Source organism: Planctomycetia bacterium, from assembly GCA_015075745.1.
In the GTDB taxonomy this organism is placed as follows: domain Bacteria; phylum Planctomycetota; class Phycisphaerae; order UBA1845; family UTPLA1; genus UTPLA1.
Window position 1 is genome coordinate 519,043 of record JABTTW010000001.1, and the last position, 115,343, is coordinate 634,385.

The 115,343-nt window shown below is 61.7% G+C and carries 89 protein-coding genes and 2 tRNA genes (2 of these 91 only partly in view); 37 read left to right on the plus strand and 54 right to left on the minus strand.

Translation table 11 applies throughout. The features are described from left to right. The 3 genes in view from wecB to proC are tightly spaced (at most 22 nt apart) and all read left to right on the plus strand, a layout consistent with a single transcriptional unit that may run on beyond the window. Window positions 1–764 carry the 3' portion of a UDP-N-acetylglucosamine 2-epimerase (non-hydrolyzing) gene (gene wecB / locus HS101_02050; GenBank protein MBE7505048.1) on the plus strand. Its footprint begins 370 nt before the window's first position, so only the last 764 of its 1,134 coding nucleotides appear in the window; the start codon falls outside the window, past its left edge; the stop codon is at window positions 762–764. Next, window positions 749–1,810: a glycosyltransferase family 4 protein gene (locus tag HS101_02055; GenBank protein ID MBE7505049.1), complete on the plus strand. Its 1,062-nt coding sequence runs from the start codon at window positions 749–751 to the stop codon at window positions 1,808–1,810. Before wecB ends, HS101_02055 begins: the two co-directional genes overlap by 16 nt. Before the next feature lie 22 nt (window positions 1,811–1,832). Continuing rightward, window positions 1,833–2,669, plus strand: a complete 837-nt coding sequence (gene proC / locus HS101_02060) for a pyrroline-5-carboxylate reductase (GenBank protein ID MBE7505050.1) — start codon at window positions 1,833–1,835, stop codon at window positions 2,667–2,669. A gap of 34 nt (window positions 2,670–2,703) precedes the next feature. Here the strand turns inward: proC and HS101_02065 are convergent, their stop codons facing one another. From HS101_02065 to HS101_02075, 3 genes are all read right to left on the minus strand, one after another. Then, the gene (locus HS101_02065) at window positions 2,704–3,423 is read right to left on the minus strand and encodes a biliverdin-producing heme oxygenase (GenBank protein ID MBE7505051.1); all 720 of its coding nucleotides are present in this window, start codon (window positions 3,421–3,423) and stop codon (window positions 2,704–2,706) included. 44 nt (window positions 3,424–3,467) lie between these two features. Beyond that, a complete protein-coding gene (locus HS101_02070) occupies window positions 3,468–3,671 on the minus strand; it encodes a hypothetical protein (protein ID MBE7505052.1) in 204 nt (67 codons plus the stop codon). A 333-nt stretch (window positions 3,672–4,004) separates the two neighbouring features. Next, a complete protein-coding gene (locus tag HS101_02075) occupies window positions 4,005–5,150 on the minus strand; it encodes a hypothetical protein (protein ID MBE7505053.1) in 1,146 nt (381 codons plus the stop codon). 753 nt (window positions 5,151–5,903) lie between these two features. On the opposite strand from HS101_02075, the gene HS101_02080 reads away from it, so the two are divergent. After that, a complete protein-coding gene (locus tag HS101_02080; GenBank protein MBE7505054.1) occupies window positions 5,904–8,393 on the plus strand; it encodes a HEAT repeat domain-containing protein in 2,490 nt (829 codons plus the stop codon). Window positions 8,394–8,703: 310 nt separating this feature from the next. Here the strand turns inward: HS101_02080 and aroA are convergent, their stop codons facing one another. Together aroA and HS101_02090 are read right to left on the minus strand one after the other, a co-directional pair. Further along, window positions 8,704–10,005, minus strand: a complete 1,302-nt coding sequence (gene aroA / locus HS101_02085; protein ID MBE7505055.1) for a 3-phosphoshikimate 1-carboxyvinyltransferase — start codon at window positions 10,003–10,005, stop codon at window positions 8,704–8,706. A 705-nt stretch (window positions 10,006–10,710) separates the two neighbouring features. Further along, window positions 10,711–11,688 (minus strand): hypothetical protein, encoded by a 978-nt coding sequence (locus HS101_02090; GenBank protein ID MBE7505056.1) that lies wholly within the window; start codon window positions 11,686–11,688, stop codon window positions 10,711–10,713. Window positions 11,689–12,013: 325 nt separating this feature from the next. Here HS101_02090 and HS101_02095 point away from each other — a divergent pair, with 325 nt between their 5' ends. Further along, window positions 12,014–13,222, plus strand: coding sequence for a hypothetical protein (locus HS101_02095; GenBank protein ID MBE7505057.1), 1,209 nt, complete (start codon window positions 12,014–12,016; stop codon window positions 13,220–13,222). Window positions 13,223–13,246: 24 nt separating this feature from the next. Further along, window positions 13,247–14,494: a UDP-N-acetylglucosamine 2-epimerase (hydrolyzing) gene (neuC, locus tag HS101_02100; GenBank protein MBE7505058.1), complete on the plus strand. Its 1,248-nt coding sequence runs from the start codon at window positions 13,247–13,249 to the stop codon at window positions 14,492–14,494. Window positions 14,495–14,503: 9 nt separating this feature from the next. Here the strand turns inward: neuC and HS101_02105 are convergent, their stop codons facing one another. The 11 genes from HS101_02105 to HS101_02155 form a co-directional block, all read right to left on the minus strand. After that, the gene (locus HS101_02105; GenBank protein MBE7505059.1) at window positions 14,504–15,943 is read right to left on the minus strand and encodes a hypothetical protein; all 1,440 of its coding nucleotides are present in this window, start codon (window positions 15,941–15,943) and stop codon (window positions 14,504–14,506) included. A gap of 53 nt (window positions 15,944–15,996) precedes the next feature. Next, window positions 15,997–16,395, minus strand: a complete 399-nt coding sequence (locus HS101_02110; protein ID MBE7505060.1) for a bifunctional nuclease family protein — start codon at window positions 16,393–16,395, stop codon at window positions 15,997–15,999. A 209-nt stretch (window positions 16,396–16,604) separates the two neighbouring features. After that, a complete protein-coding gene (locus HS101_02115) occupies window positions 16,605–20,105 on the minus strand; it encodes a valine--tRNA ligase (GenBank protein ID MBE7505061.1) in 3,501 nt (1,166 codons plus the stop codon). Between the two features lie 183 nt (window positions 20,106–20,288). After that, complete coding sequence (locus HS101_02120; GenBank protein MBE7505062.1) at window positions 20,289–20,900, minus strand: hypothetical protein; 612 nt, start codon at window positions 20,898–20,900, stop codon at window positions 20,289–20,291. Between the two features lie 45 nt (window positions 20,901–20,945). Next, complete coding sequence (locus HS101_02125) at window positions 20,946–21,542, minus strand: thermonuclease family protein (protein ID MBE7505063.1); 597 nt, start codon at window positions 21,540–21,542, stop codon at window positions 20,946–20,948. Between the two features lie 10 nt (window positions 21,543–21,552). After that, a complete protein-coding gene (locus HS101_02130) occupies window positions 21,553–22,800 on the minus strand; it encodes an aspartate kinase (GenBank protein MBE7505064.1) in 1,248 nt (415 codons plus the stop codon). 102 nt (window positions 22,801–22,902) lie between these two features. Next, window positions 22,903–23,979 (minus strand): phosphoribosylformylglycinamidine cyclo-ligase, encoded by a 1,077-nt coding sequence (locus HS101_02135; GenBank protein MBE7505065.1) that lies wholly within the window; start codon window positions 23,977–23,979, stop codon window positions 22,903–22,905. Between the two features lie 144 nt (window positions 23,980–24,123). Continuing rightward, entirely contained in the window at window positions 24,124–26,517 is a 2,394-nt protein-coding gene (locus HS101_02140; protein MBE7505066.1) for a sulfatase-like hydrolase/transferase, read from the minus strand. A 72-nt stretch (window positions 26,518–26,589) separates the two neighbouring features. Continuing rightward, window positions 26,590–29,487, minus strand: coding sequence for a sulfatase-like hydrolase/transferase (locus HS101_02145; protein ID MBE7505067.1), 2,898 nt, complete (start codon window positions 29,485–29,487; stop codon window positions 26,590–26,592). 53 nt (window positions 29,488–29,540) lie between these two features. Further along, window positions 29,541–32,012, minus strand: a complete 2,472-nt coding sequence (locus HS101_02150) for a sulfatase-like hydrolase/transferase (protein ID MBE7505068.1) — start codon at window positions 32,010–32,012, stop codon at window positions 29,541–29,543. A gap of 507 nt (window positions 32,013–32,519) precedes the next feature. Further along, a complete protein-coding gene (locus tag HS101_02155; protein ID MBE7505069.1) occupies window positions 32,520–33,341 on the minus strand; it encodes a PEP-CTERM sorting domain-containing protein in 822 nt (273 codons plus the stop codon). A gap of 813 nt (window positions 33,342–34,154) precedes the next feature. Between HS101_02155 and uvrB the strand changes: the two genes are divergently transcribed. From uvrB to HS101_02210, 11 genes are all read left to right on the plus strand, one after another. After that, complete coding sequence (uvrB, locus tag HS101_02160; protein ID MBE7505070.1) at window positions 34,155–36,242, plus strand: excinuclease ABC subunit UvrB; 2,088 nt, start codon at window positions 34,155–34,157, stop codon at window positions 36,240–36,242. A gap of 265 nt (window positions 36,243–36,507) precedes the next feature. Continuing rightward, entirely contained in the window at window positions 36,508–36,693 is a 186-nt protein-coding gene (gene rpmF / locus HS101_02165; GenBank protein ID MBE7505071.1) for a 50S ribosomal protein L32, read from the plus strand. Between the two features lie 7 nt (window positions 36,694–36,700). Next, window positions 36,701–37,705: a phosphate acyltransferase PlsX gene (gene plsX, locus HS101_02170; protein ID MBE7505072.1), complete on the plus strand. Its 1,005-nt coding sequence runs from the start codon at window positions 36,701–36,703 to the stop codon at window positions 37,703–37,705. Continuing rightward, window positions 37,698–38,696 carry a ketoacyl-ACP synthase III gene (locus tag HS101_02175; GenBank protein MBE7505073.1) on the plus strand — a complete coding sequence of 333 codons (999 nt, stop codon included), beginning with the start codon at window positions 37,698–37,700 and terminating at the stop codon, window positions 38,694–38,696. The genes plsX and HS101_02175 overlap by 8 nt, the downstream gene beginning before the upstream one ends. Before the next feature lie 38 nt (window positions 38,697–38,734). Further along, window positions 38,735–39,667 (plus strand): ACP S-malonyltransferase, encoded by a 933-nt coding sequence (gene fabD / locus HS101_02180; GenBank protein MBE7505074.1) that lies wholly within the window; start codon window positions 38,735–38,737, stop codon window positions 39,665–39,667. A 43-nt stretch (window positions 39,668–39,710) separates the two neighbouring features. Beyond that, complete coding sequence (gene fabG, locus HS101_02185; GenBank protein MBE7505075.1) at window positions 39,711–40,484, plus strand: 3-oxoacyl-[acyl-carrier-protein] reductase; 774 nt, start codon at window positions 39,711–39,713, stop codon at window positions 40,482–40,484. A 65-nt stretch (window positions 40,485–40,549) separates the two neighbouring features. Then, window positions 40,550–40,864: an acyl carrier protein gene (acpP, locus tag HS101_02190; protein MBE7505076.1), complete on the plus strand. Its 315-nt coding sequence runs from the start codon at window positions 40,550–40,552 to the stop codon at window positions 40,862–40,864. Between the two features lie 52 nt (window positions 40,865–40,916). Beyond that, window positions 40,917–42,158 (plus strand): beta-ketoacyl-ACP synthase II, encoded by a 1,242-nt coding sequence (gene fabF / locus HS101_02195; protein ID MBE7505077.1) that lies wholly within the window; start codon window positions 40,917–40,919, stop codon window positions 42,156–42,158. A 120-nt stretch (window positions 42,159–42,278) separates the two neighbouring features. Further along, on the plus strand, window positions 42,279–42,725 hold the full coding sequence (locus tag HS101_02200) for a FliM/FliN family flagellar motor switch protein (GenBank protein MBE7505078.1): 447 nt from the start codon (window positions 42,279–42,281) through the stop codon (window positions 42,723–42,725). A 49-nt stretch (window positions 42,726–42,774) separates the two neighbouring features. After that, entirely contained in the window at window positions 42,775–43,707 is a 933-nt protein-coding gene (locus HS101_02205) for an NAD-dependent epimerase/dehydratase family protein (GenBank protein ID MBE7505079.1), read from the plus strand. 88 nt (window positions 43,708–43,795) lie between these two features. Continuing rightward, window positions 43,796–46,321, plus strand: a complete 2,526-nt coding sequence (locus HS101_02210) for a hypothetical protein (GenBank protein MBE7505080.1) — start codon at window positions 43,796–43,798, stop codon at window positions 46,319–46,321. Here HS101_02210 and HS101_02215 read toward each other — a convergent pair whose 3' ends face one another. The 10 genes from HS101_02215 to HS101_02260 all read right to left on the minus strand — a co-directional run bounded on the left by HS101_02215 (window position 46,322) and on the right by HS101_02260 (window position 59,854). Then, on the minus strand, window positions 46,322–47,557 hold the full coding sequence (locus HS101_02215; protein MBE7505081.1) for an efflux RND transporter periplasmic adaptor subunit: 1,236 nt from the start codon (window positions 47,555–47,557) through the stop codon (window positions 46,322–46,324). A 23-nt stretch (window positions 47,558–47,580) separates the two neighbouring features. Beyond that, a complete protein-coding gene (locus HS101_02220) occupies window positions 47,581–48,753 on the minus strand; it encodes an ABC transporter permease (GenBank protein ID MBE7505082.1) in 1,173 nt (390 codons plus the stop codon). Window positions 48,754–48,793: 40 nt separating this feature from the next. Next, window positions 48,794–49,966, minus strand: a complete 1,173-nt coding sequence (locus tag HS101_02225) for an ABC transporter permease (GenBank protein ID MBE7505083.1) — start codon at window positions 49,964–49,966, stop codon at window positions 48,794–48,796. Between the two features lie 40 nt (window positions 49,967–50,006). Beyond that, on the minus strand, window positions 50,007–51,191 hold the full coding sequence (locus HS101_02230) for an ABC transporter permease (protein ID MBE7505084.1): 1,185 nt from the start codon (window positions 51,189–51,191) through the stop codon (window positions 50,007–50,009). A gap of 21 nt (window positions 51,192–51,212) precedes the next feature. Continuing rightward, window positions 51,213–52,385: an ABC transporter permease gene (locus HS101_02235; GenBank protein MBE7505085.1), complete on the minus strand. Its 1,173-nt coding sequence runs from the start codon at window positions 52,383–52,385 to the stop codon at window positions 51,213–51,215. Between the two features lie 45 nt (window positions 52,386–52,430). Continuing rightward, complete coding sequence (locus HS101_02240; protein MBE7505086.1) at window positions 52,431–53,147, minus strand: ABC transporter ATP-binding protein; 717 nt, start codon at window positions 53,145–53,147, stop codon at window positions 52,431–52,433. Window positions 53,148–53,247: 100 nt separating this feature from the next. Then, window positions 53,248–54,426 (minus strand): hypothetical protein, encoded by a 1,179-nt coding sequence (locus tag HS101_02245; GenBank protein ID MBE7505087.1) that lies wholly within the window; start codon window positions 54,424–54,426, stop codon window positions 53,248–53,250. Between the two features lie 172 nt (window positions 54,427–54,598). Further along, window positions 54,599–55,075, minus strand: a complete 477-nt coding sequence (msrA, locus tag HS101_02250; GenBank protein ID MBE7505088.1) for a peptide-methionine (S)-S-oxide reductase MsrA — start codon at window positions 55,073–55,075, stop codon at window positions 54,599–54,601. Between the two features lie 513 nt (window positions 55,076–55,588). Continuing rightward, the gene (locus tag HS101_02255) at window positions 55,589–58,330 is read right to left on the minus strand and encodes a hypothetical protein (GenBank protein MBE7505089.1); all 2,742 of its coding nucleotides are present in this window, start codon (window positions 58,328–58,330) and stop codon (window positions 55,589–55,591) included. Between the two features lie 750 nt (window positions 58,331–59,080). After that, window positions 59,081–59,854, minus strand: coding sequence for a glycosyltransferase family 2 protein (locus tag HS101_02260; GenBank protein MBE7505090.1), 774 nt, complete (start codon window positions 59,852–59,854; stop codon window positions 59,081–59,083). 132 nt (window positions 59,855–59,986) lie between these two features. Here HS101_02260 and HS101_02265 point away from each other — a divergent pair, with 132 nt between their 5' ends. The 6 genes from HS101_02265 (at window position 59,987) to HS101_02290 (ending at window position 68,845) form a co-directional block, all read left to right on the plus strand. Continuing rightward, complete coding sequence (locus HS101_02265; GenBank protein ID MBE7505091.1) at window positions 59,987–62,434, plus strand: hypothetical protein; 2,448 nt, start codon at window positions 59,987–59,989, stop codon at window positions 62,432–62,434. Between the two features lie 99 nt (window positions 62,435–62,533). After that, window positions 62,534–63,280, plus strand: coding sequence for an acylneuraminate cytidylyltransferase family protein (locus HS101_02270; protein ID MBE7505092.1), 747 nt, complete (start codon window positions 62,534–62,536; stop codon window positions 63,278–63,280). Continuing rightward, entirely contained in the window at window positions 63,267–64,874 is a 1,608-nt protein-coding gene (locus HS101_02275; GenBank protein ID MBE7505093.1) for a hypothetical protein, read from the plus strand. The genes HS101_02270 and HS101_02275 overlap by 14 nt, the downstream gene beginning before the upstream one ends. Continuing rightward, window positions 64,871–66,328 carry an FkbM family methyltransferase gene (locus HS101_02280; GenBank protein MBE7505094.1) on the plus strand — a complete coding sequence of 486 codons (1,458 nt, stop codon included), beginning with the start codon at window positions 64,871–64,873 and terminating at the stop codon, window positions 66,326–66,328. The genes HS101_02275 and HS101_02280 overlap by 4 nt, the downstream gene beginning before the upstream one ends. After that, window positions 66,325–67,410, plus strand: a complete 1,086-nt coding sequence (locus tag HS101_02285; protein MBE7505095.1) for a polysaccharide deacetylase family protein — start codon at window positions 66,325–66,327, stop codon at window positions 67,408–67,410. The genes HS101_02280 and HS101_02285 overlap by 4 nt, the downstream gene beginning before the upstream one ends. After that, a complete protein-coding gene (locus HS101_02290; GenBank protein ID MBE7505096.1) occupies window positions 67,394–68,845 on the plus strand; it encodes a glycosyltransferase in 1,452 nt (483 codons plus the stop codon). The genes HS101_02285 and HS101_02290 overlap by 17 nt, the downstream gene beginning before the upstream one ends. Before the next feature lie 12 nt (window positions 68,846–68,857). Here HS101_02290 and HS101_02295 read toward each other — a convergent pair whose 3' ends face one another. The 9 genes from HS101_02295 to HS101_02335 all read right to left on the minus strand — a co-directional run bounded on the left by HS101_02295 (window position 68,858) and on the right by HS101_02335 (window position 79,879). Next, window positions 68,858–69,841 (minus strand): hypothetical protein, encoded by a 984-nt coding sequence (locus HS101_02295; protein ID MBE7505097.1) that lies wholly within the window; start codon window positions 69,839–69,841, stop codon window positions 68,858–68,860. A 19-nt stretch (window positions 69,842–69,860) separates the two neighbouring features. Beyond that, window positions 69,861–71,003, minus strand: a complete 1,143-nt coding sequence (locus HS101_02300; GenBank protein ID MBE7505098.1) for a TlpA family protein disulfide reductase — start codon at window positions 71,001–71,003, stop codon at window positions 69,861–69,863. A 105-nt stretch (window positions 71,004–71,108) separates the two neighbouring features. Next, window positions 71,109–72,182, minus strand: a complete 1,074-nt coding sequence (locus tag HS101_02305; protein ID MBE7505099.1) for a hypothetical protein — start codon at window positions 72,180–72,182, stop codon at window positions 71,109–71,111. A 427-nt stretch (window positions 72,183–72,609) separates the two neighbouring features. Then, window positions 72,610–72,972 (minus strand): hypothetical protein, encoded by a 363-nt coding sequence (locus tag HS101_02310; protein MBE7505100.1) that lies wholly within the window; start codon window positions 72,970–72,972, stop codon window positions 72,610–72,612. 22 nt (window positions 72,973–72,994) lie between these two features. Then, window positions 72,995–74,053 (minus strand): ThiF family adenylyltransferase, encoded by a 1,059-nt coding sequence (locus tag HS101_02315; GenBank protein ID MBE7505101.1) that lies wholly within the window; start codon window positions 74,051–74,053, stop codon window positions 72,995–72,997. Window positions 74,054–74,174: 121 nt separating this feature from the next. Beyond that, the gene (locus tag HS101_02320) at window positions 74,175–74,735 is read right to left on the minus strand and encodes a hypothetical protein (protein MBE7505102.1); all 561 of its coding nucleotides are present in this window, start codon (window positions 74,733–74,735) and stop codon (window positions 74,175–74,177) included. 103 nt (window positions 74,736–74,838) lie between these two features. Next, on the minus strand, window positions 74,839–76,035 hold the full coding sequence (locus HS101_02325; protein MBE7505103.1) for a rhomboid family intramembrane serine protease: 1,197 nt from the start codon (window positions 76,033–76,035) through the stop codon (window positions 74,839–74,841). 140 nt (window positions 76,036–76,175) lie between these two features. Next, window positions 76,176–78,248, minus strand: coding sequence for a thrombospondin type 3 repeat-containing protein (locus HS101_02330; GenBank protein MBE7505104.1), 2,073 nt, complete (start codon window positions 78,246–78,248; stop codon window positions 76,176–76,178). Window positions 78,249–78,559: 311 nt separating this feature from the next. Further along, the gene (locus tag HS101_02335; protein MBE7505105.1) at window positions 78,560–79,879 is read right to left on the minus strand and encodes an IS1380 family transposase; all 1,320 of its coding nucleotides are present in this window, start codon (window positions 79,877–79,879) and stop codon (window positions 78,560–78,562) included. A 447-nt stretch (window positions 79,880–80,326) separates the two neighbouring features. Here HS101_02335 and rsmH point away from each other — a divergent pair, with 447 nt between their 5' ends. From rsmH to HS101_02355, 4 genes are all read left to right on the plus strand, one after another. Then, on the plus strand, window positions 80,327–81,277 hold the full coding sequence (gene rsmH, locus HS101_02340; GenBank protein ID MBE7505106.1) for a 16S rRNA (cytosine(1402)-N(4))-methyltransferase RsmH: 951 nt from the start codon (window positions 80,327–80,329) through the stop codon (window positions 81,275–81,277). Window positions 81,278–81,333: 56 nt separating this feature from the next. Then, window positions 81,334–82,527, plus strand: a complete 1,194-nt coding sequence (locus HS101_02345) for a LysM peptidoglycan-binding domain-containing protein (GenBank protein ID MBE7505107.1) — start codon at window positions 81,334–81,336, stop codon at window positions 82,525–82,527. Window positions 82,528–82,539: 12 nt separating this feature from the next. Then, on the plus strand, window positions 82,540–82,809 hold the full coding sequence (locus tag HS101_02350) for a hypothetical protein (protein ID MBE7505108.1): 270 nt from the start codon (window positions 82,540–82,542) through the stop codon (window positions 82,807–82,809). Window positions 82,810–82,884: 75 nt separating this feature from the next. Next, the gene (locus HS101_02355; protein MBE7505109.1) at window positions 82,885–84,633 is read left to right on the plus strand and encodes a penicillin-binding protein 2; all 1,749 of its coding nucleotides are present in this window, start codon (window positions 82,885–82,887) and stop codon (window positions 84,631–84,633) included. An 841-nt stretch (window positions 84,634–85,474) separates the two neighbouring features. On the opposite strand, the gene HS101_02360 is transcribed toward HS101_02355, so the two are convergent. From HS101_02360 to HS101_02380, 5 genes are all read right to left on the minus strand, one after another. Then, window positions 85,475–85,547, minus strand: a tRNA-Thr gene (locus HS101_02360). 73 nt (window positions 85,548–85,620) lie between these two features. Further along, window positions 85,621–86,964 carry a metal ABC transporter permease gene (locus HS101_02365; protein ID MBE7505110.1) on the minus strand — a complete coding sequence of 448 codons (1,344 nt, stop codon included), beginning with the start codon at window positions 86,962–86,964 and terminating at the stop codon, window positions 85,621–85,623. Further along, window positions 86,961–88,319, minus strand: coding sequence for a metal ABC transporter permease (locus HS101_02370; protein ID MBE7505111.1), 1,359 nt, complete (start codon window positions 88,317–88,319; stop codon window positions 86,961–86,963). Before HS101_02370 ends, HS101_02365 begins: the two co-directional genes overlap by 4 nt. A 59-nt stretch (window positions 88,320–88,378) precedes the next feature. Beyond that, on the minus strand, window positions 88,379–89,197 hold the full coding sequence (locus HS101_02375; protein MBE7505112.1) for a metal ABC transporter ATP-binding protein: 819 nt from the start codon (window positions 89,195–89,197) through the stop codon (window positions 88,379–88,381). Window positions 89,198–89,212: 15 nt separating this feature from the next. Continuing rightward, window positions 89,213–90,205 (minus strand): zinc ABC transporter substrate-binding protein, encoded by a 993-nt coding sequence (locus HS101_02380; protein MBE7505113.1) that lies wholly within the window; start codon window positions 90,203–90,205, stop codon window positions 89,213–89,215. A gap of 201 nt (window positions 90,206–90,406) precedes the next feature. On the opposite strand from HS101_02380, the gene mntR reads away from it, so the two are divergent. Beyond that, entirely contained in the window at window positions 90,407–90,853 is a 447-nt protein-coding gene (gene mntR, locus HS101_02385; protein ID MBE7505114.1) for a manganese-binding transcriptional regulator MntR, read from the plus strand. Window positions 90,854–90,898: 45 nt separating this feature from the next. Here the strand turns inward: mntR and HS101_02390 are convergent, their stop codons facing one another. Further along, entirely contained in the window at window positions 90,899–91,981 is a 1,083-nt protein-coding gene (locus HS101_02390; protein ID MBE7505115.1) for a PilT/PilU family type 4a pilus ATPase, read from the minus strand. 260 nt (window positions 91,982–92,241) lie between these two features. Between HS101_02390 and HS101_02395 the strand changes: the two genes are divergently transcribed. After that, the gene (locus HS101_02395) at window positions 92,242–92,433 is read left to right on the plus strand and encodes a hypothetical protein (GenBank protein ID MBE7505116.1); all 192 of its coding nucleotides are present in this window, start codon (window positions 92,242–92,244) and stop codon (window positions 92,431–92,433) included. A gap of 99 nt (window positions 92,434–92,532) precedes the next feature. Beyond that, window positions 92,533–94,062 (plus strand): hypothetical protein, encoded by a 1,530-nt coding sequence (locus HS101_02400; GenBank protein ID MBE7505117.1) that lies wholly within the window; start codon window positions 92,533–92,535, stop codon window positions 94,060–94,062. Window positions 94,063–94,090: 28 nt separating this feature from the next. On the opposite strand, the gene HS101_02405 is transcribed toward HS101_02400, so the two are convergent. The 3 genes from HS101_02405 to HS101_02415 form a co-directional block, all read right to left on the minus strand. Next, entirely contained in the window at window positions 94,091–95,284 is a 1,194-nt protein-coding gene (locus HS101_02405) for a CofH family radical SAM protein (protein MBE7505118.1), read from the minus strand. Between the two features lie 133 nt (window positions 95,285–95,417). Continuing rightward, a tRNA-Arg gene (locus tag HS101_02410) sits at window positions 95,418–95,491 on the minus strand. A gap of 801 nt (window positions 95,492–96,292) precedes the next feature. Continuing rightward, window positions 96,293–97,996 (minus strand): tetratricopeptide repeat protein, encoded by a 1,704-nt coding sequence (locus HS101_02415; protein MBE7505119.1) that lies wholly within the window; start codon window positions 97,994–97,996, stop codon window positions 96,293–96,295. Between the two features lie 209 nt (window positions 97,997–98,205). Here HS101_02415 and HS101_02420 point away from each other — a divergent pair, with 209 nt between their 5' ends. Then, the gene (locus HS101_02420; GenBank protein ID MBE7505120.1) at window positions 98,206–98,604 is read left to right on the plus strand and encodes a hypothetical protein; all 399 of its coding nucleotides are present in this window, start codon (window positions 98,206–98,208) and stop codon (window positions 98,602–98,604) included. After that, window positions 98,601–100,490: a hypothetical protein gene (locus HS101_02425; GenBank protein MBE7505121.1), complete on the plus strand. Its 1,890-nt coding sequence runs from the start codon at window positions 98,601–98,603 to the stop codon at window positions 100,488–100,490. Before HS101_02420 ends, HS101_02425 begins: the two co-directional genes overlap by 4 nt. Window positions 100,491–101,114: 624 nt before the next feature. Here HS101_02425 and HS101_02430 read toward each other — a convergent pair. From HS101_02430 to HS101_02445, 4 genes are all read right to left on the minus strand, one after another. After that, on the minus strand, window positions 101,115–102,338 hold the full coding sequence (locus HS101_02430) for a hypothetical protein (protein ID MBE7505122.1): 1,224 nt from the start codon (window positions 102,336–102,338) through the stop codon (window positions 101,115–101,117). 422 nt (window positions 102,339–102,760) lie between these two features. Further along, a complete protein-coding gene (locus tag HS101_02435; GenBank protein ID MBE7505123.1) occupies window positions 102,761–103,477 on the minus strand; it encodes a PEP-CTERM sorting domain-containing protein in 717 nt (238 codons plus the stop codon). Window positions 103,478–103,740: 263 nt separating this feature from the next. Further along, complete coding sequence (locus HS101_02440) at window positions 103,741–104,856, minus strand: hypothetical protein (GenBank protein MBE7505124.1); 1,116 nt, start codon at window positions 104,854–104,856, stop codon at window positions 103,741–103,743. A gap of 735 nt (window positions 104,857–105,591) precedes the next feature. Beyond that, a complete protein-coding gene (locus HS101_02445; GenBank protein MBE7505125.1) occupies window positions 105,592–106,794 on the minus strand; it encodes a 4-phosphoerythronate dehydrogenase in 1,203 nt (400 codons plus the stop codon). Between HS101_02445 and HS101_02450 the strand changes: the two genes are divergently transcribed. Next, window positions 106,793–107,320 (plus strand): DUF1572 family protein, encoded by a 528-nt coding sequence (locus tag HS101_02450; protein ID MBE7505126.1) that lies wholly within the window; start codon window positions 106,793–106,795, stop codon window positions 107,318–107,320. The two genes, HS101_02445 and HS101_02450, sit on opposite strands and share 2 nt — an antisense overlap. Window positions 107,321–107,335: 15 nt before the next feature. Here HS101_02450 and HS101_02455 read toward each other — a convergent pair whose 3' ends face one another. Continuing rightward, the gene (locus HS101_02455; GenBank protein ID MBE7505127.1) at window positions 107,336–107,497 is read right to left on the minus strand and encodes a hypothetical protein; all 162 of its coding nucleotides are present in this window, start codon (window positions 107,495–107,497) and stop codon (window positions 107,336–107,338) included. Window positions 107,498–107,754: 257 nt separating this feature from the next. On the opposite strand from HS101_02455, the gene HS101_02460 reads away from it, so the two are divergent. From HS101_02460 to HS101_02475, 4 genes are all read left to right on the plus strand, one after another. Next, on the plus strand, window positions 107,755–108,555 hold the full coding sequence (locus tag HS101_02460; protein MBE7505128.1) for a menaquinone biosynthesis protein: 801 nt from the start codon (window positions 107,755–107,757) through the stop codon (window positions 108,553–108,555). Between the two features lie 5 nt (window positions 108,556–108,560). Then, on the plus strand, window positions 108,561–109,769 hold the full coding sequence (locus tag HS101_02465; GenBank protein ID MBE7505129.1) for a radical SAM protein: 1,209 nt from the start codon (window positions 108,561–108,563) through the stop codon (window positions 109,767–109,769). 95 nt (window positions 109,770–109,864) lie between these two features. Then, window positions 109,865–110,440: a hypothetical protein gene (locus HS101_02470; GenBank protein ID MBE7505130.1), complete on the plus strand. Its 576-nt coding sequence runs from the start codon at window positions 109,865–109,867 to the stop codon at window positions 110,438–110,440. Window positions 110,441–110,523: 83 nt separating this feature from the next. Continuing rightward, a complete protein-coding gene (locus tag HS101_02475) occupies window positions 110,524–111,081 on the plus strand; it encodes a dihydrofolate reductase (protein ID MBE7505131.1) in 558 nt (185 codons plus the stop codon). Here the strand turns inward: HS101_02475 and HS101_02480 are convergent. The 5 genes from HS101_02480 to HS101_02500 all read right to left on the minus strand — a co-directional run. Beyond that, window positions 111,026–111,721: an RDD family protein gene (locus HS101_02480; protein MBE7505132.1), complete on the minus strand. Its 696-nt coding sequence runs from the start codon at window positions 111,719–111,721 to the stop codon at window positions 111,026–111,028. The two genes, HS101_02475 and HS101_02480, sit on opposite strands and share 56 nt — an antisense overlap. A 347-nt stretch (window positions 111,722–112,068) precedes the next feature. Beyond that, window positions 112,069–112,476, minus strand: a complete 408-nt coding sequence (locus HS101_02485; protein MBE7505133.1) for a hypothetical protein — start codon at window positions 112,474–112,476, stop codon at window positions 112,069–112,071. Between the two features lie 39 nt (window positions 112,477–112,515). After that, on the minus strand, window positions 112,516–113,445 hold the full coding sequence (locus tag HS101_02490) for a DUF1571 domain-containing protein (GenBank protein ID MBE7505134.1): 930 nt from the start codon (window positions 113,443–113,445) through the stop codon (window positions 112,516–112,518). Between the two features lie 144 nt (window positions 113,446–113,589). After that, a complete protein-coding gene (gene panB, locus HS101_02495; GenBank protein MBE7505135.1) occupies window positions 113,590–114,438 on the minus strand; it encodes a 3-methyl-2-oxobutanoate hydroxymethyltransferase in 849 nt (282 codons plus the stop codon). Window positions 114,439–114,667: 229 nt separating this feature from the next. Continuing rightward, on the minus strand, window positions 114,668–115,343 hold the 3' portion of the coding sequence (locus HS101_02500) for a LysM peptidoglycan-binding domain-containing protein (GenBank protein ID MBE7505136.1). 422 nt of this gene lie beyond the right edge of the window; the window shows 676 of its 1,098 coding nt (coding positions 423–1,098); the start codon falls outside the window, past its right edge; it ends in the stop codon at window positions 114,668–114,670.

The following is a 115,343-nucleotide window of genomic DNA, read 5'->3' on the forward strand; positions in this document are numbered from 1 at the left end:
GGTTGCGGACGCATCAGAAGTATTCGCCCTTCCCGGAGGAGATGAACCGCGTGATTGCCGGGCATCTCGGCGAGCTGCACTTTGCGCCGACGGAGCAGGCGAAGGAGAATCTACTGCGCGAGGGAATCGGCGCGGAGCACGTGCACGTGACCGGCAACACGGTCATTGACGCGTTGCTGTGGGCGGTGGAGCAGGACCTGCCGAGCGTGCACGAGCCGGTGAACGGGAACCGGCTGGTGCTGGTGACGGCGCATCGGCGGGAGAACTTCGGCGCGCCGCTGGAGGAAATCTGCGGGGCGATTCGCGACCTGGTGGAGTCGCACAAGATTGAAGTGCTTTACCCGGTGCATCCGAACCCGAACGTCGTGGCGACGACGAATCGGCTGCTTGCCGGGCATCCGCGGATCAAGCTGACGGCACCACTGGACTATCCGGAGTTTGTTTCGGCGATGAAGTCGGCGCATCTGATACTCACTGACTCGGGCGGGGTGCAGGAGGAGGCGCCGACATTGGGCAAGCCGGTGCTTGTGCTGCGCGATCAGACGGAGCGGCCCGAGGGGGTGACGGCGGGGACGGCGTGCATTGTGGGCCCCCACCGCGGGCGGATCGTGTCGAAGGCGACGGAACTATTGGACGACGCCGCGGCTTATGACGCGATGGCGCAAGCGTGCAACCCGTATGGCGACGGCAAGGCGTCGGAGCGGATTGCGCGGGCCGTTCAGGCTTATCTCTCGCGGGAGCCTTCGGCGTGCCGCGCATCTTAATGCAGAACCGGCCGGACACGCCGACCCACCCCGGCGGCGATACGGTGCAGATGGAGGAGACGGCGAAGTTTCTCCGAAGTCTCGGGCACGAAGTGGCGCTGGATTACACGCTGAGACCGGATCTCTCCAACGTTGACATCGTACACTTGTTCAATCTGACGCGGCCGTTTGAGACGCTGGCGCAGGCGCGCAACGCGATCGCGCGGGGTAAGCCGTTTGTGCTGTCGAGCGTCTATTGGGATCTGGAGTCGGCGGTACCGGCGGATGCGTATGAGTTTCCGCGCAATATCCTCAGAAAGTGCCTGTCGGACGGCACTCGAGCGCGGCTGCGGGGCTTGCTGGGGCGCGGGTATGGACAGGGCGCGGCGGCTGCACGGGATGCGCAGGCGGAGATACTTAGACACGCGAGGATGATCCTGCCGAATTCCGTTGCCGAGATGGAACATATTATCGAGAAATTTCCCGGCCTACCGCGAGAGCGGTTTCGCGTGGTTATGAACGGGATCAACAGGCCCGAGACGCAACCGCAGGGCGCGGAGCGGAAGATGTTCGTCTGCGCCGGGGCCATCGGTCCGCGCAAGAACCAGCTCCATCTTGTCAAAGCGTTTCGCGAACTGCCGGGCGAGACGTTGCTGGTGATCGGGCAGCCATCGCAGGGCAGCGAGCGATATGCGGCGGCGATGCGAGGCGCGGCGGGCGGCAATGTGCGGTTTCGCGAGCGCGTCGATCATGCCGAGATGTCGGCCATCTGGCGCGGGGCGAAGGCCTGCGTGCAGCCTTCGTACATCGAGACGCCGGGGCTTTCGGCGATGGAGGCGCTGGCCGCGGGGACGCCGATCGTGGTGGCGGACGTGCCGCCGGTGCGGGAGTACTTCGGCGATCTGGCGCATTACTGCGAACCGGGCTCGCCGGGGAGCATCGCCGCGGCATGCCGTGCGGCGATGGCGGGACCTTGTCCTGATGGACGGGCATTCGCTGACCGATACGAATGGACGAAGGCACTGGCCCCGCTGGCCGATGCATACAATGAATTGACCCGTAGTTGAGTGAGAGCGAGCGATACGAACCATGTCTCACGACCACAAATACGCACTCGGCGTTGTCGGCAGCGGCCACATCGCGGGGATCATCGTGAACCGGCTGATTGCCAGCGGCTATCTGAGCGCCGAGCGCATCGCCATCTCTTACAGCAAGAAGCTCGATGCGCATCCGATCGCCGGGGTGAGCGTTTGCGATAATGCCGAGGTGGTGAAGGACTCGCGGCTGGTGATGATCGCGGTGACGCCGCAGCGCTTCGCCGAGGCGGCGCGCACGATCCTGCCGGCGGTGACAGCCGATCATGTCATCGTCAGCGTGATGGCGGGCGTCTCGACACGGCGCGTGGCGGAGGAACTGGGCGGCGGATTGGTGCGCGTCGTGCGGGCGATGCCAAATCTGCCGTTTGGCCTGGGCTGCGGCGTGACGGGGCTGTTTCGCGGTGAGCACGCGTCGGCGGACGACATGGAAGAGTCGCGGCATCTCTTTAACGCGGGCGGCGTGACCGTGGAGGTGGAGCGAGAGGAATTGATGGACGCGGTGACGGCGGTCGCGGGGTCGGGCCCGGCGTATTTTTATTATTTCGTGGAGATGATGATGGCGGGCGGGGTGGCTGCCGGGCTGCGGCCGGAGGATGCGCAGGTGCTGGCGGCGCATGCGTGCGTCGGCGCGGGCGGGATGCTGCTGGAGAAAGGCGCATCACCGTCGGAATTGCGCGCCGCGGTCACGAGCCCGGGCGGGACGACGCAGGCGGCGATGAAAAAACTGGAGGCGTCCGGCGTCGCGGAGCATGTGCGCGAGGCGGTGCTGGCGGCATTTCGGCGGGGCCGGGAGTTGGGGCAACTTCTCGCCAACAGCGGGAACAGCTAAAAGCGCAAATCGATCGGGCGCGGCTGAGGCCTCTCTAGCCGTGATGGAACGGGCACTTGCCCGACGGCTTGGCGGCCGGCGCGGCGGATTCGGCCGGACGGGCCGGGGCGGGGCCGACGCCTTCGTACAACTCACGGTGCAACTGCATGGTCAGGTCGAAGGCGCCGCAGGCCGCATGGATCAGGGCGGTGGACTCCTCGTGCGAGAAGGATGACGCGTTCATGTCGTCCTTGAATGCCTGCCAGTAGTCGCGCTGATTCTCACCGTATGGATCGAGGTAGGTCGTGCCGCGACCCTCGGGCAGGGTGTAGGCGCGACGGACGGCGCGGGAGATGAACTTGGCGCCGTTGTTGCTGCCCTCGAAAACATACTGCATGCCGAGAAGACCGACGGGGCAATGCTCGACGAGGCGGCTGATCGCGAAGAGAAACTTCTCGGTGGCCGGAAGGGGCTTGATCGAATCTTCCTTGCGCTCAAAGTAGGCGAGATCGTCGCGGAGATACGGCTCCTGGAACTGGTAGTCGCGGAGGACGCGGGCAAAGGCGGGATGCTTTGACTTGTTGTCGCGCAGGGCCGATTCCAGGGCGCGGTGGATCAGGAAGAGCTGGGCGATTGACTCGACGTAGCGATCGAGCGGCAGACGTCCCTTGACGAGCTCCTGATTGAAGGCTCCATCTTCGGTGGCGTCGTGCCGGGCCTGAGTCTCGGTCTTGAGTTTCAACATGATGGGTGTGTCAGTTTCCTGCGCGAGCATCGTTCTCGTCTCCTATTGAAAAACCCTGTGGGTAATCGATTGAATCAGTCGGCGAGGCGATTGGCCAGAATGGCGGGAATCGCGAGCCAGAGCAACCCCTTCAACAAAAAGAACATGAAACCAAAGAACCCCAGTTTCTTGAGCCAGGAAAAGGCGGGCTTGCGGGCGGGTGATGCTGGCGAATCCGTTGAGTCGCCCTTTTCGGCGGCGAACCGACCTGCTTCTGCGTGACCGGCGAGTTGATTCATCCTGAACGACTCCATATCTAGGCCTGATGGGTAGCGGGCAGTCAAGTTGTTTGAGCGGAACGCTCCGCCGGACTGTCGCCACGCGAACCCTACTTGAGACTGAGTCTCAAAATCGCATTGTATAAAGCTCCTCCCCTTCGTCAAGGCCTTCAAACCGGGCCTGCTGGTCTGCTTGGAACACCCCGGAGGACGGGTATGGCGAGTCACCGGACGATAGGCGCCATTAGACCGTGGTCTAACAGCAGAGCGTTTGTTATGTCGGGGAAACAACCAATCTGACTTGAAGTGAGGGAGCGTTTCAGCCTGGAATCGAGAACGGGGGTGAAATCGCGCTCAGGGCGCCTGGCTGCCCTTTTCCGGGTCGGCCTCGGGCTCCTTGTCGGACTTGGTATCCGTCGGAGGAGTGGCGGCGGGTTCGCCCGGCTTGTCTTTGGCGGGGGCAGCAGGCGTCTTTGCCGGGGCGGGCGACGGCGTGCCGGCCTTCTTGTCGTTCGTTTCCTTGATGTCGAACTGGCCGGCGAGCATCTTGTACCAGGCCTCGAGCTGGCGAATCTTCTCGGCGTCGGCGCTTTGGAGCTGCTTTTGATCGGGGAGGGTACGCAGACGCTGATCGAGCGTGGTGAACAGGTCGCCGATGGGCCGCTCGAGCTTCTTGCGGCGGCGCTCGATTTCCTGCTTGTCCCACTTGGGCTTGGCGGACAGCGTCTCGGCATCCAGCGCCGCAAACTCGCTTCGCTTCTGATCGCGGTAGCGAGTGGCCTGATCGCGGATGTCCTTGTAAATCTTGTCGCGCGCCGAGATGGCCTGCTTGTCGTCGAGCTGGTAGGTGTCGATGAACCGGTTGACGTAAGCCAGCCAGCTATCTTCGACCTGCCGCTGAATCACGGGCTGCTGGGGGTCGGAGACGCGGCCCTGCTGAGCGGGCGTCGCGCCGCCGCCGGAAAGGCCGGTCTGCTGGGCGTTCTGAGCCTGCTGGGCGTTGGCGAGCATGGGCGGTGCGTTGCCGGCCCGCCACGTGTCGAGCATGCGCGAGACCTGCTCGAAGTTGGCATGCATCGCGGCGAGATCGGCGTCGTGGGTCACCTTCTGCGTTTCGTCGAGGATCTCGCGCCATTCGGCGTTGCCCTCGAGAATCGCATTCTGTGCGGCGAGATAGATCGGCGCGGCCCGCTCGGCCCATTTCTGATAGGCCTGCGGGGAACCGAGTGACTTGCCCAATCTCAGGTCGATTGATTCGCGAAGCAGCTCGCGGATGTCCTTCTCATGAATGTCGAGGAACGCGCGAACCCGGCCGGTCAGGAGCAGACGGGTGTACTCGGATTGAGCGTCGTTGAGGTTGTATCGTCGCGAAATCTGGACGACGGCGTCGTCCATCATCTGTTCGGTGTTCCACAACTCGGGATTATTCGGGTGGGTCTGGGCGGTGACTTTCTGCTCACCGGCGGGCTGGGTCGCGGAGACCGGCGTGTCGGTAGACATCTGCGGCGCCGGTTCCTGTGCCGACGTGACGGCGGTCGTCAGCGCGAGGGCGATTGCGGCCAGAAAAGTCGATCTGACAAAGGCCCGAACTCGATTCGTGGAGTGGATTGAATGGATCGCACACATGAGCATCTATTGTACCTGTAGTTGGTTATGGCTGCCACGCGAGGCGTTATACAGTATTCCTACCGATTGTATGTCGGACGGCGGGCCCGGTTGCAAGAACAGGAATTGCGGTGCCGTAGTCCGTAAAAGGTGAATCCGGCCGTCTGGACGCTGGAAACGCCGGTCACGAGGTGGCCGAAGTGGTCCGAAGCCCCCTGGGAAGCGGGCTCGGCCGGGAAACCTGTCGTGCGAAATCGTCCTCGAGGTCGACTCACGAGGGTCGTTCGGGGTCGTCACGGGGATGCATACCTTGCGATGATTGAACAGCGGGACCGCGAAGCAAAGGAACCTCCGGGATAACGAGCTGAATCGACGATGGGTCGACTTTCTAACGGGCGAATTGGGCGCGTGTCTGTCTCGATGCGTCGGCGGTCGACGGCAATTCTGCGGCATCCGCCCCGGTTGGGCAGGCGGCGCGAGCGAGCGCCACAGGCGCGACGGTTTGGAGCGCCGAAGGGCGAAAAGTTTTGACCGCAGTTGGATATGGGAATAAAACATGTACATTCAGCCGCGTGCATTCTGAGGGGGTGGGCTGCGCGCGGCGACAAGTAACCCAATCCGGCGATTCCGGGAGTTAATAATTTCCTGATGTATGCTTTGTCCAACTTCGCAGCCTGCCTGTTCATCTCGGTGGGCGCATTATTGCCGAGCGGCGCGCAGCCGACGGAGGCACCGCCCGCGACGGTGACTCCGTCGACTGCGCCGGCGGTCAGCGCGGAGCTGGACCAGAGCTTCAACCTTCTCACCGCGAACAACACGCCGGACGCTCGCAAGCTGGGCGCTCGGCTGCTATTGGAGTCGGGGGATGAGGCGGCGATCACCAAGCTGGTCGGCGTGCTCTCGGCCAATCCGCCGGATCTGGCGGCACAGTTGGCCGTCTGCGCGGCGATTGCGGAAGTCGAGAAGCCCTCACCTCAGATTGTGGAGCCGCTGATCTCGCTGCTTGGAAACCCGAGGCCCGACACACTCGAGGGGGTGACGCGGGCGATTCGAAAGTTCGACAGCCGCATCGTGGTGGCCAAGCTTCGACCGATTGCGATTGAGCCCGCCAACCCGCGCCCCAAGCGCATCGGCGCGATACGAGCGTTGGGCGCGCTGGGCGAAGATGTCCAGGCGCTGGGCGTGCTGGCTGCGCTATTGGAGGACCCGAACCCTGCCGTTCGCCACGCCGCCCTGATGGCTTTCGGCGAGGCAACCGGCGTAAGCGCGACGGATGCGGCGGAGGCACTGGCATGGTGGCGACGGACGTCTTCGAAGACGGGCGAGGGCTGGTATCGGGCGATCATCGAGTCGCGAGCGCAGCAGGTCTCGCGGTTGATCCGCGAAAGAACTGATCTGGTACGTCGACTGGTCAGCGCATACCGCGACGCTTACCTCGCGACGTCGGAGGCCGATCGCCCGCGACTGATTCAGAGTCTTCTGGGCGACGAACTGGCATCGGTTCGCATATTGGGCCTGGACCTGATCAACGATCTTATCACGGATCGAAAGGAAGTCTCTCCGGAAGCGCGGGCGCGCATCGCCGAACTGACGATTGACGCCGACGCGCGCCTTCGATTGAAGGCGACGCGGATCGTCGGGGATCTGCGACTTTCCTCGGCGAGCACGCAGTTGATCGAGGCGATGCAGCGCGAGATCGACGATGAGGTCCGCGCCGCACAGGCGACGGCGCTGGGCCGTCTGGACGATCTGGCGGCGCAGGCGCCACTCATGGATCGGCTCGATGACGACTCTCCGGTCGTTGTGGGCGAGGCGGCTGGGGCCCTGGGCGTGCTGCTGCGGCGCGGCGGTAACCGGGACCCGCTGACCACGCAGGCGGCCATCGACAAGTTGCAGGCCCGCTACGGGAAACTGGGACCGCAGGACGACGAGCTGCGCGAGCGATTCATCCAGGCGATGGCGAACATCGGCGCGGCCTCGTTCCGGAAGGTGCTGGAATCGGAAATCGCCGACAATCGTTCCGTTCGCGTGCGCAGCGCCGCCATTTCCAGTTTGGCTACCTGCGAGGATGCCGGCGCGGCCGATGCGATCCGTCCGCTGACGCAGTCATCGTCGCCCGACATCCGCATGGCGGCGGTCTCGGCGCTGGGGATATGCGGCTCGGACGAGCGGGACCTGGAGGCGCTTCGCGGCAGGCTGGACAACGATCGCGAATCGGATGCGGCGATCCGCATGGAGGCTTGGGAGAGCTATCTGCTGATCGCGCGAAGGCTCCCGGCCGAGACGCAGATTCGCATTTCCGACCGGATGGATCTTCCCGATGACCCTTCGTCCCAGCGACACCGGCTCGATCTGCTCAAGGCGCTTCGCACGGACGAGGCCCAGTTCGAGGCGCTGGCTCAGAATCTGAAGATCGACGTCCTCGAGCGCATGGCGGACGCGCAGGTCGAGCTCAAGGAGTTCACCTCCGCCTCGGCCAGTCTCGAACAGGCGATGAGACTGCTCGGCGGCAAGCAGAAGGATCGCTTCGCCGCTTTGGCGCTGCGATCTTTGTCGGCGCTCTTCCAGGGCCGCGAGGATGCGGCGGCGGTCGCCCGACTCGGAGAGCTTTTCGACGGGCAACAGATCAACGGCGAACTGGAAGACACGCGCGGAGCCGCCGATGCGATCATCGCCGAGTTGAAGGCACGGCTGACGTCGGCGTCGGACGGCGCTTCCTACGAGGCGGCGCTCGGTTTGATCAACCTGCTCGGCGGATTCGCCCATAAGGCGGGCGACACATTTGCGCGCGAGCTTCAGAGTATTCGCGACGCGCTTTGGGCGAAGCGCGATCGCAGCGTTGATGAACTTCTGGCGGTCATCGCCCGTGATCCCGAGGCCGAGGCCAAGCTGTTTCACCTGGGCAAACAAGCCGTGCTGCCGCGGATTTACGATCGCCTTGTCAGTGCGAATCCGGACGACGAGGCGGCGACCGACGTGGAAGTTCGCCTGGTTCAACTGGCGAAGCGCTTTGTGCCCTCATGGCCCGGCGTTGAGAACGGCGGCACCGCGAGCGATCGCGCGCAGGCCCTTAATCGCCTGAAAGAAGCGATCGAGAGTCAGAACGCGACCCCGCGACCGATTGAGAACCCGTCGTAATGAGTTGATTTTCGATTGAATTCTCGACGCGATGTTAACGCTTCGCGGGTATCAAGGTCCGAAACGAAAAATCGCTCGAAAGAAATTGCATTCCACTTGTTCGTGTGCTATCTATCTATTGACGAGCGCTTCGAGCGATGTAAGCGCTAAGTGGACTTGGCCGGGGGTCGAGTTCGCAACCCGACTGACGAGCGCCCATGTGCGCAGTCGCGGCAAGCTCCGCGGCAAAAAAACGGTAGGGTTTCCGCCGATTCGCTCGAGGTGCTGTTTTTTTCCCCACCTAAGCAGATTCTCGCCTTGACATTCCTCTTTAGGTCTTCCTGCCGAGTTGATTCCACGTCGCAAAGAAATCGGGAAAGGTCTTCGAGACGCACCCGGGGTCTTCGATCACCACGCCATCGACGCGCAATCCCGCCAGCGCGAAGCTCATCGCCATGCGATGATCGTCGTAGGTCCTTACTTGCGCGGCAACGGGCGACCGTACGGGTCGAATGACGATGCTATCGTCCGTCACTTCGGTCTCGACACTGAGGCGGCCAAGCTCGGCGGAGAGGGCGAACAGGCGATCGGTCTCTTTGACGCGCAGGTTTGAGACGTTGCGAATGCAGGTCGGGCCGTCGGCGAAGGCGGCGATGACGGCCAGGGTCTGGGCCACGTCCGGCATCTCGTTGAGGTCCACGTCCACACCGCGCAGCCGGCGGTCGGCGGGGCCGGTGACGGTGGTGCTGCGCGGCGAGGCGTCGACGCGGCAACCCATCTGTTCGAGTATCTTCACGAAACCGATGTCGCCCTGGGTGCTGTCCGAACCGAGCCCCTCGACGGTGACTCTTCCACCGGTCAGCGCGGCAGCGCCGAAAAAGTACGACGCGGCGGAGGCGTCGGGCTCCACGCTGTAGCTCGTCGCCTGGTAGGACTGCGGCGCGGGGACGATGAAGCGCTGCAGGCCATCGGCGATCACTTCGACGCCGAAGGCCTCCATCACCGAGAGCGTCATGCTGACATAGGGGCGACTGGGTAGGCCGCGCGAGACGTCGATCATGACGTCGCCGGATGCGAGCGGCGCGGCCATGAGCAGGGCCGAGACGAACTGACTCGACACCGGCTTATCGAAGACAACCGAGCCTGCGCGCAGGCGACCGGCGTGAACGGTCAGCGGACAATAGCCCTCGGCGCCGGCGTATGCGATCTGTGCGCCGAGGTCGCGCAGGGCATTGACCAACTGGCCGATGGGACGCTCGCGCATGCGCGGATCGCCGTCGAGCTCGTACTCGCCCTGGCCGGCGCTGCATGCGGCGAGGAGGAAACGCATGACGGTGCCGGCGTTGCCGCAATGAAGCTTGACCTGGCCGTCGGGAAAGAAACCGCCGCTGCTGTCGACGCGAACGCGGCAGGAGATGTCATCGACGTGGAGCCCTACGCCGAGGCTCTCGAGCGCGTCGAGCATGCGTCGCGTGTCGTCGGAGAAGAGGACGCCGGACAACTGCGACGTGCCGCGCGCCAACGCCGAGACGAGCAGTGCCCGATTGGTCAGGCTCTTGCTGCCGGGGAGGTGTACGGTGCAGTCGATCGGCCCGGGAGGCGGGCTGAGGGTGATGGCGTCGGGGCGGTTCATCGCCCCATGCTACCGGACGATCCACGGTAGGGCACGGAGTGGACTTCGCTCGTGGAGACTTGAGCGGGGTCAAAGTCGTCGAGCTTAACCCGAGTCACGTTTGTCGCGGAAGTAGATGCTTGATGATTCGACGGAAATCACCCGCCGCCGCCGTCTCCCGGCGTCGGATCGAGACCGCCGTCGGGCGATCCGCCGCTGCAAGAACCCCCGGCAGCAACGCTACCATTGGCAATAACCGTTTGTTGTTGGCCATCGTTCGTGACGACGCATTGACCATTGTCATTACATGCGCGAGTGATGCGTTGCTTGTAACACGGAAAGACGCCACAGCTACTTAGCCCGCTGACTTGATTACCCTTGCAATTCAAGATTTGACCAAAAACAATCTCGTCAGTATTGCACGTCACAGGCGACGGACCACTCGTACACGTACCGTGGCTCAGGACCAAGTTTGTTCCACACGGTGGCCCGCTTTCTGTAACATTGCATGTATTATGTTGGTTTGGCGGTCCGGGTGGTGGAAACCCCATCACTAACGAAGTGAGCTCAAAGAGGGCCGGCGGAAAAGCAAACAAGAAGAACCCAGAAAGAATAACAATACGTATTACATTCGATTTCATCGGTGATCCCCGTTAATAAGTCGAACTAAAGACATAGTGACCCAAATAGAGAGCGACTGCGAGACGCGGAAAACGCTGAGTCCACTTACGGCAATGGGGAAAATGCTTTTGTACCTTCTCGCGTATATTCAATTCTCGCCTGCAAAGCATGAGTTGCTGTCGAGGTTTCCTCGACATGTGGGATATTGACGCGTTCGCGCAAATCGGATTCGTCTGAGATTATCTCAGCCTGAATACCCTTGTACAAAATCGTCTCTCCGCCGTTTGTCGATTCCTCCGACCGGTAGTGAATCCATCCCGGTACAAGCATATCTCCGATCGGCTGATAATCGCCGAGCGAGAAAAACAGAGTAGCATGGGGCGTGCGCTTTACGATTGACGAAACGACCCAGTTGCGTCCAAACCGATCAAATGCCACATCAAGCAAGCGATCATCGCGATGAACCACCGACGAAGCGCCACTCGTCGATGGAGTGACATTCGAAAACTTGGAGTCATCTGGGGCCGCGCGAAGGCTCTCGGTATCAAGAATATTCCGCAACTCCTGCCGAGCTTGCTGAACATACCCCTCTGCAATACGCAGGTAGGGGCCATACTCTCGCTCAGGCATATTGCCTTTTACTTCCTTATTCACGACAGTGAGGGTTCCCAATGAAGCGGTCCAAAAAGCTCCGGGTGTCTCCCCGAACATGCGTGTGTAGCCCACGACCTCACCTTGGAGCCATGTGACCTCACCCCTGAGGAATCGTCCGCCGTCCTCCGCGACGATTCGCCAACTCTGCACGACATCCACCTGGTCGCGTCCGCTTTCGGGCTTGGCAGGCAAATGCATCTCCAGTTCGAATCGCACCTCGCCGTTAAACGACGGCAGGGGATCGACCTCCAGCGCCGACCTTATTTCCGCAGCGAGTCGCCCATTGCTGTCTTCTTCAGATGGACCACCGGCGACGTGCTTTGCTTGACTGAGGGCCTGACTCTCACTCGCACAGGCAAGCAGGAAAAGCCCGGGCGCATAAGCCGCGCAGACCGCAGAACACCAAGCCGCGATTCGGACCTTAGCCATAAATGTCCTCCTATCAGGAATTGTGACCCAAATGAACCGCTCCGACCCAGAACAACGAGACCACCGGCTCGTCCTATATCATACCCCCCCCCCCTCGGCATGGTGTCAACAATAATCACGCCCTTTTATCTTCAGCCGCATGCCCAGCAGGGAAAAATCATGCTCAACACAAGATTTCTCAAACAGACAAACCGTTGAACGATGTCAGAACTGTGCCGGCACTCCTTCTGGGTTGATCGACCCCGGTCGGCGGATAGGATGTTAGAAGGGCTGTTGCGGCCCCGCCGATCCACCCTGCCGGTAGGCTTTCGAAATCTGAATCGCCATGACTGACAAGGCCATGCAAACCGAGGTGCCCGCCCAGCGCGAACCGTCCGCGGACCGGATGCTGCGCATTTTGGCGATCGTCGCGCTGATTCTGTGCGTGGTCGGCGGGGTGCTTCGACTAATCGCCAATTGGCGAGACCCGACGGAGGGATTGTCGATCGGCCTGAGCATGCTCGGGTTATACACGGCGCTGGGCGTCGCCATCTTCGGCATGCTCATGGGGCTCTCGGTCCTGGTTCGCTATTCGAGCCACCTGGAAGCGGCGCTGATCCGCATGGAGAAGTATCAATACGAAGTGGGCGCGGCGGCCGGCGCGAAGCAAGCAGATGCATTGGACGTCCCGGTCGGCGAGGGCACGCTTTCCATGTTCGACCCGACGACGGGTACGACGGACGCGCCCGCAGCGAGCCCCCCGCCGTGGCAGGAACTGGTGTCGCTGCTGCAGCAGATGCGGGACAACTCGCTGCTGACCGACGAGGAGCGGGTCATCAAGCGCGAGCAATCCGAAAACGCCGAATTCGAGCAGGCCACGGAGCTGCTCAAGAGCCTGACGCGCGAGGGCGACTTCGTCCGCGCCCGGCAGGTAGTGGAGACTTTCAAGGCCCGCTATCCGGCTTCGCAGCGCGCCGATCAGCTCATTCGGGAGACCGAGGTTCATCGGGAGCGATACGAGTCGCAGGATGTGAAGACGATCACGCGGCAGGTCGAGGACCTGATGAGCATTTCGGCCTGGCCGCGGGCCCGGCAGGTCGTGCAGCAACTGGTGGAGCGGCATCGCGACTCGGCGGAGGCGCGGCAATTGCTGCTGCGCGTCGAGAAGGATCACGCGACGTTTCAGGCCGAGCAGCGGCGGCGGATGTACGCCGAAGTGCAGCGATTCGTGACCAACCGGCAGTGGGAAGAGGCGGTGGTGGCGGCGAAGACATTCGTGGAGCGATTCCCCGGATGCTCGGAGTCCGAAGCGCTGCTGATGCAGATCCCCACGCTGACGAGCAACGCCGAAATCGAGGTGCGCCAGGAACTCGAGGCGAGAATCATGGACTACGCGCGGCACGGTCGATATATAGAGGCCGTCGAGCTCGGCCGGCGACTCATGGAGAAGTTTCCGGGATCGCCTCAGGCCGAGGCGCTTCGCGTTCAACTGCCGAGGCTCGAAGAGCTGGCGAACAACCCCGATGCGCGGCCGGCGCGAATCAGGGTGGAATGACCACGGCCGGCGACATGGCCGGTCATGAACTCACTTTCCACGAACCATCAACCACCAGCCGCCCCGGCTCCTGCAACCTCCGTGCGCGTGGCGCCGGGCGGGCACTGGGTCAGGCACATCGCATGCGTCAGCACGACGCGCGCCGACTCGGGGATTTACGCGCCGCTGCTGGCCGCGCTTTCGCGAGCCGGGGATTTTGAAATCTCCATGCTCGCGGGCGGGACTCATCACAGCGAGACATTCGGGCAAACGGCCCGGCTGATGACTGAAATGCCGCGTCTTACCATCGAGCCGGTCGAGCACTTCGTCGAGGGCGACAAGCCGGCGCAGGTCTGCGAGACGGCGGGCCGAGCGATCACGGCGTTTTCTGGGGCATTGTCTCGGCAACCCGTCGACCTGGTCTTTGCACTCGGAGATCGCACGGAAATGCTTGCCGCGTGTCTGGCGGCGACGATTCACCGGGCACCCATCGCCCACCTTCACGGCGGCGACGTGACACAGGGGGCTTACGACGATTCATGCCGCCATGCGATCGCCAAACTTTCGCATGTTCACTTTCCCGCGCTACAGGCACACGCGAATCGCATCCGGCAAATGGGCGAGGAGTCGTGGCGCATTCATACGGTGGGCTCACTCGCCCTCGATGAATTGGCCGGCTTCACACCGCAGCCGATTGAGTCGCTGAGCCGCGAGGTCGGGCTGGACTTCAGCGCCCCCACCGCCGTCGTCGTCTTTCACCCGGAGACGCTTTGCGAAATGCCGCCGGATCGGCAGATCCGTGAGCTGCTGGACGCGCTGAGTCGACTCTCGATGAATCTGCTGTTTGTCGGGCCGAATGCCGACGTGGGGCGAGATGCCGTCGATGCGGCGATTCGCGGATTCGTTTCATCGAGGTCCAACGCGGTCATCGCGCATTCGCTTGGCCAATCGCAGTTCTGGAGCTGCATGGCGCATGCGCGCGTGCAGGTGGGGAACTCCAGCTCGGGAATCATCGAGGCGGCGTCGCTGCGGCTGCCCGTCGTGAATGTCGGCGATCGGCAGACCGGGCGCCTTGCTCCGCCGAACGTGGTGCATACGCCGATTGAGGCGGAAGCGATTCATCGCGCCCTATCGCAGGCCACGAGCCCCGGCTTTGTAAAATCGCTTGCCAATCTGAAGAATCCGTACGGTGATGGGAATGCCGCCGAGCGCATTATCGCCGCTGTCAGGGGACTACCGCCTCGCCAGCAACTCTTAACCAAGAAATGGGCCGACAACGCGGACTCGCGCTGAACCTAAGAATCAGACGCCCGCGGCTGCGCCGAGCGCGTCGACCACCTTGGGTGCGGCGGCCGGCTCTTTGCGCGCGTGGGTCGCCGTGAAGACGGCCACGGACTTGCCCGTCTCGGCCTCGGTCTCCAGGACGGCTGCACGCAAGGCCGCAGAGGCACGATCGTCGTTACGCATGAGGACGACCAACTCGCCGCCGTTTCCGCCGCCGGTGACCTTTGCGCCGTAGAGGCCTTCGGGGGCGCCGCGGCGTCGAATCGCGCCGACGAGCTTGTCAGCCTCGACGCCGCCGATTCCGCAGCGCTGACTGTGGCTCCAATGGCTCGCGTACATCAACTCGCCGGCATGGACGAGGGCCTCGACCGCGCCCAGTCTGCGGGCCCGGGCGATGTTCGTGGCGAAGTCGTGAACGCGGCGGTTCTCGTAGATGTGGTGCTCAGCGCGGGAGCGCACTTTGAAGACGCTCTTGCCGTCGGCCTGACCGTTCAGGCCGCGTATGTCGCCGAAGCGGCTGACGAATGCCTTGGCGGTGATCTTGGAGGGCAGCCGGTCTCGGTAGCGATCGACATAGTCGGAAGGAGAAATCGCGGCGAGGTGAATGCCCTTGGCATCGAGCGCGGGGGCATCCTGCCTGCGAAGGTCGAGGATCATGCGAGCGCCCATTTCGGCGCAGGTGCGCGTCTCGACGATGCGTTCGAGTGTCGTGGGGCGACCCAGGACGGTGCGGACGGCGGCGATGGTGATGCCGTCGGGGAGCGGCAGCGGATCGCATGAGAACTGCGGGACGAATCGAAGCTGAAGGAAAGAGCCGGTGGCGGCGCCGCTGAGGGCCGTCACCGCAATGCGCAAGCGCTCGACACCGGTCAAAGGCGATGCGGCGGCGGTTGCGAGGGCGGCCTTCTTGGGCAGATCGAACTCAAGGCCGTGGACCTGGGTGACGGCCTCGATCACGGCGGCGGCGGTCGTGCAGGGTGAGCCGAGATCGGAGTCGTCGGGGAAGTCGGACTGAAGGAGGACCAGCAAGCCATCCGACGCCGGGGGCAAATGGCCTTCGGCGATTAACCGCCCCACTGCCAGGCAGGCCGGCGTCGCCCAGTGAGCCCCCGACTTTTCAAACCAGGCCGAGGCGTCGCCATTGGAGGCGGCGACGGCGGGCAACTGATCGAAGGAAATCGTAAACTCCCGCGCGGGTGCGTCCTTGGCCGGGCCATGGAGACGGATGACGAGGTCTTTGCCGGCGATCCGCCAGCAGGCAGCCCGGACGCAGGCGTCGAGGGGCGCGGTGACGAGGATGGAACCGCCGTCTTCGCAGATGCCGCCCATGACGTCGACGACGCCGGGCGCCATCGCGGCGGCGATGGTCTCACCGATGCGCGGATGAGCGGCTTCGGCGGATTGAACATATGCGCGAAACGAAGGCACTGCGAAACAAAGGTCAGCTTTTTGACTCATGATCTCTTGATTACGGCTAATGATCTATTCGGGCTCGCGGAAGACGGCCGGCGCTAGGCTCGGCATACCTCACGCAGAACTTGTTCGCTTACAAAAATCGGCGTCTCACTTGCCACGCCCAAGGCGATGGCATCCGACGGACGAGAGTCGACCTCAACGATCTCACCGTCGCGACGAATGACAAGTTTCGCGTAGAACGTATGGTTCTTCAAGTCGCTGATGATGATTTTTTCCAGTTCGCCGCGAAGGACTTCGATCAGATCGGCCATGAGGTCGTGCGTCATGGGTCGCGCACGCTTGTAACCCTTGAGCCGGCGGTCGATGGCGCAGGCCTCCGAGTCGCCGATGACGATGGGGAACTCCCTTGAGCCGCCGCGCTCCCGCAGAAAGATAATCTGCTGATCGCTCGTGTCCTGGATGACAATGCGAGACAAATCCATCCGCACATCCATGAGTAAATTTCTCCAACCGGCCCAGTAACCCCGTCGTGCAGAGCGACAAGGCAGTATCATCTCATGGCGCGACGAGCCTTCGCAAACTCCCTCCATGGGTCGAGTGGCACAATCCCTTTAACGGCGCTCGCTTCCGCGAGCACGTCTCAAAGCCTAATCCTCTGCCCGATCGAATGCAACCCTCCGCGCCTCACCGCGAATTGCGGCGGTTATTCAAGGTCGGCAAGGTGCCGTTCGAGCATTTCTATCTGACTTGACAAATCCGCGGCGCGTGCTTTCGCGGCCTCGACCACCGACGGATCGGCCCGGGCGACGAAGTCCGCATTGCCCAATCGGGCGGACTCGCGGGACAGAACGCCGCGCAGCTCGGTCAGCTTCGCCTCTTCGGTCTTCTTCACCTCTGCTAAATCGACGAGGCCCGCGACCGGGGCATACACCTGCACCATGCCGCAGACGCGGCTCATTGAACCGTCGGGCTTGGAAGCGCCTGCGCCGATGTCCATCGCGTCGCAGCCGGCGAGCGGGATGATGAAATCGCGAAAGCCGGTGAGCATCGACGAGACCGACGCATCGCACTGCACCACAATCTTCGGAAGCGTGCGCAGCGACGGCTCTTTGGCCTTGCCGCGATAGTCGTTGACCACGGCGCGCATGTCGCGCACGGCGCGAATGACCTCCTGCACCGCCTCCATCTTTGCCTCGACGGCCTTGTCGCGCAGGTCGCCGTTCGCATCGGGCCACTTGGCCACGATGAGCGTCGCCTCGGCCTTGCCCACTGAGCGCAGGCCGCGGTCGGGGGCGGCAGCGCTGAGCTGCTCCCAGATGGCCTCGCTGACGAACGGGACAACGGGCTGAAGAAGTCGCAGGAGCTGGTCGAGGACGAAGACCATGACTTGCTGGGCGGCGGCGCGCTCGGACCCGGCGAGGCGTGGCTTGGTCATCTCGATGTACCAACTGCAATACTCGTCCCACATGAAGCGATAGACCGCCCCCATCGCCTCGCTGAAGCGATAACGATCGAGCGATTCGTTCACCTGCTCCACGCAGGCCGACAGGCGCGAGAGAATCCAGCGATCGACGAAGCCGAGATTGGCCGGGTCCAGCTCTTGCGGCGTGTAGCCGTCGAGATTTGGAATGACGAAGCCGGTCGAGGCCTGCCAGAGCTTGTTGCAGAAGTTGCGGCCCTTCTCGAACTTTTCGCTGACGTTGATCGAGCGGCCGTCGGGCAGCTTCTTCGGCTTGACCGGCAGGCGGATGTCCTGCGTCTCGGTGGCGAGCTCCGCGAGGGTGTAGCGCAGGGCGTCGGCGCCGTACTCCTCGATGATGTCCACGGGATCGACGCCGTTGCCGAGGGTCTTGGACATCTTGCGCCCCTGGCCGTCCTGAATGACCGGATGGATGACGACGTCGGCGAAAGGAACTTCGCCCATGTTGTAGAGGCCGGTGATGACCATGCGGGCGACCCAGAGGGTGATGATTTCGCGCGCGGTGGAGAGCACGGACGTGGGATAATAATAGTTGAGCAGATTCTGATCCGAGCCGTGCGCGTGATCCGAGGGCGTTGCTTGATCCGAGGGCGTTGCTTGATCCGAGCCGCGACCGTGAGGGAGCGGGCCAGCCACGTCGGTATTCCTCGCATCCGCTCCAAAACCAGCATCGGGTGTTCCTGGACTTCCATCGATCATCGCGGCATCAGGCTCGCTGGTACCGCTCCCTAACGGTCGCGGCTCGGATCGGTGCGCGTCGGGCCAGCCGAGGGTTGAGTGCGGCCAGAGGGCGGAGGAGAACCAGGTGTCGAGGACGTCGGGGTCTTGCGTGAAGCCCTCGGCCAGCAATTTGTCCTCTATTTCTGGAAACCCCGGTGCAACACACATCAAGAGGATTGTGGTCTTCGCTTCAACGCTTGGCCAAAGATGTAGGTGAACCCCAGCTTTTTGATCCTTGCTAAGCTCAAGGTCGTCAAATCCCTTTAAGTGGAGACCAGCCCAATTCCATGAATCGGCATCCTTGTGCGGAAACCAAGTTAAAGAATCTGAGCCATCCGCGATACTAACGAACTGTTTGGTCCAAATCGGTATTCGATGTCCCCACCAGAGTTGGCGGCTGATGCACCAGTCGCGCTTTTCGCTGAGCCAGTCGATGTAGGTTTTTGCGTACCGCTCGGGGTGGAACTTCACCTTGCCGCTTTTCACCGCGTCGATCGCCATCTGGGCGAGGCCCGGCAGTAGCGCGCCTTGATCCGAGCCGCGACCGTGAGGGAGCGGGCCAACCACGCCGGTATTCCTCGCATCCGCTCCAAAACCAGCATCGGGTGTTCCTGGTCTTCCATCGATCATCGCGGCATCAGGCAAACCGGTACCGCTCCCTAACGGTCGCGGCTCGGATTTTGCGTGCTCGATATACTCCTTCAAATATGGCGTCTGGATGCGGGCAAACTCCTCCTCCGTTAGATCGCCCATCTTGACGAACCACTGATCGGAGAGGTACGGCTCGATCGGCGAATTGCTGCGGTCGGAGTGGGCCAATTCAATCTGCCGATCCTCGATCTTTTCCACCAGGGCCAGCGCTTCAAGGTCGGCGACGACCTTCTTTCTCGCATCGGCGAGCTTCATGTCCTTGTACGGCCCGCCGTGCTCGTTCACCTTGCCATCCGGTGTTATCACATTGATCACCGGCAGGTCATGCCGCTGGCCCACTTCGTAGTCGTTGAAATCGTGGCCGGGGGTGATCTTCACGCAGCCGGTGCCGAGGCTGGGGTCTGCCCACTCGTCGCAGACCAGGGGAATCTCGCGGTCCACCAGCGGCAGCAGAACCATCCGCCCCGCCTTGGCCATGTCGCGGAGCTTCATCAACGTCGGCAGCAGGTTCGTCTTGCGATCGGCGATGTCTTCGAGCTGCGCATGAATCGCCGGCTTTTCCTTTTCGCTCGCCTCGCGGAGCTTTATCTGAAGCTGCGTCTCGGCGACCTCCAGCGCCGCGTTCGGCTCGGGGTGAACGGCCACCGCCGTATCGGCCAGCATCGTCTCCGGGCGGGTCGTGGCGATGTGCACGTGCGTCGGCTCGCCGCTCTTGGCGTCCTTAATCGGATACTTGAAGTGGTAGAAGTGCCCCTTGACCTGCTCGTGGTAGACCTCGTCGTCGGCCACGGCGGTCTGAAGCTGCGTGTCCCAGTTCACCAGGCGCTTGCCGCGATAGATGAGACCGTCGCGGAACATCTTGAAGAACGTCTCGCGCACGGCCTTGGCGCAGCCTTCGTCGAGGGTGAAGCGCTCGCGCTCGTAGTCGCAGGAGCAGCCCATGAGTTTGAGCTGCTCGACGATGCGGCCGCCGAACTTCTCTTTCCATTGCCAGATGCGCTTGACGAGTTCCTCGCGGCCCAGGTCGTGGCGGCTCAGCCCCTCTTCCTTGCGGATGGTCTTTTCGACGGTCGCCTGGGTGGCGATGCCGGCGTGGTCGGTACCTACGAGCCAGAAAGTGTTGGCCCCCTGCATGCGCTTGCGGCGGACGAGGATGTCCTGAAGCGTATTATTTAGAGCGTGGCCGAGGTGCAAGGCCCCTGTCACATTCGGCGGCGGGATGACCATGCTGAATCGCTGGTCGGGTCCGCGATCGTCGGGAGAGGGATGGAAGTGCCCCGCCTTGATCCATGCGTCGAAAATGCGCTGTTCATGCTCGGCGGGAGCGTACGATTTGGATTCACCTTTAGCCATGCGGCGATTATCGAGGAGCGGCGCGGGAGGTTCAAGCGGGGGGAGGAATCGCCAAACGGCAAGCCGCGAAGCCGGCTGCCGAGAGTCGGCGCTTTTCGCGAGACATTCGGCCGCTTGCCTGTTATTACCGAAGTGGCTTGCCGTTTGGCGATGGATAACCAACCAGATAAAATCGTGAGAAAATCATCGCCGTTCGCTCCACTCACCACGGTAAGGCTTCACAAAGGTGTATTCTTGTCTCGGGAGTCCCGACTTCCCGGGATTGTCCTCTACATACTTGATAACGCCACAAACCTCATCCGCGCTGCTGAGGAATCGCTTATATTTGTCCTGGCTCCAAACTGGGTGATTCTGAAAACTCCCCGCCACGTTTCTCACGCTCACGGCAGATGCTTCAATCAAGGCTGTCATCATGACTTCCGCGCGATCCTGATGTCGCCTCATGACCAGGTGAGCGTGATTGGAGAGTATTGCACAGGCAAGACACGTGTACTCGCGAGACGCGACGACGTCCGTGAACGCCGTCGCAATCGCCTGCCGCTCGGCGAGATCGAACCACAGCACTTTATGCTTTAGATAAGACCGGGCATCGATTTGATGTCGCCTCAACTCACTTAGCGCGGGTTGGGTTGCCTTTCGGCCGAAGTGTATGTCGCCGGCCTGCCGCAACTGGGGTACTCGGATTTGCCGGGAAAGGCTTCCGCGAGGATCGTTCGGCAGCCAGTGACCGTAGCCTGTCAAAATGATGTGATGGGCGATGACCACGAGCGGGATCGTAGCATTTCTATATGCCATCGCCAAACGGCAAGCCGCTTCCAGGCCCGCGGGCGAGGAGCGTATTTACGGTTTGCCCGACGTGGTCACGCGCTGCTTCCATTTCGGCAATTGATCCAGTTGCACCTCGGCCCAAAGCCCCGACTTTGCGCGCTGGGCGGCTTGCTCGCGTTGGGAGAATTGTAGCGTAAATACGTGGTCTCTACGGCCGTCGGCGTAGGCGCAGCCGGCCTCGATCAATCGCTCGTTAACGGAAATCAACTCGCCTTCGAGATGCACATACGCCAGCAGCCGATCAAACCTGTCTCTTGCCGGGCGATTCGGATCGAGGCGAAGCGTGATGCGGCGGCCCTCTACCTGCTTCCGTAAGAAGTCCGCCGCCTGCGGGCCGTAGAATGCATCCGACTCATCCGGGCCTTGAGCGATGTCCGGCGCATCGATGCCGCGAAGGCGAACCTGCGTGGTCGGGCGATTTCCATCGGGTAGATCGACATCCAAAGTGTCGCCATCGACGACGCGCGTGGCCGTGCAGCTTGCGCCGTCGTAGCGCAGGCGATCATCGCCGCGATAGCCGAAGGCGCCGGCGTGATCGAGTATCGAGAGTGCCACAGCCGCGGCAATGACCCCGCACGTCACGACACGTTTTCGACCTGCGTGCGTCATGTGCAGCCCGCTACTGGCCGTTGGCGGATGGGGACGGAGACTGTTCGAGGGCGAAGGCCGCGTGGACGGCGCGAAGGGCCTTTTCACCGTCGTCCTGGTTGATGACGCAGCTAATGACGATCTCGCTGGTGCTGATGTTCTCGATATTTACGGCGGCCTGGTGCAGTGCATCGAACATGCGGCTGGCGACGCCGGTGTGGGTGCGCATGCCGACGCCGACGACCGACACCTTGGCCATCTTGTCGCGCACCTGAACCTTCATCTGCGGCATCTCGGCGGCGAGCTCCTGGGCGATCTCGCGGGCGGCATCGATCTCCGACGCCTCGATGGTAAAGCTGATGTCGGCGGTCGTGCCGCCCTCGTGGATGACCTGAATGATGTCGTCGACGATGACTTCCTTCTCGGCCACGCGGCGAAAGATCTCACTGGCGATGCCGGGCTTGTTGGGCACGCGGCCGAGTTCCACGCGTGCGAGGTTCTTCTTGAGGGCGGCCCCGCGGACGATGACCTGCTGAAGATCGGATGAGGCGTTCACAATGTCGGTCCCCTTGGCGTCGGTGTAGCTGCTGCGAACGTGGATTCGCACGTTGTAGTTTTTGGCCAGCTCGATGCTGCGCGAGTGCATGACCTGTGAGCCGAGCGAGGCCAGCTCGAGCATCTCGTCGGTGAAGATGTGCTCGAGCTTGCGCGCTTCGGGCACGATGCGCGGATCGGCGGAGTAAATCCCGTCCACGTCGGTGTATATTTCGCAGACCTCGGCCCCCAGCGCCGCGGCAAGTGCGACGGCCGTCGTGTCCGAGCCGCCCCGGCCGAGCGTTGTGGTGTTCAGGTGTTCGTCGACGCCCTGAAAGCCCGCGACGATGACCACGCTGCCGTCCTTGAGCAGCGACATGATGCGGCCGCGTTCGGTGATCTCGCGGATGCGGGCTCTGCCGTAGGAGCGGTCGGTCTTGAGGCCGATCTGACCACCGGTGAAGCTGATGGCGTCGTGGCCGGCATGGTGAATGGCCATGGCCATCAGGGCGATGGAGACCTGCTCGCCGGTCGCGAGAAGCTGATCCATCTCCCGACGACTGGGACGATCGGTGATCTGGTAGGCGAGGTCGACGAGGACGTCGGTGGACTGATCCATGGCCGAGACGACGACGATGACCTGATTGTTATCGAGCTTGGCGCGAATCGCCCTGCGAGCGGCTCGGTGAATTTTCTCCGCGTTTGCCAGGCTGGTGCCGCCGAACTTCTGAACGATCAGGCCCATGGTCTCGATTCGTTGCGCGCTGAAAATGGGTTTCGCCCCCGGGCCGCGCATCCGTACGCGACCTGACGATGGCTGGATTATGCTCGCAGCGCGCGGTCAGCGTCAACGCCAGATGAGTCGCCCCGAGCCTGCGCGGATCGTTCCGATGCGATAGACCGACTCGCCCTGCTTCTTAAGGATGGCCATGACGCTGTCGGCGAAGGTCGGCCGTACGATGAGGACAAAGCCGATGCCCATGTTGAAGACGCGGTACATCTCCGCCTCGGCCACGCCGGCCTTGCGGACGAGCTGAATGATCGGGGGAATCGGCCAACTGCCTCGCTTGAGAACGACGTTGCATTTCTTGGAGATGACGCGCGGGATGTTGCCCTCGAGCCCGCCGCCGGTGATGTGGGCCATGGCCCGTACGACGCGCTTGCGGCGATACGAGCGCAGGAGGGAGAGGACCGACTGGACGTAAATGCGCGTCGGCCGCAGCGCCGCATCCTCCAGCGGCTCGCCGAGGTCCACCGGCAGCTTTCCCTTGGGCAGGCTTGCCAGGGCCTTGCGGGCGAGGGCGTAGCCGTTCGAATGCAGGCCGCTGGACGCGAGGCCCAGCACCACATCGCCAGGCTTTGTGAGGGCCGGGCCGTCGATGATGCGCGGATGATCGACGACGCCGACGCAGAAGCCGGCCAGGTCGAAGTGCCCCTTCTTGTAGAGCTCCGGCAATTCGGCCGTTTCGCCGCCAAGAAGCGCACAGCGTGCCTGGGTGCAGCCGTCGGAGATGCCTTCGACAATGACGGCGATCTCTTCGGGATTGAGCTTGTGACAAGCGATGTAATCGAGGAAGAAGAGCGGCTCGGCGCCGGTGGTGAGGACGTCGTTGACGTTCATGGCCACGAGGTCGATTCCAAGGTCCCTGACGCGGCCGCATTCAAGCCCCATCAGGAGCTTGGAGCCGACGCCGTCCGCCCCGGCGACAAGAATCGGCTCGCGATAGTTCTTGCGAAGCAGGGCCTCGCTGTAGTCGATGCGCATGAGACCGGCGAAGGCGTTGTGCCGGGACAAGACGCGCGGGTCATAGGTTCGCTTCAGGCTTCGCCGGATCTTCTCGACCATGCGGTCGTTTGCGGACACGTCGACGCCCGCTGACTGGTAGGTGAGAGCGCTTCCATTCTTGCTCGATCTCTCGGCCATGTCGCTCCTTCGATGCTCCGCGTGCGGAGCGCCAGCGAGTCAAGAGTTTCGTGGAGACGGCCCGACAATGCGAGCTTGGAGGGTAAGTGTATATATACCAGAGAGTTATGATGATTGCCGGATTGAGCCGGACACCGCGAGAATCTATTTCCGCAAAGCAGACTCCAGCTTCGCCAGGTCGCGCTCGATTTTGGAGGCGAGTCGCGTCCGACCCGCTTTTTGGGCTGCCTCAAGCGCTGTCCTTGCGGTGTCTATCGCCTCGGTCGGGCGTCCCTGTCGAACGTAGGCTTCGGCGAGGGTGTAGAGATAGCGAGGATCGACTTCCTTCATCTCGGAACAGACGCGTTCCATTCGCGCAACCGCCTCACCGACGCGCGAAGCATCGCCGTGAGCCGGATCGATGAGAATCTGAACCAGGGCATTGGTCAGATCGGGATGATCGGGGTTCGCGACGAGGCCTGCTTCCAGAAGCGAGAGCGCCTCGGGCAGCTTTCCGTCCTTCGCAAGCAGACCGGCCAGTGCCGCGCGGACGGCGATCAACTCCGGCCGTTCATCGAGCTTCTGTCGCATCAGAACCGTCGCCTCAAGACCGTGGCCGACGCGCTGCATGGCCTCTACCAGCGGCTCGACCGTTTCAATGTCCGCGGGCATCAGCTCAAAGGCGGCGCGGAGTTCTCGAATGGCCTCTTCGGTTCTTCCACTGACCAGCAACAGTCGGCCGAGCTCGGCGATGATGGCCGCCTTTGACGACGTGGACTCTATGGCCCGACGATAGACCGCGACGGCCTGCTCGGTATCCTTCATGTTCATGTGACATCGGGCAAGCGTGACGAGATTCATCGTCACGTCGGGGTGAATCGCCAGGGCCCGCTCCAGCGAGGACTGGGCCAGGAAATACTGTCCTTCGCGGTAATAGAGGTCCGCCAGTTTGTGATGTGCGGCGTAGAAGTCGGGATGTTCGGCGGCGAGCGCCTCCAGCCTGGCAATGGCGATCGGCCGGTCCTCGATCGACTTGATGTCCATGGCTACTTCGAGTTCGTTAATGAGCGGCATGATGTCTTTGGGATTGGGCATCGGACCGGAGCCGGACGACGAGGTCAGTCCGGAGCCCACGTAACCGAGCGCTGCAAGTTTTTCGGCATCTTCCCCGGCAAGCTGGACCGTGCCCTGCACGCTTGAGGCCTTGTCCAGGTCGACGCCGAAGTACGCCTGAAGCTGGGCGTGCAGTTTCGCGGCAGCCTGCGGATCGGTCTGTGCGATGTCATTGGCTTCGTCCTCGTCCGAGCGCAGGTCGTATAGCTCCGGGATCGGCGCGTAGACGTACTTCTTCCCGTCGACGCGCACCGAGAGCAGCGGCGCGAGTCCATATTGATTGAACCCCTCGGCAGTCTCTCCATAGATGGGCCGGCCGGCGTCCCAGTTCGAGCAAAGATTCACGCCCTCTACGGCAGCAGGCGCAGGGACCCCCAGCATGAAGGCCAGCGTCGGCAGGACATCCACGATGCACACTTCACGACCGACATGGAGCTTCGGCGGTATCTTTCCCGGGCAATTCATCAGCATCGGGACGTGCATGGTCGGCTCGTAAAGCAGCAGACCGTGGGTCCATTCGCGGTGCTGGCCGCGGCCCTCGCCGTGATCGCCGACGACGACGATGAGCGTCTTTTCCTGTAACGCCGACGCCTTCAAATGGTCCGTCAAGCGGCGAACCTGCGAGTCGATGAAGGCAATCTCGCCGTGATACGGATTGTCGACGTATTTCTCTTCGAAGCCGGGCTTCAATTCATAAGGCGCATGGGCGTCGTAATAGTGAACCCAGAGAAAGAACTTGCCCGACTGATGCGCCTTGAGCCAGCCAAGGGCCAGGTCAGTCGTGATATCGCCGCGCCGTTCCGCCTCGCGATGTATGGGTGCGTCATCAAACCTCTCGGTCTCATCGTCGTAGGTGGTAAACCCCTGGGCAACGCCGAACCCCTTGGCCAGAACAAAGGCAGATACGTAGGCCGCGGTCTGGTAGCCATGGGCCCCGAGAATCTCGGCCATCGTTTCGTGTTCAGGAGAAAGGCGAGTCTGCCCGTTCATGCGCGCCCCGTGATGAAACGGATACAGGCCTGTCAGAATGGATGAATGCGAAGGCAGCGTGGTCGGTGACGTGGTGATGGCCCGCGAGAAAATCACACCGCCGGTGGCCAGTTCGTCGAGCGCGGGCGTCTTGACGGCTGAATTACCGTAGTATCCGAGGCGGTCGCCCCGTGTCGTGTCCATCGTGATGAGGAGGACATTGAGGTCCTTCAGCGCAGCCGCGCTCACAGGAACGGTATCCACGGTCTGTGTGCCGGCCGGGAGACGCAGCGGGACGGTCTCCTCCGCGGACATGGCGAGCATCCATTCGGGGTGGTTCTTCTCGACCCAACGGATGGCGTAGGAGCCTGCCGCCGCGAGGATGAAGCCGATGCCGATGACCCATTGCCACCATGCGCGGCCGCCACGGCGGGGCCTGGGTGAGTCCTGGTCTTGTACGGGTGGAACATCAGACACGGACGAAAACCCTCCGCGACAAGCCGAAGCTGCCGAACGTCGCAATCAGATTAGCGGATGAACCTGAGGGCGTCACTCTCGAACCGGCTGCTCCTTGCGATAGAGCTCGATGTGGGCGGTGGTTTCCGCGTCCACGTTGCTGATGCCGTGCTCGGATGCCATCTGCTGGGCGCGCTGGGCCGTGTCGATTGCCTTGTCGAAGTCTCCGATCTCGGCGTAGGCGGCGCTGAGCGTGTCCAGGAAGATCGGGTTGTCATCCTCGGCAATGACGCTGGCCTTCCGGGCGAGCTCGACCGCCTTTGAGCCGTCGCGAAGTTGTGACTGTTTCGACGTCGCCAATCGCCAGGCCAGGTCATTGAGCACATGGGGATCGTGATCGCAAGTGGCGAGGGCCTTCTGAAGAATCTCGATCGCCTTCTGCTCGTCTTTGAGTCGAGCGGCCAGGCTTGACGCCGCGCGGAAGGCTTCGCACTGATCCGGCCACTTGGTGATGGTTTCCAGCCTTACCTTGAGCGATTCCTCAAGCTGACCGTCCGCCTCCAACGCATCCGCGAGTCTCAGAAATGCCCGATGGTCATCGGGGCCCAGTTTGACGCCCTCGCGCAGCTCAACGATGGCCTCCTTGCGTTTGCCCTGCGCCAATAGGCCGCCGGCAAGAACAATTCTCGCGTCTGAACTGTTCGGATTGAGCTCGACAATCTTCTCGTGGAGCTTGCCGGCCCCTCTCAGGTCCCCTTTCGCGATCAGACAGACAGCCTTCTGAAAATACAGGATCGGCTCATTCGGCAGTTTCTCCAGGGCTTCGTCGAGATATCGAATTGCGACGTCGACACCCTTTTTGTCACGCAGGGCGATCGCGATTGCGGCGTGCGCCCGGATCATCTTCGGCTCGATCGAGAGCGCCTTCTTGAAGGCGGCGATGGCCTGGTCGGTCTCGCCCTTCTGAACCAGTACCGCACCCTGCTGAAAATAGACGGGAGCATCCTCGGGGTTGAGACGCGCCGCCTTGTCCAACTCAGCCAGAGACTCGTCGTATCTCTGTAGGATGCCCAGCGCTACACCGAGCTGGAACGCAATCGCGGCGTCGTCGGGCTTGAGTTCCGCCGCGGATCGAAACACCTTCTCGGCCTCGCCATACTTGCGAAGCTGAAACAAGACGAGTCCGAGCTTTCGCAGTTCGTCCGGCGCTTCGGGCTCCAGCCTGACACATTCCCGGAATGCCGTCTCCGCCTCCGTCCATTTTTTTTGCCAGACGAAGGCGTTGCCCAGAGAGGAAATGGCCAGGCAGTTCTCCGGATTGTCGAGGATAAACCGCTTCAACTCCCGTTCCGCGTCCTCATAGCGCCCAAAACGCAGCGCCCCCAGGCCCGACGATAACAACTCAATCGACTCGATGTGATCGTGAGGGTTCTCGCCGGACGGCTCGAAATTATCCAGTTCGTTGCCGTCCGCGAAGCCGGCCAGGTCGGTCACCGATGCAACGTAACCCAATGCCCGCAGTTGCTCGAGGTCCTGAGGGTTCGTCGTGATGACACCCGCGCCCGTTCCGCCGGGCGGCGACGGAGAGCCGGCGATCAAATCCCACATCTCCTGCCGAAGCGCCATGGCTCGATCGCTGTCAGCCTTGTTGCGATTGAAAACTTCGAGCGGATCTTCGCGGACGTAGTAAAGCTCCGACTTGGGCGCCAGGATGTACTTCCAATCGCCGGTGCGGATCGCCCGAAGCGGCGAATAGTTGTACATCGTCTTGGGAGAGATGGTGTCGGCATAGCAGGTCAAATCGCACTTGAGCCCCGGATCCGCCACGAAAGGCAGGAGGCTGCTGCCTTGCATCTGCGCCGATCGATGGGCTTTTAGGCCCACAAACTCCAGGATCGTATCCGCGAGGTCGACCAGGCGCACCTGTGATTCCACGACCAATCCTGCTGGAATGGTGCCGGGGCAGCGCATCACCAACGGTACATGCAGCGTGCTGTCATAAAGGAAAACCGAGTGCGTGTACTCGCCGTGCTGTCCCCGACCTTCGCCGTGGTCCGAGGTGAAGATCACCAATGTATCTTCGCCCATCCCGAGTTCGTCCAGCTCGGAGATTAACCGGCCGAATTGGTCATCGAAGTAGGCGATCTCCGCGAAGTACGGATCGGTGTACTGCTTCGCAAACTCCAACGGGGCCTCTTGCGGCCAATGCGGATCGTAGTAATGAAGCCACATGAAAAAGGGCTTGTCGCTGCCTTTGAACGCTCTTAATTGCGCAATGCCGTGATCCGTGATGTCGCCGGCCTTTCGGTCCAGCTCGGCCAGGGCCGGCGCGACCGGCAGGTCCTTTTGCAGGTCCTTCGAATCATCGAGCCGCAGGTCCTCGGCGCCGAGCATCCTGCCCTTGGGGACTTCTTCTTCCACGTGTCCGTAGTGATCGAATCCCTGATTCAATCCATACTTGGGATTGAGAATGACCGTGGCGACTTCGGCCGCCGTCTGGTATCCCGCCTCCTTGAAGATTTCCGCGAGCGTGACGTTCGGCTCGGCCAGCGAAAACATTCCGTTGTCACGGGCGCCGTGCACATACTGGTATGAGCCGGTCATCATGGTCGAGTGCGAAACCAAAGTCAGCGGCGCGGAGGATATGCAGGTCTTGAAGAGAATGCCCTGGGCCGCGAATCGATCGATATGCGGCGTCTTAACCACCGGATGACCATAACACCCCAGGTGGTCCGCCCGGGTTGTATCCGCGTCGACAAAGAGAACGTTCATCCCCTTGCGGCCCGTGACTCGCCTCAGATCGGGATCGTCCAATCTCGATCCGATCTGTTTTTGCGTCGTCGCCGGTGGAGCTTCGGGCTCCGACGCGCGCTTGCAGCCGGGGACCGTCGCCGAATAGACCAACAATGCACTCACGATCGCCGCACGGACTTTGGTCTCGACCGCATGGGTCATTCGCTTCGGAATGTACTGATTGGACAGGTTCGTCATGAAAAAATCCGGTTATTGTTCATGTCCTTGCGGAGATTCGCGCCCCCACTACGCTAATTCTCCGATGAAGGTGCGGATTCGGTCGGCGCGGACGTCGGTAGATTCGACGGGTAGGGACTCATCGGAGTTAGGCCGAGGGCAAGGTCGCTTCGATACTTTACCAGTTCGTCCTCCAACTGCTGAATCAGGCGCGTCGCCTTCTTCTCTTTGGCAAGCTCCAACGCCCGTTCGGCGACCTGAACCGCCTCCTGCGGGCGACGCATGCTCGCATAGACCATCGCGAGGGTGCGCATGTAGGCCGGCTGCGTATAGTTCGATTCCTGGCATCGCTGCTCCATCAGCAGGCTCGCTTCGGTCATCAGCAGCGGCGACTCGCCGGCGCAACGCACCAGGGCAAAGGCGAGATTGTTCACCAACTCCGGAATCTCAGGATGGCGCTGAATGCCTTCTCGAATCAGGGCGACCGACCTTTCACACTCCCCCTTTTCCAGTAACACCCCGGCCAGGGCATTTCGCACTGCGACGGCGCTGGGATTCTTCTTGATTCGGTCTTCCAGAAAACGGATCGCGTCGTCGAGGCGATCCGCCCGTTTCATCGCGTTGGCCAATAGATCGACGACCGGCTGATCGGTCGGTCGAACAATGCAGGCCTTCAGGAGAAGGTCCGCGGCCTTGCGAGGCTGATTGTGCGTGAGGTACAGGTGACCAAGACCTGCCAGCGCATCAAAATAATCCGGGCATTTCTTGATCGTCCGCTCATAGTAATCGATAGCCTCCTCCACCCGATTCTGTTTCGCGGCCAGCCATGCAAGCGTGACGAGCGTCTCAGGAATTTCCGGATGTAATTCCAGGGCGATTTTCAACTCGGCCTCCGCCCCCGCGAAGTTGTCGGCCTCAAGATATGACACCGCCAGCCACCGATGGGCCATGAAAAAGTCAGGCGCCTCCGCGATCACCTTCTGGAGTCGATCGATCACGTCCTGAGCCGTTTCGTCCTCACCGCGAATGATCGCGGTCTCCACTTTGGTCACGAGACCCAGCATATCCTTGGGGTTCGGCAGAACTGCGAGATCCGGCGCAGAGGTGACGCCGCTTACGGAGTATCCCAGGCTTCGGAGCATCTCAAGATCGCCCGGGCTTAACTGCTCCGATGGGCGCTCCTGTGCAGCCGATGCGAGGTCGTCGCCGTAAACCCGCTGAAGTAACTCCCTCATCCGTTCCGCCTCTTCCGGCATGGACGCGAAGAGATCGTTGGCCTCGTAGGGATCGTTCTTCAAGTTATAAAGCTCGGGCTGCGGCCCGTAGATGTATTTGAGATCGCCCTCTCGAATGGCGATCAATGGTGCGAATGCCTGCTGAATAAGGCCCTCCAGCGTGTCCATCATCGTGACGCGGGGCGCATCCGGCGCCTTCTGCGTCAGATCCAGTCCGTCGCATCTCTTAATGGCCGGCATGCCCAGGAGCGACAGCACGGTCGGCGCGAGATCGACCAGGCTGACGGTACGATCGACATGTACGCCTCCGCCAAGACGTTTCCCGCAACTCATGATCAACGGCACGTGCAGTGTGCCGTCGTACAACAAGAAGCCGTGCGTCAATTCTCCGTGCTGGCCAAGTCCCTGGCCGTGATCTCCCACCACGACGACGAGCGTGTTGTCGCGAACTTCCGACTCCTCAAGAAAATCCAAAAGCCTGCCCAATTCAGAATCGACGTAGGCAATTTCGCCGTCGTACGGCAATGACTCGTATTCCTGAGCATAGGGCTCAGGCGGCCGATAGGGCTGGTGAGGGTCGAAGTAGTGCACCCAGTAGAAAAAGGGCTTTCCCTTGCGAAGCTTGATCCAATCAATCGCGGCGTTCGTCGCGTTCTTTGCGATCCGCTCGGACTCGAACAACTCATGCGTCCCCGCGGCCGGCGGAAGGTCGTCGTTGTAGGTGTCAAACCCCCGAGCCAGACCGAATCGCGAATCGAGCACAAATGCCGAGATCACCGCTCCGGTTGCGTAGCCCGAATCGGACATGATCTGCGCAAGTGTCGGGTGCTTTTCGCTCAGGCGGTACACGCTGTTGGCGCGAGCGCCGTGGTGAATCGGATAGAGCCCGGTCATCATGGTCGAGTGCGACGGCAACGTGGTGGGACCGGCACTGTAGGCCTTGGTAAACAAGACGCCGTCTCGCGCCAGTCCGTCTATCACGGGCGTCTTGATATTGGGGTTTCCGTAACAGCCCAGCCGATCGGCGCGGGTTGTGTCGAGCGTGACCAGCAAGACGTTGGCGCCGGCCAATTCGCCTTTCGCGCTGGGGATCGTTTCGGCGGGCTTCAGCTCCTTGGGCAACTGAAGCGGAATCGGTTGCACCGGCTCATACAACAGTGCAAAGGTCGCGGGAGAATACCAGGCAACTACGCGTATCACCAAGAGTACGGCGGCCGTCCCAAGTAGTCCGAGGCTTATGACCCATTGCCACCAGGCACGGGGGCGACGCTGCACCACCGCTGACGAATTTGTCGACGGAGACTCTGCCATTTCAACTACCTCTTATTGCTATCAGGTCCCCGCTCTCATCGAATTATCGGCTATTTTGCAACAGACGATGGACGAAGACCAACCTGGGCAAATCGAAGACTCAAACCCTCTCGGTCGGATTCGCCCCCCCGCATCTTGAGTAGATCTGTGATCCGTGTCACCTATGGCCTCGAGCAACATCAAACCCGAGGCCGCCAAATCGGCATGCGCCGAAACTCATCCCATGTGAAAATTAACCGCTTTCACGGTCCGTAGCAAATCCTGAAGGAACCTGGGAACCTGGGAGCATGGGAACCTGAGAGCCTGGCAAGCCGACCGGTGGTCGGCAGACTTGGTAGGTAAGCAGGGACGGAATGCGTTCAGTTCTCCCTAAAAAGGTCACCAAAAAAGAAACCCCGCTTCTCGCCTGAATCAGCGAAAAGCGGGGTCTGAAAGTCTCTTAACCACCTTCAGTACGAATCGATCAAAGCTTCACGATCCGCGAACTGAGACGGTATTGAACTTCAATTAGGCCTTGCGGCGTCGCAGAGCGAGGAGACCACCGATGGCCAGAATGCCGATCGTGGCCGGCTCAGGCACGCCCTGCAGGGTGAAGTTCATGTGACCGGAAGCGATCGGGGTCGAAATCGGGCTGCCGGGGGTGAACCCGAACTGACCGAAAGTCTGGGCCGAACCGCGGAAGCGAGCGTTCTGAGCCACGCCACCCGTGGAGGTCGGGGCATCGCCGTTCATCTGGCCGCCGGGGCCGCCGAACATCTGCGTGGCTGCACCACCACCGCCACCGAAGGCAACGGCCATCCAGAAATTGCCGCTCGCGGGAACAGCAATCTGCGGGAAACCGAAGCCACCGATGTAGAAGCCGACGCCAACGGTCGGATAGGCAAAGGCCGCGATCGTTGCGCCGATCGAGGTCCAGTTGCCGCCCGGGTTGGTGAAGAACGCAATAGTCACCGGCTGGTCGGTCTGAGTCGCATTAGGGGTGTTGTACCACAGGAGCTGGGCACCGGAAATCGCCGTGTAGTTAGGGGCGAGCGTGACATCGTTCAGGAGGAACGCGCCAGGCGCCATGTAAGGGGACGCGCCAGGAAGATAGCTGGCCGGACCGTCAAGGCCGAACTGTCCCAGCATGTGGTCAAAGGCATTCGCCGGGCTGTTCTGCAGGTAGCCGAGCAGCGTGCCGCGAGGAACCACTGGGTTGACCTTCGAATTCATGTTGGCCTGCTGGACAAAGCTGCTGTCCAGGACCGTCGGGTTCAGCGGTGAGATTCCCGCGAACGCCGGTGCGGCAACCATGCCGACCAAAGCTACCACCATCAATACCTTCTTCATAACTCGTTCCTCCCGTTCCTTTCTCGCATTTTGGAACAACTCTCGACCTTCACCCTCCCAGGCCATCCGGCGGCCGATACTGGAGACGATCGAATTTGACTGTCCTTAAATGCTGTTTAAAACTCCTGTTCCCATTCACTACAAAATCTTATTCTGATTTGCTGAGTCGATTCGAGGCAAATTTGAATCAGACGGGCTGTATGCCGGATTCGCTGGCGCCTGCTTCTTCCTCGGTTTCCCTCGCTCCGCAATCAAAAACTGCTTCGGGCACCCGGCTCAGACTGAGCCTTTAGGATGTGCCCTCCTACGTACCCCATCTGTTCTACCAGAATTGGCTCATCGAAGTCAAGCTATGCAGGGCACAACATTAATATTCTTTGAACATTCTCTGTCCTAAAATCATCTGTGATATCGGACCCAACCTGCCGAACATCACTGGGCACTCTACGAAAACGCCTGCCGTAAACATCTTCGTTGCATGCCTTTATGTGAGGCGGTCTGAATCCGATACGCCTCCGAAACCGCAGTCCCGATTGGACCCGCAGTTGACGCAATTCCTGCGGCCGGAAAGAAATCTTTAGGAGGCGATGCTCGGTCGATCCCTGATGGCTCTCGGACTCAACAGGACGGGTGAGGTATGAGCCGGATCCGGGATGGTGGACGGTGCTTTATCAGAATTGATAATGCAAATAGGCACCAACTATTGAGCCACATGGCAACATGTCAGAAACAGGGATTCCTCGCTCGCTCAGACATGCCCCGATCGACTCATCGGATTCCCCCCGGACGTGCTAAGATCACCCGCTAATAAGAATGGTCACCGACAAATTGCAAATCGTCTCGCCCTTAAAGCCCGGCGGGGATCAGCCTCGGGCAATCGAGCAACTCGCCGACGGGTTTCTCTCCTCCAAAAAGCGATTTCAGACGCTGCTGGGTGTCACCGGCTCCGGCAAGACATTTACGATGGCCCATGTCATCGAGAAGCTGAACCGCCCGACGCTCATTATCTCGCATAACAAAACGCTCGCGGCCCAGCTCTACGAGGAATTCCGGGAGCTCTTTCCCAATAACGCCGTCGAGTTTTTCGTCAGTTATTACGACTACTACCAGCCCGAGGCCTACATCCCCGCCCGGGACATCTATATTGAGAAGGATTCATCCCGCAATGACGATCTGGACCGGCTCCGCCTCGCCGCAACCAGTGCCGTGGTCAGCCGTCGCGATGTCATCGTTGTGGCCAGCGTCTCCTGCATCTTCGGCCTCGGCTCGCCGGACGAGTACAAGGCCAGCGTCATCAACATCCAGACCGGCATGACCCTCCCACGCGACGAATTGCTCAAGAAATTCGTCAATCTGCAATACAACCGGAATGACTTGGCGCTGGACCGTGCCACCTTTCGGGTCCGCGGCGACGTCGTCGAGCTGCATCCGGCCTACGAGGAATTCGCCTATCGAATCGAGATGTTCGGCGATGAAATCGACAAGCTGACCACCATCAATCCGCTTACCGGCGCAACCATTGAGACCCACTCGCAGCTCTATATCTATCCAGCCGTCCACTACGTCCTGGCCGAAGAACGCATCGAGGGCGCCGTTAAAAGCATCCGTGAGGAACTTGACCAGCGACTCGACTACTTCCGTCGCCAGGGCAAACTGCTGGAGGCCCAGCGCCTCGCGGCCCGTACGAAGTACGACATCGAAATGATCACCGAGGTCGGGTACTGCTCCGGCATCGAGAACTATTCCCGGCATCTCGTCGGCTCCCAGCCGGGCGCCAAGCCTTACACCCTGGTCGATTACTTCCCTTCGGACTTCCTGTTCATCGTCGACGAGTCGCACGCCACGATTCCGCAGATCGGCGCGATGTACAACGGCGATCGGGCACGCAAGGAAGTGCTGGTCGAGCACGGGTTCCGTCTGCCCAGCGCCCTCGATAACCGGCCGATGAAGTTTGAGGAATTCGAGGCAATGTGGGGTCAGACGCTGTTCGTCTCGGCGACGCCCGGCCCCTATGAACTGCGAAAGACCGGCGGCGAAGTGGTCGAACAGGTCATCCGCCCCACCGGCCTGTTGGACCCGGTGATCAGCGTGCGGCCGGCGCGGGGACAGGTGCCGGACCTTTTGCACGAGATTCAGGTCCGCGCCGCCGCTGGCCAGCGAACCCTCGTCACCACGCTCACCAAGCGCCTCGCCGAAGACCTCGCCGGCTACATCCAGCAGACGGGTATCAAGGGCGCGTACCTGCACAGCGAGATCGACACGCTGGAGCGCGTGCAGATTCTTCGCGAGCTGCGCGATGGAAAATACGATTGCCTCGTCGGCGTGAACCTGCTGCGCGAGGGGCTGGACCTGCCCGAAGTTTCGCTCGTGGCCATTCTCGATGCGGACAAGGAGGGGTTCCTGAGAAGCGCGACGAGCCTGATTCAGACGATCGGCCGCTGCGCTCGCAACGTCAACGCGGAGGTGTATTTTTATGCCGACAAGATCACCCCCGCCATGCAACAAACCATGGACGAGACCACCCGGCGACGCAGCATACAGGAAGCCTACAACCGCGAGCACGGCATTACCCCCGAGACGATCAAGAAGGCGATTCGCCGGGGCCTTGAAGACCAAATCATCGCCCGAAAGACGGCACAGGAGGCCATCCACGCCGACGATGACACTTTTGACCTGAGCGAGACGTTGCTCCAGTTGGAGCAGCAGATGCTCGCCGCCGCCGAAGCGCTCGACTTTGAAAGCGCGGCGAGACTGCGCGATCGGATCAAGGACCTGCGCGAGTCCCCCACGCTGAAAATCCACGGTACAACCAAACCGGAAAATGATTCAACGACGGCCCAATCCCCTGGAAAAAGGCCGCGCCGAGAGGCGTCCCGCGGCCCCAAACCGCGCGGCCATTGAAGGCGGCAAGGTGTCGCATCCACCATGTCGCCGCCCGACATGCGGCCAAAGGCGGCCCACATTCAGCGCAAGTCACGAAGAGGCATACAGTTGAGTCGGTCGCAATTCCTTGACACGCCCGAGGTTCCCGTCTAGATTGTTCGGCTCGGCTTTTGTGCATGTTTTGAGGAAATGCTTGAAAGTCGGGTTTGACCCGCGCCCAGGTCGTTGCGGCGAGAAATCGCCACTGCCTTAGGCGCCTTGTTCATCCAAGGCAGGTGTAGTCATGCTTCCGGCCAGACGTTCCAGTAAATCCATGAAAAGGTCCCGCAGGTCGCATCATGCCCTGCGCGCCGTGAATACGACTGCCTGCCCCAAGTGCGGCACGTCAAAACTCCCGCACCGCGCCTGCGCGAATTGCGGATATCACACCGCGAAAATCTCCCTCAAGATCGAGACTGAGGAGTCGTAACACCGCCATGCGGATCGCGATCGACGCCATGGGAGGTGACTACGCGCCCGCGCAAATCGTTCGCGGCGCCGTGGAGGGCTTGCAGTTTCTCACCGATGAGGACGAGATCGTCCTTATCGGGCGCGAGGACGCCATCCAGGCTCATCTGCCCCCCGAGGGGAAATCCAACCCGCGCATCAAGATTCATCACTGCTCCGAAGTCATCGAGATGGACGACTCGCCGGTCGAGGCGCTTCGCCAGAAGAAAAACTCCTCCATCATGATCATGGCCAAGCTGGCCGCCGAGCGCCAGGTCGATGCGGTCATCAGCGCCGGAAACACCGGGGCCTGCGCCGCCGCCTGTCAGCTCAAGATGAGAACGCTCGGCGGTGTTCAGCGGCCGGGCATCGCCGTCGTCCTGCCTTCGTTCCACGGGCCGCTGACCGTCTGCGACGTCGGCGCCAATGTCGCTCCGAAGGCCCATCATCTCCTTCAATACGCCCAAATGGCCTCCGCCTATGCGGAGAAGATTCTCAACATCGAGCGCCCCCGCGTCGCCTTGCTCTCCATTGGCAGTGAGGAAGTCAAAGGCAGCCCGCTCGTCAAGCAGACTCACGAACTGCTCAAGCGCGACCCCTCCGTCAATTTCGTGGGCAACGTCGAGGGCCGCGACCTCTTCTCCGGCGCCTGCGAGGTGGCGGTGAGTGACGGCTTCGTCGGAAATGTCGTCCTCAAGCTCACCGAGGGCCTTTCCGAAGGCATCTTCAAGACCATCGCGCGCGAAATCGCCGACGAAAGCCCCGAACTGGCCAAGCGTTTCGAGCCCCTTGTCAAGGCCATCTGGGCCCGGCATGATTACAGCGAATTCGGCGGGGCCCCGCTGCTTGGCGTCGACGGCATTTGCATCATCTGCCATGGCAGCAGCGACGCACGCGCCATCAAGAACGCGGTCCGCGTCGCCACGCAATACCACAAGAGCAACCTCAACGAAGTCATCCTCAGCCGATTGACGGAGGAAGCCCCTGATGCCTGAACCTCTCGGATTGCGAATTTCCGGTTCAGGCCGCTCTCTGCCCAGCCGAGTTCTCACCAACCAGTTTTTTGTCGATCGACTTGATACGACCGACGCGTGGATCCGCGAGCGCACGGGAATCGCCGAGCGCCGCGTTGTCTCTGAAGAAGAGTCCACGGCCACCCTTGCCACGGACGCCGCCCGCAAGGCCCTCAAGAACGCCAAGCTGACCCCGGCCGACATCGATCTCATCATCGTCGCCACGATCACGCCGGAGTGCCCCTTTCCGTCGACCGCCTGCTTTGTTCAACAGGCACTCGGCGGTCCGCCCGTACCGGCTTTCGATCTGGCCGCCGCGTGCAGCGGGTTCATTTATGGCTTCGTCATGGCGAGTCACCTTCTGCGAGCCGGCAGCCCCTATAAGAACATTTTGCTGATCGGTGCGGAGACCATGTCCCGCATCACCGACTACGAAGACCGAAGCACCTGCATCCTCTTCGGCGATGGCGCGGCCGCGCTGATCCTTTCGGCGACCGACGAGCCCGAGAAGCACACCCTGCTGCATCACCGAATCGAGGCCGAAGGCACCGGCCTTTCCATGCTTGCCGTCCCCGCCGGCGGCTCGAAGCTGCCCGCTTCCAGGATGACCGTCGATGAAAAACTCCACTACGTCAAAATGCAGGGCCGCGAAGTTTACAAGCTCGCCGTCAAACGCAATCTGGAATTGATCGATTCCACCCTTGCCGAGGCCGGCGTGAAGGCCGACGACATCGCCCTGGTCATTCCCCACCAGTCGAATCTGCGAATCATCGAATCGGCCCGGCTGCGACTCGGCCTCCCTCAGGACAGGATATTCACAAATATCCAGAAATACGGTAATACTTCGGCGGCCTCGATCCCGATCGGCATCGACGAGTGCCGCGAGACCGGGCGAATCAAGGAGGGCGACCTGGTTTTGCTGGTCGCCTTCGGCGCCGGCCTCACCTGGGGATCGGCGCTCCTGCGAATCTGAGTCGGGTCGGGTTTCATCAACATATTTAGGGTTGAGCAGTGGGAAAGACAGCGATCATTTTTCCGGGCCAGGGCGCACAGCAAGTCGGCATGTGCAAGGACGTCTACGACGCCTCGGCGGAGGCGCGCGGTGTCTTTGATGAGGCCAACAGCATCCTCGGCCTCGACCTGACCAAGTTGTGCCATGAAGGCCCGGCCGATCGACTCGACGCGACGGATATGTCGCAGCCTGCCATCTTTGTGACTTCGGTCGCGGTTTGGCGTGCCCTGGAGGCGCAGGGGGTTGCGGCCGAGCTTCAGCCCTCGGCGATGGCCGGCCTGAGTCTCGGCGAATACTCCGCATTGCACGTCGCCGGTTGGCTGACGTTCCAGGACGCCCTCACCCTCGTAGCTCGGCGCGGCAAGCTGATGCAGGCGGCCGCTGAGACTTCCTCCGGCGGCATGGTCTCCATCATGGGGCTCGACAACGAGCAGACCCTCCGGCTTTGTGAGGAGGCAGCCGGTGGTGAGGTCCTGACCCCTGCCAATTACAACTGCCCCGGGCAAATCGTGATTTCCGGTACCAAGGCGGCCTGCGAAAGAGCCGTCAATATGGCTGAAGAGCATGGCGGTCGGGCCGTGGCCCTGAATGTGGCCGGGGCCTTCCATTCAGCACTTATGGGACCGGCGGTCGATGGCCTCACCGAGGCCCTACAATCCGCGAAAATAACCCCTGGACGAATTCCTGTGGTCGCAAACGTCTCTGCTGGCTATCATGGCGACCCTGACAGTGTCCGGGCTTCCCTTCGGGAGCAGGTGGCAAAACCCATCCGGTGGCAGGCCTCGATTGAGAGGCTGATCGCCGAGGGCTTCGACCGCTTCGCCGAAGTCGGTCCGGGCAGAGTCCTGACCGGCTTGATGAGAAAGATCAACCGGACCGTAAAGGCCGTGAATTATTCGACGGCGGCAGCGCTCACCGGAGCGACGGTTTAGAGAAAACTCCAGGATCACCATCCGGCCTCCGAAGGGGCGCTCGATGGCGGAAGGATGCAGCGACTGTATGGCGGAACTGGTTGACCGAGTTGCAATAGTAACGGGCGGTTCTCGCGGGATCGGCCGTGCCACGAGCCTGGCCCTGGCGCGCCAGGGGGCAACCGTCATTGCCTGCGCTCGAAACCCCGAAAAGCTGGGCACCCTCTCAGCCGAGGCGGCCGATCAACGGTGCCTGGGCAAGATCGTGACGCGCCCGTTCGACGTGACCGAGAGCGCCAAGACCGAGAAGTGGGTCGACGATCTGGCGACCGAGTTTGGGCGTATCGATATTCTCGTCAACAATGCCGGCATCACGCGCGACGGCCTCATCATGAACATGTCCGACGAACAGTTCGATGACGTCATCGCCACGAATTTGCGCAGCGTCTTTCAGTTGACGCGCGCCGTCGCTAAACATATGGTCCGTGCCAGGTGGGGACGCATCGTCAATCTGACGAGCATCTCCGGCATCATGGGTAATCCCGGCCAGTCGAATTACGCGGCCAGCAAGGCCGGCGTCATCGGCCTGACCAAGTCCGTCGCCAAGGAGCTTTCCCGCCGGGGCGTGACCTGTAACGCCGTCGCGCCCGGCTTCATCAAGACCGACATGACAAACGTCCTTTCGGAGAAGGTACGAGAGCAGGTCCGGCCGCTGATCCCGCTGCAACGGTTCGGCGAGCCCGAGGAAGTCGCCGCGGCGATTGCTTTCCTTGCCTCCTCCGCCTCAGGCTACATCACCGGCCAGGTTCTGGTGGTCGATGGCGGCCTGCATATGTGACCCTTTTCGTCGGTCGGTGTCCCCGCTATTCTCGGGGCCGATTTCGACCTTGCAAGTGTGTGAGAATGGATCAGCCGCGGCAAACAGTTGCCGGGCATGTAAGACAGGAGAATCATGTGGTGGCGGCAACCAGCGAAGAGATCAAAGAAAAGGTCATTAAGATCGTTAGTGAGCAGATGGGCGTGGAAAAGTCCGAGATCACGATGGATACGTCCTTCGTAAACGATCTGAATGCCGATTCGCTCGACACCGTGGAACTCGTCATGGAATTCGAAGATGAATTCGAGCTTTCCATCCCGGATGAGGAGGCCGAAAAGATTCAGACCGTCGGCCATGCGGTCGAGTACATCGGCAAGGCCCAGGGTCAGAAGAAGGAGTAGCTCCCCCACCGCCGCGGCTGTCGATCGGCCCGGCATTTCGAGGACTCTTTGAATGTCTCGACGTCGCATCGTCATTACGGGAATGGGGGTGGTTTCTCCTTTGGGAATCACCGTCGATGGCTTTTGGGAGCGTCTCCTCGCTGGTGAAAGCGGCGTCGGCCCCATTCAGCGTTTTCCTGTCGAAGGATTTGACGTCCGTTTCGGCGGCGAGTGCCGGGAGTTTCAGCCCGAAGCTCATCTCGAACGCAAAGACATCAAGCGGATGGACCGCTTCACCCAGTTGGCCGTCGTCGCGGCGCGGGCCGCCTTCAATGACTGCGGACTGGACAAAGACAAGCTGGACCCGTCGCGCGTCGGCGTCATCACCGGCTCCGGGATCGGCGGCCTGCTCGAAATCGAAGAACAGCACCTCCGCCTGATCGAAAAAGGCCCTTCAAAAGTCTCCGCCTTCACGATTCCCAAGCTCATGGTCAACGCGGCGAGTGGAAGCATTTCGATCATGCTCGGCGCCAAGGGGCCCAACACCGCGGTCGCCACGGCCTGCGCCTCGGCGACCAATGCCATCGGCGACGCCCTCCATGCGATTCGGCGAAACGATGCCGACATCATGGTCACCGGCGGCGCCGAAGCTGCCCTGACGCCCCTGGGCCTCGCCGCATTCGCTTCGATGAAGGCCCTCTCCGAGCGCAACGATGCCCCCGCAAAGGCGTCGCGCCCCTTCGATCGCGACCGCGATGGTTTCGTCATGGGCGAAGGCGCCGGCATGTTCATCTTTGAAGAGCTGGAGCACGCAAAGAAGCGCGGCGCGCGGATCTACGCCGAAATCCTCGGCTACGGCATGAGCGCCGATGCGAACCACATCACCCAGCCCGACGAGCTCGGTCGCGGCGGCGCGGCCGCAATGACTTACGCTCTGAAGGACGCCCAGTTGTCCACCGACCAGGTGGACTACGTCAACGCCCACGGGACCGGCACGCCGCTCGGCGACGTCGCCGAGACCATGGCCATCAAGTCCGTCTTCGGCGATCACGCCAAGCGCCTGCGTATCAGCAGCACCAAGAGCTCGATCGGCCACCTGCTCGGCGCCAGCGGCGGCGTTGAGCTTGTCGCTACCGTCATGGCCCTGGTCAACGGGACCATCTCGCCGACCATCAACCTCGAAAGCCCCGGCGATGGCTGCGACCTCAACTACACCCCGCTAACAGCCCAGGATGCCAAGGTGGAAATCGCCATCAGCAACTCCTTCGGCTTTGGCGGCCATAATGCCTGTGTCGCGGTCTCAAAGCTCTCCTAGCCGCTGCCCGCCTCAAGTTTACCCCCTCCAGAGTCGATAAATCCTAATGATCCCCGTGCGTCCGCTCGCTCTAAACTAGCTTCTCAAAAGACATTACAACCGCGAGGCCGACTGCTCCGCATGTTCACCCAGGATGAGATCGACGCCGTCTTGAGGGATGCCACCACGGCGGTGAGCACCCTCTCAGGCGACATTGATCGACTGGAGAAGCGTGGCGCCCCGAACACGCCACAGGCGCCCGCGGTACGCCCGGCCCAGGCGCCTTCAGAATCGACCGCCCCGCCACGATCGGCCGCCTCGCCCAATCGCCGCGTCCAGCGTATTCTCGGCCTGAAAGTGGTGCTCAATGTCCGCCTCGCCGAGCGTTCCATGCTGACGAGCGACATCCTGCGGATCAGGCCCGGCACCATCCTGGATTTTGAACGAACCGTCGAGGATGAATTGGACCTCATGATTGGTAAGGCACAGATCGGCAGTGGCGTCGCCGTGAAAGTGGGCGAGCATTTTGGCCTGCGCGTTGCCCGCATCGGCAATGTCCGCCAACGGATAGAATTACTCTCCAAGTAGCAGGCGGCCGGCCTGCCGCGGCGGGGAAAAACAAGAGACGTGTAGTTTCATGCGAATCATCGTTGCCGGCGCCGCCGGATTTATTGGATATCACCTTTGCCGCCGTCTGCTCGACGCGGGCCACGAGGTCGTCGGCATCGACAACCTCATCACCGGAAGCCCGAAGAACGCCGAAGACCTCGCGCGGATCAAGGGCTTCACCTACATCCGCCAGGATATCTGCTCGCCACTTCGCATGGAGGGTCCGGTCGATCGCGTCTTCAACCTCGCCTGCCCCGCCTCGCCGGTCGACTTCCACGAGAAGGCCGTCGAGATCATGCTCGCCTGCAGCGTCGGCGTGAAGAACCTGCTGGACCTCTCCCTCGAAAAGCACAGTCTCTTTCTTCAGGCCTCGACCAGCGAATGCTACGGCGACCCGCTCGAGCACCCGCAAAAGGAAACCTATCGCGGCAACGTCAGTTCCATCGGTCCGCGCGCTCCCTATGACGAGGGCAAGCGCTTCGCCGAGGCCATGACCATGACCTATCACCGCCTCCGCTCGGTCTCGACGCGGATGGTGAGAATCTTCAACACCTACGGCCCGCGGATGCGCAGCAACGACGGCCGCGCCCTGCCGAATTTCATCAATCAGGCGCTCGACGGCCAGCCGCTGACCCTGCACGGCGACGGCTCGCAGACTCGGTCGTTTTGCTATGTCGATGATCTCGTCGAGGCGATTCTGCGAACCGCCGACAGCGACTGCCACGAGCCGATCAACATCGGCAACGACGAGGAGATCACCGTCGAGCAGGCCGCTCGCGCCGTCATCGAGCTGACCGGCTCCAAGAGCCGGATGATTTTCACCCAGCGCCCCGTCAACGATCCGGAGCGCCGCCGACCTGATCTGTCTCGCGCCCGTGAATTGCTCGGCTGGGGCCCCACGACGCCCTGGCGCGAAGGGTTCGCCCGCACGATCGAGTACTTTCGCTCCACGCGAGGCTGATCAGCCGCGCCTGTTCGCCATGCGCCTCCTCTCTCGTCAGCCATGAACCGTGGCACTCAACTGATTCCCACTGACGGATTCTGCTATCATGATGACTGCCAATGGAGGGAAGTCCGTGAGTTTTCGATTCCTGTTACATATCCCGTTATTCGTGACGACCGCCGCACTGTTCGGTCTCGCCGTTTGCGGCTGCGCTGCACCGACCTCGCCGCCGACTTCCAGGACAAGTCCGGTCGTCGACCTCAGCGGCAACCCCGGCCTGACGAATCTCAAACTGACCAAGGCGACGAACCCCCACGAGGCCATGCGCTGGCGTCGCAAGACCTGGACGAACGAGGACGGGAAGATTCCCGAGGGCGCCCTGCGCCAGGCCGTCGGACAGAGACTGGCCAATCTCGCACTGGCCCAGCCGCGCGGCGGCGCGCGCTTCGCCGGCATTGATTCCGTCAACTGGGTCGAGCGCGGCCCGCGCAACGTCGGCGGTCGCAGCCGCTCGATCCTGATCGACCCCGCCGACCCGAATCGACTCATCGCCGGCGCGGTCAGCGGCGGCATCTGGAAAAGCACCACCGGCGGCGCAAGCTGGACCCCGATCAACGACGAATTTCCCAGCCTTGCCATCTGCTGTCTGGCCATCGACCCCAACAACCCGCTCGTGATCTACGCGGGCACCGGCGAAGGATTCTTCAACGGAGACGCCATCGGCGGCGCCGGCATCTACAAATCCGTCGACGGCGGCGAGACCTGGGCGCAGCTCGCCTCGACATCGGGCTGGGACAATGTCTGCCGAATCGCCGTCTCACCCAGCAACAGCAACGTCATCCTTGCCTCCAAGCGATACGGCGGCATCTATCGCTCCACCAACGCCGGCTTCTCATGGCAGGCGCGGCTCGGCGCTCAGGGCTCCTTCTACGTCGCCTTCGATCCCATCGACGGCAGCAAGGCCGTCGGCCACGTCATCGACTACGACTCCGACTGGTATCACCGCGCCGTGTACTCGGTCAACGGAGGCTTCACCTGGACCACCGCGGGCGGACTCAATCACGTCAACGGCTTTGGCTCGCGCATTGAGCTGGCCTATGCGCCGAGCCAGTCGAGCATTGTTTACGCCTCCAGCGCCGCCGACGGCGGAAAAATCTGGAAGTCCACCGACGGCGGCCAGTCTTATGCTATCCAAACAGCAGGCCAGACTACCGGCGTGAGCTGGTACACCAATCCGCTCTGGGTGGACCCGACCAATCCGAACTTTCTTGTCACCGGCGGATATCACCTCCAAAGGAGCACCGACGGCGGCGTCAGCTTCACGCAGATCAGCGACGGATACATCTTGACTTCCCAGCCGCACCCGGACCTGCACGCCATCGTCAGCGACCCGGGCTTTGACGGCGTCACCAATCGGCGGGTCTACATCTGCACCGACGGCGGCGTCTTCAGAACTGACAACATCTACACCGCCTCGACCGCCGCCGGCTGGACCAACCTCGACGGCGAGTACCGCGCCACCCAGTTCTACGGCGCGGCTGGAGACGGCGGCAGCGGACGGATCATCGGCGGCACCCAGGACAACGGCACCCTTCGCCTTGAGCCGGGCTCCGATCTGGCGAATCTCCCCTTCGGCGGCGACGGCGGATTCTGTGCGATCGACTGGTCGAATCCCAACTACTGCTACGGCGAGTACATCACCCTGCAGATTCATCGCTCAAGCGACGGCGGCGTCTCCGCGGGCTACATCATCAATGGTCTCGCCGACGCCGGGACCGCCGCTAATTTCATCGCCCCGTTCATCCTCGACCCCAACAACCCGGCGCGCCTCCTCGCCGGCGGCTCTCGCCTGTGGCGCTGCCCGAATGCCAGGGCCAACCCCATCTTCATCACCTGGCAGCAAATCCGACCGGCGGGCACGGACTATATCAGTGCCATCGCAGTGGCCCCCGGAAATTCGAACAACATCTGGGTCGGCCAGAACAACGGCGAAGTCCATCGCACAGCCAATGGCACCGCGGTATCGCCGACCTGGTCCCCCATTGACGATAACTCAGGCGTGAATCCCCTGCCCAATCGCTACATCACGCGCATCCTCATCGACCCCGACGATCACAACACCGCCTATGTCTGCCTCGGTGGTTTCGCCGCGGACAATCTCATGAAGACGGTCAACGGCGGCGCCAACTGGACGGACGCCACCGGCGCCGGCGCCACCGGCCTGCCCAACGCCCCCATTCGAGGCATCGCCCGCCACCCCCGCAAACCCAACTGGCTCTACGTCGGCACCGAAGTCGGCATCTTCGCCTCGGAGGATGGCGGAGCCACATGGTCCACAACTGATAAGGGACCCGCCAACGTCAGCGTCGACGAAATCACTTTCATGCACGACACCGAGACGCTCCTCGCCGCCACCCACGGCCGCGGCATCTACACCATTGCCGTTCCTGCCTGCCTGCTATTGGGAGATGTGAATCAGGACGAGTCGCTGAGCGCCGACGACATCGCCGGCTTCGTCAGGGCCAAGCTCGGCGCGCCGCTGCCTGAAGACGAGTCCGCCTGCGCCGACTATGAAACCGGTTCCCTGGAACTGGACACCGCGGCGTTCGTGGACGATTTGCTGAATGGTTAACTACGAGCCGATGCGCTGCCCGTCGGTGAGCTTCTCCAGACCATCGGCAACAATCCGCTGCCCAACGGCCAGACCGCTCACGACCTCGACCTGACTGCCGACTTGCCTGCCAAGCTTGATCGGCGTCGCCTGGATGCGTCCGCCGTCGGCCACAAACACCTTCGCCGTGTCGCCCTCGCCCTTCGCGCAGGCAGTCGAAGGGATCCAGATCGCGCTGGACCCCGCATCCGACGACTCGCCAGACGAATCGTCCGCAAGAAACAAGACCTGCGCCGAACCCTCCACCCGCAGATACTCATCCGGATTCATCACGCGGACCTTCGCCTGCACCGTCGCCTTGGAATAATTCGCTCCCGGGTCCAGCCACATGACGTGACCGTCGTAGCGACGATCCTTGTAGGCATCCGGCGTGATCACGCAGGCCATGTCCTTATGAATTCGGGCAACGTCCAACTCGCTGATGTCCACCTCGACCCGCACCTTCGTCATGTCGGCGATCGTGCAAAGCTGGGCATTGGCGATGGCCCCGCGCCCGCCCTCGGCCGCGACGAAGTCGCCGATCTCCACATTGCGCTCCAGAATGACTCCGGAGATCGGCGCCAGAACGTTGCAATCGGTCAGCGCCTTCTGGGCGAACTCAAGCTCCGCCGTATTGGCCGCGACCTGGGCCTTCGCCTCATCGAGCGCGCGCTTGGCATCGGCGAATTCGATGTCCGGGGCGTTTTTGATCTCAAACAGGCGCTGCACCCGGTCGAAATTAATCTCCTGGTATGCCAGGCTTGCACGTGACTTTTCCAGGTCGGCGGCTGCCTGATCGCGACGGGCCTTGTACAGCACGTCCTCAATCCGGGCCAGCACCTGGCCGTCCTGCACGCTGTCGCCCTGCTCAAATCGCAGATCGACAATCTGACCGGACACCTTGGTATTCACCAGAACCTTATGATCGGAGACGATCTTGCCGGTCGCCGTGTACACCGGCAGCGGCTGCGACGAATCCCGCGCCGTAATCGTGATCAGCCGCACCTGCGACTCATCAGCACTCGCCGCGCTCATCGACTGAACCTGTCGGATGGCCCAGATTCCCCCACCGATCAGCCCCACGAGCACAATCAGGATGCCCACGGGCTTTCCCAGCCGCACCGCGCCGGGCGATCTCACCACGGGGCGCGTCGGCCGCTGATCTTTGGGGATGCTCAGCGTGCGAAGCTGCGATCGGATGTCAGGTCTTGTTGCCACGTGTAGCCGATTCTAGCCCAAGGTCAGGCTTTTCGCAGGGCCTCGATGATCCCAATCCGCGAGGCCTTCAACGCCGGAGCGAGTCCGCCGATCAGCCCGACGGCCATCGCCACACCCAGCGCGGTGAGAATGACATCAGGCGTCAGGCGCAGCTCATAGGCCAGAACCGTCCAAGTGCTGTCCGATAAGAAGTCCTGCCGGGAACCATCCACCAGCGAACCGGCTGCCACGCCCGTCGCGCAGGCAAGCAGGCAGATCAAAATCGACTCCAATAGAAACGAAGTGACGATCGAGGTCCGCGTGAATCCGATCGTCCGCAGCATCGCGATCTCGCGCCGGCGACTGTCGACCGAGGCGTACATCGTGTTCGCCACCGCGAAGATCGCGCCGATCGCCATGATGCCGATCAACATGCTGGTCAGCGCGACGATCTGCTGCGTCTTCGATGACAGGTCCTCGTAGTAGTCCGTCTCCAACTTTGCATTCAGCCGAACCGCCGGCCCTTTGAGGTACTTGATCGCCGCGTCGGCATTCGAAGCATCGGCCAACCGAAGTACCGCGCTCGAGATAAACCGCCGGTTGTACGAATCCATGATCGTCGGGCGCGATCCCCATATCTCGCTTTCAAAGGCCCCGCCGCCCGCCTCAAACACGCCGACCACGGTATAAATCCGATTCGCCGCCCGGCCCAACTGCACCTGCCCGCCGACGTGCAGATCGCGATACCGATCCTGCGCCTGCTTCCCCACGATCACTTCCAGCGCCCCCGGCTCATATCTACGACCTTCGACGATCTTCACTTCAGAATGAAGCGCGTACGCCGCGGCGTCCACCCCGCGAACCGCGACATTCGCCGGATTCCCCTCGGGCCCTTTTCGCGGGATCGACGTCTGCACGCACAGTTCCTGGCTGATAAGCATCTGTCCACTGTCATCCTGCGCGATGCCCGGCGTCTGGATGAGCCGATTCGCCTCCTCGGGCGTGATGATGCTCGTGCTCTCCGCCGTTGCTCCGGTCTTCAGGACCATCACGTTAAGCGGCGATCCGCTGGAGCGCAGCGAAATGCGAATCCCCGCCGCGAAAGAAAGAAGGATGCACAAAACGGCGACGATCACGCCCACGACCGTGAAGGTCAGCGCCGTGCTCAGCTTTCTCACGAAGAGATTCCGCCAGTTATAGCTCAGCGGCAATGCCACGAATTCCTCCAGACTCTCTCAACTGCGCGATCATCGCGCCCTATCCCACCTCGCGCAGCGCCGTCACCACGTGCATTCGTATCGCCAGCCAGCTCGGCCACATTGCCGCGATGATGCCGATCCCCAGCGCGATCACCATTGCCTTCACGCACGTGAACGGGGCGATCTCAATCGTCTGAATCAGCGGCACCGTCAGATTGCGAAGCGGCGTATAGGTAAACGCAACATACGGGCCGATCGCGCCGACGAAGCCGCCGACCGTGCAAAGCATCAGGCTCTCCGTCTGCACCAGGACAAACGTGAACCACGACCCGAAGCCCAGCGACTTCAGCGTCGCCACCTCGTTGGTCCGGTCCCGAAAGTTCATGCTCATCGTGTTCGCCGCCGCCATGATCGCCACGAAGACGGTCATCGCCGCGAGGATCGTCAGGTTTCTCGGCAGGTTGAACTGCTGCGTGATGAATTCGTTCATGAACGTCTTTTCGTCCTGCGTCTTGGTCTCGTCCAGCGATCCGGCGAACAGCTTGTCGATCTCCACCCGATAGTGATCCAGGTCCGCCTTCGACGCGCACTTGACGAAGAAAAACGTGACCAGCCCTTCGGGGGCCTGGAGCTTCTTCAATTCCTCTTCGAGATAATCCCGGCGACACCAGTTCGTCACGAAGTCCTCCGCCTTGGGCAGCGTCGAGACGATGTGAAACTCCATCGGCTCGTACGGCGGCAGCGAAGGAAGAATCGTCACCCGGTCACCCACCTTCCAGCCCATGTCCCGCGCCGTTCCGCGCCCCACCATCAGCGCCTGGCGATCCTTGTTCCACGCCTCGATCTCCGCCGGCGTCAGCTTATGCTCGGGAAACGCGACCGCGAACGTGTCCGCATCCACCGCCAGCGTCGAGAGCGGCGTCGGGTCGTCTTCCCGCTGACCGCCGATGTAGCGGAGCCCGCACACCGCGATTAATCGCTTCTTCGTCGGGTCCAGCGTCTCGATCTTTCGCCGGTGACCTTCCGGCAGCGGATTTATGATCGATGTCCTCTGCGTCACGGCGAGTCGAAGCTGCTTGGCCGAGTTATCCAGAAACGCATCAAACCCGTCGACCACCGCGGTCGTCAGGACGTAAATGGTGATCGGCAGCGCCACCGCCAGGCACGTCAGCAAAGTCCGCACCAGATTGCGCGTCAGATTTCGATAAAGATAAATCAGTCGGAGGATCAAAGCTGTCCCGTCGTCACACGGCCCGGTCGTTGTTTCGCCATCACGCCTCGCGCAGCGCCGTCACGACCTGCATGCGCGACGCACGAATCGCCGGCACCAGCGCCCCGATGACCCCGACGCCGCAGACCAGCACCAGCGCCCCAAGAACCTGCCGCGGCGTCATGTGGATCTCAAACGCCATCGACGTAAACGTCGTCGCGCCGAACATGTCCTTGGTGTTGCCAACGAAGGATAGCCACGCCCAGCATCCCAGGCAGCCGAGCACGCCCCCGATCGACGAGAGCATCACCGATTCGATCACCAGCCCCGTTAGAATCTGCCCGCCCGAAAAACCGATCGTCCGCAGCATCGCAAGCTCGCGGCTTCGCCCCGCCACCACCGAGAACATCGTGTTCGCCACCGAGAAGATCGCCGCGATCGACATGATGACCACCAGGACATTGGCAATCCCCAGATACACACGCATCAACCGCGACTGCGCATACCAGTAGTCCGTCTCCGTCTGCCCCGTCAGTTGAATCGCCGGACCCTCGACCTGTTCAACCACCTTCGCCGCGTCCGCCCCATCCGCCAGTCGCAGGTTGGCCGATGAATACATCGTTCGGTTGTACGCGTTCATCAGCGACGGGAGATATCCCCAGATCTCGCTCTCCATCGGCCCGCCGTCCGCCGTGAAATAACCCACCACCTTGTACGGCTTGTCATTCGCAAAGCCGAGGTTCAGCGTATCCCCGATCTTCAGTCCGCCGAATTGCTTCGCCGCCGCCTCCCCGACGATGACTTCGCGCTCCGCCTTCGAAAACAGCGAGCCCTCCGGACGCACATTCTGATGCACCTTGAAGGCGTCCATCGTCACCCCGCGCACCGCCACGTTCGCGTTGGTCCGCCCCTCGTCACGCAGACGCGGCAGCGAGACCTGCACCAGCATCTCCGGGCTCACCAGCACCTGCCCCGTTGCCGGATCGCGCGCCACGCCGGTGAGCTGGCTCAGCTTGTTGAAGTCGTCAATCGGTATCGCGCTGTTGCTTTCCGCCGTTGCGCCGCCCTTGATCACGATTAACTTGGAGTCGTCGCTGGCCACCGAGAGAGAATGACCGAGGGCGTCGGCAAAGCCCATCATGTATGCAAACACCGCGACCACCGCCGAAATGACCAGCACGGTCATCAGCGTCGTCGCCTTCCGCACAAAGAGGCTGCGCCAGTAATACGTAAGCGGCATCGCCATCCGGAAAGATTCCTCGCCTTCCTACGCCACCCGCCGAAGCGCGTCCGTCGTCCTGAGCCGCATCGCCCGATACGCCGGCCACATCCCCGACGCCACGCCGACCAACAGGGCAATACAAATCGAGCCCACCACCGCGACCGGCGACACCGCGAATCCGCTGATGGGGCCGAAGTTCACCAGCCGGGCGATCGGAAGCATGCTCAAAATCCCCCACATCGGCAGTACGCCGAGCAGCGAGCCGATCAGCGCCAGCAGGATGCTCTCCGATATCACGATGAAAAAGATGCGCCCGGATTGAAAGCCGATCGCCTTGAACACTGCCAGCTCGCGCATCCGCTCGCGAAAACTCATCATCATCGTATTGCCCGCGACCAGCCCGATGATGACCACCACCACGATCGCCATGGCCTGCATCAACCCCGGGATGTTCCCCGCCGCCTGGGTGAAGTTGGCCGCGAAGGCGTTCTCATCTTCCGACTTCGTGGCGTCCGGCGTGTTGGCGAACATCTCGTCAATATCCCGCTGAAGGCTCCGCAGGCTCTCGGCGCTGCGGCACTTCACCCAGAAGATGTTGCATCGCGCGTCGTTCGCCCCCGCCGTCTCCAGTGACTCCGTGAGATAGTCGCGCCGGAACCAGAAGAAATTCGCCCGCTCCTTGTTGGTGATGATCTTGACGATGTGAAACTCAAGCGACAGATACGGCGGCACCGTACTGTCCAGCGTCAATCGATCGCCGACCTTCCAGCCATAATTCTGCGCCGGCGTCGTGCCCACCACGCACGCCTGCCGGTCCTTGTTCCACGCCTCGATCTCGTCCGGCTGCATTGCCGTGTCGCTATAGACGATCGGAAACGTATCCGGATCGGCCGCGAGGCTGGTGAGCGTGTTCTGCGAATTCGGCACGCGACCGCCGAACCACTTCATCCCACACACCGCGATCAGCCGCTCCCGATTCGGATCCAATCCTTCGATCTTCCGACGGTGCCCCTCCGGAAGCCCGTTGGTCAGCGTCGTCCGGTGATGAACGCCCAGCCGAAGTTCCTGCTCATTGTGCGCCGCCAGCTCCGCCAGCGTCACCACAAACGAAATCGCCGCGACAAACACCGCCATCGGCAGCGCGAACGCGATCACCGTCAGCGATGTTCGCAGCAGATTCCGCCGCAGGTTTTGCATCAACACATAGGTGATGGTCATCGCCGGTTTCCAGTGCCCCGCTTATCGAAGTGAAACAACTCGCTCTCAGGACGCCGCCGGCGTGAATCGGGCACTGTTCATCTCGTCCCGCTCCAGCTCGCCCTTCTCCAGATGTAGAATTCTCGCGGCATGGGCCGCCGCCCGCGGATCGTGCGTTACCATCAAAATGGTCTTGCCGAACTCCGTATTGAGCAGATTGAGAAGTTCGAGAATCTCTTCCGACGTCTTCGAATCCAGGTCGCCGGTCGGCTCGTCGGCAAGGATCGCATCCGGATCGGTCACGATCGACCGGGCAATCGCCACCCGCTGCTCCTGACCGCCCGATAGCTGATTCGGCCGGTGATCCATCCGGTCGCCCAGGCCGACGATCTCCAGCGCCGTCTTGACCCGCTCCTTCCGCTCGCTCGATGCCATCTTGAACAGCAGCAGGGGAAGCTCCACGTTCTGCGCGGCCGTCAGAACGGGCACGAGGTGGTACATCTGAAAAATAAACCCGACGTGCCGGCTGCGCCACGAGGTACGCTCGCGCTCGCTCATCGACTCGAGATGTGCTTCACCCACCCGCACAGAGCCGCTCGTGGGAGAATCCAATCCGCCGATCAAGTGCAAAAGCGTCGACTTGCCCGAGCCGGACGGCCCCATCAACGCCACGAATTGCCCTGGCTCGATATTCAGATTTAGCCCGTCGAGCACGGGGATCTCAATCCGATCCTTGTAATAAACCTTGGAAACGTCTCGAAGTTCAATATCCGTGCCGCTCATGCATCGCTCCAACCCGCTGGGACATCCGCCGACGCTGCTTCCATGCACCAGTCCGGGGGATTGTATCGCCTCGCACCCGCCGCGACAGCGTAGCGCCGAATCACTTCTCCGCGGGCTCCCGCTTGATGCGAACAATGCGTTCCATGTCGGCGGTCAGACGATCCTTGGCGGCCAGATAAACCGCCAATTCATCCTCGTCCACGTCCTCCATCGCCGCCGCCTGTCGGTAATACCCCAGGGCCCGGTCGAATTCGCCGAGCAGTTCGCACGTCACCCCCATCGCAAACACCGTGTCGTGCTTCTTCGGCTTGTCTTTGTGCGCCGCCTCAAACTCCCTCAGCGCCGTCGCAAAATCATCCGCGCGCAGCGCCCGAACCGCCCGCTCGCCTTCATCCCCCCGCCCGATCACCTGATATGTATTCTCCACGCGAACCGGCGCCATCTGCCCCACGAATTCCCGCGCCGCCCGCTCGATCAGCTCACCGATGAAGTGATCCACCGGGTCGAGGTCTGCCTCGTCAATGTACTGACCGAATAGAAAATCCGGCTTGGCCTTGTCCGTCTTCTGAATGACCGGCGGCGCGAATCGAACCACCGCCTCGCCCGTCACCGCATCCACCAGCGAGAATGAACATTGAAGCGTCAGGTGCCGGCTGATCTCCTCGATCTGCCGCTTGGGAAGGTCGAATCCACCCGGTCCACCCCGCGACGGCCCAAACCCGTAGGGATTCCGCGGCCCCTCCGGTCGAAGCCGAATGCGCGGATCGCGCGCCGGCCGCTGGCTTCCGCCTCCCAGCACCCCGAGCCAGTCAATCTCCGACCGCGAGCTCTTCTTCACCGCGATGTGAATGTTGATCCGGCTCATGATGAGCCCATCGACCGACAGCAGCTTCCCCGCCCGCGCAACCGCATCGCCCTCGACAATCCCCACCAGTTGCAGATCCTGCTCCGCGAGAATCTGCTTCGTCGCTCGTCGCTGCACCACCTTCAGCCCCGAGCCCCACTCCGCCTCCGCGCTCTGCAGCATCGCCTCGGTCAGGTCCGCCGCGATCATCGACCACTTTCGCTCTCGGGCGTCACCGCTCTCCTCATCGCTGTCCACGCCCGAGTCGATCACCGCCACCGCCTTGATATTCTCCGGCAGCGGCCGAACCGGCGCCACGACGTATGAGATCGTGACGAGCTGTTTCTCCTTGGCAGTCGCCGGCGCGGAACCTGCCGAAATAACCAAACCCAACGCAAGCACCGTACAGGTCGAACGCGAACTCAAATATGTCATGGTGGACACTCTCAAAAATCAGGACTCTGTTGCCGCAAATCCCAATGGACACCCCCGGTCCGTCTCGGGAGAGTAGCCGCTAGACCCACCTCTGAGCAGATTCGTTAGTCAACAAAAAGGCCCCGCCGATTCCGACGGGGCCTGAAAACTCATTAACTTGCTGCCGAGAACTCTATTTGTGACAAGACCTTAGACCGCGCTTCTCCAGATACTGCTGATGGTAGTCCTCGGCACGGTAAAACGGCCCGGCACTCACGATTTCCGTCGAGATCGGCCGGCTGAAGCGTCCGCTCTTGCCCAGCGCTTCCTTGCTCGCCTTCGCGCTGCGCTCCTGCTCCGGAGTGTGAAAAAAGATCGCCGATCGATACTGCGACCCGAAGTCCGGCCCCTGCCGATTGACCTGCGTCGGATCGTGATTCTTCCAGAACACCTCCAGCAGATCGTCATACGAAACCTTCGACGGATCGAACTCCACGCGCACAACCTCCGCATGTCCGGTGCTGTCCGAGCAAACATCCTTGTACGTCGGGTCCTTCATCGCCCCGCCCGAGTAACCGACCTCCGTCGCCGTAACGCCCTCCACCTCTCGAAACGCGGCCTCCACGCCCCAGAAACAACCCGCGCCAAACGTTGCAAATTGAGTGCTCATCTTCGCTGTTCCTTTCGCATCACTTCCTGTCCCGCCGACCCGCTTGCCGTTCTCATCGGCCGAGGTCCTTCCCGCTGGTGCACCGCCCGACGTCGATTCATCCGCGCCCGTCGGCACAGTCGACATCGTGGGCGGCCCGGATTTCGCCGCGCCGTCGCCCGCGCAGCCGACCGTCCAAAGTCCCATCATAAGAGTCGAAGCGGTCAAGCAGGTAACGAGTCTCATGGTCTCTCCATTTCGGCATCGCTGAACCGCCGTCGGCTCGCGACGCACAAGATAGTCTAGGGCCCGTAATCTCGCCGAACCACCGGGCCTCCTGATTGGATGGCTCGACGACCGTCGAAGTGACGCCCTGCCGTCGACCTTATTACGCCGCATCAACCATCGCCCTCATAAAAGCGGCCTCCCAGGCCCCGGCTGCGTCAGCACGACTTCCACCGCAACCGGAAGCCCGGAGGCACGATCGACCCGAGGGTACCTACTTCACTCATCCAAACTCACCATTGCCCGTCTCTATAGCCCGAGCAGCTCGTCCACGAAATCCTGCGTGTCCTGTCCGTTGATCAGCATGTCCCCGTTCATGTCGGCCAGGTCAATGTCGCAGCCCGCAAAGCCGCCGCTCTGCAGGACAGCCTGAACGAACTCAGGTATATCCGCCGTCGTGACGGTATCATCGCAATTCATGTCACCAATCTGGCACTGACACGGGCAATGCTCCGTCGGAATCTCGATTACGCCGCCCAGGTAAGTGCCGCTGTGCGCGTCATTCCACTCTCCTGTTGCGGCGTTGTTCATCGTCACATAGTCCTCATTCCCGAGGTTGTTCGGCTCTCCCGCGCCCCAGTTCGTATACCCGACCGGACTTCCATCCGCCCAGACAAACGTGTTCTCACTGGCAAAGTCCGACAGACCGATCCAGATCGCCTGCTCGTGCTTGTTGTAATTCGCGAAGTTCGCGCGAACCCATTCGTTCTCCGCCGAATCGTCGATCGTCACCAGATCGCCCCCCAGCGCCTCGGCCTTGAGCTGCTGCTCGATCCACGTCCCCGGCTCGGTAAAGTAGTAGTCGTGACAGTTCCCGGGATTGCGAATCGGTCCGGCGACGACACCCGGCAGCGGCACCGTCTCGACTTCAATCACACCGCGATACGCGCCGGCATTGCAGTCCGTGTGGTCCTCCCACTCGCCGGCGCCGTTGATGATCGCGTAGTCCTGCTCTCCGAGATTGTCCGGCTGGCCCGCCTGCCAGTTCGTGTAAGTCACCGGCTCGCCGCTCGCCCACTCAAACGTCCCCTCGACGGCGGCATCGTTGAACCCGATCGCCATCGCAATATCGTTGACCGTAAACGTCGCCAGCAGCCATGCGTTCTCCGCGACGTCACTCACCGTCGCCAGATGGCCGCCCTTGGAGATCGCCAGCGCCTCAAGCCCTGTCCACGGTCCCGGATTCGTGTGGTAATACCAGTGTCCATTGCCCGGGTTCTGGAACGGCCCTTCATAAATGTCGCCGGGGAAGTGCAGCACGAGCAGATCGTAATTGCCCGACGACCCGCCCTCGCCGCCGACGCGAACATAATATGTCTGCCCGGCAACCGCGCAAAAATAAACCTGCGCATCCGTCCCGCACGAGTTCAGATCGCATGCAATCTGGTTCGCCGCCGTCATCGGGCATCCCGAATGAACGGATATCACCGAGTCGAAGTCCGATCCATTACATGTGTTGATCAGCGTCCAGCCGCCCTCCGTCGGCGTATAGGAATAAATCTTCGCCGGCGAAGGATCAGAGCAGGCCCCGCCCTCGCACACCGGCTCATTCAGCGTGGAGTCAGCGAAAAACGAACCGGCCGAGACGATCACCGCGCCCACACAATCGCACGACTCCGCGCAATCCGAATTCACGCACAAGCTCCCGTCCCCGTTGTATGTCCCGTTGAAATGCTCGCAGGCCGTCTGAGTAACATCATTGACACACGAACCGCCCGGCTGGCAACAGGCGCCCCTCGGGCCCGGCGGATCGAAGCAGTTCACATCGAAGCAAGACGTGCCGATGCCGTACCACGTGCCGCCGTTATTGGCGCAGTCCGCCTCATCCATCATCAGACATTCATTGTCGATGCAGCACGCGCCGTTTGGAGGCAGAGCGCAGGGAAACGGCGTGCAGGTGCTGCCCGCGCCGTGGAATGTCCCGCCGCCGCTGGTGCAGTTGAATTCGTCGGTAACGTAGCAGTCGCCGAATGCGTCGCAGCAGGCCCCTTCGCAAGAATCGAAATCGCACACCGATGCGACCCCCAGAAACGTCCCGCCTCCCGAGATGCAGTCGCCGATGTAGATGTCGTCCTCGCAGCTTCCCTCGGTGCAGCATGCTCCGTTGCACGACTCAAACGCGCACAGCGTGTTGTCGCCTGCGTAGAATCCCTGGCTCGCGCATGCCGGCGCGGTCAGTTCCGCGCATCCTGCGGCCGTGCAACACGCCCCCATCGGCAGGGCGTCGGTCGTCTCGTCGAAGTCCCATGTGAGAATGTCGTGATCCTGCGAGACCCCGCCCGTCGCGCCGGTAAATCCCACCCACGCATCGCCAGAGCCGTCGAGGATGTCGTCGCCGTTCATGTTTTGAAGATCGACCGACGCGATCAGCGCCGGCGAGACGCTACCGTCCAGATACACCATCAGCACGCCGGGCCGATAGCGAATGAGAACCGTGTGCGGCTGCTCGTCGTTCAGATCAAACGGCGCGGAAATCAACTCAAGGGAGTCGGCGTCCTCGATGGAGTTCCCCTGGTTTCCCTTCGACTGCACGCTGATGTGATTGTCGCTCTCGGGAAAGAACCCAAACGTGTCGAACTCGATCGCGATGCTTCGAGGAATGCCTTCGTAGCCCAGCCCGCTTCCGCCGTTGCCCAGAGCCGACGTCCCGTCATCCTGAATGACGAACGCGAACCCATCAGCCCCGAAGCTCCCGCTGCCGGAAAGCCGAAAGGTAAACGTCGTGTCGAAGCCGTCCGCGACGTGTGCCTTGGTCGACGTGTACCACGCGCTGCCGCTCTGATCGCCCGTGTTTGCCGCCAGCCGAAGCACATTGCCCGCCTGCGCCGCATCGTTGTTGAGCGTCAGCCCGGCGACACTCGCAAAGTCGGGATACGTGAAATCGCCCTTCACCCGCCCCTCGCACAGCCAGCTTAGCGCAGCAAAAGCCACCACGCAGCGGACGATCCGCGCGCAGCCACACCGATCAATAACTCGTGTCGTGTTAGACATGATTCCGCTCCGTGGTGGTCAGGCTCGCGCACGAGCAAGACCACACAGTTCGCCCGCCCGCCGGATGTCGGGGACCACGGCCGACCCGAGTCCCGGGAGAGCAACCTCCGGCGGCGCTCAATACCAGTACCCCCGGCGCCGCGAACTCTGCCCCGGAAATTATTATTCTCTTAAACTGTTCACAGATAATAAGTTACAGAGCAATTGCGGCCTTCAGCCATGCAAACCGGTTTCACCCAAACGGGGTAGCATGGGCCTCCGGCCCGTGTGTATCCCAATGATTTCGTGTGAACGGAAGTACCACGTTCGCACGAAAAGCGCGATAACGCTGCCTGTCTTTCGTGCAAGCACGTGCGATTCCACACCGACTTCGACCCCGTCGCCGTGTCGGTCAACGGCGCGAACGAGGAGCAAGTGTCGTTTATGCGATGAAAACCAAACGCCCATCCCGGGCTCGTATGCTCCCGGCATTCACCCTGGCCCCGTTGACCTTTGAATCTCATCACGATTTTTCTGAATTTTCACCCCAAATCGCGACCCGCCCCAACCCATGCCCACCACAAGTGTTGGCACAATTCCCGAAGGTCTTGTGTCACCTTATGTCACCTTCAGATTCGGCGGTCCCCGTAGCGTCCGGCGCCTCTGCCGGCCGTATGACACCGGCGCTCTCTGGACTGAAACCGCGCAGACTCACCGCCGCTCACTGTTTTGACTTTTTGACTTTTCGGCGTTTTGACGTTTCCCGGCCCGTCAAACCCCCGCCAGCTCCCGCACGCGCCGCTGATACGCCGGCCGCGGATCGGGATACGAAAACTTCTCCGGCAGTTTCCACTTCGCGAAAAGTTTCGCGTTGTCCGCCTCGATCAGCCCCATGTCCGCGCTTTTTCGCTCGTCGATCAGCTCCTCGTGATGAACCAGCGCCTCCCGGCAGCCGACCACGCTCAGCCCCGCCTCGCGCTGCACCTTCAGCGCCAGGTCCGGGTCCCACCCGCAGAAGTAATACCGCTCGTCGAGATACCCCAGCCGCTCCAGGAGGTCCCGCCGCAGCAGACCAAAGTTGGCGTACGGCGTCCCGCGCACGTTGTAGATGCTGTAGGCCTCCCCGTGATACTCAATCGTGTCCAGCTTGTTCCACTTCCGATCCTCGTTGTGATAAAACGCCACCATGCCGACGCCCTTCATGTCGGCTCGCTCGATCATTCGAACCGCCGCTTCCAGCGCACCCGGAAGGGGGTACGAATCATCGTTGAGCCACATGACATATTTGCCGGCCGCCGCCCGAAAGCCCTTGTTGTAGGCCTTCGTCGCTCCCTCGCGCTGTGTCTCGCGGATAAATCGGATATCCGGCTGAGCCTCAACCCACTCTTCCGTCCCATCCCCCGCCCCGCCGCCGACCACGACCAGTTCATACGCAATCCGCACATTCCCGCGAACCCGCGCAATGCACCGCTTCAGGTGCTCGCACCGGTTGTAGGTGGCGATGACAATGCTGACCAATGGCTGATCTCTTTCCAAATCGCTCATGGCACTTTACTCTCAAAAACCTGCGAAAACAGGAGTCTCCCCCGGCACAAAACGTATCGACCTCCGCAGGCCGTCTCCGATAGATATGAAAGGGCCGAGTCCCTGAATTTCCTCAATCGGCATGGAGGCCGGATGACCCAGACCGCAACCCTGAAAACGGCCGTTTCGCCTGCAAAGTCGCCCGCCAGTCCCCCGGCACAAACCTACGACGAGCTCTTCGAACGCGGCGACTATTACACCGTCGTCAATGGCGTCCTGCCGCTGGTCGGATCAGGCCCGACCGGTCTGCACGCCGCCATGCTCGCCTGCAAGTCGTACGTCGCCCTCGGCCTCATCGATGCCGCCCGCGAGATCATCACCCATCCGACCAGCCCCCTTTCGCAGATGCATGAGTTCCAGTCGCTGCTGCCCCGCCTCACCGAGATTCCCGGAAGTAAGATTTCGTGGGCTACGCTGACCGATCGCTTCGAGAAAAACCTCAGTACGCTGCTGAGTCGTCATCCGCATTTGGCCGTCCATGAATCCACCTTCCGCGGCATCCCCGACTGGCTGGAACTTCACCGCTGCCGGGACGGCAATCTCCAGGTCATGCAGCGAGACGACGCCGCACAGGGCCGATGGCTGCCGGGCCTGCTCGACCTGCGCCGGCTCAGTGCGGAAATCGCGATCCCCAACGAAGGCAAGCAGTTGACCTGCCCGCCGTACCTCATCACCGGCGATCACTTCGGCTGTCTCTTCAAAAGGGTGTTTGATTCGTCGAACCGGCTCTTCCTGACCTATTCCCCGTGGATTTATCTCATCGAGCCCGATCCGGCCTCGCTGGGGCTCTGCCTGTACACCGAGGAATCCGTGGACAAGTGGTGCCACGATCGTGTCATCATCCACGCCGGGCCGCGATGCGTCGAGGACTTCGCCGCCACCTGCCGGGCCAACCTCGAACAATGTCTGCCCGACTCGTGTCTCCATACGCCCTTCGCCCATCGCCCGGTGCTCGATGACCTGATTGCGGCCATCCATTCAATCAACCGCGAACAAGGTGAAGCCCTCAAGGATTCTCGCAAGGCCGCCCATTCTCATTATGATTCTGTTCCCGCAAACTACTGGGCGAGCCGCTACGATCCGAGCGATTGTGATGGCGTTCAGAAGCCCCTTCGCGTGCTGGGCATCACCAGCCGCTTCACCACCGTGCTCCAGTACTCCATGCGCGATCTGAAGGCCGCCTTCCAGCGCGCCGGCCACACCTTCGACCTGCTCATCGAGCCGACCGACGCCGATCAGCACACCCAGCTCGCCATGGCCCGCGCCGTCGAAAAGTCCCGCCCCGACCTGATCTTCCTCATCGACCACCACCGCCACGAATACGGCAGCCTGTTTCCCCAATCCGTCCCCTACGTCTGCTGGATTCAGGACATGTTGCCCAACATCACGACGTCTTCGGCCGCCGATCGTATGGGCCCTCGCGACTTCTTCATTGCGGCCGATCCCGCCGAGTTGACGCGTTCATACAACTACCCTGCCGATCGCGGAATGTGCTGGACACTTGCTACAAACCACCGCTTGTTCTCTTCCGAACCGCTTCCTGAGAGCGAACTGGCCCCCTACCGCTGCGACTTCTCGTTCGTCAGCAATCAATCGATGACCCCGGCAGCGTTCCATCAGGCCTACTCAGGCCGGCATGGGATCCCCGCCGCCAACCGTCGCGTCCTCGATTACCTCTTCCAGCGAGTCCAGAAGATCAATGTCGAGACGCCGGAAAAAGCGGGCGGATTGGTCGCCGGATCGCTCATCGCCGACATGGAGCGCGACCTGGGAGTCGCCCCGACCAGCATCGAACACCGCAACAACATCTGTCGGACCTACATTCACCCGCTCTCCGAGCTTTTCTTCCGGCAGACGACGCTCGAGTGGATCGCCGACTTCTGCGATCGCACCGGCAAGTCGCTGAGTCTTTACGGCAACGGATGGGAATCTCATCCCCGCTTCGCGCGGTACACCAGGGGCGCGATTCAAAACGGCACGGCCCTACGCGCACTGTACCAGGCAAGCGCTATCAGTCTGCAGATCATCGGCAGCGGCGCGATACACCAAAGACTGCTCGACGGCCTCGCCGCCGGCGGATTCTTCCTGATTCGCGGTACACCGATCGATACGATCCAGCACGCCTGCAGAAGGCTCGTTGAGTTCTTCGAGCAAGGCAGATTGAAAACGGGCAGTCCGATCGCCGCATCCGATGCGGAGCTTTGCGCCGTGCTGGAAGACCTGCGGCCCCTGCTCGGCGCACGCGACCATAAATCACCGTTGGTGCTCGGCAATGACGAACTAAACATGGTGCAATCGGCATTGGCATCGCGTGATCGCCGGTTCGCCTCCGCTGTTTTTCCGACCGAGTACCCGAAGGTCGTCTTTTCGAGTCGAAATGAGTTTGAAGCCTCGGCCGACCGTTATCTGTCCGACGCCGGTTGTCGACACTCAATCGCGGCCTCCATGCGGACCGTTGTCGAAAGCAGCTTCACCTACGACGCCCTCGTTTCCGACATTGGCACGTTTCTTGGCAACCACTTCGCTACACTTCGCGCATAAACTGCGCGTTCGCACCGATCGCCCCCTCAAGCACCCCTTCCCGGTTCTCCGATAAAGCCAACTGCGGCAGATAATTACAGACAATGCGGGGCCCTCGCTTTGCAGAAGATCGTCGGACTCATCACCGCCCGTGGAGGCTCCAAAGGCCTGCCGGGTAAGAACATCCGCCCGCTCGGCGGCAAACCGCTGATCGCATGGACGATCGACGCGGCCCGGCGCGCCGATTCCCTCGCCCGCGTCATCGTCTCGACCGACGACAAGGCGATCGCCGACGTCGCCCGCGAGTACGGCGCGGAGGTGCCCTTTATTCGCCCCGCCGAGTTGGCACAGGACCGCTCGCCGCACATCGACGTCGTCCTCCACGCGCTCGACGCCCTCGCCTCAGTCGACGGCGTTAGCACGGACGCCGTGATGCTCCTGCAACCGACGTCGCCCTTTCGCACCGCCGACGACATCGACGCCGCCGTCCGCCTCGCCCGTCAGAAAGGCGCCCCCGCCGTCGTCAGCGTCGTCGAGACCCACGACCACCCGTTTCTCGTCCGCCGGCAAAGCGCCGACGGTTCGCTCGCGCCGTTCGTCCCCTGTGACATCGCCTATCCGCGAAGGCAGGACCTCCCCCCTGCGTACGCCCTCAACGGCGCGATCTATCTCTGCGGCGTCGAGACGATCCGCAGACTACGAACCTTCGAGCCGCCCGGCACGCTGGCCTATGAAATGCCGCCCGAGCGTTCGCTCCAGATTGATACGCCCTGGGACTTTGACCTGTGCAGCATGATCGTCGCGAGTCAGTCGTCGCGGACAGCGCCGCCGAACCATCGAGGATGTCAAACGCTTGTCGCTGAATGATCTACATGCCATCCGTTCCTTGCGTGAACGCGAGAGCCATCTCTTCGATCGGCCCCACCGCGCCGAAGACGCCCAGCGCGTCCTGTTCTACAGCATGGACCCGTGGCAACTCGGCGTCTTCGAACAGTTCCTTCACCTTGCCGTCGAGCTTGAGGGACACGAGGCCGTGTCGGTCTATTTCGACGGCCTCCTGCCGCTTTGCGCCTGGGAGAACCAGGACATCCAGCCGCCACCGCACGAGGTTCTCCGCCGCCGATTCGAGTTCATGCACGATTGCTTCGGCATCAAGGGCCGCGGCATCTCCACCTACGTCGATGCGACGACCGCACGGCATTCCGCCGAGGAACTCGTCCGACAAACACCTGACGCGCAACTCATGGATATGCGGCACCGCGGCCTGCCTATCGGGAAGATCGCGCTTCGCGACCTCACTCAGTATTCGTTGGGCATGTTTGACCCGCGCACGCCGGAGGAATTCTCAGTCTATCGGCTGCACCTCATACACGCCGTCATGAGCGTCGATCTCGCCGATGCCATCCTGCTCCGCGAAAAGCCCGACATCGTCGTGCTCGTCAACGGCAAGTCGATCATGTACTCGTACATGTACGAACTTGCCCGCATGCGCGGGGTGAGTGTGACGACGTGGGAAGAAGGCGGCTACTTCGATGCCTCCGTGGTCCTGGCGAACGATGACCGCGCCATCGACTTCCCCGTCGATGAGGCAAGCTGGCAGGCCGCGCGTCAGCACACGCTGTCGGCAAGTGAGGTCGAGGCCGTTGATACCTACTTCGCCCGATGGAGAAGGCAGGAGGCGCGGTTCTACACCTATTACGAACGAGAAGAGACGGACTTTGAGCGCATCCGACGCGAGCTTGATATCCCGCCCGATGCGAAAATCGTTTCGCTTTTCACGAACATTATCTGGGACACCAACGCCCTTGGGAAAGACCGCGCTTTTGCCAGCATGTTCGACTGGATCTGTTCGACCATCGACTGGGCGGCGATGCGCCCCGACCACTGTTTGATCATTCGCGCCCACCCCGGCGAAACGCGCCTGTGCTTCAAGACGCGGACGCCGATCATCGAGTCCATCCAGGCTCACTACGCAGGGCGACTTTCGCAGAACGTGAGATTCGTCGCGCCTGACTCGCAGTTCAGCTCATACGAGATTGCCGCGCGGTCGGAGCATTGCGCCGTGTACACCTCGACGCTCGGCGCCGAGCTCAGTCTCATGGGAGCGAGCCCGCTTGTCTGCGGAACACCGTTCTACAGCGGCAAGTCACTCACCGCGGACATCAGCCTTCGCGAGCAATACTTTGCCATACTCGACGGTAAGATTCCCAAGCCGACGGTTGATACCGACAGCCTGCGCAAGCTGCTCCACGTCGTTATCTATCGACTGGTGAAGCGACCCGAGTTTTTCGTCGGCGTCCACGGACACCCGCAGAAGCCCCGCATCCAGATTGATAGCTTTGAGAACTTTCCCGACTCGATGCCAATCTTCGACGGGATCGTGAAGTCGATACTGCAGCGCCGGAGCTTCGTCGGCATCCCGGCCGGCGCTGCCGCCGTCAGGGAGATGGTGCCGGCATGACAACACTCTCCGCCGAAACCGCCGCGTGCCCGCGCGTCCATCGGGAAGTGACGCCCGACGGCGTCATCATCCACTACAACGATGCGCCGTCCTATCAGACCGAGCGCCGCACCATCTTCGATAATCGCATTTACGATTTCGCCACCGACGTCGCCCGGCCGCTGCTGATCGACGGCGGCGCTCACATCGGAATGGCGGCCCTTCGCTGGAAGCGACTCTACCCCGCCGCGAGGGTCATGTGCTACGAACCCGACGAGACCGCCTTCGCCTTCCTCAGCAAGAACATCCAGGCCAACCAACTGGCTGATGTCGAGCTGATTAAGGCGGGCCTCAGTGACCGCGACGGAGTAGTTCGATTCGTGCCCGACGGCTCTGATGGCGGCCGTGTCATCGGCAACGATACGCGCGACCACTCTGTCGCCCATTCGCAATCAGCCTGTTCTATTCGCACGGTCCGGCTCTCGTCGCTCCTCACCGAGCCGGTCGACATGCTTAAGCTCAACATTGAAGGCGAGGAGTGGCCCGTCCTTCGCGATCTGGAGCAATCCGGCGGACTCGGCCTCGTTCGACGGCTTATCCTCGAATACCACGGCTGGCCCGGGGGCAGGCAATGCCTTGGCGACATTCTCAATCTCCTCGACCGCGCGGGCTTTCGCTATCTGCTTCACGACTTCGACCGCGAGACGAATCCTTCCACCAAGCCGCCGTTTCGCCTGCGACCGAATTCACCATGGTTCTGCCTCGTCTACGCCGAGCGCCCCGATGCGAGGTCACCAGCGACGATTGACGCACCACAGGTTCGCACGCCGATCGACTGGGGTGAGCTACGCCGCATCACGCCGGTTAGCCGCACCTTTGGCTTCGATCGCGGGACGCCCATCGACCGGTACTACATTGAGAAGTTCCTTGCGGGCCACGCGCACGACATTCAGGGCCGCGTCCTCGAAGTCGGTGATGCAACCTACACCCGCCAGTTCGGGGCCGATCGCGTGACGCAGAGCGAGGTTCTTCACGCGGTGTCCGGCAATCGTCATGCGACGATCGTCGGCAACCTGGCCACCGGCGAAGGCATCCCCTGTAACGCTTTCGACTGCATGGTTCTTACTCAAACGCTCCTCTGCATTGAGGACGTAGGCGACGCTATCAAGCACGCGGCGAAGGCCCTGAGACCGCGCGGCGTGCTGCTTGCCACGCTGCCGGGGATCAGTCAGATCAGCCGCTACGACATGGACCGCTGGGGGGATTACTGGCGATTCACGACGCTCTCCGCCCGACGATTGTTTGAAGCTGAGTTCGGCGAGGCAAATGTCAGCGTGCAGGCGCACGGCAACGTGCTTGCCGCCACTGCTTTCTTACAGGGCATCAGCGTCGAAGAACTGTCTCCGTCGGAGTTGGACGACGTCGATCCAGATTACGAACTTCTCATCACCATCAGGGCTGTCAGGACAAAATGAAACGATCCCATAGAAAAGGCCCCCCGATCTCCGAGCCCCGCCGCTCTCCGGCAGGCAGTTGTCTGATCCTCCTGTATCATCGAATTGCCGAGCTCGACGCCGATCCGCAATTGCTCGCCGTGTCACCGCGGAACTTTCGCGAGCATCTGAAGATCATCCGCAGGCGCTTTAATCCCATCTCGCTCGACCGACTGCTCAGCGCCCACCCGGCACGCGACATTCCGCCGAACAGCGTCGTTGTGACCTTTGACGATGGCTACGCGGACAACTTTGAAATCGCCGCGCCGCTTCTTGGCGAATACAACATCCCCGCGACGATTTTTGTCACGCCGCGCGTCGAACCCGTGGTCCGAGAGTTCTGGTGGGACGATCTCGAACGCATCGTCCTGACCGCCCCGCGCGTTCCGGCCGATCTGCGTCTGGAATGCGGGGGGGCCGTTCACGAGTGGCACATCGCCGACGGATCGAATGATAGACCGTCAGAATCCGGCTGGAACGTTCTTTCCCGCGAGCCGGTCAGCGAGCGGCAGGGCCTGTACCTGTTTCTCTGCCATCTCCTGCGCCCGATGCGCGACGATCATCGATCGAGCACGATCGACGAGCTTCGCGCGTGGGCCGGTGCGGCGGAGATCATCCGACCGTCGCATCGATCGATGTCGCACGAACAGATTCGCGCGGCGGCCGGACATGATCTGATCGAAATCGGGGCCCACACGCTCACGCATCCACAGCTCAGTACGCTCAGCGTAAATCGCCAGTTGGACGAAATCCTGGGAAGCCGAAGCGAGTTGGAGCGCATCATCGCGCAGCCCGTCACCAGTTTTGCCTACCCGTTCGGCTGCCGGGGCGACTTCGGCGAAGAGTCGGCGGCGATGGCGCGGTGCGCGGGATTCCATTGTGCCTGTGCCAACTCCGGAAAGCCGCCGGTCTCTGCCGCGAGAGTCACCGCCGATGCCGACGTCTTTGCACTGCCGCGGGCGATTGTCCGTGACTGGGACGGCGCCGAGTTTCACGCACGGCTCCTAAAGGCACATGGCGAAGAGTCAAGAAAGCCGCAATTGAGCTATGCCGCGCGAGCTTAGCATTCTTCAGGTCAGCACGGCCGACGTTCTTGGCGGCGCGGAGGCGATTGCGCGGAATCTTCACGTCGCTTATCGCCGTCTGGGCCACGACAGTCACATGGCCGTGGGTCGCAAACGCTCCGACGACCCAGACGTTCATCGAATCACGCATCACAAGGGCGAAGCCACGAGTCTCCGTCGGCGGATTGCATGGGGACTGCACGCCGCAATGCAACCTCACTTCCACAAGATTCCCGGAGCCCGATTGATGGCCCCTGTCCTGCAGTCGCTCGCCGAGCCGTCCGGCTGGCTGGGGCGCCGTCGCGGCATCGAGGACTTCAACTTTCCCGGTTCACTTCAATTGCTCGATCTGCCGCCTCGTACGCCGAAAGTCGTTCATTGCCATAATCTGCACGCCAACTATTTCGACCTTCGAGCGCTGCCGGGGTTGAGTCGCCGAGTACTGGTCATCCTTACACTTCACGACGCATGGCTGCTTGCCGGCCACTGCGCTCACTCTTTCGATTGCGATCGCTGGCGAACCGGCTGTGGACAATGCCCCGACTTGTCCATTTACCCTGCGGTTCGGCGCGACGCCACCGCCGAGAATTGGCGGCGAAAGGCCGAGGTGTTTGCTCAGTGCAGAGTTTGCGTCACCGCGCCCTGCGATTGGCTCCTTCAAAGAGCGAAGCAGTCCATGCTTGCCCCGGCCATTGCCGATGCGCGAGTCATTCCTAACGGCGTTGATACCTCCATCTTTCACCCCGGCGATATGCAGGCGGCTCGCCGGGCCCTGGGTCTACCGATGGACGCCGCCATTCTGCTCTTTGTCGCACAGTCTCCCGGGCAGAATCCCTTCAAGGACTTTGCGACGATTCGTCGCGCCATCGGCCAACTCGCTACCCAACCGCTTGAGCGACCGCTGCTCTTTCTCGCACTCGGCGGAAGCGGTCGGCCCGAACGAATAAATGGCGCGGAGATTCGCTATATCCCTGCACAAGCCGATGCCATGACGGTCGCCGATTACTACCGCGCCGCGGATCTTTACCTTCATTCCGCCAGGGCGGACACGTTTCCCAATACGATCCTTGAGGCCCTTGCCTGTGGCCGCCCTGTCGTCGCAACGGCTGTCGGTGGTATTCCGGAGCAGATTATCTCGCTTGTGCCATGCGGCTCGGCGACCACGGGCGAAGCCATCGACGATGCCACTGGTGTGCTTGTCGCCGCAGGAGATGCGGACGGTCTGGCACACTTCTCGGCGACGATCCTCGGCAATAGGCAACTCGCGATTCGCCTCGCCGGCAGCGCCGCAAAAGACGCGTCCTCGCGATTTTCCCTCGATCGCCAAGTCGAAGCGTTTCTCGCGCTCTATCGAGAACTCCTCGATCCGCCCCCGAGCCGTCGGCCGTCCTCGCCCATGCCTCGCGCCGAACTGATTCCCGCGCATACCAGATAAATATTTTTGTATCTACTTCGCCAGCAATTCCAATCCGAACCTGAGCAGAATCGTGTAAGCGAACAATCCCGCAACCAGCGACGACATGACACCCACGAAGGCCGCCCGCGGAAGCTTCAGGTATCGCCGCAGCGCCGTCGTCAGCAGCACCGCGTACGCCACGAACAAGAGACTCACGCCACCAGACAAGACCATCCACTGCCAAGGCGGCGCTCGATCGAAGAGTACTTCGCTGGGAACTAGCGGCACCTGCCCCACAAACATGCCCCGCGGCAGCAACACCACAAACGCCATGAGCACCAGCGAAGCACACGCAACGAGCGGCGGCGCGACATATACCACGACGCGCAAGAGCTGGATGCTCCGCACTCGGCAACGCCCCAGCGTCTGCTGCATGACAAACAGAACGATTCCCGCGCCACCAATTCCAAATAGAAAGCCAAGCAGCATCAACAGGTATCGCGGATCGCCCAGAGTCGGCCATGTCCCGAACATCCACAGTTGGTGGAGCTCGGGATGATTCCACGTCCAGGGTCGCCATCCGCCCCTGGTTTGTGGTGTAAGCAGAAAAGTCACATAAACGATGGCACACGCCAATACGTGCGTCAACGCAAGGATGGCCAGCACCGACGTTACAAGAAAAACCAACAGCGGCCCGGGACGCACGGCGTCATAGAGCGTCACACGCCGCCAGATCGTACCGGGGGAAAACGTCCACCCCAGCGTCTTGAGCCATGAGAATGCCGGACGGCGCCGCCATGCGTGTTCGATAAGAAGCGTTGCGTGATCAACGTGTCGGCGAATCAGCGGCCGCCAGTCGAACTCCAGCCCGCATTCCGGACAGCGCGGACCGGGCAACTGACGCAGGTTGTAGGCGCACCGTGGACAGTACAGGTCGAAATCAATCGCATCCCAATTGGGTTGATCGCCGACGAAGAGCTCTTCGAGTCGGTCCAGCGTGACGGACGGTCCACGGACGTCGGACTCGACAGACATGCAGCCTCAAATAAACCAGCTACGGAGTCGGGTCGTCGCCCGCGTCCGATCTCTCCCCCGCCAAGGTCGCTGTTGAGTCGGCGATGCCGACATCGCCGCGCAGCCAGCCGATCACGAGGTAGTCCGCGGGAAGCTTGCCTTGAAGATTAGCAGGCTCGTACTCGATCGACATGACGCTTTGCCCGGCGTTCTTGAGCATCCCGTTCGTGCGCGAGGGCTCGATCAGATCGTAATAGCCCTTGTCGCGCATCGATGCGGCCACGCGCGTGGCAAGATCGGTCCCCATCGGTCCCGCAGCGGCCCTACCCGGCAGCGTCGGAAACGCCGCGAGTGCGACCCTGGGATTGGACTCTCGCTGCAAGTGATCGGCGATCAGCGCGCCGGCTCGCTCCGCAAGTATATTGGGGTCTTTTGACGGGGCGATGACTTCGCCGAGCGACTCCGCCTTGCCCGCGGAAACATTGACCAGTTTCAATCGAAGCGCCAACTCGCCCTGCGTTACCGAATTGTGCTCACTGGCGGGCCCGCCGCGCACCAAAGCTCGCACCTGCTGCTCGATGGCCCCCAGCGGCGTACCCGCGAAGGCCGTTGCCGTGACCTTGCCGCCGCGGCTGATCACGAATCGCGCCGGCACGTCAAAACTCCAGTCGGATGACAGCCATGCCCGCAATTCGGGCCGTGCGCTTCTTGAAATCACCACGCACGGATAATTCGCCCCCGCGCCGTGAAGAATTGGTACGGTTGTGGAGTTCCAGTTGTCGGGCGAGTCGAAATTACAGGCGATGACCTGGAATCCCTCATCCTTCAAATCGCTTTGCAACCGCGCCAGCATCGCCAGCTCGTCGCGCGTCTCGCGAGACCACGAGGCCCAGAAGTCCAGAAGCACCACGCGCTGTCGATATTTTGACACAAGGTCCTGCAGGCCCGCGGCATCCAGCGTCGGAGCCCGATCGGGATAGCGGTAGGCGAAAGACGATGACGTCCGTGGCGCCCCCGACGGGGCCTTGCCCTGGTAATGCCAAGTATTATCTGTCGGATAGCCCTCTTGATTACAGCCCGGCTGAGCCAGCAACGCCACAGCGAGCGGGCCGACAAACAGGAACCCACGACTAAAGCGATTTATGCGCCGTTTCGAAATGTTCTGGGCTTCCAGTGACATCATCCATGACCTCCCGGTAACCTTTATGAGGGGACACCACCGCCCGCAAGCGACCGTTTAACTTCGAGCCCCCGCAATATGCGGCGCGGCATCCAGCCGCAGCCCTCATTATATATCGGACGCTGGCGATCCTGCCCGTTGTGAGATGGGAATCTGGTCGGATTCCCCGTCATCCTCCCCGTCGGCGCGCTTGGCCAAAACGACCATGCGGTCGCGTACCTCTTGCGCCATGCGTGAGTTAGGGAATTCGTCCACGATCTGCTTGCCCACGTCCAGGGCCTCGGCCCAATTATGCTCCGTGACGGCAAAGGAGAATTGCAGCCCCAGATTGTGAAGCTTCGTTCGGAAAACGCCCCGCGCTGACTCTTCCAGGGCCGCCGCCTCATTCCGGGTCAGATATTGATCCAATTCCCTGAGAATGGCGATTCCGCGATCCACGTCGTTCCTGCGAACCGCGTCGTCCCACTCCTTCAACAATCGCCGCTTTTGCTCCCCGCGGCGAAACTGAAACAGCTTCGGCAAGGCCGCGACCTCTCCGTTGTTGGGATGCTGTGCCAAGAGCCGATCCATCAGCCGACGGGCAGGATCCCATTCCTGGGCCTCAAGATGAGCCTGAACCTGTTCGGCCGCCTCGTGAACCTGCTGGCTGTTGAGCTGCTGCCGGGACCGGTCCACCTCCTGACGAAGTCGCGCCGCCTCGTTCTTATATCCGTGACGCTCCTCCAACTGCTCTACCAGGGCATAGGCAGCCTCGATATCGCCCCGGATGATCTCCTCATTAATCGCCAGCCGCAGGGCCGTTCGCTCCCGATCACGATGCATCAGGCCCCGAACTGCGTCGGAAAGCTGAACGTTGTCCGCGATCACGCCCAGGTGTTGCATGCCCGTCGGTACGGTGTCATGGATATCCCGAAGCGTGTTGTAAACTCTGAAGCTGGTCGCCTCGATCTTCAGGGCCAAGTCCGTGAGCCCGCGCAAGAAGAGGTAAACCGCCCCCATGAACAGACCCATGGACGCGACGCCGATGCCGACCAAAATCATCAGGTACCGACCGTCGACCGTGTCCCCAAGCACCAGGTACGACGCGGTGATGATCAACCCCGCGACTCCCGACACTCCGAGTGCCCCCGCGAGCATCGAGGATCGTCGAATATTCTCAAATCGTTGCGGCGCTTCAGACATGTTGCTCCCCGAAAAAATAAAACGGCGGCAAGCCGACCCGGCGAGCAGGGCCGCCCCGGCTGATGGGCTCATTTCACTCTAGCTTCCCGCCACGTGTCTGTCAATCGAGGACTACACTAAGCGCCGCTCTCCTAGAAGGTTGTGGCGAATTTCTCATTCCTTGACCGTTGTCGCGGGGGCTGCCGTTACGACTTGGGATTCCCTGCGAATCCGCTCCCTTTCCGCCCGGGCTGCCTTTCGCCGCTCAGACTCGAATTCGGCCTCACGCCGGGTTACCTCATGAGCCCTCGCATCGGCCAGCAGGCGCAGGAACACGAACCCTCCAATCAAGAGGAAGCCTGCCGTCACGATGCCCTGCCAATCCTGCGTCAATATTCTGTTCCTGCTCGTACGCCGCTCGCGGCACGACTCGTCCATCCGCCGACGCCTACCGCATGTATTCCCCGCCGAAGGTCGACACGTTTGAAGGCGTCAGCATGATGACGTGCTGTGAGAGGAAGTCGCTTTCCTCCATCATCATTGTTTCGTAGCCGGGCTTGCTCAGGCGGACGCGCTTTCCGGGCTGAATCTTGGCCTTGAAGATGTTCCAGGCCCCCTTGCCGTCCGTCCGACCGATGACTTTCCAATCGCCGCCGTCCTGCTGCTGCTCGATCGTTACTCCATTGACGGAGGCGGATGTCTCTCGATTATTGATCTGACCAAAGTGCGAAAACTCCACGCACCCCGGTGAGAGAAGGAATGCCGATGCTACAACAGTCGATGCCAACAGTTTCGGAATTCGGCGATTCAATTCGTCACTTCGCTTTCTGTTCTCAACTACCCACGTACCGCGAGTAGATCGATCGGGCCTCGTCCGGCTCGGTCGTGCCCTTGATGATTGCGCGGCCGTCTCGAAAGAGGGTGATCTGGTACTCTTCCACGTCGAATCGAAGTAAGTATCGGTTCAATTGAGGCGGCCCCTTCGCCACCGGCGCAATTCTCGCCGCAACGCCCGGTAAGTCGACCTCTGATGCCGAGCCTGATGACACCTGCACCGCCGATCGCCCGCAGAGCGTCGCCGTGCGGCCAGAGCCGCGCTTTGTCAAATACTCGTATCGACCCTCCCGGCAACAGACACAAGCGTTTGTTTCATGCGTCCCCGCCATGTCGAAGTCGTTGAACTGACCTGTCCACGCATCGATCTGCACCAGCCGCCGATTCAGCAGTTCCTTGTTACCCGTCAAGATCTTCATCGCCTCAATGCACTGCAGCGCAGTCACGATGTGAACGATCGGCGCCAACACCCCCGCCGTGTCGCATGTGGGGTTCATCCCCGGCGGCGGCGGTTCACCCCAGATGCACCTCAGGCACGGCGTCTCATGCGGTACGATCGGCATTACCATCCCGGTCGCGCCGACGCATGCCCCATAGATCCACGGCGTGCCGGATTTTACCGCCGCGTCATTGATGAGGAAACGCGTCTCGAAATTGTCGGTGCCGTCGAGAATCAGGTCTGACTTGGCGCAGTAGTCTTCGATGTTTGCGGCGTGAACGTCGGCGACGATCGGCTCGACGATTACACCAGAGTTAATGCGTGATAACTTCTCCGCCGCGGCGACCGCTTTGGGCATTCCCTCGGCGACGTCCCGCTCGTCAAACAAGACCTGGCGCTGAAGGTTGTTCAGCTCCACGTAGTCGCGATCGACAATTCGCAGGAAACCAACCCCCGCTCGGACCAGTGTATCCGCGATGACGGTCCCGAGGGCCCCGCAGCCAATCAGCGCAACCCGACTCTCCAACAGGCGTCGCTGCCCTGCCTCGCCGACCCCGGCGAATAAAATCTGCCTGCTGTACCGCGCAAGCTGCTCGTCATCATTTCTTTTGAGTCCCAAATCCAGAATCTCCGCTCAACCCGTCGCATGGTCTGCGCCCCGGCCTACAGGGGAAGCCAACGCTCAAATCTTCCCGCAATTCCCTCCAAAGCAACACGCTGCATCGGGAACAACCTATCAATCACTCAAACGATGCCGTCGGTGGCTCGTCCTTCTCTTTCGACAATGCAGCCAGGTACCCTTCCGGCGGGGGCTCAACATCCGCACCAGTCAAACTCGCCGGCCGAATGCTCGCCGGATGTGGCGGCTGCGACTCCACGCTGCGGGCCCGCGCCACCGGCGGCGCGGCGGCCGGCCTGACCGACCGATACTCCGACAATGATCGCCGAGCGCCGGAAACAAAAAAGCCGCCGAAGATGAGGATCAGTAAGTCCTGCATGTCCAAGCCGCCGCCCGATGCAATCCAGATGATGGCGCAGCCGACCATGACAAGCCCGCAAATGCCGCTGACCACCGCATCGGTCAGCAATCCGACGCCCCTACCCGTCAAACAGATTACCGCGGAAATCGCCATGGCGATCCCGCCGAACTTCAGCATTCCATTGAAGAGGGCAATCGCCGCGGCGTACAAATTGCCCGCGGACCCCAGCGGGCTGAATCCGCCCATGCCCCAGCCATAACCGAGCATGAGCAGCGCCCCGATCGCCGCATGTATTCCCGTGGCTCGTGCTCGCTCGTCCATTGTCGCTCCTCAAGAGGAGATACGTCACATGCCCCCGCACCCCTCAGCGCTCAGTCGATTTGACGATTCGACCATCCACGATGATGAAGCGCGTTGGTGTGGCTTAGGCCGTTGCCGGACCACGCCCCAGCGCCACCGTCGCCTCTTCCAGCCAATGCGTCGCCTGATGAATCTGGTCCTCGTTCGTCAGACGGGTCAGGCTCTCACGAAGATAGTTCTGCGCAGCCTCGTACTGCTCGAGATACTTGGCGTAGAGGATTCCCAGCACGAGTTTGACCTGCTCGACCTCCGCATCCGTCGGATAGTGCTTCAGGTAATTCTCATAAGCTGCCGCCGCTACCGGATAACGCCCTACCTGCATCAGCTGATTCGCGACATCCATCATTTGTCGCCGCGGAAGGCACTGATCCGGATATTTCTCAACCAGCGATACATATTCGTCCGCCGCCTTTTCGTAATCGTGCGCGTCGAGAAGTTCGCCGATCTCCGATCGCCGCCGCATCAGCGCTTCCTGCTCCGGCGTCAGCTTGACTTCCATCTCGGGCGCCCCGTCCGCTGAGATGGGCCGCGCCACGCGACCATAAACCGCCTCTGCCTTCTTGTTGGGATCGGCCATCATGGCGCGATACTGGTGACGCTGGTGATACCGTTTGGCCAGAGCAATAATGTCGTATTGATCGCGTGGTATTGCCCGAATCAGAAGCATGAACGAGCACCACACGAAGCCGAACAAGTAACCGGCGACATGCGCAGAGTAGGCGACGGAGACATAGTCGTGTCCGCCCGAAAGCCTCGGCGAAACGATGTTGTCCCACAGGATGATCTTCACCACGATCAAGAGCATTGCCTGAATCTGAGCCGTCCCGATGAACCACACCAGCCAATAGACCACCGTGATGTGGCTGCGAGGAAACAAGACCAGGAAGGCCGTCGTCACCCCGGCGATGGACCCGCTCGCCCCCAAGCAGGGATCCGTATTTAACAACGCGAAGCCCAGTCCGGCGAATACGCCGCAGGCCAGATAGAAGAAGAGATATGGTATGTTCCCCATCTTGCCATTGACGCTGTTGCCGAACACCCAGAGAAACAGCATGTTGCCCAGCAGGTGCAGGAAATCGCCATGGAGAAACTGATAAGTGAAGAACTGATATACGGAGAGATTCTGCGGATCCAGAACGCCGCGCCGTTTCCAATCAGCCAGCACCGATGCTCCGGGCGACGAGCCGAGCAAATCCAGCACGATGTATACCAGGACGTTTGCGACGATCAGCCCGAAATTGACCTGCGGAGCCCGCCGCAACGGCGTGTCAGTCCGGATGGGAATAAAGAGGAATATGGCGCTTGCTCCAACCTGATTCGGGTCGCCGCCTGACCTGCGAATTCATGTCCGTCAGGCTGCAAATGGCGACCGATCAATTCCAGTGGAGCATTCTAGCGACATCAGCCTCCCCGGGCGAGCCGCCGGCGTGCGACCCGTCGCCCTTTCCAACCCATCAGCCACAGCGGCACCATCATCCCGACGACCGGTCCGACACCGGGCGCACAGCATCCCGGCGTCGATTGCGGGCCACCCGGCATTTCCAGAATATCGGGAATACCGTTCCCATTGTTGTCCGCCAGATCATTCGTCCCGGGCGCCATGTCCAGGCAATCCGGCACCGAGTCGCCGTCGCTGTCGGTATCCGCGACGCCGCATCCACACGCGCCGGGTGCCACCTTTGCGGCATCTGCAGGACATCCATCATTGCAATCAGGCGTCCCATCGCCGTCGCTGTCCGCGTCGGCAACGCCACATCCGCAAATTCCCGGGGCGGTCTTGTTGGCGTCCGTCGGACATCCGTCGCACGCGTCACCCAGACCGTCTCCATCGCTGTCGGCCTGGTCCGAGTTTGCGGTCTGGGGGCAATTATCGAGTTCGTCGTTGAAGCCGTCGTCATCCTCGTCAGGGCCGATCATCACCAGTATCGCGGACGAGCCGTCCGTGAAATTTGCAATGAAGCCCACTTGTCCGGCATCGTTAAGGTTTTCCCGATTCCCATCCTCCGAGCCCCTTGCCCCAGAGCTGATTCCCAGTCCCTGCACCGTCCGGATGTCCCCCGGCGCGACCTCGATTGATTCACTGCTCTGTGAGACGAGCCCCAGCCCCTCGCCGGGAACGTGAATCCAAAGACTCTGTTCGTTGACGTTAGGCGTGACCGCGGAGCCACCGAGCGTTGCATGAAACAGGACCCAACCCTTGTTGTTGATCCCGCCAAACGTGATTACATCGAAGTTCGTATCCGGCGGCAGTCCGGGAGCCTGTGATCCCTCGCGCGCAATGAGTTCAAGCACGCCGCCGGCATCCGACCACAGTCCGGTGTCGTTGGTCATGTCCACGCCTGCGCCGGTGAGCGGCGCGACAAAGGCGATGCGTCCCGATCCATTCAACCCCGGTCTCACATTCCCAGGACTGACGAAATCCCCGAACCGAACTCCCATCGGCGTTCCCGGCGCCTGATCCCTTTCCAACGCCACGAGTCGGGAGGCTCCCCCGCCCATCACCCAGACACCCGTATCGTTCGTCGCGTCAATAGCCCCTCCCGAGGCGATCGTCGCGGCGAACGAGATGTTCCCCGCGTTGTTGATATCGGGGTGAAGGAAAGTAATGAAATTCGCCGCTGGGATGATCCCCGGTGCTGCGTCACCGGCGCGTACGGCTAGGTTCAGTGATCCGACGCCTCCCACCCAGATTCCGCGACCGTTGAACCCGGTGACCAATGGTCCAAACAGATTCGCATGAAAGGCGACTTGTCCGAGGTTGTTCAAGGTCGGCAGGAAGATGCCGCGAAATACCGTATTCGTCTCCGTGCCGGGCGCCGCGTCTCCGTCGCGCGCCACCAGCCCGAGTTGGCCGGTCGCATCAGAGAAAACGCATTCATCATTCGTGGAGTTAATGCCCGTACCCGAAAGCGCGCAATAGAACGCACTGTGTCCGGCATCGTTCAACAGGGGGCTTCCAAACAGACTGAACGTGACGCCCATGCTCGTGCCGGGCGCTGGAGTTCCTCGACGCGCGAGCAATGAAGAAACGCCTGATCCATCGGTGAAAAGACAGACGTTGTTTGAATTAGTTACGGTGTCTACGCCCGGCCCCAGCAGGTTGCTATAAACTGAAATCCGACCGTTAGAGTTCTGTACCGGAAGACCCGTTGCCCAATAGGCGACGCCCGGGTTCGTGCCCGGCGCCTGATCTCCCCACCGCAAGTGAAGCATCAGTCCGCCCGACCGCTCGACCCAGATTCCGCCGCCGTTTTCAAGCGTGACGCCGGGACCCATCAGCCGACCGTCAAATGCGACCCTGCCTTGGGCGTTAATCACGGAATCCTGAATGCCATTGAAGACGACCCCCGGATCGGTGCCCGGCGCCTGCTGACCCGTCACCACCGCCGTTCGGACCGGCGCCCCCCCATGGACGGGGCCGGTCAGCATCCCGAGCAGGACCATTACTAATACAAGAACCCTATCGCCGCGCATGATTCACCTCGTAGGCGTGTATCCAAGTCCAGACAGTGACCGCCAAATCGACGGCTCAGGGACGAGCCTTATCGCCCGGTCGCGAGGATGGAAACTGTTGGACAAGTACTCATGCGCAGCTCAGACGCCGCAAACGTCAATCAACCCATTTTTCTTCGTTTTCGGCCCTTTAACCCGCATATTTCATCAGTGATCTTCGAATGGTGATGGACGGAGTTTTTCGGCTTTGTGCGTGAGCGGAGGGATGAAGGTGGAGGTTGGGGCGCGCAGGGCCCCCTTACCCCCAAGCGGTGATCAGGTTGTTTTTCGGGTCATGATGGGGCGGGCGGGATCAGGCGGAGTCGTGGAACCAGGGATCGCCACAGGTCCTGCAGGGGGCAGCTGCTCGACAGTCGCAGTACGACGCGGCGCACGGAGACGACCACCCGCGCGGCGACCTTGAGGAGTTTCAGGCGAATGGTGTTCACCTGGGCCTCGGCCAGTTCGGTGCCGGCCAGGGCCGTGCGGCGCAGCGTTTCCACCAGGACGTAGGCCGCCGAGGACAACAGCAGCCGGAACTGATTGGCCAGGAAGGCGTGGCAACTGGTGCGATCGGCGAAGAGCCCGAGCTGCTGCTCCTTGATGCGGTTCTCCATGTCGCCGCGGGCCGTGTACAGACCGTCGTAGATATCGTTCGGCGTGCGGTCGGTCAGGTTGGTCACCACGAATCGAACGTTGGGCCCCTGAACCAGCCGCTCGGCCTTGACGATCACGCGGCGCGGGCGATCCCAGGTCTGCGCCGCGTACTCGATCTCGTGGAAGTTCCGCACCTTCTGCTGCGTGGTGGCGAACTGGGCCTCGGCCGCCTGCATGAAGGACTCGGCCGCTTTCTCCAGGACGGTGTTGCGGGCCAGGCCCAGCACGTACTTGACGCCGTGCCGGTCGCACCATTTCATCATTCGCCGGCGGCAGAAGCCGGAATCCCCGCGGACGATGATCCGCACCCCGGGCCACGCCTGTCGCAAGCGCTGCACCAGCAGCTTCAGGATGGGCCAGGCGTGATGGGCCCCGTCGATGTTGCTGGGCCGCAGGTAGGAGACCAGCAGCCGCGAGCCGCAGAACACATACAGCGGTAGGAAGCAGTGGTGGTCGTAATAGCCGTGGAAGAAGCGGCCTTCCTGGTTGCCGTGGATCGGATCGTCGGTCGCGTCGAAGTCGAGGATCAATTCCTCCGGCGGCGATTCATAGGACGCGATGAACTGCTCCACCAGCACACGCGACATTCGTGCCAGGTCGCCGCGCGTGACGCGGTTCTCCAGCCGGCACAAGGTCGGACTGCTGGCCAGCGGCTCATCCGCGCTCGGCGGCCGCCCGGTCAGGACCGCCAGCACGGGATCGCTCCGCAGGGCTTGATGGTCGTTGAGATCTTCGTAGCCCATCGCAATGGCAAAGATGCGCTGGGCCAGCATGACCCGCTGGTCATGTTGAATTCGGGCCGGATCACGCGGGTCGTTGATGACCCCGGCCAGTTGATCGACCAGGCCCAGACGCCGCTCGACCTCCCGAAGCAGCAGACCCCCGGCGTCTGAGGTGAGCGTTCCGCCTGTGAAATCGGCCACGATTTTCTTGCGGCCGAGACTGGAAAAGAACATCGGTTTGCTGTTACAGTCTGTCACGAAAAAGCCTCCCTGCCTATGGACCGGAATGTTCTTAAGAAACCCCAGTCTACAAGGCTTCGAGGCTTTTTCTATTCCTATTCAACGCCGACCTGATGAAATATTCGGGTTAAGGTCAGCAAAAGGCCCGGTACCAGAAGCCCGACAGTGGGCCCAACGCCCGGTGCACAACAACCGGGTGTCGCCTGCGGAGTAGGGGGAGTATCGAGACAATCCGCCACGCCGTTCCCGTTCGAGTCGGTATCCGGAAGACCGCATCCGCATTCGCCCGGCGCTATTTTCGCAGCGTCCAAACTTGCAAAGCTCCAAGGATGCTGGCCGGCAATTGCGGTTATTGGTTCGTCGCTGGAGGCTCCAATCGTGACGCCTCGGCAGCCGCTTTCAGGCTTGCCGTCTGACGATGCCCACCGTCCAATTCATCTCATGGAAAATATCCACGACCAATCCCTCGTTCCGGGTTCACAGCCAGGTGACCAGCCGTCTCACGTCCCCGTCCTGCCGCGCGAGGTCTGCGATTTTCTGCTGGCGGACAAGCCTGCCCTCCTGGTCGATTGCACCCTCGGTCTTGGCGGCCACTCCGAACTGCTTCTCCAGTCCGATCCTGCCCTCCGGGTGATCGGCCTTGATTGCGACGAATCGAACCTCGCCCACAGCCGGTCGCGCCTCGATGCCTACGGAGACCGTTTCACCGGCGCACAGGCAAATTTTGCCGATCTTCCTCAGGCCCTGGCTGACCTGGGGCTTGCCAAGGTTGACGGAGTCCTTGCCGACCTCGGCGTCAGCAGCAATCAGATTGAAGACCCATCGCGCGGGCTGAGCTTCGACCGCGACGGCCCCCTGGACATGCGACTGGACAGGAGAAAGACGATCACTGCCGCTGACCTCGTCAACGGCCTCGGCGAAGGTGAACTGGCCGATCTACTTTACATACAGGGCGAAGAACGACACAGCCGAAGAATCTCAAAGCGGATTTGTCAGGCGCGTCGGCAAGGTCGGCTCGACAGCACGGTCGCCCTTGCGCGTCTCGTCGCCTCCGCCGTCGGACAGGATCCCGATTCCCGCCGAGACCGGATTCACCCGGCCACTCGGACCTTCATGGCCCTCCGGATGGCGGTCAATCGGGAAACGGAGTCCCTGAAGCGTCTCCTCGCCGCGGCGCCGTCCGTCCTCGCGGACGGCGGACGTATCGTGATCATCAGCTTTCACAGCGGCGAAGATCGCCTTGTGAAAGAAGACTTTCGGACTCGCGCTCGATCCGGATCGTACCAGCTGCTGACCAAGAAGCCGGTTACGCCGGGAAATGCCGAGTGTCAGTCGAACCGCCGCGCACGTTCCGCGAAGCTCCGTGCCGCGAAATTCGTCGCCGGCCCTTGAGTCTCGCCGATTTTTTGATATCGTAGGTCGCCACTAGCACATGGAGGTGCATCTAGATGACTAGGGAGACGAAGATCGGGCTGCTTGTCGGACTCGCCTTCATTATTGTTTTCGCCATCATCCTTTCTGAAAAGGGGCCGTCGAGTCGAAATTCTTCGCTCCCCGCCTTTTCAATGGTTGATCGGATGGGGACCGATGCCGCTTCCGCCGCTGCCGGACAGCCTCTGGCCAACGCCGGAAAACTCCAGGTGGACAGGGCCCTGCCCCCCATCGTTCAGCCGGCCATCGGCGTGAACCCCGACATGGCGATGCGCGAGGAAGAGGTCGCCCAGGGACCGCGCGTCGGCGAAGAGGAGTTGCCCCCGCTGCCGGATTCCGTAATCAGTCTTATCAATGGCGACATCGCGCCGACCGAGCCGACGACCGACTCCGTTGGGGCCGATGCGATGCCCGCTTTCACGGCGAACGTGCCGCGGACTAACGTGAACGATTCGCCGGCCTCTACTTGGTCAACCCCCGCCGAGCCGACGTCAGGCCAGCGCGTGGAATTGGCCGCCTCACAGCAGCCGATGATCACTGCGCCGGTCGTCGAGCAGAGTCCGACTTACAAGATCAGGACCGAGCATACAGTTGACAAGGGCGAAAGCCTTGGAAAGATCGCCGCCAAGTATTATGAGCGATCCACCCCCCAGCGAATTGACGCCATCTACGCGGTCAATAAGGACGTCCTCGACAATCGCCACACCGTAAAGGTTGGCCAGAAGCTCAGGATTCCCGACCTCGGTGAGGCTGCCAAACACTTTGAGCCCGCGCCGGATTTCGCCCTCAGCAATCTCAAGTCGGAGTCTGATATCCAAGCTCAACCTCGTACGAAGGAAGCGGTGCGCATCCCGATCCCGATCGGAGAAAAGAATCAGCCGGCAACGACTCAGGTCCCGGCGATGACGGCCGATGCACTGAACCCGACCATCCGCGTGCCAAAAACGGCTGATGCCGCCCAGCGCAGAGAAACCCCCAAGGCATATAAGGTGTACGAAGTCCGCCCCAGCGACACGCTGAGCAAGATCGCCCGTCGCGAATTGGGCAGCGAAAAGTTCACCCGCGATCTCTTCGAGCTTAATAAGGACGTGATCACCAATAAGAACACGATCAAGCCCGGCATGAAGCTGCGGCTACCGGTTCCCTCCGCAGCATTACCCGAAGATCGCCGCGTCTTCACCTCAAACGGCATCGGTGATATCGATCCCTGATGGAGGTCGGACGTGACCGTTCTTCGTGCATTGCTCGTCGTGTTTGCCCTGGTTGCCGTAGGGCTGGGTATCGTCGCGATAAGGGGTGAAACCGCAAAGGCGGCGAACCGGGTCCAGAAGCTCCATCAGGCCAAAGTGGTTCTTGAACAGGAACTGTGGGCCAGGGAAATGGAGCTTGCCAAGCTTCGCGGCCCGGACGAGATTCGCAAGCGTGCGTCCGAGCTCGGTCTCGATATTCTTCCCCCGACCGCACCGCAGTCCGCCCCGGTGCCTGCTCGCTGATACGTGGTTCCTTGGAGGGCGACGCCGCTTTGACGGGCAAACTGGCCCCATACCCTGACTTGTGGATGTGCCACCGTGCGATCTCGCAGATCAAATCTTGCTGGGCAAATACTCATCGTCGCCGTGATGGGCTCGTTCTTCGCGTTGGCAGGCCGTCTCGTCTATATCAACGCCTGCGACAGCACGATGCTGCTCGCCCGGGCCGACCGTCAGCAGCAAAGCGTCGTTCCCCTCCGCCATCGTCGCGGCCTCATCGTTGACAATCACGGCAGAGTCATTGCCGGAACCATTCTCCGCAAGAGCGTCTTTGCCGATCCGAAGGTCGTCCCAGACAAGGCCGCCGCCGCGAACACGGTTGCCGAGATTCTTCACATCCCATCCGCTGAGATCATGCCGGACCTGATGGCCGCCGAGGATCGCCGCTTCTTCGTCATCAGAAGAGGCGTCTCCGAAGAGCAGGCTCGGGCCATCAGTGACGCAGGCATCTACGGCCTCGGCATTTTCGATGAACCATACCGAACCTACCCAATGAACTCCCTCGCAGCCGCCCTCATTGGGTTCGTTTCACCCGACGGGGTCGGCGTGAGCGGACTGGAGTTTCAGTGCGAGGCATGGCTCGGCGGACAGAACGGCATCAAGACCATCATCCGCGATGCCCGCCGAAAGGCGTTCTGGCTCGCCGACGGAGGCTATCGCCCCCCCCGTGATGGATTCCACGTCGTCCTGACGCTTGACGCGGAGATTCAGGCCAACGTCGAAACCCAGTTGGTCGATGCGGTTTCCAGGTATCAGGCCGCAAGTGCTGTCGGAATCGTCATGCACGCCAAGTCCGGCGCGATCCTCGCCCTAGCCAATGTGCCCAGCTTTGATCCCAATCAATACCAGGACTACGGAGCGAATCGCTACCGCAATCGTGCCATCACCGATCCGTTCGAGCCCGGCAGCACCTTCAAGCCATTCATCGCCGCCGCCGCACTCGCTGAGAAGGTCGTCCGCATGGACGAGATCTTCGACTGTGAGAACGGCGCCTGGTCCGACGGCGTTCGCGTCCTGCACGACCACCATCCCTACGGCGCCCTCCGATTCGACGATGTGGTCGTCAAATCGAGCAACGTCGGAATGGCGAAGATCGGCAAGCGTCTCGGAAATCGCAAGCTCTTCGATTACGTCAAGGCATTCGGGTTCGGTGATAAGACCGGCCTCGATCTCATCGGCGAAGACCCCGGCATCCTTCTTCCCTATTCTCGATGGACGGCATTCAGCACCACCAGCATTCCCATCGGGCAGGAAATCAGCGTCACGCCGATCCAGATGGCCCGTGCTTTTTGCGCCATTGCCAATGGCGGCAATCTCGTTCAGCCGCACATGATCCGCGCCGTCATGACGCCTGACGGACGCCTGGTGAGCGACTTCTCCAATCCGCCGGCGGCGGGCCAGGCGATTCCCGAAGCCGTTGCCAAACGAATGCGCGACGAAGTCTTGTGTGCCGTTGTCGAGCGCGGCACAGGTACGAAGTCACGTTTGCCCAACTACCGCGTTTTCGGGAAAACCGGTACCGCCCAGATCGCCCGGAAGGGCGGCGGCGGCTACGAGCGAGACGCGTATGTCAGTTCATTCATTGCCGGCGCACCGGCAAGCGATCCTGAACTCGTCGTCTTCGTCGCCGTGCTGAAGCCCAAGAAGAGCATCGGCTACTACGGCGGCACCGTCGCCGCACCGGCCGTCCGTGAGATTCTCGCCCACGCCCTGGCATATCTTCAGGTCCCCCCCGACCAGACGCCGACCGCCCTATCCGCCTTCACCGAAGAACTCCCTCGCGACTAGGACAATTTAGGTTTTTCCGTAATCGATACCGCAGAGCACGGCCCAACCTGGTGCGGCATGACGGGAGCTGACCGGACAATGCTCTACCGCGTCGCCAGTGGAACCGGCTTTCGAGCGGGAGAACGCGCAGCCTGACCAGGCACAGCTTCCAATTGGAAGCAGACCTGCCGGCGATCGCCTTGCATGCAACAGACTCGAAACGGCGTCGAAATGACCTCCAGCCGATCAGGACGGACTTGGCCGACCTGCTACGGCCCTGGCTCTCGGAGCAATCGTCTGACGGGCCTGTATTCGCTTCCATGCCCAACCGGACGGCAGAGATGATTCGCGCAGACCTTCGATTGGCGCGGGCACGGTAAATTCGTGGGGCTCACATCCCAGCCGAACGACGCAAGCGACGAGATTCGGACACCCTGGCGGTAGTTGACGGTGCTGGACGCATTGCCGACTTCCACGCCCTCCGCGTGTCGTTCATCACGCTCCTGTTCAAAGGCGGGGCATCCGTTCGCGTTGCCCAGGAATTGGCCCGGCACAGCGACCCCAAGCTCACGCTCAACGTTTACAGCAAGCTGGGCGTCCACGACTTAACGGGCGCCTTGGATGCTCTGCCGTCACAAAGGGGCAAAGAGCGCGAGCAGCAGAAGCCTCGGGCGACGGGTTCCGGTGGGCCGGTCGGAGACCCCCAGCAACATCCACAGCAACCGGCGCGCGAAACCGTGCGAACGCCTTCGGCATCCCGCGCCGTCGCGAGCGCGGCCGCGCTGCCCAGAGATTCACGTAAGTCCTTGTCTCTAGCGGGGAAACGCGGTGCCACACAAAGTGGCACCGCTCGATGCGAAAAAGCCGCCGATCGGACTCGAACCGATGACCTGCGGTTTACAAAACCGCTGCTCTACCAACTGAGCTACGGCGGCGTAGCCGTTCAATTGTAAGGCGGCGAGTGAGTTAGCCTCAAGGCGCTTAACGAAAGTGCCGCCCGCGAACGGATTATCGCCCTTGTCCGCCGTGCTCCGGTGGGATTTCCTTGCCGTGCGGATCGACGTCCGGCGCGGTCAGGTCCTGCGACAACTCCTCGCGAAGCTGCGGCGTGATGAAATGCTCCCACCGCTCGGCCGACATATGCAGATGATCCAGCGGAATCGCAAAATGCTTGGCCAGGTACGACTCCCAAAGTCGGTGTGACCGCACGAGGACAGAGGCGCTGGCGACCCCATCAGGCGTAAGCAGATAGGCGGGCGACGTCGTTGCGGCGTCGGAAACTGCGGGAGCAAGTTCACGCCGGCGAACCAGCGATCGAAGGGCCCAACGCGAGAGCGTCGAGTCGCCGACCGCCGCCAGGATTTCCTCCCGATGCATCGGACGAGAATCACCGGCGCTCATCTCTCTCCATCGATGAAGCAAGCCGAGAATGTCCTCGCGTGTAATCGTCAATGAAAGCTGAACTCGGTGAAACGCCTTGCCGATCACGCCGTGCTGCGGCGAGGCCAGAACGGCCGTCAATAAAAACATCCCGGCGACGACCGCCATCATCGCGGACGTGTTCGTGTCCGCGTCGATTCCGACCCAGCGAGGGCCAAAGGCCGCGGCGATATGACCCAGCACCGCGGAAGCGGAGGCGATGACGAGACTCACGATAATCATTGTCGACAATCGATCCGTAAGAAGATGAGCAGCAACGCCGGGAACGATCAGCATCGCGATAACGAGAATTGATCCGACCGACTCAAAGTTGGCTACGGTGGTCATCGAGACCAGGATCATTAGAAGGTAGTGCATGAGCGACGCAGGGATACCGAGCGTCGTAGAGAGCTGTGGATCAAACGTGGATACACGCAGTTCCTTGTAGAACAGCCCGACGAAGAGCAGATTTATCCCGAACACGATGGCCAGATTCACAATGGCCGGGGGAATCTCGCCGCCGATCGCATCCAGCGGAATCTGAACAATGTTGCCGTAGAGCACGCAGCCGGGATCAAGATCGACATGGTCCGCGGCCTGGCGAATCAGGATGAGCCCCAGCGCAAAGAAGACACTGAAGACAACGCCCATCGCGGCGCCGCGTTCGACTCCGCCGTACTTGACGACAGCCTGCGACAGAACGGCCGTGAGCGTGCCCGCCAGAACCGCGCCGACGAACATCTCCAATGATGCCCGGCTGCCCGAGACGATAAACGCGATCGCCAGCCCCGGCAGGACGGCGTGCGAAATCGCATCGCCCATCAGGCTCATCTTTCTCAACACGAGAAAGTTTCCGACAAGGGCGCATGAACACGCCGAAAGCACCCCCGCCAGGACGATCCAGCCGTCATTACTCCAATCCCAACCGCTCATGCAGCGCCTCCCTCCGCGTGCGGTGACGGCGGAATCGCGATCGCCTCATCCAGCGCCCGTTCCAACTCTCGCACGATCGGCTCGGAAAGCACATGTTCGACATCATCCGCATCTCGATCCACGTGTGACGGGGCGATGTCTGCGTGTCGAATCAGATAGAGTTCCCATAGTCGGTGGTTTCGCAGGATTCTCGCGGCCTCAACCCGGCCCGCCGATGTAAGCCGCAGCCCCCCATCGCCGCCTCGTGCAACTTCGCCACGACGGATCGCCAGCCTGAGCGAGCGATGAACACTGGCGGAAGACCACGACCGCGCCGCAAGGAGGTGTTGAATGGTGATGCCGACCCCTTCGGCATACCGCTCCTCATGCTCGGCGAACGCGCGTAGAACGTGCTGGAGACCGATGCGTCGGGAAAGCGACCAACTCCTCCAGAAGCGGGCGATCAGGCCTCGACGTGGCGCGGCCAACATGCTGATAAGGAACATCGCGCCCGCGCATAGCACGATGATGGCTCCCGTCGGTAATCTCGGCATCAGTGCACTGAGCGTTGCCCCGAACCATGCGCTCGCCGCACCACTGACGCCGGCAAGAATCGTCATGACGCTGAGATCATCCGTCCAAAACCTCGCGGCAGTCGGCGGAATGATCAGGAGGGCCACGACCAGAATCAGCCCCACAGCCTGTAATCCGACAACCGTCGTCAGCACGACCAGCGCCATCATCACGAGGTCCATGATCACCACCGGGCAGCCTTGAGAACCGGCGAACTGCTCGTCAAAACAAAGAATGCGAAAGTCCTTGTAGAACAGCGTGCATGCGACGACCACCGCGACCGCGACGCCGCCGATGAGCCACGCATCGCGATTGAGCATCGCGGCGGCCTTGCCGTAAATGAAGCTTTGAATGCCCGCCTCATTGCCCGTTTTCATCTGCTGAACAAGTCCGAAGAGCACCATTCCCAGCCCGAAAAACACGCTGAGTACGATGCCGATGGCGGCGTCTTCCTTGATACGGGGAATGGTCCGAAGCCCAATGACGGCCAGGACGCCCAGGACGCCGCTGACGGCCGCGCCCAGAAGCAACAGGGGCATACTCTTGGCGCCGATGATCAGGAACACCAGGGCAATGCCCGGCAACGTGGCGTGGCTCAGCGCATCACCCATGAGGGCGCGCTTTCGAAGGTACGCAAAGGTCCCGATCACACCCGCCGCAAGACCAAGAAGAGTGGAGCCCAGCACGACGACACGCGTGTTATAGTCGCGCAGCAGCAGCGCCTGAATGACCTGATCCCACCCCGGCCATTGTACGCCGGTGTCGGTGATCGAACGGTGTGTGACAGGCTGCGATTGTGCCATCGCGTTCGAGAAAGGAATCAGCATCGCGATGAGGGCCCATAGAATCCCCCTCATAGCGATCATTTGCGATGCCCCCCCTGCGCAATCGCCTCGGCGGCCTTATCCAGCAGCGTGAGTCTGCCGCCGTAAGTCTTTTGCAGATTCTCGTCGGTGAACACCTCGCGCGTCGGCCCCACTGCGACAATCCGCATGTTCAGAAGAACGACGTGATCAAAATAAGCACTGACAGTTTGCAAATCATGATGAACGATAACCACCGTCTTTCGTCGGGCACGCAGCTCATGGAGCAACTCCACGATCGCACCCTCAGTGGCCGCATCCACGCCGGCGAACGGCTCATCCATGAAGTAGATCTGCGCATCCTGAACCAGCGCCCGGGCGAGAAAGACGCGCTGCTGCTGGCCGCCGGAGAGCTTGCTGATCTGCCTCCGGGCATAGTCCGCCATGCCGACCTGATCCAAACATTGCAGCGCCGCGGCCTTGTCCTTTCGACTCGGCGGCAGGCACCACGGAATCCTGCCGTAGCGCCCCATCGTGACCACATCCAGCGCGCTGGCCGGAAAATCCCAGTCCACGCTTTCGCGCTGGGGCACATAGCCGACAATCTTCCGCTGCTCGCGGTAAGGCTTTCCATAGAATCGAACACTGCCGGATGCGATCGGCACGAGATTCAAACAGGCCTTGATCAGCGTGCTCTTGCCGGCGCCATTCGGACCAACGACCCCGATCAGGCTCCCCTCCGGGGCCGCGAAATCCACGTCCCAAAGAACCGGCTTGCGATGGTAGGCGACGGTCAGATCGTGAATGGATACCGGGCACGCGGCATCGTGATCCGATGCCGAATTCGCTGTCAACGGCCGTGCGGTGGGCTGGCTCATCTTGTCGCTCGACAACTATTTCCCCACGCCAAAACTCAACTTGCCCTGCATACCCCGCTCAGGCGCATCCCCTCCCAGTGCCCGGGCGATGAGGGTGACATTATGGTCGATCATGCCGACGTAAGTGCCTTCATAAGTGCCCGGCCTTCCCATGGCATCCGAAAAAAGCGAGCCGCCGATCGCCACCTGGTGCCCTCGGGCCGCCGCCCCTTCGCACAGGGCGCGGATGTTTCTCTCGGAAACGCTCGTCTCTACGAAGACAGCCTTCACCTTACGATCGACCAAAAGGCTGACGATGCGATTGATATCGGCGATACCGGCCTCGGACTCGGTGCTGATCCCCTGAATGCCCACTACCTCGATGTCGTAGGCCCGGCCGAAGTAGTTGAACGCGTCATGGGCCGTGACCAGCACGCGCCGATCCTTGGGGATGCTCCCAATCGCCTTCCGCGCATACGCGTGCAGTGCGTCCATTTCGCCGGTCAACCGGGCCGCATTCGCACGATACACATCCTCGCCGGCTCGATCGAACTCAGTCAAGGTCTTGGCAACCATATTGGCCGCCGCCTTCCAGAGCGACACGTCCATCCAGACGTGCGGGTCGTGATGGCCCGCGAATTCCGGCGGCTCCAGAAGCAGCTTCTCCTCAATGAGTTCCGTTACGGCAAAGACCGGCCTCTTTCGCGCCACCTTGACCAGCGCGTCAGCCATCTTTCCTTCGAGCATCAAACCGTTGTAAAAAACAATGTCGGCGGAGAGTAAAGATGAGATGTCCCCCCGTGTCGCTTGATAGAGATGCGGATCAACACCCTCGCCGATGATGCCCCGCGCCTCCGCGCGATCACCCGCGACCTGAGCAACGATGTCGGTAATCATCCCAACGGTGCAGACCGCCTTATATGGCGTCTTGAGCTGCGGCGTCTGCTCCGCCGCGCTTCCCGCCATGCTCGGCCGGCAGCCAACGATCAGGGCGAGAACTGAGATCCTCCACAACGTGAACTGTCGCATTCGGCACTCCCTGGCGGCCCGGCGGCATTCTAAGACGGGCGGCATGGCGAATCAAGGCACAAACTATATTCTGTAGTACATGCTATATTCTAACAACGGAAAGGTCAACTTGTAGTCGCCCTTGCACTTGGTTATCCTGTCTGCCATAATGGCCCCCAAGTGCCGCCGAAAACCCCCAATAAGGGTCTATCTGGTAGTTCGATGCCTGCCAAGACAAGCAAGAAGAAAACCCCACGCCGGGCCCCCGAGCCTGAGACCGCCGCTCATGGCTACCGCCGCACGAGGTTGGACCACGCCCACGAACTGGCTGAGGACTATGTCGAGCTCATTGATGATCTGATCGAGAAATGCGGCGAGGCCCGAGCCGTCGACATTGCACGCCACCTCGGCGTCACCCATGTCACGGTCACGAAGAGCGTCACCCGGCTTCAAGCCGAAGGCCTGGTCACCTCCGCCCCTTATCGCTCCATCTTCCTGACCGAAAAAGGCCGACAACTCGCCCATCGGGCACGCGAGCGGCATCGGCTCGTGCTGAACTTTCTACTCGCCCTCGGCGTTCCCAAAAGCGACGCCGAAGCCGACGCCGAAGGCATCGAGCATCACATCAGCCCGCGCACCCTCGACGCCATGAAGCGTTTCCTCAAGTAACCCGACCAATCACGAAGATGAAATGGTATCGATGACGCGCGACCGTCAGCCGCGACCGCTGCCGATCCGCCGAATCCCCCGAAACGCCATCGCCAGCGCCTCTGGATTGGTCGCCCAGCGCAGGGCCTCGGTCCCGCTGATCGACTTTTCGTTATACATCTGAAGCAGATGCTGGTCGAAGCTCTGCATGCCGGACTCCCCCGTCTCTATGTAAGTGAGGAGTTCATCGAGCTTCTTCTTGTGGATGAACTTCTCCGCCACGGGAGTGCCGCGAAGAATCTCCACCGCCGGTCGCCGCTTTCCATCCTGCGTCGTCACCAGCCGCTGCGAGATGATCGCCTCCACCGACGTCGCGAGCTGCGACAGCAGAATGTCGTGCTCGTCGTGCGGAAACATGGCGATGATCCGCTCGATCGTCTGCGCCGTGCTCTGGCTGTGCAGGGTCGAAAACACCTGGTGCCCCGTGTCCGCGGCCCGCAGCGCCATGCGCAGCGTCTCCACGTCGCGCAGCTCCCCGACGAGAATCACATCCGGGTCCTGTCGAAGCGCCTGCCGCAGGGCCTGTTCAAACGAGGGCGTGTCCGTGCCCACCTCAAGTTGCGAGATCAGCGCCTTCCGGTTGGTGTGAACAAACTCGACCGGATCCTCGATGGTGATGATCTTCGCGCGGTACCAGTGATTCACAAGGTCGATCATCGAAGCCAGCGTGGTGCTCTTCCCGCAGCCGGTTGTGCCCGTGACCAGCGTCAACCCGCGCTGAAGAAGCGCCGCTTCCTGCACGACATCCGGCAACATCAGGTCCTTGAAGGCCGGCACCTTCGAGGTGACCATTCGAACGACGACGCCGTACTGTCCAAGCTGGCTGTAGGCGCTGCATCGAAACCGCGAAAGCCCGGGAATCGAGTGCGAGAAGTCAATCCCGGAATAGATGGCCGTGTCCGCCTGCGGCTTGATCGCCTCCGGCAGGAGCGAAACGACAAAATCTCGCACCTGCTCGCCGGTCAGCGACGCGGCATCGAGAAACCGCGCCTGACCCGAAATCCGCATCATCGGCACCGAACCCGCCTGCAAGTGGAGGTCAGACGCCTTCTGCTCGACCGCGAATCTCATCAGTTCCATCAGGTCCATGAAGTCATCCGATCTAGTGCCACAGCCCGGTACCCCGCAGCGGGAAACCATCTACCGGAGAGTATACCGCGCCGACATCCGCCGCCCAAAAGCCGGAATTCCTCGACGGCGCATTTCCGACATTCCACTATGTTGGATGTCCGCGAAGCCGCCTGGGTGTCGCCCATCGCCGCTGGCCGCCCCATTCCCATGCCGCGCCGATCGTCGTAGCATGATGGCCCGCGACTCGATCAGCCGCGCCCCAGAAAAGGGAGAGGTAAATGTTCCGCAAACTGCTTCTGCTCACCGTCCTGCTCGCCGCATGTCTCTCGTCGCCCGCCTGCGCCGAGAAGAAAGTCGAAGAGCGTCGCGCCGATATCGAGGTAAACGCTCCGTACGCCAGAGTTCGGGTCAATCTGCCTGACAAAGACAAGTGCAAGAAGACCCACGTGGATGTTGACGTCGACCATTAGCCTGTTCCGAGGCCCGATCTTGAAATGAGAGAGGCTCCGAGTCACACCCTGAGTGCAGGCCCGCGCTCAAGCAGCTTCCGATCCCCTGTTCTCCGGGCGATGCCGCTCCTCGTGATCCTCGCGATGTTGCTGGCCGGTCGTGCATTCTGGTACGACTTCCTCAGTGACGACGCCCTGATCGCCGCCAGGTACGCCCGAAACGTCGCACGCGGACATGGCTGGGTCTACAACGTTGGTGAGCGCGTCGAAGGCTACACCAGCGTCCTATGGGTCGCGGTGGCCGCAGCGCTGGGCAAGGCCGGCGTAGACTTTGTATTCGCCGTACAGGCGATGTCGCTGGGGGCCGCACTACTGACACTCCCCCTTCTGCGGGCCTGTGCAAAACCACTGGAGTCGGATGGCAAACTCGTCCCTTGGATCTCCCCGACATTGTTCGCCGCCTGCGCGACAGTCGCCTGCTGGGCATGGGGAGGACTGGAGGCCACCGGCTACGCCCTTTCCGTTCTGTTGACGCTCTACTTGCTCGCGGGAGACGGCATCACCTTTCGCCGCGCGTTCGCAGCAGGCATCACCGCCGGACTCTGCGGACTGACGCGACCGGAGGGCGTCGCCGTAACTGGCGTCATCGGCTTTTGGTTTCTACTGGACGCTGGCAAGGGCCGCCGTCACTTGATTCTGGCCTACATCCTTCCGGCGGCGATCATCGTCGGAGCCCATCTGCTCTGGAGAAAGAGCTACTACGGATTCTGGTTGCCGAATACCTACTACGCCAAGGTCGGATCAGGCCCGGCCGTCTGGCAGAGTGGATATCAATACGTCCGAGAGTGCATGCTCGAACATGGGGGCCTCTTGGCATGGATTCTCCCCATCGCCGCGCCCTGGTTTGCCTATCGAAACTCTTTCGCTCGTGGTTTGTCGCTCACCACCGCGGCCATGCTGGCGGGAGTCGTGCTTGTCGGCGGCGACGGCCTTCCCATGTATCGATTCCTGATGCCGGCGATTCCCATGTGGCTGCTCCTTCTTCAGAAGCTCCTTGCCGTCATGCTGGGTTGGGGAATGGCGGCCCAGGCATCGGCGCCGCGCCTAATCTCACGATGGACGGCGGCCATTGCAGTGGTCGTCGTGGCCTTTTCCCTGATGACCAGCACCGTGACCTCCGAACACTACCTTCGCTACCGGGACCAGCAGCACCGCGAAATCCCTGATTGGTCCGCTGCGGGCCGTTGGCTCAATTCGATCGCCTCAAGTGGCCAGTCGGTGGCCTGCGCACCGATCGGCGCCGTCGGTTACTACTCCGATCTGATTGTCCTAGACATGCTCGGTTTGACCGACGTCCACATCGCCCACAAGGACATACCGGTCACAGGCCATTGGGTCGGCCACGAAAAGCACGACGGCCCCTACATTCTCTCCCGCAAGCCCACGTATCTGCTCTTGGGAAACGTCCAGGTGCTCGACGAGCCGCTGGCCACCAACAGTCCCTTCTTCGTCCAGCCGCCCAATGACAATATCAAACAGCGCGAGCAGGATATTTTTACGCCCGAACTGCTTGCTGAATACTCACCAAGAGTCGCCCGCTTGGACAATGGGAAATATCTGCATTTGTTACAGCGCAGACCTGACCGCTGATATGACTTGATGCGCCCTGCATCGGACATTATCTCGTCCGATCGATCGCCCGATACAGCGTGTCCCTCTCCACCGGAGTTCTCCCCGCCTCCCGGATCAGCGCCTCCATCCGCTCGACGCTCATCTCCTGATGAGTATTGCCCGCGCCCCCCTCTCGCTTGGTGATGTCGTACCAGACGACCGTGCCGTCCATGTCGTCACAACCGAAGTTAAGCGCCACCTGGGCAAGCTTCGCCGACTGCATGATCCAAAACGCCTTAATGTGCGGGATGTTGTCCAGCATGAGCCGGCTGATCGCCAGCGTCTTAAGGTCCATGAGCCCCGTCGGGCTCGCCGCCTGCGAAAGCTCGCTGCCCTCCGGTATGAACGAAAGCGGGATGAAACAGTTGAACGACGCCTTGCGCGAAGCGAGCGACGCATCCTGATGCGCCCTCAGCTTCAGCATGTGCGTAATCCGCTCCTCGGGCCGCTCGACGTGGCCGTACAGCATCGTCGCATTGGTGAACATGCCGATCTCGTGGGCCGTCCGATGCACGTCAAACCAGCCCGCCTCCCCCACCTTATTCTGATAGGCCTCGTCGTGGACCCGGTCGTCGAAGATCTCCGCCCCCCCGCCCGGAAGGCTGCCCAGCCCCGCCTCACGAAGTCTTTCCAGGACTTCGCGGATATTCAGCCGTGGCTTGCTGATGCGAGTGAAATGGATGATCTCAATGGCAGTAAACGCCTTGATGTGAATCGTCGGGCACGCCGCGCGAATGGCCCGGCACATATCGACGTAATAATCAAACGGCAACTTCGGATGCAGTCCGCCGACGATGTGGACTTCCGTCGCGCCGTGGTCATACGCATCCTTCGCTCGGGCTGCGATCTCATCGACGCCTAACTCGTAAGTGTCCGTCTGCGACGAACCCGCCAGCGGCAGACTCAGACTGTCGCCGTGTCCAACGACAATCGGCAGTGCCTTGGCCGCGGCATCCATTGAGTAAGGTCTGTAGAAAGAGCAGAACTTGCACCGAAGCACGCAGAAGTTCGTGTAATTGATGTGTCGATTGACGTTGTAATAAGCGGCGTCGCCGTGCAGACGCTCGCGGACGATGTTGGCCAGCCGACCGATCTCGTGGATATCCCGGGACGCGTACAGCAGCACGCCGTCCTCATGCGAAAGTCGCTCGCCCGCAACCACCTTTTCGGCGATTTGCTCCAGACCCGTGGCGGTTGGCATCTCGATCATCGTACGCGGATTCTAACGGCTGACTCGCTCAGTTGCCGATTGCGATCATTTCAAAAATAGTGAACGTGAAAAGTGCCGCGCCCGTCCCACTCGAAGACCGCAGCCTAAAAACCCCCGATGAAATCGACCCCGAGACGATTCGAACGTCCGACCTCAGCCTTCGCAGGGCTGCGCTCTATCCAGCTGAGCTACGGGGTCTTTGGTCGTCCGGCAGCCCCCCGAAAACTCGGTCGGCCGCCGCACGGCGAATTGCACTTCATAACAAGTTCCGCGGCGACTGTCGAGAGTTGTCGCCGCCTGGGGCCTTTTTGCCGCATCGTTGCCGCTATCCGGGGCCCAACAGCGAAACCAGCTCCTTCCCAGACGCCCCTAGACCAGTCTTCGGGAGTCCAGCCAACAGCCACCCCGGAAATGGTCCCGCCTGAATGGGTTTTCCCCGCAGGAAGACTCACGACTCAGGCGGTCAACAACAATGCAATCCGATAATCGATCGATTCGAGCGAACCTCTCAGGTACCAACCGAGTAGAAAGGATAGACAGGGGGTTCCATGGATAGAGCGCCCCAAAATTGACCGGATTTTATAGTTGACAAATGTCCGATAATTAACATAGTCTTCGCAAAGGTCGGGAGGACTGTAGCGATTGGATAATTTCGCCGATAAGTGGATAGTCGTGGACCGCAGCATATAATCCTGCGGGCAGTCAGACCTAGGGCAGTTTTTGAGGGCCTTAACAAAGCGCGACGCCGGCGAATAACGGGCGATTTCAATTTTTGGCTTCTTTCCCCTCCGGAAGGCACCGGGATCGCCCTTGAGGCGCTCGGTGTCTTCTTTTTTTTGTCCATACACTCCGCCCACTTACAGATTCGTCAACGCCAACCTCGACTCGGCAGTTGCATATCGCCGTAAGCAAATGAGCCGCTCACGCTGCGATGCTCGCGCGTCCATTACTCAAAGTGACTTAAACGCTGAGTTGAGTGAAGTGAACCCCGGCAATAGATCACTTGCCGATCGGCGGAAGCTCGCGGAGGCCCAGGATCAGGTCCACGAACATTCCGATGATCGACTCTGGCGGCGAAGCCTTGGCGGCAATCCGAAGGTTCTGTATTCCCTCATCAGGCAGGCCCGAGTAGAGCTCAAGATAACCGAGAAGAAAGCGAAGCTCCCGATTCTCGCCGACCGCCAGCTTGTCTTCGAGATCAGCCCGGCGAATATCGAAAACGTCCGGCCGACCAAGCAGCGCGGGAAGATCAATACGAAATGCGGCGATCTGCGGAAATCGCTCAATGCCCAGCGTGATATATCGAACGGCCGATCGATAGTCCCCCGCCGCTGCCAGCGCATGACCCCGCGCCAGCAGTGGCAATGGGTTCATCGGATCAATCGAGTTCGCCAGTTCAAAGTAGCGTGCAGCGCTGTAATACTGTCCGCGGTGCAGTTCATCCTCCCCGGCCAGCATGTAGTCGTTAAGCTTATTCTTATATCTGCCGGCGAACGTCCGAAGCGGCTCATCAATAACCTCGGAGGCCCACTTGGCCGTTTCCGAAAGTTGCTTAAGCCCAGCGCCCGAGTCTCGCATCAGGCTTCCCGGAATCCGCACGTTCCCAGCTTCGGCTGTCTCTGGTTCGGCGATTTCTCCAATCGGTTGCTCATCAACGTCAAATCCTAGATTCGTGATGCCAAGCGATCCAGCCACGCCCACGGCATTATACAAGTCCGCGAAGCGATCCTGACCGAGATCGGCGGGCCGCTCCAGCGGAAACGAAAACGGCGCAGATGGCGTCTCAGGCGAGATGGACGCTTGTGCCTTTGCGACTGCATCCGCCGAAGTCCGCCCTTCGGTCGAAGTTCCACCCACTGATTCGTCCACGGGTTGGACCAGCGAACTCGCTGATGAATCTACGCGACGCAGGCTTGGATCATCCGCCAACGCCCGGGATGCCAGATCTCTCAGATTGTCTGTCTCATCTATCCGATCCGAAACCAGCCCGCCCGTCAGCGCAGGACGCACCGGTGGCGTCGGCGTGCCGAAGATCGACGACCCCACGGCGGATTGATAGGGCGACAGGTCAATGGCCGCCGACTTGTTGACGGCAACGCCGCCAATCTGCGTCTGCTTCATGCCGGCTTGAAAATCCGGTCGCGGAATTGAGACCCGCCGATCCGACGGATCCGGCAGCCGCTGAAGAAGATAAGCGGACGAGTTGTCGGTGGTGAAGTTCTGCGGCGGCGGCGTATTCGGCGTTTGGACAAAGGACGATCCCGGTTGGTTCAGGCCCGAGCGAACATACCCCGCGTCCGTCACCGTCTGCGAGCGATCGAAGTAAAATCCGCCGCTTCGGGTCCTGTTGTTCAAAACGTCGCTAAGTCCGACGCTCTGAGCGCGAAATCCGCTGAGGTCCGAAGATGGCAATGTTTCACGGAACTGATTGTTATTCAATAGCGGAGAACTGCCGTGGAAATAGTCCAGTCCGGTGACGTTGCCGGTGATGATCGCGTTGGACCTCACGCCGGCGTCGAACGTGCCGGGCCGGGTCAGGTTAAAGCGGGAACTGCCGCTTGCCGGGTTGCTGTCCAGCGCTCGGCCGGCAGTCGCCGCGTTTCCCTGGTTCACGCGGTTGTCGATCTGTGACGACAAAGGACTCGCGGTCAGCCCCAGGATGGCAACGATGATGCCCCCGAATTTCGCGTGTGAGCGACTCATGATGATTGACTCCCGCCCCCACGACCGTCAATGTCAGTTCCGACTCATTATAGCCCGCTGGCGCCAATCCCGGAGTCGGCCCCAACCGAACGCCCCATCCAACCGGTAAAAATCGACGATCGCCCGGCACCGACTTGAACCTATCGTGACGTCCGAATCGGCATCCTGCGGCTTGACGGCGTCTCCATCATCGGCTACCCGATGCTGCCATGATCCTCACGCAATGCATTCTAATCTTAATTCTGCTCCAGCCGCCGCCCCAGATTCCGCCAGTTGCGCCATCGGCGGACGAGGCCAAGCTCATCAAGGATGTCGTTGACGGCCTGAAGCGTCAGCCCGCCGGCCTCTCCCGGCTGGATTCTCTGAATCTCCCCGACGAGTTTCTCGCCCGAGTCGCGGATCGAATTGTCCGAATGGACTATCAAAAACAGATGCGCTCCGTTCGACTCGCTTCCCCCGCCGCCGCGATCAAGCCCCCCGCGACACCCGCAAAGCCACTGGCGAAAGACGATGATGCCGGTTCGTTCAATTGGGTGACCGCCGTACTCGCTGTCGTCGTCCTCGCCATCTTCATTTTTCCGCGGTTGAAACGGAGTCCATCCCCTTGAATGCGCTTAGTTCCCATCGCGTCATCCGATTGCTCCCGTTGCTTTTTGCCGTGCCGGCATGGCTTTTCGCCGGGGCGTCTGTCGCGCGCGGTGAAGGCGTGGTTGAGGTTGTTCGCACCGATCACGATGCTGCCCTGCTGACGCTGCGCCGGACCATCCCCGAGGACATACCGCTCTTACGCGGCTTTCGCGCGACAAGCCCGCCTGAGACATGGCCGCACGCCTTGCCGAGTCAGCAACCGGCCCCGCAACTCGTCGAGGCGATGAAGCTCGTGGCGAACCGTCTCGCCTTTGATGGGCTGCTTCAGGTGACGGCCGGTGTCATTCATGCCATCGGGCCGGACGCCTTTCTCAAGGACGACGCGGCTGCCGTCGGAATACTCAGGCAGGTCGGGCTTCCTGTTGACCTGCTCGACGCCTTCTCCGTCGGCGACGCGAGTGGGGCGAAGCTGGTTCGGTCGATCGCGTCTCGCCTGGCGGCCGGCGCCAAGCCTGCCGATCTGTCTGCCGACTTGTCCCGCGCCGTGTATGCATTCAAGCCGTCTTCACAGGGCTTTCGGCTCTCCTCCGAAGCGGGACAGTCGAACATCGGCCTCGTGCGAATGCAGATTCCCAACGCCGACTATTGGAAGGGACAGGGAGATGGCAGTGCTCTGGATGTCGTTCGCGGCATGAGCGGCGCCTTGCCGGATGCGCGGCTGGTGGTTTCCACCTTTGCTGACGCCGCGGAGACACTGCGCGCCGAGGCGGCGAAATGGCAGACGGGTCGCACCGGAGGCATCACCATTCTGCCCGGTCCGTGGAAACAGGCGCAATGGGCGCAGGACAATGGGAAGCCCGGCACCGTGCCGACTGCCGCCGGTCAGCGCGAGGCGGCGACGCTGATGCCGCGGTATGCCAGTCGCGGGGAGGAGCGGAGTGTCTGCGATTCGGCGGAGACATTCGGGATTGAGGCGATGGCGCGGATCGGGCACCGACTCATTCGGTCGCCGCTGCTTTTTCAGGGCGGCAATCTGATTCCTGTTTACGACCCGGCGGCGCGGATGCGCGTGCTGTTGATTGGCGAGGCGGAGGTTTATCGCAACACGGCGCTGGGGCTTACGCGGCCGCAGGTTGAGGAGGCGTTTCGGGTTGAGTGCGGGGTGGATCGGGTTGTTGTGCTTCCGGCGGTCTCCTTTCACATTGACGTCGAGCTTTCGGCTCGGGAGGTTGGGGGGAAGATCGTCGTGCTGGTGAACGACGAGCTTACGGCGGCGGGGCTGATCGTCGCGCGGAGTCTGGATGCCATCCGATCCCTGGGCCGCATTGATGCGGCGGCGGTGGAGGCCGTTTTGACGGACCTGGCCGGGGGCCGGGCCGGGGCCGTGGCTCAGCGGCTGGCCGGGCCGGTTGGGCAGCTTCGCGATGCCAATGGGGCCTACCCCGAAGAGGTCGTCGCGGCGTTTGCCGCCGGCGAGGTCGATTCCGGGGCAGCCAATATCGCCCGGTTCCTGCTGGCGATGGATATCCTGACCGGGCTTCAACTTAAGGCCGACGAGCTACCGGCCGACCCGTTTGCCCGGGCGTATATCCGCTCGCTTCAGCGGCGTGCGGAGGATCGGGGGCGGCTGCATGCGGCGCTGGCCGAACTTGGCTGGCGCGTCGCGCCGGTGGCGAGTCTTTCGGATGAAAACCGGGGCATCAACTACGTCAACGGTTTTCATGTTCCGCGCCGGTACCTCATGCCGGCGTACGGCGGATTCTTCGATGTCGTCGATCGGTGGGCCGTGCAACAGGTCCGCGCGGCGCTGGGGCCGATGGTCGAAGTGACGCCGGTTCTTTGCGGTGAGACACAGCGTCGGCTGGGGGCGATTCACTGCGCGGCTTCGATTTATCCGGCCGAGTAAGCATCCAAAAAAAATCTCGGAATTTCGGAAGTCGACGAACGGCGGGGACGCACGTCGGCAATCGGCAGCGCTGGTGCCATGCGTCCGGCAGGGGCGCCGGACGCTACGGGGGACGACGAATTCGAAGGTGACATAAGGTGACACAGCCGATTTTTTTCGATTGCAAGTGTTGTGGCGGGCATGTGTTGGGGTGGCGCGCCGAAAAGGTGAAAAATGGGGCCGAGGGGCTGAGGGGCCAAGGGGTCGAGGGTTTTTGAAGGTGCATCGCGCGGACATTGATAATCCCATCGCCGGGTATGCATCGTTAGATCTCCATTCGTCATCCTTGCTCCGCGCTCGCGCGGATTGGGTGGGATTGGGCGGGATTGGGGGAGCGGGCGGAGGGTGGGACGACGGAACGAGAGGAAGGAGAGATTAGGAGTAGGAGTAGGAGCGAGGTTGGCGAGGGGCGATGGTGGAGCCGGGACTGCCCGGACTGAAGTTCAGGGGTCGTCGAGAACCGGGGGTACGCGTAGATACGCACGGGCTGGAAGCCCATGCTACCCCGGGTTAATACCTACGGGCTGGAAGCCCATGCTCCCCCGCGTTCAAACGTACGGGCCGGAGGCCCATGGTGCCCGGGGGTTAGCGCTTGGCGGGGGTGGAGCCGGCCTTTTGGCGCTGGGACTGGGTGGGGAGGCTGTCGAGGCGGACCTTTAACTCGGCGAAGAGGGCGTCCAGCGGCCGGTTGAGGACGGTCTTCTCCGCTTCACGTGCTTTGACGTCGGTCATGAGCTCTGCCCGGGCAAAGGCCTCGGCACGGCTGGCCTGGTACTGATAGGCCCGGCGGCGGAGGTCGCTGAGGATGCTGCGGGCGTTGGTCAACTGGGCGTCGTTGAAGCCGTACTTGTCGGCGGTTGAGAGGACGTACTTCTCCCAGTCGTCGAGGGGAGGGGCCGGCTGGGGCGGGGGCTCGGGCTTGGCATTCTGCGGGGCGGCGCGCGAGACGTCGGCGCCCGGATTGGAGACGACGGGTCGCGGGGGACCGGGAAGCGCCGGAGTGGGTGTCGCGGGGTCGGCCGTGGCCGAGGCGCCCTTGTGGCGCTGCTGGTCAATCTGATGGACGACCGGCGGCGGGACGACCTGCGGGACGGAACTCTGGAGATTCGGTCGATCGGGCAATCGGCCGCGGGTGGGCTCGATGTTTCGGGCAAGGCGATCGAGTCGATCCTGGGCCTCGACGCGCTCGCCGAGATCGCTTGCTGGAACGGGGCGGTTGTAGGCGGGGTCGATCTGGGAGGTCATGGCGACGGCCTCCTTACCGAGAATCCCCTTCTTGCCGCTTGCGAGTTCCTGATCCCCTTTTGCCACGATAATCTCTGACTGCGCCTGGGCCTGCAATTCCTGCAATCGAATTCGACCCTCGGCCGCACGTTCCTGCGTAATACGCGAGCCCAACCAAGCTGACACTTCTTCATCGTTCAGCGGCATCGACTGTGTCAATGAAAAGAACTTGCTGGCAAGAGCCTGAACCTCAGGCGAGCTTTCATCATCCAGCGACACGCCGGAATTCTCGATCTTCCTAGCCATCTCAGAGAGTTCGGTTTTCATTTTTTCGTCGTACTCGTGCTGTTGATGCACGCGTGCGGTGAGCTCAACTCGCAAAGTAGCAATCTCATCCGGCGTCAATTCATAGGCCGAAGTAAACCAGTCGACCTGTCGATCGATTTCAGACTGCCAGGACTCAAGCCAGCCTGGCTCCAGATTGGCAAAATCATCGCCGCCTGACTGCGCAACAGCGAGCGATCCGGGAATGACGCAAAGCGTCGCAGCGATGGCGAACGAGCAAGCGGAATTTGCGAGCTTCATAGAAAAATCCTCTTGTCGGGAATGTCGTGGAACGCTTACTCATTATACCAGCTCAGGGGTGGAGCGGCAGACGGAAAGCATGTAACAAGAACGTCAAGAGAAGGCCAGTCGGCCGGGATTACCGGGCATTGGTGGATGGCGCTCCAGGAAGCTGGACTCAAGGGATTAGCGTGGCTGCCAAGACGATGAATCAGTCCGGTCGGATCAACAGCGGGCGAGCCCGCCGGCTAAATGGGATTGCGCGATCGCTCCCTATCCTGTGAGGCGCTCCAGAATAAGGATCAGGATTAGGATTAGGATTAGGATTGGGAATAGGAGTAGGAGTAGGAACCAGACCAAAGACACCGGGGCAAAAAAGAAACACGGTTGGCCGCGCTAGGCGAGCCAACCGTGTTTTGAATCACTAAGCTAACCGACGTCGCTTACTTGCGGCGGCGGGCCAGAGCGAGGACGCCGAGGCCGATGAGGCCGAGGGTCGCGGGCTCAGGGGTGTTGCGGACGACGATGACCGGACCCTGAAGGGCATAGGCCGGCCAACCGGTGAAATTGCCGTAGCCAGGGGCCGCAGCATTGGGGCCGATCGCGACGACTTCATGGAAGCCGCTCGGATCGTCGTTTCCACCGAACTCGCCCTGACCGACGCGTGAGTGCAGCGTCGAGGTCTGGAGCTCGCCGGGAAGCTTGTTCTTCGAGAGAACAAACGTGGCGATCTCGTAGAGACCGGCCGGAGCGCCAGTTGCGGTGACGTTGAGGCCACCGGCGTTGTCGATCAGCCAGCCACCACCCAGATTGATCTGGACGGGGTTGAGAATCGACTGAAGGGCGTTCGAGGCAAGCTGAATGTTCTTGATGTTGAACTTGCCTTCATCGGCAGTAGCAAGCGTGCCGAGGTCGATCGAGGAACCGAAGGCTCCACCGTCGAAGTTCTGGTACATGATCGTGACAACCCAATCGCAGCGAAGGCCGGCGCTGATGTCACAGCCAAGCTCGGCGGTGCCGCCCGGGCCACCCTGGCCAATGACGCTGGCGTTCGGCGTGCCGGGAGCTGCTTCAAACCACACGGTGCCGGCCGCAAAGCTCATGCTCGTCACAGCGAGCGTGGCAACGGCGGCAAGAGCCAAAATCCTTGCAACCTTCATTTTCTCCATCTCCTTCTCTCAAAAAGCTTTTGAGTTTTTGATTCTTTCCCGCTCTCGTTGTTGGCTCTTGGCTTCTGGTTCCCCTGGCTCCTCCAGCGGCTCCTGTTGCCCCTCGCCAAATGCTTCAAGCTGAGAAACTGATTCCCTTAAACTTATGTCCTGCGGGCCTACGCTGACCCGCTAACCACTCTATCAGATCAAACAGGTCAATTCAAGGGTTCCGGGGCCTTTTTTAAGGCCCCAGAACCCGGGGTACACCGAAATTACGGGCAGGGCGTGTCAACTGCGTCTGCGGTGACAAAACCACCGATATCCGCACTGGTTACGCGCGAGTCACCCGAGAAATCGCCAAAGAAGGCCTGGAACTGGTTATCAGTCGTATCAGCGGCAGCAGCACCCATGGGGCCTGCATCAGCCGAAGTGACGCGACCGTCACCGGTGAAGTCACCCTTGATATCGATGACGACGGTTGCATCAGCGAGTGCTGAAACGCTGACCGTGTCATTACCACTGATGGCCGGGCCTTCCGGGGCGCCTGCGGCATCGTAGCCGTAGTTGATCATTTCAACCGCATCGCCGGCGCCGTTGAAGACGCGGGTGACGAGGAGGTTGTTCGCCTTCAAGCGAATCTCGTAGGTCGACTGAGCCCGGTAGGTGGCCGTTCGGCCGACACAACCGAAGGTACCGGCCTGGACGCCGATTCGACCGACGCGGTAAGGCATATCGGTCAGACCGGACGGGCGGGGCTGAATACCGAGGGCGGCATTGTAGGTCGGGCCAGCCTCAACCGGGACGCGGACGGCCTTGTTCGCACCACCCGCGTTGAAAGTGTCAATCTTGCTGTTCCAGGGACCGCTGCCCGCCGGAGTGACCTGATTGAACACCGAACCGTCGTTCATCATTTCGAAAGTCGCCGTCATCGTGTTGCGGGGAGTCGCCGGAGGCGTGACAACCACATCGAGGCCGAGCGACGAAATGACGTCGCCGGTGCCCGAGGCATCGTCATTGACGTCCATGTAGACCCAAATGTCGCCGTCGCTGCGGTCGCCGTCCATACCCAGACCGTTGAGGGTGTTGATACCCACCGCGTTGGGGAAGGCCGTCGGGAAGTCAGTGTGCAGAGCGCCAACACCTGCAACTCGCACGGGCTCCAAGTAGAGCGTTTGGCCGCCGCCCTTGCGACCGCCATTGACGTTGTCAAAAAGGAACGGCTGATTGCCGCCCAAACCGCCGGTGATGGCGTTCAGGTTGGCGTTGGTGCCGGGGTTGGTCGCGATGCTGTTTGCACGGACGTCGCACCAGATCACCGACTGAGCCATGGCCGTCGAGGCGAAAACCATCGCCACGCAGGCACAAAGGACAAGTGTCTTCTTATTCATTTCAAACTCCCAAATACGAGCTACTTCGCTCTTCTTTCGTTTCAGCCGGCACTTGCCGACTGTTGACCCGTGCCTTACCGGGGCAGCAAGTCGCTCGTCACACCTTTTTTACTTCGCCGGGGAGGAACGCCCTCTCCCATGAAGCTGACACCGCAAGGTCTGCATTCCTCGCGACATCCAACCGCCAGCGTCGAAAACAAGCCCGACTCCACCACACGCGCCGACCGACCAGTCTGCATTCGGTTCTTCTCGCCCAAAAGCCCGGGGCTCTTGCAAAGCCCGGAGCAGGCGGAACCGTTAAACAGAAGCGACGGTGCCAACCCTCTTGCACGGGCGGGCAATCGCTTCACCGGCGGCGGCGAGGCAGCGGCACAGGGCCGATGACCACGCTGCTAAGGGGGTAAGCGACATCCACTGCATGGATGAACGCTGATTCTTCCGCCCTAAGACGGAATACACCCTCATTCAATATGGTACCCGAAGGGGGGGATCGTATTCAAGCGATCGGAGGGAGAATTACGGTATTTGTGAGGCAGAGTTAAGATATTGTCAATGCAAGAGTTACGGCTGGTCTGGGGAGTCGCCGGGGCCGTTTGGGGGCAAAAAAGGGCATGTTGGGGAGGCGAGGTGGGCGCCACTCGCGCGAAGGTACGGGGCAGAGTCCGCCACCCACAAGGGGTGGCGCTACGGGGGGCGAGGCGCGGCGTGCATAGGGAGTGGTGGGCTGAGCCCACCCTACGGGAAGCCGAGGCGGGTGAGGATCGCGCGGGCCTCGGGGTCCAGGGGGCCGTGCACCCGATAGGCGGGGAACTCGCGGCGGGCGGCGCATCGGGCACGGAGGGCATCGAAGGCGGCGGGGTCCATTGCGGCGACGATTTCGCGGAAGGCGAGGTCGGTGGTGAGAAGGCCGACGGCGTGGCGAAGGACGTGGGCGGCGGCGGACGATGCGGGCTGGCCGGGTGCCACAGCGATGGCATCGGTAGGAGATGATTCGCGGCCGGGGGACGCCGGTGTCAATCGTCCGGCAGGGGCGCCGGACGCTACGTGGTCGGCGGCGGACGATACGTGGTCGGCCAGTGCGGCGGCGAGCATTTGGGCGGCGCGGAGCTTTGACTCGGCGGTGTAGCCTGCGACGTGCGGGGTGGCGACGGCGGCGAGGGCGACGAGCTTCGGATCGGGGCGGGGCTCATTTTGCCAGACATCGAGCACCGGCGCGGCGAGGCTGCCCGATCGGACGGCGGCGGCGAGGGCGGCTTCGTCGATGACTTCGCCGCGGGATGAGTTGATGAGAATGCAGCCGGGGCGCAGGCGGGCGAGCCAGTCGCGATTGGCCATGCCCTGCGTCGGATGCGGGCCGGCGACGGTGAGCGGGACGTGGAGGGTGACGAGGTCGCAGCGGGCGGCGATGTCTTCGAAGCGGTGGAGATTGGGGGCTCCGGAATCGGCGAGCGGCGGATCGCAGGCGAGGACGGTCATGCCGCAGTGGGATGCCCAATCGGCGACGAGTGAGCCGATGCGGCCGCGACCGATGACGCCGAGGGTCTTGCCGGAAGGCGAGCCCCCCCACTGCTGCGAGAGGTGGAGGATTGCGGCGAGGACGTATTCGGCGACGCCGCGACCGTTGGAACCTTCGGCGGCGGCAAGGCGGATGCCGCGATGATGCAGGTATGCGGTGTCGATGTGATCGAGGCCGGTGGTGGCGGTGCCGACGAAGCGGATGGGGGCGGCGTCGAGCAATGCGGCGTTTACGCGAGTGACTGAGCGGACGATGAGGGCGTCGGCGTCATGGAGCAAATCGCGCGTGAGAGCGCGGCCGGGGAAAGGTCGGACCTCGCCGAGGGCGGCGAAGAGATGGCGGCTGGGGATGGCTTCGTCGATGAGGATCTGCACGGGGGAATGATAGCGGGGGTCGGGGGCGCAGCGTATATTGACGGCCATGAGCAAAGAGAGCCTGACGCGGGAGTTCACGAGCTATGGGGTGGTGAAGCTGCGCGATCACTTTGCGCAGATACAGCGGTGCGCGGGGATGCTCAGCGAGGTGCAGCTCTGGTATCGGGCGAACGACAAGTCGAACAGCGTGGCGAACCTGCTGCTGCACCTGACGGGGAATGTGCGGCAGTGGATCATCGGGGGGATCGCCGGGCGGCCGATCGAGCGGGAGCGTCAGGCGGAGTTTGACGCGCGCGGGGGGCAGACGCGCGACGAATTGCTGGGGCCGCTGGAGGAAGTGATCAACGAGGCGTGCGCGGTGGTGCGGATGCTGTCGGAGCATGACCTGGCGAAGGAATATGAGATACAGGCGTACACGATCAGCGGGATCGCGGCGGTGATGCACGTGGTGGAGCACTTCGCCTTTCACACGGGGCAGATCATCACGACGACGAAGTGGCTGCTGAATGTGGACCTGAGCCTGTATGACGAGAAGGGGCACCGGCGGGATGGGCGGACGGAGGACGTGCCCTAGCGATTGCGGCGGCGGTTAGGCAGTGCCGCCGGAGAGGGCGCTGAAGATGCCGGAGAAGATCTCGGTGGAGAAGCCCTGGAAGATGCCGAGGATGATGTTCATGATGAGTCCGACGATCTGAAAGGCGAGGTCGATAAAGGCGAGCTGGAACTGGTTTTCCATGTTCGTCGTGTCCATGGGGCTCCTTTCGGGAAAAACGGGGCGGCGCGGGGGTCCAAACCGGCTGCCGCTCATTAGTTAATCGGCAGAAGTTGATACCGCGGCCGGGGCGATGCGCCGCGGTGGGGCTTTTTTTAGCGGTGGGGTGCGAGTTTTCAATACGAATGAAAGGGGCGGCGGGCGAGGCGGGCGGTTGGCCAGTTGGGAAGGGGTTCCTTATACTCCCGATAGATAAATAGATGCCCAGGCGCGAGGCAGTTGAAAGCGGACACACAATGACCATGCCTACCGGCGTGCTTGCCCCAGCGAGTACGAAGTCGATCACTTACGGGGTTGTATCCTTTTTGAATGCACGCCCGCTGCGGGAGTTTATTCCCAAGCGGGAGGACGTGATCGTACGGCCGGAGGTGCCTTCGAAGCTGATTGATTTGCTCAATGCCGGGCAGTGCGACGTCGCGCTGCTGCCGGTGGTCGATTACTGGCGGAATCGGGACCGGCTGGAGTCGGTCTCGGACGCGTGCATCGGCAGCGACGGCGAGACGATGACCGTGCGGGTCTATTCGAAGAAGCCGCCGGATCGGATTGAGCGACTTTACGTGGATGGCGATTCGCATACGTCGGTCGTGCTGGCGCGGCTGGTTTGGCTGGAGCTATACGGGCACAAGCTGGACGTTGTGCCGCTGCGGGATATGCGGATCGACCTCGATGGGCCGGCCGAGGCGGTGATGCTGATCGGCGACAAGGTCGTGACCAATGCCCCGCGCGGGTTTGGGTTTGAGGTCGATCTCGGCGCGGCGTGGAAGCACCTGACGAATCTGCCGTTCGTCTTCGCGGCATGGTATGGGCGGCGCGGCGAGCGACACCTTTCGGCGGCGCGGATGCTCAATGAGGCGCGCGATCGGGGCGTGGCGGATGTCCGGCGAATCGCGATGGATGCCGCCCCGCTGCACGGCTGGCCGCCGGAGCTGGCGGTAAGATACCTCGGCGAGACGATGAAGTATCGCGTCACATCGGCGATGCGGGCGGGGATGGATCGCTTCTTCTACATGGCTGAGAACCACGGGCTGTTCGCATGACGACGATGGCGACGGCGCCGCGGACTGGTTCTTCTTCCCGGTTATCTACCCGTGATTTGCGAGATTTGTACCTGGGGCAGCCGATTCATGCCCTGGGCAGGCAGGCCTTTGAGGTGACGGAGCGGTTGCACCCGGAGGACTATCGCACCTACGTCGTCGATCGCAACATCAACTATGCCAACTGGTGCACGGCGAAGTGCATCTTCTGCAACTTCAAGGCGGACGTGCCCGGGACGAACACCGGTCGGCCGGAGCTGCCGTCGGGGTACACGCTTTCTTACGAGGAAATCGGTCAGAAGATCGAGGAACTCGTGGCCATCGGCGGGACGCAGCTGCTCATGCAGGGTGGGCTGGTTCCATCGGACGGCGCGGCGGGGCTGCCGTTCGATTGGTATCTCGATCTGATGCGCTTCATTCGCAAGAACTACCCGACGATTCACATTCACGCATTCAGTCCGCCGGAGATTTTCGCGTTTCATCAGATCTACGGCATGAGCATTCACGACGTGCTGGCGCGGCTGATGGAGGCGGGGCTGGCCAGCGTGCCGGGCGGCGGCGGGGAGATTCTGTCTGACCGGGTGCGGAAGAAGATCGGCCAGGGCAAGACGATGACCGACGAGTGGCTCGAGGCCATGCGCCAGTGCCACATCCTCGGCATGCAGACGAGCTGCACGATGATGTTTGGGCATATCGAGACGATCGACGAGCGGTTTGAGCATCTGCGGCTCTTGCGCGACCTTCAGGACGAGTCGCTGGCCCGGGGCAACGGCGGCGGATTCGGCGCGTTTATCTGCTGGACCTTTCAGCCGGAAGACACGCCGCTGGGGCGGATGAAGCGGCTTCCTGTTAAAGGTCAAAATGTCAAAACGTCAAAAGGTCAAAATGAAGAAGACTCAAGCAACCGATTGCTTAATGATGGGAAGCATCTGCTGCTGGCCGATGCGAACGAGTATCTGACGATGCTGGCGCTGTCGCGGGTCTATCTCGACAACATCCCGAACATTCAATCGAGCTGGGTCACGATGGGGCCGAAGATCGGTCAGCTTGCCCTGTTCTTCGGGGCCAACGACATGGGCAGCGTGATGATGGAGGAAAACGTCGTCAGCGCCGCGGGGACGACGTACCGACTCAACGAAGACGAAATCCGCCGGCTCATCTCCGACGCAGGCTGGCGGCCGCAGAAGCGTGACTATTTCTACCGGCCGATCAATTGATTGCCCGACCCCTGCCTCGAATTTCGCCTGATCAACCGATAAGATAGTCTGGAGACCAACGGGGTGATATTGTGTCGACGCTGCAGGAATCATTGATGGAAGCGGATTCGCAGGCCGAGCATCGGGGAGTCGTATGGGACACCCTGCGCCGGCTGGCCAGTGAGCTCGATCGAATCCAGATTCCCTATGCCGTCGTCGGCGGCATCGCCCTGCAGCACTTCGGCATTCAGCGGTCGACCCAGGATGTGGACGTGTTAGTGACACCGAGCCACCTCCGCGAAATTCACGACAAGCTGATCGGACACGGCTACGCCCTGAAGGGTGAAGGCAGCCGACATCTCCGTGATGAGATCAGCCGCGTACGCATCGAGTTTCTCGTCAGCGGAGAGTACCCCGGCGACGGCAAGCCGAAGTCGGTACAGTTCCCGAACCCCGAGACCGTTTCGCAGCTTTCGGATGACGGAATTCGATTCGTGAATCTCGAGAAGCTGGTCGAGTTGAAACTGGCCAGCGCCAAGTCAGCGGCGCATCGGATTAAGGACCGCGCGGACGTACTGGAACTTATTCATTTCCTGCAGCTCCCGGCTGACTTTGCGGAACGACTGGATCCTTACGTCCAGAAGGAATTTCGCGACCTGGCCGCCCTTCCTCCGCCGAGCGAGCGGGATTAGGCTCCACCCATCCAACGATTCGCCGCGACATCCGCTCAGCAGTAGCTACTTTAGACATCGGTCTGCCCGGCAGGAGAATCTGAATGTCCATGGTACGCGTCTATATCGCCATGAGTCTCGACGGGTACATCGCCGCGCCGGATGGGAGCGTGGCGTGGCTGGAGGCGTATCCGATGGAGGAGTTCGACTTCATGGGCTTCGCGAAGACGATCGCCGTCACAGTCATGGGCCGACGGACCTACGACGAGTCGTTTGCCCGCGGCGGGCCGAACCCCGGCGGCGGGCGGGCGGTGGTGATGACGCATCGGCCGGTCGCCGACCTGCCCAAGGGCGTGGAGGCGTATGACGGCGATTCGGCGGAACTGATCGCCAGGCTGAAGCGCGAGATTGCAGAGGATCAGAAAAAGAAACCCAGCGAGAAAAAGGACATCTGGCTGATCGGCGGGGGCAACTCCATCCTGTCGTTTCACCAGGCCGGCCTGATCGATCGCTGGGAAATTTTCATCGCCCCGATCATGCTCGGCGACGGCATTCCGCTGTTTCCCAAACATGCCGCCGGGCTGGCACACCTGCAACTGACCCATTTCAAGCGATATGAGAAGACGGGATTCCTGGAGGCGTGGTACGAGCCGCGTCGTTAGTCCGGGGAATGTCCTTGCCGCATTCCGGGCAGCGGCCGGAGACGTTGCCGGTGAGGTCGTAGCCGCAGTTGGTGCAGAGAATGCCGCGAGGGTCGAAGGGCACTCGGTGGATATACTTCTTCCAGACCACGCGGGTCTTTGCCCACTCATCACCGTAACGAACCCCCCGAATAAGTTGGAACGCGATAATGAGCGGGACGACCGGGATCATCAGGATGAGATTCCGCTTGAGGCTCTGAGTCATGTGAATGGGATCGCGCGTGTCCCGGTCGACGACGCGAACGCCGCACAGCCACCTGCCGGGCGAACAGCCTTTGAAACCATCCTTGAAGCAAAACAGAAGCGGCAAAAGGACCCAGCCGTGGAAGTACCAGAAAATCGTGACTCCCAGTGTTTCGCCCGTCGTTGGGGCAAGTACCTCGGGAAACATCAGCGCCATGACAAAGCCGCTGATGAATGACAGGACATACAACAACAACGAATCGATGATGTAAGCACCTTGCCGACGGCTGGCGAATCCGTTGCTGCACTTCTTACAGACGCGAACATCGTAGAGCTTGCGCGACTTCTTCGTCGTGCAGGCGCGATCGCATATCGGGCAATTGAACTGATCCATCTCACGAGCGACGGCTGTAGCCATTTAATAGGTCCTCCTCGTCACGCGGGAATCGGCCCGTCCGGCCCGGTCGTCGCTCATATTGTCGTGAGGGAGGGTTTGGAAAGTCAATACCGCTACCGCGTGAGTGCCAATCGGCCTGTCACAGTCGCTCGTTGAAAATGCAGGGATGTGTAACTTATCGCTCCGGGGCCGGCGCGTATTTTCGTGCGAACGCGGCACTTTCATACGCACACATTCATTGCGATTCGCACAGGCCGGAGGCCCATGCTACCCAATGGGCAAAGCCTCTAAGCTGAAATGAAAACCGCGACGGTTGTTGCCGGACGGACGGTACTCGGCTTGTTGATGTTGGGCTCGCCGAACAGCGTCTACCCGCGAACCTTCTCGACCGCCCGCGTGGTCGCTTCCTTCACCTGCTCGACCGCCTGCGTGGTGGCGGCCTTGGCCCGATCGATGTACGGCTGGGCGTCTTCGCGCAGCTCCTCGGCCTTCTGCGTCGCCGCCGCCTTGAGTTCGCTCGCCTTCTGGGTCGCGGCGGATTTCAACTGGCCGGCCTTTTCGCGGCCCGCGTCGTAGACCTCGTGCGCCTTTTCCACGCCGCGCTCGACGTAGGGCTTGACCTGCTCCTTGATCTCGCCGGCCGTCTGGGTCGTGGCATCCTTCACTTCAACCGCCTTGGAAGTCGCTTCGCGCTTCGCCTTCTCCACGTCTTCCGGATTGCAGCCGGACAGCAGAAAGGCGCAGAGCCCCGCGATGATCAACCGATTTGCCGCCATGGAACTTTTCATAGTGGAGTATTAGCCATCGGCGACGAATTATTCCGCCACGGGCAGGACCGACGCCGCCCCGCCGCTGTCGGCGTCGCTGCCGACATCACTGGCCGTCTGCACTTCCCGGCCGCCCTTCGCCGCCTTCCGCTTGATCTGCTCGATCACGAAATTCGCGTCGGACAGTTGGACGTTGGGCTGCAGGTCGCTGTACATGTAGAGGCCGTCCAGCGTCGCGTCGCAGCGCTCGTCCTTGCCGGGCAGCCAGAGATAGGTCGCCACGGGCAGACTCGTCTGAATATTGATGTAGAGGTCCTGGAGCTTGCAGGCGTATTCGTCCTTTTCGGGATAGCGAATCTCCAGGTGGAAGCAGGGCTCCTTGGCCGGGCCGATCTCCGTCGGCGGACGAAGCACGATGCCCACGCCGCCGACCGCCTCGGCCTTCTCGATGCGATCGAGGATCCGCTCCATCATGCGCCGCGGCCCGAAGTCGGTGATCGGGTTGCGGGCCTTGCCGAATGTCACGGCGAACACCGCGGGGTACTTCTGCACTTCCGGCGGAAGGCCGAACAGTCCCTTGCGCGGCAGCAGCGACACCTTGTTGTCGTCGCGCCCGTGAATATAGGTGCACTGGCAATACTCGCTGTCCTCGTCGCGCCAGGTGAAGCGGACGGAGAACGGCTCGTCGCGATACTCCGCGATGATGTCTTCCTGCGGCTTGAGCTCCTTGAAGAGGCCCAGCCGCTCCTGGCGGATGAACTCGGTCTTGAACTCCTTGATCTCCTTCGCCGCGGCCAGGCAGGTCTTCAGATAATCGACCGGAGAGTCGGAGACCAGCTTGACCTTGGCCTCGTAGCCCTCAATCGCCGCGCCGGTCTGCATCTCGACCTTCGCCGCCGAGCAGCCCAGGCCGCCGACCATCAGGAACATAACGGCCGCGCCCAGAAAATTTCGAATCCGTTCGTATCGTGCTATCACGCGATAAGCTCCTCAAAAATGCCCGGACGCGCCCGGTCGGGCTCCAATCGTGTTGGCCATGCTAGGCCGATGGCGTCGGTTATTCAATAAAGTATACCGGCGCCGCCTGACAGTGAAACACGGACTATTTCAAAGTAAATGCAATCATTCGGCCGGGCGCAGCTTGGCGGCTTCGCCGGACTCCATCTGGTAACAGTGCTCGGCGGCGGGGTAGCGGCGCTCAAGGATGTCCTGGGCGTATGACTGCACCGCCGTGGCAATCTGCCCGCGGATATCGCCGTAGCGCTTCACGAACTTCGGCAGCGGACCGGCCGTCAAACCCAGCATGTCATGAACGACGACGACGTGGCCGTCCACGTGTGGGCCGGCGCCGCAGCCGATGACCGGGAGATTGGTCGATTCGGTGATGATCTTTGCCGGTTCGGGCGGGACCGCTTCAAGGAGCAAGGCACATGCGCCGGCGCTCTCCATGAGCTTTGCGTCGTCGATCAGGGGCTGCGCGCCGGCGGCGTCGCGGCCCTGCGCTCGATAGCCGCCGAACTGGTGAACGGCCTGGGGACGAAGTCCCATATGGACCATGACCGGAATCGTCGCGGACGAGAGGGCCCGAACGGTGTCGGCCAGGCGGCGATCGCCTTCGACCTTCACGCAGTCGCAACCGGCTTCGGCCATGAAGCGGCCGGCGTTGCGAATGGCCTCTTCGGTGTTCACATGGAAGGACAGATACGGCATGTCGCCGACGAGGAATGCGGTCGGGGCCCCACGGCGAACGGCGGCGGTGATGGCGATCATGAAGTCCATGGTCGCCTGAAGAGTGCTGCCGTGGCCGAGGACGACCTGGGCGGCGGAATCGCCGACGAGGATGCAGTCGATATTCGCGGCTTCCTCGATCTGGGCCGTGGGGAAGTCGTAGGCCGTCAGCATGGTGATCGGCGTTTGCGTCTTTTTGCGGTGTCGCAGGGTGGCCAGGGTGAGCTTATCCCGTGTGGTCATGGCAATAGGTTAGGTGGGCGCGGAGGGAAAATCAAAACGCCGGGGGGAGCGGGGGTTATGAACGCCGCAGGGGCCTGGAATGGGGGAAGAACTGTCGCGGCACGGGGAGCGCCTCATCGGACAGGGGATGTCCGAAGCGGACGCCGACGAACCGGGACCGCCGCGCTACTTGAATCCGCGGCGAATCACAATGATTGATTGATGATGAGCAGGCGCTTGCCCGGATTCGTCATGGAATCTGCAGGACCATTCCCGGCGCGAGTCGCTTGGGGTCGCCGCGGAGCAGGGCGCGATTGTGCTTGAGGATGGTCTCCCATTTCGAGCCGGCGCCATAGACGCGCTGCGAGATGCCGTAGAGCGTGTCGCCCTGCTGGACGGTGTAGGTCTTGCCGGAGGATTCAACATTGCGCACTGGCTGCGCGCCGCCGGAGCGATCCATCGAGACGAGAGAATCCGTTCCCAGTGACGACTTCGCCCCCGATTGCCCGACAGAATCGCCGATCGGCGGAATGATGATCTGCGTGCCGATCTTCAGATTGCGCGGGTTCTTGAGCGACGGGTTGGCCGCGAGGATCAGGTCCGCCTTGCGGCCGTCGCTGTAGTAGCGGTCGGCGATGGCCGAGAGCGTGTCGCCCGATGCGATTATGTGCCGGGTCGGCTCGGGCGTCCTGGCCGGCTGCGGCATCGGGATGGCCGTGCGGGAAGGCATCGCTCGCGTCCGGTCATTGGTCCGTGCGACAGAGGCGGGCGTCTGCGATGACCCGGGCAGGAGCCGCCCCGAAGCGGAATCCCCGTTCATGGTGGCTGGTGCCACATCGGCGGCACTCGACCTCGCCGTGCTCGGCTCGGATGCGCTGCGATCAATGGAAGCGGCGGGCGGATCGGCCGCCGATGCGCCGGGCTTG

Bases quoted from the DNA above. Each gene is read 5' to 3' on its own strand.
- HS101_02130 (MBE7505064.1), bottom strand. From the start codon at position 22,800: ATGGGCCTGATCGTTCAGAAGTTCGGCGGCACCAGCCTGGCAAACGCG.
- HS101_02205 (MBE7505079.1), top strand. From the start codon at position 42,775: ATGCGAATCATCGTTGCCGGCGCCGCCGGATTTATTGGATATCACCTT.
- HS101_02075 (MBE7505053.1), bottom strand. From the start codon at position 5,150: ATGTCTACCGACACGCCGGTCTCCGCGACCCAGCCCGCCGGTGAGCAG.
- HS101_02105 (MBE7505059.1), bottom strand. From the start codon at position 15,943: ATGAGTCAAAAAGCTGACCTTTGTTTCGCAGTGCCTTCGTTTCGCGCA.
- HS101_02120 (MBE7505062.1), bottom strand. From the start codon at position 20,900: ATGGCATATAGAAATGCTACGATCCCGCTCGTGGTCATCGCCCATCAC.
- HS101_02125 (MBE7505063.1), bottom strand. From the start codon at position 21,542: ATGACGCACGCAGGTCGAAAACGTGTCGTGACGTGCGGGGTCATTGCC.
- HS101_02330 (MBE7505104.1), bottom strand. From the start codon at position 78,248: ATGCGCGGCGATAGGGTTCTTGTATTAGTAATGGTCCTGCTCGGGATG.
- proC (MBE7505050.1), top strand. From the start codon at position 1,833: ATGTCTCACGACCACAAATACGCACTCGGCGTTGTCGGCAGCGGCCAC.
- HS101_02285 (MBE7505095.1), top strand. From the start codon at position 66,325: ATGAAACGATCCCATAGAAAAGGCCCCCCGATCTCCGAGCCCCGCCGC.
- HS101_02415 (MBE7505119.1), bottom strand. From the start codon at position 97,996: ATGAGTCGCTCACACGCGAAATTCGGGGGCATCATCGTTGCCATCCTG.
- HS101_02480 (MBE7505132.1), bottom strand. From the start codon at position 111,721: ATGGCTACAGCCGTCGCTCGTGAGATGGATCAGTTCAATTGCCCGATA.
- HS101_02260 (MBE7505090.1), bottom strand. From the start codon at position 59,854: ATGAGCGATTTGGAAAGAGATCAGCCATTGGTCAGCATTGTCATCGCC.
- HS101_02405 (MBE7505118.1), bottom strand. From the start codon at position 95,284: ATGCCAACCGCCACGGGTCTGGAGCAAATCGCCGAAAAGGTGGTTGCG.
- HS101_02445 (MBE7505125.1), bottom strand. From the start codon at position 106,794: ATGGCCGTCAATATACGCTGCGCCCCCGACCCCCGCTATCATTCCCCC.
- HS101_02420 (MBE7505120.1), top strand. From the start codon at position 98,206: ATGATCCTCACGCAATGCATTCTAATCTTAATTCTGCTCCAGCCGCCG.
- HS101_02365 (MBE7505110.1), bottom strand. From the start codon at position 86,964: ATGAGCGGTTGGGATTGGAGTAATGACGGCTGGATCGTCCTGGCGGGG.
- HS101_02450 (MBE7505126.1), top strand. From the start codon at position 106,793: ATGAGCAAAGAGAGCCTGACGCGGGAGTTCACGAGCTATGGGGTGGTG.
- HS101_02115 (MBE7505061.1), bottom strand. From the start codon at position 20,105: ATGGCTAAAGGTGAATCCAAATCGTACGCTCCCGCCGAGCATGAACAG.
- HS101_02200 (MBE7505078.1), top strand. From the start codon at position 42,279: ATGTTCACCCAGGATGAGATCGACGCCGTCTTGAGGGATGCCACCACG.
- uvrB (MBE7505070.1), top strand. From the start codon at position 34,155: ATGGTCACCGACAAATTGCAAATCGTCTCGCCCTTAAAGCCCGGCGGG.
- HS101_02430 (MBE7505122.1), bottom strand. From the start codon at position 102,338: ATGAAGCTCGCAAATTCCGCTTGCTCGTTCGCCATCGCTGCGACGCTT.
- HS101_02440 (MBE7505124.1), bottom strand. From the start codon at position 104,856: ATGAATAAGAAGACACTTGTCCTTTGTGCCTGCGTGGCGATGGTTTTC.
- HS101_02255 (MBE7505089.1), bottom strand. From the start codon at position 58,330: ATGTCTAACACGACACGAGTTATTGATCGGTGTGGCTGCGCGCGGATC.
- HS101_02235 (MBE7505085.1), bottom strand. From the start codon at position 52,385: ATGACCATCACCTATGTGTTGATGCAAAACCTGCGGCGGAATCTGCTG.
- msrA (MBE7505088.1), bottom strand. From the start codon at position 55,075: ATGAGCACTCAATTTGCAACGTTTGGCGCGGGTTGTTTCTGGGGCGTG.
- HS101_02240 (MBE7505086.1), bottom strand. From the start codon at position 53,147: ATGAGCGGCACGGATATTGAACTTCGAGACGTTTCCAAGGTTTATTAC.
- HS101_02455 (MBE7505127.1), bottom strand. From the start codon at position 107,497: ATGGACACGACGAACATGGAAAACCAGTTCCAGCTCGCCTTTATCGAC.
- HS101_02155 (MBE7505069.1), bottom strand. From the start codon at position 33,341: ATGAAGAAGGTATTGATGGTGGTAGCTTTGGTCGGCATGGTTGCCGCA.
- HS101_02080 (MBE7505054.1), top strand. From the start codon at position 5,904: ATGTATGCTTTGTCCAACTTCGCAGCCTGCCTGTTCATCTCGGTGGGC.
- HS101_02435 (MBE7505123.1), bottom strand. From the start codon at position 103,477: ATGAAGGTTGCAAGGATTTTGGCTCTTGCCGCCGTTGCCACGCTCGCT.
- HS101_02320 (MBE7505102.1), bottom strand. From the start codon at position 74,735: ATGGACGAGCGAGCACGAGCCACGGGAATACATGCGGCGATCGGGGCG.
- HS101_02400 (MBE7505117.1), top strand. From the start codon at position 92,533: ATGCCGCTCCTCGTGATCCTCGCGATGTTGCTGGCCGGTCGTGCATTC.
- HS101_02090 (MBE7505056.1), bottom strand. From the start codon at position 11,688: ATGGCTAAGGTCCGAATCGCGGCTTGGTGTTCTGCGGTCTGCGCGGCT.
- HS101_02290 (MBE7505096.1), top strand. From the start codon at position 67,394: ATGCCGCGCGAGCTTAGCATTCTTCAGGTCAGCACGGCCGACGTTCTT.
- HS101_02475 (MBE7505131.1), top strand. From the start codon at position 110,524: ATGTCCATGGTACGCGTCTATATCGCCATGAGTCTCGACGGGTACATC.
- HS101_02460 (MBE7505128.1), top strand. From the start codon at position 107,755: ATGACCATGCCTACCGGCGTGCTTGCCCCAGCGAGTACGAAGTCGATC.
- HS101_02380 (MBE7505113.1), bottom strand. From the start codon at position 90,205: ATGCGACAGTTCACGTTGTGGAGGATCTCAGTTCTCGCCCTGATCGTT.
- acpP (MBE7505076.1), top strand. From the start codon at position 40,550: ATGGATCAGCCGCGGCAAACAGTTGCCGGGCATGTAAGACAGGAGAAT.
- HS101_02095 (MBE7505057.1), top strand. From the start codon at position 12,014: ATGACTGACAAGGCCATGCAAACCGAGGTGCCCGCCCAGCGCGAACCG.
- HS101_02345 (MBE7505107.1), top strand. From the start codon at position 81,334: ATGACTAGGGAGACGAAGATCGGGCTGCTTGTCGGACTCGCCTTCATT.
- fabF (MBE7505077.1), top strand. From the start codon at position 40,917: ATGTCTCGACGTCGCATCGTCATTACGGGAATGGGGGTGGTTTCTCCT.
- HS101_02175 (MBE7505073.1), top strand. From the start codon at position 37,698: ATGCCTGAACCTCTCGGATTGCGAATTTCCGGTTCAGGCCGCTCTCTG.
- HS101_02065 (MBE7505051.1), bottom strand. From the start codon at position 3,423: ATGCTCGCGCAGGAAACTGACACACCCATCATGTTGAAACTCAAGACC.
- rpmF (MBE7505071.1), top strand. From the start codon at position 36,508: ATGCTTCCGGCCAGACGTTCCAGTAAATCCATGAAAAGGTCCCGCAGG.
- HS101_02135 (MBE7505065.1), bottom strand. From the start codon at position 23,979: ATGGCCGAGAGATCGAGCAAGAATGGAAGCGCTCTCACCTACCAGTCA.
- HS101_02070 (MBE7505052.1), bottom strand. From the start codon at position 3,671: ATGAATCAACTCGCCGGTCACGCAGAAGCAGGTCGGTTCGCCGCCGAA.
- rsmH (MBE7505106.1), top strand. From the start codon at position 80,327: ATGGAAAATATCCACGACCAATCCCTCGTTCCGGGTTCACAGCCAGGT.
- HS101_02300 (MBE7505098.1), bottom strand. From the start codon at position 71,003: ATGATGTCACTGGAAGCCCAGAACATTTCGAAACGGCGCATAAATCGC.
- plsX (MBE7505072.1), top strand. From the start codon at position 36,701: ATGCGGATCGCGATCGACGCCATGGGAGGTGACTACGCGCCCGCGCAA.
- HS101_02110 (MBE7505060.1), bottom strand. From the start codon at position 16,395: ATGGATGTGCGGATGGATTTGTCTCGCATTGTCATCCAGGACACGAGC.
- HS101_02280 (MBE7505094.1), top strand. From the start codon at position 64,871: ATGACAACACTCTCCGCCGAAACCGCCGCGTGCCCGCGCGTCCATCGG.
- aroA (MBE7505055.1), bottom strand. From the start codon at position 10,005: ATGAACCGCCCCGACGCCATCACCCTCAGCCCGCCTCCCGGGCCGATC.
- HS101_02150 (MBE7505068.1), bottom strand. From the start codon at position 32,012: ATGGCAGAGTCTCCGTCGACAAATTCGTCAGCGGTGGTGCAGCGTCGC.
- HS101_02465 (MBE7505129.1), top strand. From the start codon at position 108,561: ATGGCGACGGCGCCGCGGACTGGTTCTTCTTCCCGGTTATCTACCCGT.
- HS101_02390 (MBE7505115.1), bottom strand. From the start codon at position 91,981: ATGGACCTGATGGAACTGATGAGATTCGCGGTCGAGCAGAAGGCGTCT.
- HS101_02395 (MBE7505116.1), top strand. From the start codon at position 92,242: ATGTTCCGCAAACTGCTTCTGCTCACCGTCCTGCTCGCCGCATGTCTC.
- mntR (MBE7505114.1), top strand. From the start codon at position 90,407: ATGCCTGCCAAGACAAGCAAGAAGAAAACCCCACGCCGGGCCCCCGAG.
- HS101_02245 (MBE7505087.1), bottom strand. From the start codon at position 54,426: ATGACATATTTGAGTTCGCGTTCGACCTGTACGGTGCTTGCGTTGGGT.
- HS101_02470 (MBE7505130.1), top strand. From the start codon at position 109,865: ATGGAAGCGGATTCGCAGGCCGAGCATCGGGGAGTCGTATGGGACACC.
- HS101_02335 (MBE7505105.1), bottom strand. From the start codon at position 79,879: ATGTTCTTTTCCAGTCTCGGCCGCAAGAAAATCGTGGCCGATTTCACA.
- panB (MBE7505135.1), bottom strand. From the start codon at position 114,438: ATGACCACACGGGATAAGCTCACCCTGGCCACCCTGCGACACCGCAAA.
- HS101_02145 (MBE7505067.1), bottom strand. From the start codon at position 29,487: ATGACGAACCTGTCCAATCAGTACATTCCGAAGCGAATGACCCATGCG.
- HS101_02210 (MBE7505080.1), top strand. From the start codon at position 43,796: ATGATGACTGCCAATGGAGGGAAGTCCGTGAGTTTTCGATTCCTGTTA.
- HS101_02485 (MBE7505133.1), bottom strand. From the start codon at position 112,476: ATGGCGGCAAATCGGTTGATCATCGCGGGGCTCTGCGCCTTTCTGCTG.
- HS101_02305 (MBE7505099.1), bottom strand. From the start codon at position 72,182: ATGTCTGAAGCGCCGCAACGATTTGAGAATATTCGACGATCCTCGATG.
- HS101_02295 (MBE7505097.1), bottom strand. From the start codon at position 69,841: ATGTCTGTCGAGTCCGACGTCCGTGGACCGTCCGTCACGCTGGACCGA.
- fabG (MBE7505075.1), top strand. From the start codon at position 39,711: ATGGCGGAAGGATGCAGCGACTGTATGGCGGAACTGGTTGACCGAGTT.
- HS101_02375 (MBE7505112.1), bottom strand. From the start codon at position 89,197: ATGAGCCAGCCCACCGCACGGCCGTTGACAGCGAATTCGGCATCGGAT.
- HS101_02230 (MBE7505084.1), bottom strand. From the start codon at position 51,191: ATGGCGATGCCGCTTACGTATTACTGGCGCAGCCTCTTTGTGCGGAAG.
- neuC (MBE7505058.1), top strand. From the start codon at position 13,247: ATGAACTCACTTTCCACGAACCATCAACCACCAGCCGCCCCGGCTCCT.
- HS101_02265 (MBE7505091.1), top strand. From the start codon at position 59,987: ATGACCCAGACCGCAACCCTGAAAACGGCCGTTTCGCCTGCAAAGTCG.
- HS101_02370 (MBE7505111.1), bottom strand. From the start codon at position 88,319: ATGGCACAATCGCAGCCTGTCACACACCGTTCGATCACCGACACCGGC.